101 protein-coding genes and 2 pseudogenes (2 of these 103 cut by a window edge) are annotated in these 114,664 nt (G+C 61.3%); 54 read left to right on the top strand and 49 right to left on the bottom strand.

The window, feature by feature from the left end; all coding sequences use genetic code 11:
* From AB7M25_RS18390 to AB7M25_RS18380, 3 genes are all read right to left on the bottom strand, one after another.
* Positions 1-862: the 5' portion of a BCCT family transporter gene (locus AB7M25_RS18390; RefSeq protein ID WP_429387743.1), read on the bottom strand. Its footprint begins 692 nt before the window's first position; only the first 862 of its 1,554 coding nucleotides appear in the window; the start codon lies at positions 860-862; its stop codon lies beyond the left edge, outside the window.
* A 106-nt stretch (positions 863-968) separates the two neighbouring features.
* Positions 969-1,955 (bottom strand): dipeptidase, encoded by a 987-nt coding sequence (locus AB7M25_RS18385; protein WP_454237793.1) that lies wholly within the window; start codon positions 1,953-1,955, stop codon positions 969-971.
* Between the two features lie 13 nt (positions 1,956-1,968).
* Entirely contained in the window at positions 1,969-3,411 is a 1,443-nt protein-coding gene (locus tag AB7M25_RS18380; RefSeq protein ID WP_429387737.1) for an aldehyde dehydrogenase family protein, read from the bottom strand.
* Between the two features lie 91 nt (positions 3,412-3,502).
* On the opposite strand from AB7M25_RS18380, the gene AB7M25_RS18375 reads away from it, so the two are divergent.
* Entirely contained in the window at positions 3,503-4,390 is an 888-nt protein-coding gene (locus tag AB7M25_RS18375) for a LysR family transcriptional regulator (RefSeq protein WP_454237792.1), read from the top strand.
* 2 nt (positions 4,391-4,392) lie between these two features.
* Here the strand turns inward: AB7M25_RS18375 and AB7M25_RS18370 are convergent, their stop codons facing one another.
* The 3 genes from AB7M25_RS18370 to AB7M25_RS18360 all read right to left on the bottom strand — a co-directional run bounded on the left by AB7M25_RS18370 (position 4,393) and on the right by AB7M25_RS18360 (position 6,755).
* Positions 4,393-5,031, bottom strand: coding sequence for a helix-turn-helix transcriptional regulator (locus AB7M25_RS18370; protein WP_429387733.1), 639 nt, complete (start codon positions 5,029-5,031; stop codon positions 4,393-4,395).
* 19 nt (positions 5,032-5,050) lie between these two features.
* Entirely contained in the window at positions 5,051-5,680 is a 630-nt protein-coding gene (locus tag AB7M25_RS18365; RefSeq protein ID WP_429387731.1) for a hypothetical protein, read from the bottom strand.
* 286 nt (positions 5,681-5,966) lie between these two features.
* Positions 5,967-6,755, bottom strand: a complete 789-nt coding sequence (locus AB7M25_RS18360) for an alpha/beta hydrolase (RefSeq protein WP_454237791.1) — start codon at positions 6,753-6,755, stop codon at positions 5,967-5,969.
* Between the two features lie 129 nt (positions 6,756-6,884).
* Here AB7M25_RS18360 and AB7M25_RS18355 point away from each other — a divergent pair, with 129 nt between their 5' ends.
* Both AB7M25_RS18355 and AB7M25_RS18350 read left to right on the top strand, forming a co-directional pair.
* The gene (locus AB7M25_RS18355) at positions 6,885-7,829 is read left to right on the top strand and encodes an aldo/keto reductase (RefSeq protein ID WP_454237790.1); all 945 of its coding nucleotides are present in this window, start codon (positions 6,885-6,887) and stop codon (positions 7,827-7,829) included.
* 110 nt (positions 7,830-7,939) lie between these two features.
* Entirely contained in the window at positions 7,940-8,593 is a 654-nt protein-coding gene (locus tag AB7M25_RS18350; RefSeq protein WP_429387726.1) for a peroxiredoxin, read from the top strand.
* Positions 8,594-8,716: 123 nt separating this feature from the next.
* Here AB7M25_RS18350 and yghX read toward each other — a convergent pair whose 3' ends face one another.
* From yghX to AB7M25_RS18320, 6 genes are all read right to left on the bottom strand, one after another.
* Positions 8,717-9,604, bottom strand: coding sequence for a YghX family hydrolase (gene yghX, locus AB7M25_RS18345; protein ID WP_429519254.1), 888 nt, complete (start codon positions 9,602-9,604; stop codon positions 8,717-8,719).
* A gap of 149 nt (positions 9,605-9,753) precedes the next feature.
* A complete protein-coding gene (locus AB7M25_RS18340; protein WP_429387723.1) occupies positions 9,754-10,155 on the bottom strand; it encodes a heme-binding protein in 402 nt (133 codons plus the stop codon).
* 19 nt (positions 10,156-10,174) lie between these two features.
* Complete coding sequence (gene glcF / locus AB7M25_RS18335) at positions 10,175-11,392, bottom strand: glycolate oxidase subunit GlcF (protein WP_454237789.1); 1,218 nt, start codon at positions 11,390-11,392, stop codon at positions 10,175-10,177.
* 3 nt (positions 11,393-11,395) lie between these two features.
* On the bottom strand, positions 11,396-12,460 hold the full coding sequence (gene glcE, locus AB7M25_RS18330) for a glycolate oxidase subunit GlcE (RefSeq protein ID WP_454237788.1): 1,065 nt from the start codon (positions 12,458-12,460) through the stop codon (positions 11,396-11,398).
* Complete coding sequence (gene glcD / locus AB7M25_RS18325) at positions 12,460-13,959, bottom strand: glycolate oxidase subunit GlcD (RefSeq protein ID WP_429519256.1); 1,500 nt, start codon at positions 13,957-13,959, stop codon at positions 12,460-12,462. Before glcD ends, glcE begins: the two co-directional genes overlap by 1 nt.
* 214 nt (positions 13,960-14,173) lie before the next feature.
* Positions 14,174-15,937 carry an L-lactate permease gene (locus AB7M25_RS18320; protein ID WP_429387716.1) on the bottom strand — a complete coding sequence of 588 codons (1,764 nt, stop codon included), beginning with the start codon at positions 15,935-15,937 and terminating at the stop codon, positions 14,174-14,176.
* A gap of 180 nt (positions 15,938-16,117) precedes the next feature.
* On the opposite strand from AB7M25_RS18320, the gene AB7M25_RS18315 reads away from it, so the two are divergent.
* On the top strand, positions 16,118-16,354 hold the full coding sequence (locus AB7M25_RS18315) for a hypothetical protein (protein ID WP_429387715.1): 237 nt from the start codon (positions 16,118-16,120) through the stop codon (positions 16,352-16,354).
* Between the two features lie 38 nt (positions 16,355-16,392).
* On the opposite strand, the gene AB7M25_RS18310 is transcribed toward AB7M25_RS18315, so the two are convergent.
* Entirely contained in the window at positions 16,393-16,653 is a 261-nt protein-coding gene (locus AB7M25_RS18310) for a hypothetical protein (RefSeq protein ID WP_429387712.1), read from the bottom strand.
* A 433-nt stretch (positions 16,654-17,086) separates the two neighbouring features.
* Between AB7M25_RS18310 and AB7M25_RS18305 the strand changes: the two genes are divergently transcribed.
* Positions 17,087-18,151: a hypothetical protein gene (locus AB7M25_RS18305; RefSeq protein ID WP_429387711.1), complete on the top strand. Its 1,065-nt coding sequence runs from the start codon at positions 17,087-17,089 to the stop codon at positions 18,149-18,151.
* Between the two features lie 17 nt (positions 18,152-18,168).
* Positions 18,169-18,522, top strand: coding sequence for a DUF1428 domain-containing protein (locus tag AB7M25_RS18300; protein WP_429387709.1), 354 nt, complete (start codon positions 18,169-18,171; stop codon positions 18,520-18,522).
* 14 nt (positions 18,523-18,536) lie between these two features.
* Here the strand turns inward: AB7M25_RS18300 and AB7M25_RS18295 are convergent, their stop codons facing one another.
* Positions 18,537-18,731, bottom strand: coding sequence for a hypothetical protein (locus AB7M25_RS18295; protein WP_429387706.1), 195 nt, complete (start codon positions 18,729-18,731; stop codon positions 18,537-18,539).
* Positions 18,732-18,854: 123 nt separating this feature from the next.
* On the opposite strand from AB7M25_RS18295, the gene thpR reads away from it, so the two are divergent.
* The gene (gene thpR, locus AB7M25_RS18290) at positions 18,855-19,403 is read left to right on the top strand and encodes an RNA 2',3'-cyclic phosphodiesterase (RefSeq protein WP_429519258.1); all 549 of its coding nucleotides are present in this window, start codon (positions 18,855-18,857) and stop codon (positions 19,401-19,403) included.
* A 1,572-nt stretch (positions 19,404-20,975) separates the two neighbouring features.
* Here thpR and AB7M25_RS18285 read toward each other — a convergent pair.
* From AB7M25_RS18285 to AB7M25_RS18265, 5 genes are all read right to left on the bottom strand, one after another.
* Positions 20,976-22,073, bottom strand: coding sequence for a polyamine ABC transporter substrate-binding protein (locus tag AB7M25_RS18285; protein ID WP_429389231.1), 1,098 nt, complete (start codon positions 22,071-22,073; stop codon positions 20,976-20,978).
* Between the two features lie 239 nt (positions 22,074-22,312).
* The gene (locus tag AB7M25_RS18280; protein WP_454237787.1) at positions 22,313-23,197 is read right to left on the bottom strand and encodes an ABC transporter permease subunit; all 885 of its coding nucleotides are present in this window, start codon (positions 23,195-23,197) and stop codon (positions 22,313-22,315) included.
* A complete protein-coding gene (locus AB7M25_RS18275) occupies positions 23,194-24,108 on the bottom strand; it encodes an ABC transporter permease subunit (protein WP_258681415.1) in 915 nt (304 codons plus the stop codon). The genes AB7M25_RS18280 and AB7M25_RS18275 overlap by 4 nt, the downstream gene beginning before the upstream one ends.
* The gene (gene potA, locus AB7M25_RS18270; RefSeq protein WP_007982155.1) at positions 24,105-25,247 is read right to left on the bottom strand and encodes a polyamine ABC transporter ATP-binding protein; all 1,143 of its coding nucleotides are present in this window, start codon (positions 25,245-25,247) and stop codon (positions 24,105-24,107) included. The genes AB7M25_RS18275 and potA overlap by 4 nt, the downstream gene beginning before the upstream one ends.
* Positions 25,248-25,618: 371 nt before the next feature.
* Positions 25,619-26,380 carry a gamma-glutamyl-gamma-aminobutyrate hydrolase family protein gene (locus AB7M25_RS18265; protein ID WP_454237786.1) on the bottom strand — a complete coding sequence of 254 codons (762 nt, stop codon included), beginning with the start codon at positions 26,378-26,380 and terminating at the stop codon, positions 25,619-25,621.
* 283 nt (positions 26,381-26,663) lie between these two features.
* Here AB7M25_RS18265 and AB7M25_RS18260 point away from each other — a divergent pair, with 283 nt between their 5' ends.
* From AB7M25_RS18260 to AB7M25_RS18245, 4 genes are all read left to right on the top strand, one after another.
* A complete protein-coding gene (locus AB7M25_RS18260; protein WP_007975260.1) occupies positions 26,664-28,040 on the top strand; it encodes a glutamine synthetase family protein in 1,377 nt (458 codons plus the stop codon).
* 208 nt (positions 28,041-28,248) lie between these two features.
* Positions 28,249-29,739, top strand: coding sequence for an aldehyde dehydrogenase (locus AB7M25_RS18255; RefSeq protein ID WP_454237785.1), 1,491 nt, complete (start codon positions 28,249-28,251; stop codon positions 29,737-29,739).
* Between the two features lie 52 nt (positions 29,740-29,791).
* The gene (locus AB7M25_RS18250) at positions 29,792-31,090 is read left to right on the top strand and encodes an NAD(P)/FAD-dependent oxidoreductase (RefSeq protein ID WP_102701227.1); all 1,299 of its coding nucleotides are present in this window, start codon (positions 29,792-29,794) and stop codon (positions 31,088-31,090) included.
* Positions 31,091-31,513: 423 nt separating this feature from the next.
* Entirely contained in the window at positions 31,514-32,062 is a 549-nt protein-coding gene (locus AB7M25_RS18245) for a cupin domain-containing protein (RefSeq protein ID WP_007975263.1), read from the top strand.
* 188 nt (positions 32,063-32,250) lie between these two features.
* Here the strand turns inward: AB7M25_RS18245 and AB7M25_RS18240 are convergent, their stop codons facing one another.
* Together AB7M25_RS18240 and AB7M25_RS18235 are read right to left on the bottom strand one after the other, a co-directional pair.
* Entirely contained in the window at positions 32,251-32,544 is a 294-nt protein-coding gene (locus AB7M25_RS18240) for a fructose-bisphosphate aldolase (protein ID WP_429561533.1), read from the bottom strand.
* Positions 32,545-32,736: pseudogene (locus AB7M25_RS18235) on the bottom strand (ash family protein); the annotation flags it as partial.
* 457 nt (positions 32,737-33,193) lie between these two features.
* Here AB7M25_RS18235 and AB7M25_RS18230 point away from each other — a divergent pair.
* Positions 33,194-33,997: a hypothetical protein gene (locus AB7M25_RS18230; protein WP_454237784.1), complete on the top strand. Its 804-nt coding sequence runs from the start codon at positions 33,194-33,196 to the stop codon at positions 33,995-33,997.
* A gap of 33 nt (positions 33,998-34,030) precedes the next feature.
* On the opposite strand, the gene AB7M25_RS18225 is transcribed toward AB7M25_RS18230, so the two are convergent.
* Both AB7M25_RS18225 and AB7M25_RS18220 read right to left on the bottom strand, forming a co-directional pair.
* Entirely contained in the window at positions 34,031-34,768 is a 738-nt protein-coding gene (locus tag AB7M25_RS18225) for a hypothetical protein (RefSeq protein ID WP_454237783.1), read from the bottom strand.
* 190 nt (positions 34,769-34,958) lie between these two features.
* Positions 34,959-35,195: a hypothetical protein gene (locus AB7M25_RS18220; RefSeq protein WP_429389243.1), complete on the bottom strand. Its 237-nt coding sequence runs from the start codon at positions 35,193-35,195 to the stop codon at positions 34,959-34,961.
* Positions 35,196-35,600: 405 nt separating this feature from the next.
* Here AB7M25_RS18220 and AB7M25_RS18215 point away from each other — a divergent pair, with 405 nt between their 5' ends.
* From AB7M25_RS18215 to AB7M25_RS18205, 3 genes are all read left to right on the top strand, one after another.
* Positions 35,601-36,047: an anti-virulence regulator CigR family protein gene (locus AB7M25_RS18215; RefSeq protein ID WP_104447506.1), complete on the top strand. Its 447-nt coding sequence runs from the start codon at positions 35,601-35,603 to the stop codon at positions 36,045-36,047.
* 98 nt (positions 36,048-36,145) lie between these two features.
* Positions 36,146-36,643, top strand: coding sequence for a hypothetical protein (locus AB7M25_RS18210; RefSeq protein WP_454237782.1), 498 nt, complete (start codon positions 36,146-36,148; stop codon positions 36,641-36,643).
* 285 nt (positions 36,644-36,928) lie between these two features.
* Positions 36,929-38,848: a tyrosine-protein phosphatase gene (locus AB7M25_RS18205; protein ID WP_454237781.1), complete on the top strand. Its 1,920-nt coding sequence runs from the start codon at positions 36,929-36,931 to the stop codon at positions 38,846-38,848.
* A gap of 240 nt (positions 38,849-39,088) precedes the next feature.
* Here the strand turns inward: AB7M25_RS18205 and AB7M25_RS18200 are convergent, their stop codons facing one another.
* Both AB7M25_RS18200 and AB7M25_RS18195 read right to left on the bottom strand, forming a co-directional pair.
* The gene (locus tag AB7M25_RS18200; protein WP_429389249.1) at positions 39,089-40,036 is read right to left on the bottom strand and encodes an AraC family transcriptional regulator; all 948 of its coding nucleotides are present in this window, start codon (positions 40,034-40,036) and stop codon (positions 39,089-39,091) included.
* 279 nt (positions 40,037-40,315) lie between these two features.
* The gene (locus tag AB7M25_RS18195) at positions 40,316-40,768 is read right to left on the bottom strand and encodes a hypothetical protein (protein ID WP_429389251.1); all 453 of its coding nucleotides are present in this window, start codon (positions 40,766-40,768) and stop codon (positions 40,316-40,318) included.
* A gap of 318 nt (positions 40,769-41,086) precedes the next feature.
* Here AB7M25_RS18195 and AB7M25_RS18190 point away from each other — a divergent pair, with 318 nt between their 5' ends.
* The 24 genes and pseudogenes from AB7M25_RS18190 to AB7M25_RS18075 all read left to right on the top strand — a co-directional run bounded on the left by AB7M25_RS18190 (position 41,087) and on the right by AB7M25_RS18075 (position 72,340).
* The gene (locus AB7M25_RS18190; RefSeq protein ID WP_454237780.1) at positions 41,087-42,808 is read left to right on the top strand and encodes a SulP family inorganic anion transporter; all 1,722 of its coding nucleotides are present in this window, start codon (positions 41,087-41,089) and stop codon (positions 42,806-42,808) included.
* A gap of 58 nt (positions 42,809-42,866) precedes the next feature.
* The gene (ppk2, locus tag AB7M25_RS18185; RefSeq protein ID WP_454237779.1) at positions 42,867-43,685 is read left to right on the top strand and encodes a polyphosphate kinase 2; all 819 of its coding nucleotides are present in this window, start codon (positions 42,867-42,869) and stop codon (positions 43,683-43,685) included.
* Between the two features lie 471 nt (positions 43,686-44,156).
* Positions 44,157-44,660: a type VI secretion system contractile sheath small subunit gene (tssB, locus tag AB7M25_RS18180; protein WP_454237778.1), complete on the top strand. Its 504-nt coding sequence runs from the start codon at positions 44,157-44,159 to the stop codon at positions 44,658-44,660.
* Positions 44,661-44,693: 33 nt separating this feature from the next.
* Complete coding sequence (gene tssC, locus AB7M25_RS18175) at positions 44,694-46,232, top strand: type VI secretion system contractile sheath large subunit (RefSeq protein ID WP_454237777.1); 1,539 nt, start codon at positions 44,694-44,696, stop codon at positions 46,230-46,232.
* 41 nt (positions 46,233-46,273) lie between these two features.
* Positions 46,274-47,629 (top strand): type VI secretion system baseplate subunit TssK, encoded by a 1,356-nt coding sequence (tssK, locus tag AB7M25_RS18170; protein ID WP_429389260.1) that lies wholly within the window; start codon positions 46,274-46,276, stop codon positions 47,627-47,629.
* Entirely contained in the window at positions 47,626-48,309 is a 684-nt protein-coding gene (gene tssL / locus AB7M25_RS18165; RefSeq protein WP_429561517.1) for a type VI secretion system protein TssL, short form, read from the top strand. Before tssK ends, tssL begins: the two co-directional genes overlap by 4 nt.
* Before the next feature lie 10 nt (positions 48,310-48,319).
* Positions 48,320-50,047 carry an OmpA family protein gene (locus AB7M25_RS18160; protein WP_429561516.1) on the top strand — a complete coding sequence of 576 codons (1,728 nt, stop codon included), beginning with the start codon at positions 48,320-48,322 and terminating at the stop codon, positions 50,045-50,047.
* 15 nt (positions 50,048-50,062) lie between these two features.
* A complete protein-coding gene (locus AB7M25_RS18155; protein WP_429389266.1) occupies positions 50,063-50,545 on the top strand; it encodes an Hcp family type VI secretion system effector in 483 nt (160 codons plus the stop codon).
* Positions 50,546-50,704: 159 nt separating this feature from the next.
* Positions 50,705-53,347, top strand: coding sequence for a type VI secretion system ATPase TssH (tssH, locus tag AB7M25_RS18150; RefSeq protein ID WP_454238365.1), 2,643 nt, complete (start codon positions 50,705-50,707; stop codon positions 53,345-53,347).
* Positions 53,344-55,645, top strand: a pseudogene (locus tag AB7M25_RS18145) (type VI secretion system Vgr family protein); the annotation flags it as partial. The gene tssH and the pseudogene AB7M25_RS18145, both read left to right, overlap by 4 nt.
* Positions 55,646-56,277: 632 nt before the next feature.
* The gene (locus AB7M25_RS18140) at positions 56,278-57,357 is read left to right on the top strand and encodes a phospholipase effector Tle1 domain-containing protein (RefSeq protein WP_429519581.1); all 1,080 of its coding nucleotides are present in this window, start codon (positions 56,278-56,280) and stop codon (positions 57,355-57,357) included.
* Entirely contained in the window at positions 57,354-57,992 is a 639-nt protein-coding gene (locus AB7M25_RS18135) for a DUF2931 family protein (RefSeq protein WP_454237776.1), read from the top strand. Before AB7M25_RS18140 ends, AB7M25_RS18135 begins: the two co-directional genes overlap by 4 nt.
* Before the next feature lie 141 nt (positions 57,993-58,133).
* Positions 58,134-59,231 carry a hypothetical protein gene (locus AB7M25_RS18130; protein ID WP_454237775.1) on the top strand — a complete coding sequence of 366 codons (1,098 nt, stop codon included), beginning with the start codon at positions 58,134-58,136 and terminating at the stop codon, positions 59,229-59,231.
* Positions 59,232-59,327: 96 nt separating this feature from the next.
* The gene (locus AB7M25_RS18125) at positions 59,328-60,305 is read left to right on the top strand and encodes a hypothetical protein (protein WP_454237774.1); all 978 of its coding nucleotides are present in this window, start codon (positions 59,328-59,330) and stop codon (positions 60,303-60,305) included.
* Positions 60,280-60,858: a hypothetical protein gene (locus tag AB7M25_RS18120; RefSeq protein WP_454237773.1), complete on the top strand. Its 579-nt coding sequence runs from the start codon at positions 60,280-60,282 to the stop codon at positions 60,856-60,858. The genes AB7M25_RS18125 and AB7M25_RS18120 overlap by 26 nt, the downstream gene beginning before the upstream one ends.
* A 32-nt stretch (positions 60,859-60,890) precedes the next feature.
* Positions 60,891-61,148, top strand: a complete 258-nt coding sequence (locus AB7M25_RS18115) for a PAAR domain-containing protein (protein WP_429519568.1) — start codon at positions 60,891-60,893, stop codon at positions 61,146-61,148.
* Positions 61,149-61,259: 111 nt separating this feature from the next.
* Positions 61,260-62,378 (top strand): hypothetical protein, encoded by a 1,119-nt coding sequence (locus AB7M25_RS18110; RefSeq protein WP_454237772.1) that lies wholly within the window; start codon positions 61,260-61,262, stop codon positions 62,376-62,378.
* 9 nt (positions 62,379-62,387) lie between these two features.
* Positions 62,388-65,768, top strand: a complete 3,381-nt coding sequence (locus AB7M25_RS18105) for an ImcF-related family protein (RefSeq protein ID WP_454237771.1) — start codon at positions 62,388-62,390, stop codon at positions 65,766-65,768.
* Complete coding sequence (gene tssA / locus AB7M25_RS18100; RefSeq protein WP_454237770.1) at positions 65,765-67,351, top strand: type VI secretion system protein TssA; 1,587 nt, start codon at positions 65,765-65,767, stop codon at positions 67,349-67,351. The genes AB7M25_RS18105 and tssA overlap by 4 nt, the downstream gene beginning before the upstream one ends.
* 27 nt (positions 67,352-67,378) lie before the next feature.
* The gene (gene tssF / locus AB7M25_RS18095) at positions 67,379-69,142 is read left to right on the top strand and encodes a type VI secretion system baseplate subunit TssF (RefSeq protein WP_454237769.1); all 1,764 of its coding nucleotides are present in this window, start codon (positions 67,379-67,381) and stop codon (positions 69,140-69,142) included.
* Complete coding sequence (tssG, locus tag AB7M25_RS18090; protein ID WP_454237768.1) at positions 69,106-70,203, top strand: type VI secretion system baseplate subunit TssG; 1,098 nt, start codon at positions 69,106-69,108, stop codon at positions 70,201-70,203. The genes tssF and tssG overlap by 37 nt, the downstream gene beginning before the upstream one ends.
* Entirely contained in the window at positions 70,184-70,720 is a 537-nt protein-coding gene (gene tssJ / locus AB7M25_RS18085; protein ID WP_015095550.1) for a type VI secretion system lipoprotein TssJ, read from the top strand. The genes tssG and tssJ overlap by 20 nt, the downstream gene beginning before the upstream one ends.
* A gap of 2 nt (positions 70,721-70,722) precedes the next feature.
* Complete coding sequence (gene tssE / locus AB7M25_RS18080) at positions 70,723-71,163, top strand: type VI secretion system baseplate subunit TssE (RefSeq protein WP_150725442.1); 441 nt, start codon at positions 70,723-70,725, stop codon at positions 71,161-71,163.
* 37 nt (positions 71,164-71,200) lie between these two features.
* Positions 71,201-72,340: an OmpA family protein gene (locus AB7M25_RS18075; protein ID WP_454237767.1), complete on the top strand. Its 1,140-nt coding sequence runs from the start codon at positions 71,201-71,203 to the stop codon at positions 72,338-72,340.
* A gap of 64 nt (positions 72,341-72,404) precedes the next feature.
* Here AB7M25_RS18075 and speF read toward each other — a convergent pair whose 3' ends face one another.
* Positions 72,405-74,588, bottom strand: coding sequence for an ornithine decarboxylase SpeF (speF, locus tag AB7M25_RS18070; RefSeq protein WP_454237766.1), 2,184 nt, complete (start codon positions 74,586-74,588; stop codon positions 72,405-72,407).
* A 426-nt stretch (positions 74,589-75,014) separates the two neighbouring features.
* Here speF and AB7M25_RS18065 point away from each other — a divergent pair, with 426 nt between their 5' ends.
* Positions 75,015-75,797, top strand: coding sequence for a DeoR/GlpR family DNA-binding transcription regulator (locus AB7M25_RS18065; RefSeq protein WP_454237765.1), 783 nt, complete (start codon positions 75,015-75,017; stop codon positions 75,795-75,797).
* 178 nt (positions 75,798-75,975) lie between these two features.
* On the opposite strand, the gene AB7M25_RS18060 is transcribed toward AB7M25_RS18065, so the two are convergent.
* From AB7M25_RS18060 to AB7M25_RS18030, 7 genes are all read right to left on the bottom strand, one after another.
* The gene (locus AB7M25_RS18060; RefSeq protein WP_454237764.1) at positions 75,976-77,271 is read right to left on the bottom strand and encodes an NAD(P)/FAD-dependent oxidoreductase; all 1,296 of its coding nucleotides are present in this window, start codon (positions 77,269-77,271) and stop codon (positions 75,976-75,978) included.
* Positions 77,272-77,735: 464 nt separating this feature from the next.
* Entirely contained in the window at positions 77,736-79,094 is a 1,359-nt protein-coding gene (gene chrA, locus AB7M25_RS18055) for a chromate efflux transporter (RefSeq protein ID WP_429561582.1), read from the bottom strand.
* Positions 79,095-79,138: 44 nt separating this feature from the next.
* Positions 79,139-79,627: a molybdopterin synthase catalytic subunit MoaE gene (gene moaE, locus AB7M25_RS18050; RefSeq protein ID WP_454237763.1), complete on the bottom strand. Its 489-nt coding sequence runs from the start codon at positions 79,625-79,627 to the stop codon at positions 79,139-79,141.
* Positions 79,628-79,630: 3 nt separating this feature from the next.
* The gene (gene moaD / locus AB7M25_RS18045) at positions 79,631-79,882 is read right to left on the bottom strand and encodes a molybdopterin converting factor subunit 1 (RefSeq protein WP_454237762.1); all 252 of its coding nucleotides are present in this window, start codon (positions 79,880-79,882) and stop codon (positions 79,631-79,633) included.
* Positions 79,879-80,385, bottom strand: coding sequence for a cyclic pyranopterin monophosphate synthase MoaC (gene moaC, locus AB7M25_RS18040; RefSeq protein ID WP_454237761.1), 507 nt, complete (start codon positions 80,383-80,385; stop codon positions 79,879-79,881). The genes moaD and moaC overlap by 4 nt, the downstream gene beginning before the upstream one ends.
* A 43-nt stretch (positions 80,386-80,428) precedes the next feature.
* Positions 80,429-81,256, bottom strand: a complete 828-nt coding sequence (gene fdhD / locus AB7M25_RS18035; RefSeq protein ID WP_454237760.1) for a formate dehydrogenase accessory sulfurtransferase FdhD — start codon at positions 81,254-81,256, stop codon at positions 80,429-80,431.
* A gap of 146 nt (positions 81,257-81,402) precedes the next feature.
* The gene (locus AB7M25_RS18030; RefSeq protein ID WP_007976034.1) at positions 81,403-82,293 is read right to left on the bottom strand and encodes a LysR family transcriptional regulator; all 891 of its coding nucleotides are present in this window, start codon (positions 82,291-82,293) and stop codon (positions 81,403-81,405) included.
* Positions 82,294-82,592: 299 nt separating this feature from the next.
* Here AB7M25_RS18030 and moaB point away from each other — a divergent pair, with 299 nt between their 5' ends.
* Together moaB and AB7M25_RS18020 are read left to right on the top strand one after the other, a co-directional pair.
* Complete coding sequence (gene moaB, locus AB7M25_RS18025) at positions 82,593-83,132, top strand: molybdenum cofactor biosynthesis protein B (RefSeq protein WP_111287001.1); 540 nt, start codon at positions 82,593-82,595, stop codon at positions 83,130-83,132.
* A complete protein-coding gene (locus tag AB7M25_RS18020; RefSeq protein ID WP_454237759.1) occupies positions 83,129-84,334 on the top strand; it encodes a molybdopterin molybdotransferase MoeA in 1,206 nt (401 codons plus the stop codon). The genes moaB and AB7M25_RS18020 overlap by 4 nt, the downstream gene beginning before the upstream one ends.
* 975 nt (positions 84,335-85,309) lie before the next feature.
* Here the strand turns inward: AB7M25_RS18020 and AB7M25_RS18015 are convergent.
* Positions 85,310-86,209 carry a bestrophin family protein gene (locus tag AB7M25_RS18015; RefSeq protein ID WP_454237758.1) on the bottom strand — a complete coding sequence of 300 codons (900 nt, stop codon included), beginning with the start codon at positions 86,207-86,209 and terminating at the stop codon, positions 85,310-85,312.
* A gap of 5 nt (positions 86,210-86,214) precedes the next feature.
* Complete coding sequence (gene moaA, locus AB7M25_RS18010) at positions 86,215-87,213, bottom strand: GTP 3',8-cyclase MoaA (protein WP_454237757.1); 999 nt, start codon at positions 87,211-87,213, stop codon at positions 86,215-86,217.
* Positions 87,214-87,628: 415 nt separating this feature from the next.
* Between moaA and AB7M25_RS18005 the strand changes: the two genes are divergently transcribed.
* The 4 genes from AB7M25_RS18005 (at position 87,629) to AB7M25_RS17990 (ending at position 92,706) form a co-directional block, all read left to right on the top strand.
* Entirely contained in the window at positions 87,629-89,953 is a 2,325-nt protein-coding gene (locus AB7M25_RS18005; protein WP_429519674.1) for an FdhF/YdeP family oxidoreductase, read from the top strand.
* Positions 89,954-90,108: 155 nt separating this feature from the next.
* Positions 90,109-91,530 (top strand): cytochrome ubiquinol oxidase subunit I, encoded by a 1,422-nt coding sequence (locus tag AB7M25_RS18000; protein ID WP_429519672.1) that lies wholly within the window; start codon positions 90,109-90,111, stop codon positions 91,528-91,530.
* Between the two features lie 17 nt (positions 91,531-91,547).
* The gene (cydB, locus tag AB7M25_RS17995) at positions 91,548-92,564 is read left to right on the top strand and encodes a cytochrome d ubiquinol oxidase subunit II (RefSeq protein WP_429389318.1); all 1,017 of its coding nucleotides are present in this window, start codon (positions 91,548-91,550) and stop codon (positions 92,562-92,564) included.
* Entirely contained in the window at positions 92,551-92,706 is a 156-nt protein-coding gene (locus AB7M25_RS17990; protein WP_008051210.1) for a DUF2474 domain-containing protein, read from the top strand. The genes cydB and AB7M25_RS17990 overlap by 14 nt, the downstream gene beginning before the upstream one ends.
* A gap of 785 nt (positions 92,707-93,491) precedes the next feature.
* Here the strand turns inward: AB7M25_RS17990 and proS are convergent.
* Positions 93,492-94,982, bottom strand: coding sequence for a proline--tRNA ligase (proS, locus tag AB7M25_RS17985; RefSeq protein WP_454237756.1), 1,491 nt, complete (start codon positions 94,980-94,982; stop codon positions 93,492-93,494).
* 220 nt (positions 94,983-95,202) lie between these two features.
* A complete protein-coding gene (locus AB7M25_RS17980; protein WP_429389322.1) occupies positions 95,203-96,054 on the bottom strand; it encodes a CAP domain-containing protein in 852 nt (283 codons plus the stop codon).
* 147 nt (positions 96,055-96,201) lie between these two features.
* Here AB7M25_RS17980 and AB7M25_RS17975 point away from each other — a divergent pair, with 147 nt between their 5' ends.
* From AB7M25_RS17975 to AB7M25_RS17955, 5 genes are all read left to right on the top strand, one after another.
* On the top strand, positions 96,202-96,822 hold the full coding sequence (locus AB7M25_RS17975; protein ID WP_429561576.1) for a cell wall hydrolase: 621 nt from the start codon (positions 96,202-96,204) through the stop codon (positions 96,820-96,822).
* Between the two features lie 198 nt (positions 96,823-97,020).
* A complete protein-coding gene (locus AB7M25_RS17970) occupies positions 97,021-97,998 on the top strand; it encodes an NAD-dependent epimerase (protein ID WP_454237755.1) in 978 nt (325 codons plus the stop codon).
* A 49-nt stretch (positions 97,999-98,047) separates the two neighbouring features.
* Positions 98,048-98,788, top strand: a complete 741-nt coding sequence (locus AB7M25_RS17965) for a glycosyltransferase family 2 protein (protein WP_454237754.1) — start codon at positions 98,048-98,050, stop codon at positions 98,786-98,788.
* A complete protein-coding gene (locus tag AB7M25_RS17960) occupies positions 98,785-99,063 on the top strand; it encodes a lipid-A-disaccharide synthase N-terminal domain-containing protein (protein ID WP_007976061.1) in 279 nt (92 codons plus the stop codon). The genes AB7M25_RS17965 and AB7M25_RS17960 overlap by 4 nt, the downstream gene beginning before the upstream one ends.
* 3 nt (positions 99,064-99,066) lie before the next feature.
* On the top strand, positions 99,067-100,617 hold the full coding sequence (locus AB7M25_RS17955; RefSeq protein WP_429561574.1) for an ArnT family glycosyltransferase: 1,551 nt from the start codon (positions 99,067-99,069) through the stop codon (positions 100,615-100,617).
* Between the two features lie 393 nt (positions 100,618-101,010).
* Here AB7M25_RS17955 and AB7M25_RS17950 read toward each other — a convergent pair whose 3' ends face one another.
* Positions 101,011-101,469, bottom strand: a complete 459-nt coding sequence (locus AB7M25_RS17950) for a hypothetical protein (RefSeq protein WP_454237753.1) — start codon at positions 101,467-101,469, stop codon at positions 101,011-101,013.
* Positions 101,470-101,504: 35 nt separating this feature from the next.
* On the bottom strand, positions 101,505-102,536 hold the full coding sequence (gene ahr / locus AB7M25_RS17945) for an NADPH-dependent aldehyde reductase Ahr (protein ID WP_429389775.1): 1,032 nt from the start codon (positions 102,534-102,536) through the stop codon (positions 101,505-101,507).
* 199 nt (positions 102,537-102,735) lie between these two features.
* On the opposite strand from ahr, the gene AB7M25_RS17940 reads away from it, so the two are divergent.
* On the top strand, positions 102,736-102,936 hold the full coding sequence (locus tag AB7M25_RS17940) for a YbdD/YjiX family protein (protein ID WP_015095523.1): 201 nt from the start codon (positions 102,736-102,738) through the stop codon (positions 102,934-102,936).
* Between the two features lie 13 nt (positions 102,937-102,949).
* Here AB7M25_RS17940 and AB7M25_RS17935 read toward each other — a convergent pair whose 3' ends face one another.
* The 6 genes from AB7M25_RS17935 to AB7M25_RS17910 form a co-directional block, all read right to left on the bottom strand.
* Positions 102,950-103,717: a metallophosphoesterase gene (locus tag AB7M25_RS17935; protein WP_429518893.1), complete on the bottom strand. Its 768-nt coding sequence runs from the start codon at positions 103,715-103,717 to the stop codon at positions 102,950-102,952.
* 247 nt (positions 103,718-103,964) lie between these two features.
* Positions 103,965-105,437, bottom strand: coding sequence for an aldehyde dehydrogenase family protein (locus AB7M25_RS17930; RefSeq protein ID WP_454237752.1), 1,473 nt, complete (start codon positions 105,435-105,437; stop codon positions 103,965-103,967).
* Complete coding sequence (locus tag AB7M25_RS17925; protein WP_454237751.1) at positions 105,430-106,257, bottom strand: ABC transporter permease; 828 nt, start codon at positions 106,255-106,257, stop codon at positions 105,430-105,432. The genes AB7M25_RS17930 and AB7M25_RS17925 overlap by 8 nt, the downstream gene beginning before the upstream one ends.
* Before the next feature lies 1 nt (position 106,258).
* The gene (locus tag AB7M25_RS17920; RefSeq protein WP_454237750.1) at positions 106,259-107,176 is read right to left on the bottom strand and encodes an ABC transporter permease; all 918 of its coding nucleotides are present in this window, start codon (positions 107,174-107,176) and stop codon (positions 106,259-106,261) included.
* Positions 107,177-107,207: 31 nt separating this feature from the next.
* Positions 107,208-108,350, bottom strand: coding sequence for an ABC transporter substrate-binding protein (locus tag AB7M25_RS17915; protein ID WP_454237749.1), 1,143 nt, complete (start codon positions 108,348-108,350; stop codon positions 107,208-107,210).
* Between the two features lie 39 nt (positions 108,351-108,389).
* On the bottom strand, positions 108,390-109,505 hold the full coding sequence (locus tag AB7M25_RS17910; protein WP_429518892.1) for an ABC transporter ATP-binding protein: 1,116 nt from the start codon (positions 109,503-109,505) through the stop codon (positions 108,390-108,392).
* 557 nt (positions 109,506-110,062) lie between these two features.
* On the opposite strand from AB7M25_RS17910, the gene AB7M25_RS17905 reads away from it, so the two are divergent.
* Positions 110,063-110,377 carry a DUF6124 family protein gene (locus AB7M25_RS17905; RefSeq protein WP_429518891.1) on the top strand — a complete coding sequence of 105 codons (315 nt, stop codon included), beginning with the start codon at positions 110,063-110,065 and terminating at the stop codon, positions 110,375-110,377.
* Positions 110,378-110,561: 184 nt separating this feature from the next.
* Here the strand turns inward: AB7M25_RS17905 and AB7M25_RS17900 are convergent, their stop codons facing one another.
* From AB7M25_RS17900 to AB7M25_RS17890, 3 genes are all read right to left on the bottom strand, one after another.
* Positions 110,562-111,386 (bottom strand): response regulator transcription factor, encoded by an 825-nt coding sequence (locus AB7M25_RS17900; RefSeq protein WP_429389787.1) that lies wholly within the window; start codon positions 111,384-111,386, stop codon positions 110,562-110,564.
* Between the two features lie 158 nt (positions 111,387-111,544).
* Positions 111,545-111,940 carry a VOC family protein gene (locus AB7M25_RS17895; RefSeq protein WP_104447467.1) on the bottom strand — a complete coding sequence of 132 codons (396 nt, stop codon included), beginning with the start codon at positions 111,938-111,940 and terminating at the stop codon, positions 111,545-111,547.
* 23 nt (positions 111,941-111,963) lie between these two features.
* The gene (locus tag AB7M25_RS17890) at positions 111,964-113,193 is read right to left on the bottom strand and encodes an MFS transporter (protein ID WP_429518888.1); all 1,230 of its coding nucleotides are present in this window, start codon (positions 113,191-113,193) and stop codon (positions 111,964-111,966) included.
* A 134-nt stretch (positions 113,194-113,327) separates the two neighbouring features.
* On the opposite strand from AB7M25_RS17890, the gene AB7M25_RS17885 reads away from it, so the two are divergent.
* On the top strand, positions 113,328-114,101 hold the full coding sequence (locus AB7M25_RS17885) for an AraC family transcriptional regulator (RefSeq protein ID WP_429389791.1): 774 nt from the start codon (positions 113,328-113,330) through the stop codon (positions 114,099-114,101).
* 53 nt (positions 114,102-114,154) lie between these two features.
* Here AB7M25_RS17885 and AB7M25_RS17880 read toward each other — a convergent pair whose 3' ends face one another.
* Positions 114,155-114,664, bottom strand: the final stretch of a protein-coding gene (locus AB7M25_RS17880; protein WP_429561246.1) for a 2-hydroxycarboxylate transporter family protein. The gene runs 828 nt beyond the window's last position; 510 of the gene's 1,338 nt are visible here — the last part of the coding sequence; its start codon lies beyond the right edge, outside the window; its stop codon occupies positions 114,155-114,157.

The raw sequence follows: 114,664 nt of genomic DNA, 5'->3' as shown, positions 1-114,664 counted from the left end.
CCGCCAGGCCGATCATCAGCCAGACGTTGATCCCGCTGACGAACCGGATCCCCTCCAGCCCGACCAGGCAGGAGATGGTGTACATCACGGTGACCAGCACGATGGTGATGGACTGCACCACCAGATCATTGGGAATGCCCCAGACCGAGTGCAACGCACTGCTGATTTGCAGGCCGAGGAAACCGATCGGGCCGATGGTGCCGGCGACGACGGCGATGATCGAGGTGGCGTCCGCCAGGGTGCCGATCGGACCCTTGAGCGCGCGTTCACCGAACAACGGATAGAGCAGGGTACGCGGCGCCAGCGGCAGGCCTTTGTCATAATGCAAATGCATCAGCACGATGGCCAGCAGGCTGCCCAGCACCGCCCAGGCGAGAAAGCCCCAGTGCACGAACGATTGCGCGAGCGCAGCGTGTGCGGCGGCTTCGGTGTGCGGTTGCACCCCGGCGAACAGCGGTGGCGGACTGGCGAAATGCATCATCGGTTCCGCTGCCGCCCAGAAGGCACCGCCCCCGGCGAGCAGGGCGCACATGATCACGGCGATCCAGTTGAAGGTGCTGGTATCGGGGCGCTGGTCGACGCCGCCCAGGCGTACCCGCCCGCATTTGCTGAAGCAGATGAACAGGCTCATGGCGAAGGTTGCCAGCATCAGGATCTGCCAGTACAAACCGAAGAACTTCGTCGACCAGGCAAAGAGCGTGTTCACCAGTAGCGAGACACCATCGATGTCGATCAGCGCCGCGATCAGGAAGGCGCCGAGGAACCCGCCGCTGATCAAGAACAGCGGCCAGTCGATGTCTTTTTTCGGCGGTGCAAGGTCCAGTGGCTGGACGTCGGCTTGCAGGGAATCGGATATTTTCATGATGCCTCCAAAATACGCGCCTGGGGCTGTGCATCGCCGGTCGGGGAGATGAACGGGAGGCTATTGTTGTTATTTTTCATGCTGTCCTCACGGTGTCGATCAAGAGTCAGTTTTGCGCCGTCGTAGCGTTTTCCAGCAGGCGCAACCAGTTGAGTCCCATGATGTTGCGTACCTCGTCCTCGGCGAATCCCCGGTCGCGCAGGCCCTGAGCGATGACCGGGAAATCCCGGCTGTCGCGGAACCATTGCAACGGTGCCGGCCAGTTGGCGTTGTCCTTTGATCCTTCGCCATAATCCTTGTCTTTGCTCCAGCGCCCGTTGCGCATCCATTCGAGCACTTGCAGGGGTTGTTGCTGGCACAGGTCGGTGCCGATGCCGATGTGTTCGACGCCCATCAATTCCGCGGTGCTGGCGACCATGTCGCAGAACGATTCCAGGGTGCAGCCCGACGCTCCCTTGAGGTGGAAGGGGTACGTGCTGAAACCCAGCAGGCCGCCGGACTCGGCGATACCGCGCAATACCGCGTTGGACTTGTTGCGTTTGGCCGCGTGGAAACTCGACGGGTTGGCGTGGGAGACGATCACCGGCCGACTCGACAGCTCGATGGCTTCCAGGGTGCTGCGCTCGGCGCTGTGGGACATGTCGATCAGCATGCCAACGCGGTTCATCTCGCGGATCACCTGGCGGCCGAAACGGCTGATGCCATTGTCTTCGGTCTCGTAGCAACCGCTGGCCAGCAGGCTCTGGTTGTTGTAGGTGAGCTGCATGATCAGCACGCCGAGCTGGCGGAAAACCTCCACCAGGCTGATGTCGTCTTCAATCGGCGAGCAGTTCTGGAAACCGAAGAAAATCCCGACGCGGCCTTCCTGATGCGCCAGGCGAATGTCCGAAGCCTCGCGTACCGGACGAATCAGCTCGGGCCAGGTTTCGAAGCGGCGGTTCCACTCGCCGATTCGCGACAGGGTTTCCCGGGCGTTCTCGTGGTAGGCGATGGTGGCGTGCACCGCGCTCAGGCCACCTTCCTGCATCTGGCGAAAGATCGCTTCGTTCCAGTGGGAATATTGCAGGCCGTCGATCATCAATAAGTCGTGCATGCTGATCTCCTGTTCAAGGTCGCACGTAGGTGGTCTTGACCACGGTGTAGAACTCGCGGGCGTATTGCCCTTGCTCGCGTGGCCCGAAGCTGGAGGCTTTGCGGCCGCCGAACGGCACGTGGTAGTCGGTGCCGGCGGTGGGCAGGTTGACCATGACGCAACCGGTGCGGGCCCGGCGCTTGAAGTCGCTGGCATAACGCAGTGACTGGGTGATGATCCCGGCGGTGAGGCCGTATTCGGTGTCGTTCAACACGGCGAGGGCTTCTTCGTAATCGCTGACCCGGATCACACAGGCAATCGGCCCGAAGACTTCCTCGCGGTTGATGCGCATGTTGTTGTGACTGTTGGTGAACAGGGCGGGGCGCATGTAGTGCCCGGCCGGTTGCAGGTTCAGCAATTGGCCGCCCTCGACCAGGGTCGCGCCTTCGTCTTCGGCCAGTTGCAGGTAATGGAGGTTCTGTTCCAGTTGTCGGGCTTCAGCCACCGGGCCGATCTGCGTGCCTTGTTGCAGGGCATGACCGACCTTCAGTTGACGCATGCGCGCCACCAGCGCTTCGACGAAACGGTCATGGATGCCGTCGCAGACGATCAATCGCGAAGAGGCCGTGCACTTTTGCCCGGTGCCGAAGAAGGCGCCGTTCAACGCGCATTCCACCGCGATGTCGAGGTCGGCGTCATCGAGCACCACCAAGGCGTTCTTGCTGCCCATTTCCAGTTGGCAACGCACCAGATTGCTGGCGGTGGCGACCGCGACGCGGCGACCGGTTTGCAGGGAACCGGTGAAGGTCAATGCGTCGATGTCGGCGGACTGGATCAGGCTTTCGCCGACCACGGCGCCGCTGCCCATGACCAGGTTGAAGGTGCCGGCGGGCAAGGCCTGGCGGCTGATGATTTCAGTCAGGGCCCAGGCGCTGGCCGGCACCAGGTTGGCCGGTTTGAACACGACGGCGTTGCCGAAGGCCAGGGCCGGGGCAATCTTCCACGCGGCGGTGGCCATGGGGAAATTCCATGGCGTGATGATGCCGACCACGCCCACCGGTTCACGCTGGACTTCGATCTCGATGCCGGGGCGTACCGAAGCGGCCGTCTCGCCCATCTGGCGCAGCACTTCAGCAGCGTAGTAATGAAAGAACTGCGCGGAGCGATTGACCTCGCCGATGCCCTCGGCCAGCGGCTTGCCTTCTTCCCGGGAGAGCAGTTCGCCGAGTTCTTCCTTGCGTGCCATCAACTCGTTGCCGATGGCCATCAACACCTGCTGGCGCTGTTCCAGGCCGCTGACGGCCCATTGCGGCTGGGCGTCGCGCGCGGCGGCGATGGCATCCAGCGTCTGTTCGGCGCTGGCCTGATGGTAATGGCCAATGAGGTCTTGAACATCCGAAGGGCTGTGGTTGGCGATGACGCCCTGGCCTTCGCACCAGTTACCGCCGATGTAGTTTTTGCAGGGTTGCAGTGCCATGGGAACCTCCGATTGCGTTGGCCCCATCTTGAGAGTATTACTCTGCAAATAAAAATTAATAATAAATATGAAATGATAAGGAAAACTAACCGTGTTGCCCGAACTGAAGATTACCCAACTGCGCTATTTCGTCCTGGTTGCCCGGCTGAAAAGCTTTCACGGCGCGGCGAAGCAGGCCTATCGCACGCAACCGGCGTTGTCCCTGGCCGTACGTGAACTGGAGCAGAAGCTCGGCCAGCCATTATTCGAAAAGGGCGGTAAAACCGAACTGACGCCATTCGGCGAGCACTGTTTGCCGCTGTTCCAGGATTTGCTGGCGCATCACGACCGCATCGCCCGTGAAGTCAGCTTGCTGGCACGGCATGAAATCGGTCAGGTGAGCATCGCGACGGTGCCGTCGGTGGCCAGTCGGTTGTTGCCGCATCTGCTCGCACGGTTTGTCAGCGATCACCCGAAAATGCAGATCAGCATGCAGGATGGCAATGCCGACAGCGTGCAGCAGTTGTTGGTCCAGGGGCAGGTGGATTTTGCGATCAGCAGCGTGTGGACGGCGGACGAAAACATTGAGTTCGTGCCGATCCTGAGTGATCGGGTGGGGGTGGTCTGCCGCCACGATCATCCGTTGGTGGCGCAAGGCGAGGCCTTGCATTGGTCGAGCCTGCAGGCCTATCCCCTGGTACGCAATGGCACCTCGCGCTTGCTTGCAGGCACGGACGCGGCGGGGTTGCTGGACAGCAGTCTGCTGTTCGTCTCCAACATGATTTCGCTGATCGCGATGCTGGAAGAGGGCATCGGCATCACGACGCTGCCGTCCCTGGCGTTCCCGCAGGGCAACGAAAAACTGGTGTTCCTGCCACTTTCCGAACCACGGGTGGAGCGCCAGATCGGCATCCTGTGCCGCAAGGGGCACAGCCTGTCGCCGGCGGCAGCCGAGTTGATGGGGTTTCTCAAAGCGAACATGCAGATGGTCGATCTGTAAGGTCAGTCTTCGAGTGGCGGTTCCGGGCTTTCTGTCGGTCGCAGCCTGAAGCGACAGACATGCCCGCCACGCACCATGCACTCGCTGTGCTCGACTTCACCACCGCCCAGCGCGCCGATCAAGGCCAGGTCCAGTTCGCAGACCACCGGATGCTCGGCGGCCAGGCGATGGAACACGCAGTTATGCGCGACGATTTCCGGCGTGTTGCCTGAGCGAAAAAACACCTCCGCTTCATAGCCGGCCTGGTTCATGTGCTGGACGATCCTGGCTTCGTCCACGACCTGTTGTTCACGGTCCAGCGCCAGTTTGCGGCCCATGCTGCGCATCAGCGAGGCCAGGGCTTGGGGGCCGATGATGGCGGCGACTTCATCGATCAGGACGCTGGCCAGTAGCTGATAGTGGCGAGGGAACTGCTCCCGTGCGTGGTCGGTGAGCCGATACAGCTGCTCCGGGCGACGCCCCGTCGGGCGGGTGTCGCCGCGCAACACCAGGCCGTCACGCTCCAGCGCCGCCAGGTGTTGGCGGATCGCCGTGCGCGTGACGGCCAGATGTTCAGCCAACTCGTCAATGCTCATGCCGCCGGCATGGTGCAGCAGCGCATTGAGCAGGTCTTGCTGTGTTCGACCCAGTCCTTCCAGCATGGGGTGCCCTCGCGCGAAATCAGAACTTGTCCGGGAATTGCTTGACCAACGCGCCGGTCAACGCATCGGCCAGGGCCAGGATGTGCGTGCGCATCATCGCCCAGGTACGGGCTTCACCGGCGTAATCGTGCGCGGCAAACTCATCGATCTGGGCAATGTGGTGACCGCCATGGGCCGACAGCATGTTGACCAGTGTGGCTTCAGGCAGATTGGGGTTGGCGCCGGCCAGGAACGCCGCAATCGCCTTGGCATTGCTGGTCAACTCGGTGACGGCGGCCTGCTTGCCCTTGGCGTCCTTGGCCACGGTGGCGTCGCTGTAGTGTTTCACCGCGCCCCAATGGCCGGCAAGCAGCTTGAGCAATTGATCCGCCGCCGGTTGGCCGTAGAGCGGGGCGATGCTGTTGGCGATCTTGGTAGCGTTGTCGACCACCTGATCGGCCGCGACCTTGGCTTGTTTCTGGTCGGCGGATTGATTGGCCAATGCGTAGTTTCTGATCCAGAAAATGTGCTCGACCCAAAGGTCACGCAGGGCCAGGCGCGTGGTCAGCGCGGGGCTGTCGGCAACGGCGGGTGAAGCGGCAGGCGTCTGGCTCCAGACCGGTTGCGCACAGAAAGCCAGCAGGAGCAAAGCCAGGGTTTTGATATTCATGACGGCACCCTCTGAGAGTGGGAACGTTCGACAATATCAATATAGGCATATAAATATGTTTTTATTGGCTGGAAGCGAACTCTCAGATGAATGGCCATAGCCTGTTGCCGGAAGCGACTGGGGGCATAGGGAGGCTTTTTGTGGCGAGGGGGCTTGCCCCCGTTCGGCTGCGCAGCAGTCGTAAAACAGCTACATGCGGTTAACCTGAATACGCATCGTCTGGATTCGGGACTACTTCGTAGTCCAACGGGGGCAAGCCCCCTCGCCACAAGGACCGGTGTTGCCGTTACAGCCCATCCCCCAGCGCCTTCAAGTACTCAGGGCTTTCGCTGATCGAGTTATGCCCCGTCCCCGGTATCACCTGCAATGACGCCACGCCTTTGGTGAAATGACTCAACAAACGCTCGGTGCTCGAACGCGGAATCACTTCGTCATGCTCGGCCGCTATCAAGACCGTCGGTACGGTGATGCGGGCGGCGAACTGCCAGGACGGGTATTTGTCCTTCAGCAACCAGCGCACCGGAAACCAGCGAAACTGACGGACGGCCAGCCCTTCGAGGCTGTTGTAGGGCGTGATCAATACCAGGCGCGCGGCCGGGCGCTGGCTGGCAAGGCGCACGGCGACACCCGACCCCAGGCTGCGTCCGACCACCGCCACGTGCGGATGGCTGGCATACACCCGGTCGAACAAGGTCAAGGCGTCGCGGGCAATGGCCTCTTCGGAAGGCGAGCCGGAGCTGCCGCCAAAGCCACGGTAATGCAGCAGATACAGCGCGTAATCAGGGAACGCCTGGGTGAACCCGGGCAAGTTGCGCGAGACATCTTCGGCATTGCCGCCAAAGTAGATCAGCGCATTCGGGCCTTCGTGAGGCCGGATGGACACCAGCACCCGTGCGTCGGCGACGGGCAGGGTGAGCAGCGTCCCGGCTGCCCCGACGGCGCGCGGTTGCGGGTAATAGATCAGCGCCCGCTGAAACACGAACAGCGCCACGCACAGCGCCAGGTACAACGCAGCGACGATGACGACGAGTAACACCAGGGTGCGCGACATTCGACTAACGTTAGTGGGCGGCATTGACGGCTCGGGGTTTGAAAGTGGCAGGCGCCGCAGGGCCTTGTGAGTGTAGTCAATCGACCCTTGGCGCGGGTTTTCCGCCGTGTCGGTGTCACAGGCCGAACCCGAACGACTGGTGAGAAGCGTTTTATGAGCCATCCTGAGGGTTACACCCGTAGAGAAATACTCACGCTGGCTGCCGGTGCTTCGGCGGTCTTCACGTTCGGTCCGGCGGGTGCGCAACCCGCGCCGTCGACGGGAACAGGAGGCAAGACCATGCAGACTCGCGCCATTCCTTCCAGCAACGAGTCCTTGCCGATCGTAGGCTTGGGCACTTACCGCGGATTCGACGTCGAGCCTTCGCAACCGGCCTACAAGGACTTGCCCGCGGTACTGGATGCGTTGTTCGACAAGGGTGGCAAGCTAATCGACAGCTCGCCGATGTACGGTCGCGCCGAACAGACCACCGGCGAACTGCTGTCGATCCATGAACCGCGCTCGCCGGCGTTCCTGGCCACCAAGGTGTGGACCCGCGGGCGCGAGGAAGGCATCGCGCAGATGGAACAATCCTTCGCCCTGTTGCAGACCGACCGGATCGACCTGATGCAGATCCACAACCTGCTGGACTGGCAGACGCACTTGCCGACCCTGCACCACTGGAAAGAACAAGGGCGCATCCGCTACATCGGCATCACCCATTACACGGCGTCGGCCTACGACGAAGTGGAAGCGGTACTCAAGGCCGAGCCGCTGGATTTCCTGCAGATCAACTACGCCCTGGATGATCGCGGTGCCGAGAAACGCTTGCTGCCGTTGTGCCGCGAACGGGGCGTGGCGGTGATCTGCAATCGGCCGTTCGGCGGTGGTAGCCTGCTGGCCAGACTGAAAGACAAACCGCTGCCAGGCTGGGCGGCACAAGTCGGGGTCAAGAGCTGGGCGCAACTGGCACTGAAGTTCCTGTTGTCGCATTCGGCGGTGACCTGCGTGATTCCGGGCACCGGCAACCCGCGCTACATGGCGCAGAATGCCTGGGCCGGTTTCGGCCCGACGCTGACCGATGCCCAGCGTCAGCAGCTGATTGCGCTGGTGGACTAGCGCAGCCCGGCGAGTCCCGCAACCTCTCCTATACTGTCCGCGTCCATGCCGTTGAAAGCGCATTCGTTGCCCTGACGGCGTCCCTGTCCATCACTGCAAGGAGATCGAACATGGCTATCCGCATTGGCGACGAAGCACCGGATTTCACCGCCGAAACCACCGAAGGCACGCTCAATTTTCACCAATGGATCGGCGACGGGTGGGCCATCCTGTTTTCCCACCCCAAGGATTTCACCCCGGTGTGCACCACTGAACTGGGCTACCTGGCCAAACTCAAGCCCGAATTCGACAAGCGCAACACCAAGGTCATCGGCCTCAGCGTCGACCCGGTCAGTGACCACAACCGTTGGGTCGGCGACATCGCCGAGACTCAGGGCTGCGCGGTCAACTATCCGCTGATCGGCGATGAAAACCTGGTGGTGGCCAAGCTTTACGACATGATCCACCCCAATGCCAGCGGCGGCGCGCGCACGGCGGTGGACAACGCCACGGTGCGCTCGGTGTTCATCGTCGGCCCGGACAAAAAGGTCAAGGCCATGCTGATCTACCCGATGAGCGCCGGGCGCAATTTCGATGAAGTGCTGCGCTTGCTCGACTCTCTGCAACTGAATGCCAAGCATACCGTTGCCACGCCGGTGAACTGGCGGCCGGGTGAGGATGTGATCATCCCGACTTCGGTGTCTGACGAAGACGCGAAGAAGAAATACCCGGATGGCTTCACGACACTGAAGCCGTATCTGCGGACGGTGGCTCAGCCGAAGTAACCTCGGCAGCCCTGAAACCGCCTTCGCGAGCAAGCCCGCTCCCACAGGGATCTCCGGTGAACACGAGATCCCCTGTGGGAGCGGGCTTGCCCGCGAAGGGGCCGGCCCTGCTGGCCCAGGACTTCAAACCAGATACTTGCGAAACCACCCCAACGTCCGCTCCCACGCCAGCTTCGCCGCCGCCTCGTCATAACGCGGCGTCGAGTCGTTGTGGAAACCATGATTGCAGCCCGGATAAATGTAGGCCTCATAGGTCTTGCCCCCGGCCTTCAACGCTTTCTCGTAGGCCGGCCAGCCCTCGTTGATCCGCGTATCCAGTTCGCCGTAGTGCAGCATCACCGGTGCCTTGATCCGGGGCACTTCCTCGGCCGTTGGCTGACGGCCATAAAACGACACGGCGGCGCCCAGTTCCGGATAGGCCACGGCGGCGGCGTTGGTCACGCCACCGCCGTAGCAGAACCCGGTGATGCCGACTTTTCCGGTGGCGGCAGGGTGTTTCATCATCCACTCGACGGCGGCGAAAAAGTCGTTCATCAGCTTTTCCGGGTCGACCGTGGCCTGAAGTTCGCGGCCCTTGTCGTCATTGCCGGGATAACCGCCGACTGAGGTCAGGCCGTCCGGGGCCAGGGCGATGAAGCCGGCCTTGGCGACACGCCGGGCCACGTCTTCGATGTACGGGTTGAGCCCGCGGTTTTCATGCACGACCACCACCGCCGGCACCTTGCCGGTGGCCTTGGCCGGGCGCACCAGATAAGCCCGTACCTGGCCATGGCCCTTGGGCGAAGGGTAGGTGACGTACTCGGCCATGATGTCCGGGTCGGTGAACTCGACTTGCTCGGCCAGCGCGTAGTTGGGGCTTAGCGCCGCGAGCAGGGCACCGGCGGTCAAACCGCCAAAGGTGAACAACGCTGCGCGGTCGAGAAACTCCCGGCGATTGATCTTGCCGTGGGCGTAGTAGTCGTAGAGTTCCAGCAGTTCCGGGGCGAAGTCTTTGGCTGTCAGGCGGGTCATCGGTGCAACTCCTCTCGGCTGGTTGAACGCGGACCCTGTGGGAGCGGGCTTGCTCGCGAAAGCGGTGTGTCAGATACATGGATGTTGGATGTGCCACCGCATTCGCGAGCAAGCCCGCTCCCACAGGGATCCAGGGTGATGCCAAAACCTCATTTCACGCACTGCGCCCCGGCCTTCGCCACCTGCGCATCCTGCTCGGGCTTGACGCCTGACACCCCGACAGCCCCAATCACCTGGCCCTCGAAAACAATCGGCACGCCACCCTCAAGCGAAGTCAGCAGCGGTGCTGACAGAAAAGCGTAGCGCCCGGCGTTGACCATGTCCTCATAGCTTTTCGATTCGCGCCGTCCCAGGGCCGAGGTGCGGGCCTTTTCGGTGGCGATGTACGCACTGCTCGGTGCGCAACCGTCGAGGCGTTCGAGGGCCAGCGGGTGGCCGCCGTCATCGACCACCACTATGGTCACGGCCCATTGATTGGCCTGTGCCTCGGCACGGGCGGCTTTGATGATCTGCTGGACTTCGGTCTGGCTCAGCACGGCTTTGCGGTTCATGGGCATCTCCGGGATTCGGTTAAGGCAGGGCGGCTTCGACCAGTTCGATCCAGTGCCGCACCGGGGTCCGGCCCGCGCCGTCGAGGTGCGACTGGCAGCCGATGTTGGCCGTGACGATGACCTCGGGATGGCCGCTTTCCAGGGCATTGAGCTTGTTGTCGCGCAGTTGTCGCGACAGCTCGGGCTGGGTCAGCGAATAGGTGCCCGCCGAGCCGCAGCACAGGTGCCCGTCGGGCACGGACGTCAGGTTGAAACCGAGTCCGGTCAGCAGCGCTTCCACGGCGCCACCGAGTTTCTGCCCGTGCTGCAAGGTGCAAGGACAATGGAAGGCCAGGCGCTGCGAGGCGTGGATCCCGAGTTTTTCCAGCGGCTCGTCGCGCAACACCTCCACCAGGTCCCGGGCCAGTTCGCTGACCTTTTTCGCTTTTTCGGCATAGGCCGGGTCGCTGGCGAGCAGATGGCCGTAGTCCTTGATGAAGGCGCCGCAACCGCTGGCGGTCTGCACAATCGCCTCGGCGCCTTTTTCGATGCCCGGCCACCACGCGTCGATGTTGCGCCGGGCGCGATCGAGGCCGGCGGCCTGGGCGTCCAGGTGGTAGTCCACGGCGCCGCAGCAACCGGCTTCGCGGGTCGCGATGACGCTGATCCCCAACCGGTCCAGCACCCGCGCCGCCGCGGCATTGGTGTTGGGCGACAGGCCGGGCTGCACGCAGCCTTCGAGCATCAGCACCTGACGCTCGCGCAGGGTCATGGGCCGTGGCTTGGCCGGGTAGACACGGCGCGGTAACTTGCTTTGCAGGGTGCCGGGCAGCAGCGCACGGAACATCTGGCCGCCATTGACCAGGCTCTTGAACAGGTCCGGATGCGGCACGGTATGGCGCAACCCCTCGCGCAACAGGCGCTGCCCGAGCGGACGCGGCACCGCCGCATCGACCACCGCGCGACCGATGTCCAGCAGGTTGTGGTAATCGACGCCCGATGGGCAGGTGGTTTCGCAGTTGCGGCACGACAGGCAGCGATCCAGGTGTTGCTGGGTCTTTTGCGTGACGTCGTTGCCTTCCAGCACCTGCTTGATCAGGTAGATGCGGCCCCGCGGTCCGTCCAGTTCATCGCCGAGCAATTGATAGGTCGGGCAGGTGGCATTGCAGAAGCCACAGTGCACGCAGGTGCGCAGGATGCTTTCGGCTTCTGCGGCGCGGGGCAGATGGCGGGCGCTTTCACTCAGGGTCGTCTGCATGGTTCAAAGCTCCGCGTACAGGCGTCCGGGGTTGAAGATGCCCCGTGGATCGAGTTGTTGTTTGAGGTTGCGGTGATAGCGCATCAGGGCCTGGGGCAGCGGCTGGAACGGGGTGTCGGTGAGGCCGTGGCTGAAGCAGGTGACATGGCCGCCGACTTCGTCGACGACCTGGCGGATGAACGCCGCTTCGGCATCGGATTTCAACCAGCGCTGGGCGCCGCCCCAGTCGATCAACTGGCGCCCCGGCAGCGACAGGCGCGGTGTGTTGTGCGGCAGTGACAGGCGCCAAAGCGGCTGGTCTTCATCGAAGAAACTCAAGCGCTGTTCGTTGAGATCTTCCCACCAGGAAGCGTCCAGCCGTTCGCCACCGAGGCGCTCGTGGGCCGCCGCCACCGAACCTTCACCGCCCTCGAGCCGCAGGTGCAGGCGTGTACCGTCGTGACAGGCCGCGCTGATCGGCAACGGTTGCTGGCCCCATTGCGCCAGGCGCAGCAAGGCGCGTTCAGGGTCCATTTCCAGGCTGATACTCAGGACTTTCCGGGGTTTTGGCAGCACTTTGAGCGAGACTTCGGTGATCAGCCCGAGGCAGCCGTAACTGCCGGTCATCAGGCGTGACAGGTCGTAGCCGGCGACGTTTTTCATCACCTCGCCACCGAAGCGCAACAGTTTGCCTTGACCGGTGATGACCCGCGTGCCGAGGACGAAATCGCGCACCGAACCGGACCAAGGGCGCCGTGGGCCGGACAGTCCGCAGGCGATCATGCCGCCGACCGTGGCGCCGTCGCCAAAGGACGGCGGCTCGCAGGGCAGCATCTGTTGTGCGGCATCCAGCGCCTGCGCCAGTTCCGACAGCGGCGTGCCGCAACGGGCGGTGACCACCAGTTCGGTCGGGTCGTAACTGACGATGCCCCGGTGCGCGCGGGTATCGAGAATTTCCCCGGCCGTGGTGCGGCCAAGAAAACCTTTGCTGTTGGAACCCTGGATGCGCAACGGCGTAGCGTTTTCCAGCGCCTGATTGACCTGTTCCAGGAGCATTTGGCTGTCATCGAAATCTGCAGGGCCGTGCATCAGAAACGCTCCAGCTCGGGGAAGGGCAATTGACCGCCATGTATATGCATGGCGCCGAATTCGGCGCAGCGGTGCAGGGTCGGAATGTTCTTGCCGGGGTTGAGCAGGCCGCTCGGGTCGAAAGCGGCTTTGATGGCATGGAACAGGGTCAGCTCATCGTTGTTGAATTGCGCGCACATCTGGTTGATCTTCTCGCGACCCACGCCGTGCTCACCGGTGATGCTGCCGCCGACCTTCACGCACAGCTCCAGAATCTTGCCGCCCAGGTTTTCCGCGCGCTCCAGTTCACCGGGTTGATTGGCGTCGAACAGAATCAACGGATGCATGTTGCCGTCGCCGGCGTGGAATACGTTGGCCACCCGCAGGCCGTATTCGTTCGAGAGTTCGGCGATGGCGTGCAGCACGCCGGGCAGTTCGCGACGGGGGATGGTCCCGTCCATGCAGTAGTAATCCGGCGAGAGGCGGCCCACCGCCGGGAAGGCGTTCTTGCGCCCGGCCCAGAAACGTACGCGCTCGGCTTCGTCCTTCGCCTGGCGCACCTCGGTCGCACCGGCCTGTTGCAGGACCTGGCGCACCCGGTCGCAGTCATCCGAGACATCGGCTTCAACACCATCGAGCTCGCACAGCAGAATGGCCTGGGCCTCCACCGGATAACCGGCGTGGATGAAGTCCTCGGCGGCGCGGATGGCCAGGTTGTCCATCATTTCCAGGCCACCGGGGATGATGCCGGCGGCAATGATGTCGCCGACGGCGCGCCCGGCTTTTTCCACGGAGTCGAACGCCGCCAGCAATACCTTGGCGGTCTGCGGTTTGGGCAGCAGCTTGACCGTGACCTCGGTGATCACCCCGAGCAGGCCTTCGGAGCCGGTGAACAGTGCCAGCAGATCGAAACCGGGGGCGTCGAGGGCATTGGAGCCCAGGCTCAAATGCTCGCCGTCGACCGTGAGGATGTCGACCTTGAGCACGTTGTGCACGGTCAGGCCGTACTTCAGGCAGTGCACGCCACCGGCATTTTCCGCGACGTTGCCGCCGATGGAGCAGGCAATTTGCGAGGATGGATCCGGCGCGTAATACAGGCCGAACGGTGCCGCCGCCTGGGAAATCGCCAGATTTCGCACACCCGGCTGAACCTGCGCGGTACGGGCGGCGGGGTCGATGCCCAGGATGTTGTTGAAGCGCGCCATCACCAGCAGCACGCCTTTCTCGAGGGGCAGCGCACCGCCGGACAAACCGGTGCCGGCGCCACGGGCGACGACCGGGACGTGCAGCTCATGACAGACGCGCAGCACCCCTTGCACTTCATCGATGTGCCGGGGCAGCACCACCAGCATCGGCGTGGTGCGATAGGCCGACAGTCCGTCGCATTCGTAGGGCTTGAGTTCCTCTTGCTGATGCAGGATTTCCAGGCCCGGCAAGCGGCTCTGCAGGGCCTGCAACAGTGCCTGTCTGTCGACGTCGGGCAAGGCGCCGTCAACGCGTTCATCGTAGAGAATGTTCATGGGATCACGATTCTCGCTGGAGACCTGCGACCTTCATCATTGGCCTGATACGGCCGGCTGTCCATGGGATGTTTGTCCGCACGACGGACCATTCATTCAATAAAAACCACTCGCCCATGTGGGAGCGGGCTTGCTCGCGAAGGCAGTGTGTCAGACGGTAATGTCTTCGACTGACACTCCCTCTTCGCGAGCAAGCCCGCTCCCACAGTTCGATTTAATGCCCGCCCACCACCATATGGCTGAACGGCGCGACGTAGGCCTGCAACGTCACCAGCCCGCCGACCAGAATCGCCAGCACAATCGAGTGGAAGAACACGTAGCGCAGGATTTCCCCTTCATGGCCGTACCAGCGGGTGGCGGTGGAGGCGACCACGATCGACTGGGCGTCGACCATCTTGCCCATGACCCCGCCGGAACTGTTGGCGGCGGCCATCAACACCGGGCTGATACCCAGTTGCTCGGATGTCACCCGTTGCAGGCCGCCGAACAGCACGTTGGATGCGGTGTCCGAGCCGGTCAGCGCCACGCCGAGCCAGCCCAGCAGGGTGCCGAACATCGGGTAGAAAATGCCCGTCGCGGCGAAGGCCAGGCCCATGGTCGCATCCAGGCCGGAGTAGCGTGTGAGGAAGCCCAGCGCGAGCATCGCGGCAATGGTGATCAGCGAGTAACGCACCACCCACAGGGTGCGCAGGTACTGGCGAATCAATTGCGGGATCGAGTACCCCATCAGCAAACCGCCGACAATCGCCGCCAGCAGAATGCCGCTGCCGGTGGCGGTGAACCAGGTGAACTTGTACACCGCCTCTTCGGTTTTCGGCGCCGGCACCACGGGCGGGACTTTTTCGACTTGCAGGTGCAGGGTGGTGAAGGTCACGACCGGCGCGAACACCGGGTTCGCCTCGCGCATCGGCTTGCCCTGCGGATCGAGCTTGGCGGCACTGGTTTGCGGGTCGATGGCCGGGCGGGTGTCGAAGGTGTTCTTGAAGCCTTGCGTACCCCAGATGAACACGAAGATCGTCAGGATGATCCACGGCATCCACGCCCGCATCACCGCCGGTTTCGCCTCGTTGGCGAAGGTGGCGGTCGGTACGGGCTTTTCGTCGTGCTCGGCGTCGATCTTCGAGTTGTCAACCCGGCCGGACAGGGCGGCGGAGGTGTGCACGGTGGCCGGTTTCCAGACCCTGAGGAAGCCGGTCAGGCAGGCCATGGAAATCAGCGCGGCGATCACATCCACCAGCATGGGCCCGTGATAGTTCGACACGAGGAACTGCGGAACGGCAAAACTGACCCCGGCCACCAGGATCGCCGGCCAGATCTCCAGCATCTTGCGCCAGCCGGCGAAGGCCCAGATCAGCCAGAAAGGCACCAGCACCGAGAAGAAGGGCAACTGCCGGCCGACCATCATCGACAGCTCCATCTCATCCAGCCCGGTGACCTTGGCCAGGGTGATGATCGGCGTGCCGAGGGCGCCGAATGCCACCGGCGCGGTGTTGGCGATCAGCGCCAGCCCCGAGGCGGCAAGCGGCGAAAAGCCGAGCCCGATGAGAATCGCCCCGGTCACTGCCACCGGCGTACCGAAACCGGCCGCGCCTTCGAAAAACGCACCGAAGCAGAAGGCGATCAGGAGCAATTGCAGGCGCCGGTCATCGGTGATGCGCGCCAGGGAGTCTTGCAGCACCTTGAACGAACCGTTTTCGGTGGTCAGGCGGTGCAGGAAGATGATGTTCAACACGATCCAGCCAATCGGCAGCAGACCGTTGGCTGCACCGAACAGCGCCGCGGAACCGGCCATGTTCGCTGGCATGCCGAAGGCGAAGATCGCGATCAGCAAGGCCGAGGCCAGGGCGAGCAACGCCGCCAGGTGCGCCTTGACATGAAAAAACGCGAGGGACGCCAGCATCACCACCACCGGCACAGCCGCCATGAGCGTTGAAAGCACCGGGTTACCGAACGGATCGTAGACTTGCTGCCAGACCATGTTCCACCTCTGCTTTTTATTGTTGGACGTGCAGATCCCCTGGGGGGAGGTGGCCTTGAGTATAGGTGGCATTGCGCCGCTGTCAGGCCAGGCCCTCCGGTCCATCGGGGCGGCGCAGTTCCGGGGCCTGAGCTAGCATGGCCAGTAGGGTTTGAATTCAGTCAGGGGAGGAATGCAGTCATGACCGAGCGCCATATAGAACACAAGGAGACGCTATCGAACGGATGCAAAATCAAAGTCACCGCCGAGATATTGAAAGACGGTTCGTTGGGCATGTTTATCGGTGTCTACAAGCCGGACGGCACGGTCATCGACGAAAACCACGACCCACGCCCGCACATGCTGGACATGGAGGCGGCCATGGATTGGGGAATCGATATTGCGAGGGGCACTGGCAATAGCCAGCGAACGTTGTGAGCGGTCCCCGTCCGTGCCTGGGTGACCGACGGTCGCTGTCAGAACCCGAACGAACGGGCCGAGGCTTTTGCCAGCTCGACATCCAGCAAATGCTCGGCCAACACGTCATTCAAAAAGCGGAACTGGTCATTGAGCCCGACCACTTCATTGCTGAAGTGATGATCGGCTGAGGGGATCAGCAACGCTTCGAACTTCTCGTCGAACAGCAGAGTCAACTCTTTACGTGACTCGAATTTCTGCGCGTAGAAATTCTTGCCGAACAGCGGAAAACGCACGGCGAGGGAGACGGTGTGCATCATGATGTTTGCTCCTCGCTCAGGACGTACCAGGCAAACACACTCAATGTGAACGCCGTCAGGGCCAGGCAGGTCAGCAGATGGATCAGCATGAGGTTTCCCTCCGATTCGGGATGTCGTGTTGGCTTGGGATCGATCCTACGCTGACGGCGTTCAAGCGGAAGGCAATCGCGGCGATGGTGAATATCGACGCCAGTGATGGTGCAATTTGCACTGCCTGCTCTGGCCCCTTCGCGGGCAAGCCCGCTCCCACAATGTTTTGTGCTTGCCACATGATCCGGGCACGACACGCAACCTGTGGGAGCGGGCTTGCCCGCGAAGAGGCCCTCAAAAATGCCGCAGGTTGTCGGCCATGCACATGTCGCGACCTATACTTGAATCATGGTTTTCGAGTGCTGGACATCCCGCCCGGTGCACACTTCAGGAAGCCGCCATCTTGAACCTGCGTTCGCTGATCATTGCCGTGCTGGTGGTGTTGGCAGGGTGCGCCACGCCGCCCCGTGCGCCGGTGGAAGTGGCGCCGGTCATCGTTCCCGCCAGCACCTGGCAGCAGGTGGACCGGGAGATCGTCGCCGCGTCCCAGTCGGCCACCGAGCAGACCCGAATCTACGCCCGTGGCGCCATGGAATACTGGCGTACACGGGTCTATGAACTGACCGAAGAGAATTTCATTCCGTGGTTCAGCAGCTACTGGACCCAGGAATGGCTGTCGATGAAAGTCAGCTGGTACACCATCAGCGCCAAGGGTGAGCAGGATGCCTCGGCCAAGCGCCTGGCGGCGTACCTGCTCGAGGCCTATCAGGAGAAGGTCCTGGCCCCGGTGGCGGCGGAAATCGATCCCGACGCGATTCTTGGCCTGGCAGCGGCATTCTACGTCGACATCCTCAAGGAAGAACTGCAGAAAATCTCCACCCGCCACGGCGTGCCGATGGCCCAGCTCAACGGGCGCATCCAGAAAATCCCGGCCATTGCCCTCGGGCCACCGCCGGCACGGGACGCCTCGTTGTACCAGGTCGTGCACACCGAATCATTGACCACATTGCCGGCCTACGCCGCGTTGCTCGACAAAATCCACAAGGCCGGCGGTGACAAGGGGGTGGGCTCGACCGACACCGCGATGGCGCCGGTGGCCAAGCGCGCCAGTCAGCGCATGGAAGCCGAGATGGCCCCGCGCGGGGCCGCCAGTGCCGTGGCCGCCGCCGCCGGGAAACTCGCCGGCGGATTGATCACCGTCGGAGTGGCGGGCATTCGCGCAATCATTCAGGCCAATGACAGGCCGGACAGCGAGGCGCTGATCCGCAGCAGTCTGGGCAACACCTTCGACAAGGCCTGGATCAAGCTGGTGCAGAACCCGACCACCGGCGTCATGGCCGGCACGCTTTACATGGCGAAGCAGATTGAAGGGAATCTGGGCGGCGGCGCACAACCGCCGGTCGGTTTGAGTGCCGGCACTGTCGATTGGACGCCGGCGCAACCGACTACTCAGCAGAACACCCCATGACCCAAGGAGAAACACTCATGTCTTATGTCGATGGTTTTATCGCTGCCGTACCCACCGCCAACCGTGGGCAATACCTCAAGCACGCCCAGATCGCCGCCTCGGTCTTCAAGGAAAACGGTGCCTTGAGCGTGGTCGAATGCTGGGGCGAGGACGTGCCGGAGGGCAAGGTCACCTCGTTCCCGATGTCGGTGAAACTCAAGGAGGGCGAAACCGTTGCCTTTGGCTGGATCATCTGGCCGGACAAGGCCACCCGCAATGCCGGGATGGACAAGATGATGCAGGACCCGCGCATGAAGCCGGACGTCAATCCGATGCCCTTCGATGGCCAGCGCATGGTGTACGGCGGGTTTGAAGTACTTCTCACGGCTTGATGCCGGACGCGGGGTCACTCCGGCGTCGGGGTGATCCTGCAACTCTTGCGCTGGCGGATCTCGTCGTCCGTCGGCCGCTCGCGGATGAACTCGAAGCGCGGCTCACCTTCGCTGTAATGCACCAGCCAGCCCCATTCCAGCTGGCGTTCATCCTGACCTGGCGCGGGCGGTCTGGCCCACCATGGCTCTTTGCTGATGATCTGTCGCATGCTCACCCCCTCCGGTTGTGGGATGTCAGAACTATAACGCGCCTTGTGGACGATGCCAGAAATCCGCTGGCCGGCAGGCGGGTGTTGAGTACACTCAGACAGTCTTCCCACAAGGAGTGCGGCATGAACGACGAAACCCGCGAGCCGACCAAGCGTCTGTTCTTTGCGCTGGACTGCGCCCCGGCCCAGCGCCGGGAGATCGCTCAGTGGCGCAGTGCGCTGCAGCTGCGCAATGGTCGACCGGTGCCGGCGGACAACTTTCACCTGACGCTGAAGTTTTTGGGCGCGGTGGGTGTGGCGCAGATCGCCGACCTCTGCACCGCTGCGGCGTCCATCCGCGCGCCGGACGAGCGCTTGACGGTGGTGCTTGACCGGCTGGACGTATGGCGCAGGGCAGGGGCGTTGGTGCTCGCGCCGCAGCAGGCGCCCCCGGCATTGCTGCGTCTGGTCTATGCCCTGGAACAGGCGATGTTGCCGTTCGGGCTGGAGGAGGCCCCAAGGGAGTATCGCCCGCACCTGACCCTGGCGCGGGACTATCGGGCGCCGGTGCCGGAGTCCCCGACCGCGCCGGAGTTCATCCTGCGTGCCGAGCGCTTCACCCTGTTCGAATCCCACAAGGGCCGTTATCGGGCGCTGGCCGAATGGCCGTTGCTTGATGTTGACCGCACATAAAAAAGGTTCTTCACGCAATCCCTTAAAAACGTGCGTCTGACCGGGAAACTGTAGGAGCCAGCTTGCTGGCGATGGACTCCAGTGCGCCGCGTTTATCCGGTTCACACGCGTTATCGTTAACGACCATCGCTGGCAAGCCAGCTCCTACAAAGGACCGCGCCCACACTGGGAAACTGTAGGAGCCAGCCTGCTGGCGATGGACTCAAATGCGCCGCGTTTATCCAGTTCACCCGCGTTATCGTTAACGACCATCGCTGGCAAGCCAGCTCCCACAAAAGACCGCGCCCACACGGGGAAACTGTAGGAGCCGGCTTGCCGGCGATGGACTCCAGTGCGCCGCGTTCATCCGGTTCACACGCGTTATCGTTAACGACCATCGCTGGCAAGCCAGCTCCTACAAAGGACCGCGCCCACACTGGGAAACTGTAGGAGCCAGCCTGCTGGTGATGGACTCAAATGCGCCGCGTTCATCCGGTTCACACGCGTTATCGTTAACGACCATCGCTGGCAAGCCAGCTCCCACAAAAGACCGCGCCCACACGGGGAAACTGTAGGAGCCGGCTTGCCGGCGATGGACTCCAGTGCGCCGCGTTCATCCGGTTCACACGCGTTATCGTTAACGACCATCGCTGGCAAGCCAGCTCCTACAAAGGACCGCGCCCATACTGGGAAACTGTAGGAGCCAGCCTGCTGGCGATGGACTCAAATGCGCCGCGTTCATCCAGTTCACACGCGTAATCGTTAACGACCATCGCTGGCAAGCCAGCTCCCACAAAAGACCGCGCCCAAACGGGGAAACTGTAGGAGCCGGCTTGCCGGCGATGGACTCCAGTGCGCCGCGTTCATCCAGTTCACACGCGTAATCGTTAACGACCATCGCTGGCAAGCCAGCTCCCACAAAAGACCGCGCCCAAACGGGGAAACTGTAGGAGCCGGCTTGCCGGCGATGGACTCCAGTGCGCCGCGTTCATCCGGTTCACACGCGTTATCGTTAACGACCATCGCTGGCAAGCCAGCTCCTACAAAGGACCGCGCCCACACGGGGAAACTGTAGGAGCCGGCTTGCTGGCGATGGACTCCAGTTCGCCGCGTTTATCCAGTTCACCCGCGTTATCGTTAACGACCATCGCTGGCAAGCCAGCTCCCACAAAGGACCGCGCCCACACGGGGAAACTGTAGGAGCCGGCTTGCCGGCGATGGACTCCAGTGCGCCGTCCGGTTCACACGCGTTATCGTTAACGACCATCGCTGGCAAGCCAGCTCCTACAAGCGACCTTGCCCATGCTGAAAAAAAACCAGTGAAGGCCCTATAAAAAAAGGCGCCCGAGGGCGCCAAATTCACCTGAACCGAGGGAGCCAGGTGAGGCCGTTCTACTTGCAGGAGAGGCAGCGGTGGTAAGGCGCTGCGTGAACGGAAATTGGTAGAGCTGAAATGTGTGCTGGATGTTCTGGCCTCATCGCGAGCAAGCTCGCTCCCACAGGTACGGCATGTACCTTGAAGTTCGCGCTATCCCTGTGGGAGCGAGCTTGCTCGCGATGGCTATGTCAGGCTCAGCAGATCAATTGAGTGAATTACTGGCCGAGTTTCACCTTGGTCCAGCCTCGGGTCATGATCCGCTGGATGGCGATCGGCTGGTCCGGTACGGCATAGAGCGTGGCCATCACCGCTTCCGACGGGTAGGAGCCCGGATCGTTGCGGATCGCTTCATCGACCAGTGGCGTGGCCGCCGCGTTGGCGTTGCTGTAGCCGATGTTGTTGGTGATGTCGGCGATCACGTCGGGGCGCATCAGGAAGTTCATGAACAGGTACGCGTTCTCGACGTTGGCGGCATCGCGCGGGATCGCGAGCATGTCGTAGAAACTGGCGGCGCCTTCTTTCGGGATGCTGTAGTCGATCTTCACCTTGTCCCCGGCTTCCTGGGCGCGGGCCTTGGCCTGCAGCACGTCGCCGGAGTAACCGACGGCCACGCAGATGTTGCCGTTGGCCAGGTCCGAGATGTATTTCGACGAATGGAAGTACGCCACGTTTGGGCGAATCTTCATGAACAGCGCCTCGGCTTCGGCGATGTGCTGTTTGTCCTGATCGTTCACCGGGTAGCCCAGGTAGTGCAGGGCGGTCGGGATCATTTCGGTTGGCGAGTCGAGGAAGCTGATGCCGCAGGCCTTGAGCTTCTCGGCGTTTTCCGGTTTGAACAGCAGGTCCCAGGAGTTGGTCGGGGCGTTGGCGCCGAGCACTTCCTTGACCTTGGCCGGGTTGAAACCGATGCCGATCGAGCCCCACATGTACGGGATGGCGTGAGCGTTGTCGGGATCGCTCGCGGAGGCATTTTTCAGCAGCACCGGATTGAGGTTGTTCCAGTTCGCCAGCTTCGACTTGTCCAGCGTCTGGTAGACGCCGGCCTTGATCTGCTTGGCCAGGAAACTGTTGGACGGCACGACGATGTCGTAGCCGGATTTGCCCGCCAGCAGGCGAGCTTCGAGGGTTTCGTTGCTGTCGAACACATCGTAGGTCACCTGGATACCGGTCTCGTCTTCGAACTTCTTGACGGTGTCCGGGCCAATGTAATCCGACCAGTTGTAGACGCGCAGAACCTTGTCATTGGCCTGGGCGCCGGTGGCGATCGCGCCCAATAAGGACAGTGTCAGCAGAGTCCTGCCAAACATTTTCATCGGTACAACTCCATTTCTTTTTTATTCAAGATCACAAAACAGTGAACACAAAACCTGTGGCGAGGGCGCTTCTGTGGCGAGGGGGCTTGCCCCCGTTCGGCTGCGCAGCAGTCGTAAAACCAGCGAGTGCGGTGAAACTGAAACACCGCGGTTTCCGGTTTTGGGGCCGCTTCGCGACCCAACGGGGGCAAGCCCCCTCGCCACAAAAGCCCCCTCGCCACAGTTAATTCAGCAGCGGCTTAAGCCGTTGCTCCTGCCAGCTGCTTTTTCGGTTGTTGCCAGGATTCGCTGGCGGTCTGGTCCATGGCTTCCTGGATCGCGCGTTTGCGGGTGGCTTCGGCACGGCGGCTGAAGTACCAGACCATGAAGGTCACGATCGACACCGCCAACAGGATCAGGCTGGCCACGGCGTTGATCTCGGGCTTGACCCCCAGACGTACCGCCGAGAACACTTCCATCGGCAGGGTCGTGGAACCCGGGCCGGAGACGAAGCTCGCCAGCACCAGGTCATCCAGCGACAGGGCGAACGACATCATGCCGCCGGCCGCCAGTGAGGGCGCGATCATCGGGATGGTGATCAGGAAAAACACCTTGAACGGTTTCGCACCCAGGTCCATGGCCGCTTCCTCGATGGACAGGTCCAGCTCGCGAAGGCGGGCGGAGACTACCACCGCCACATAAGCGGCACAAAACGTGGTGTGGGCGATCCAGATGGTGACGATGCCGCGTTCCTGCGGCCAGCCGATCAACTGCGCCATGGCCACGAACAGCAGCAACAGCGACAGACCGGTGATCACCTCGGGCATCACCAGCGGCGCGGTGACCAGGCCACCGAACAGGGTGCGCCCCTTGAAGCGGGTAACGCGGGTCAGCACGAACGCTGCCAGGGTACCCAGCGCCACCGCCGCGATGGCGGTGTAGCAGGCAATCTCCAGCGAACGCACCACCGAGCCCATCAGTTGCGAGTTGTCGAGCAAACCGGCGTACCACTTGAACGACCAGCCGCCCCACACCGTCACCAGCTTCGAGGCGTTGAACGAGTAGATCACCAGGATCAGCATCGGCAGGTAGATAAACGACAGGCCGAAAATCAGCATGAACTTTGAAAATCCGAAGCGTTTCATCCCCGTGCCTCCATCTCTTTGGCCTGACTGCGGTTGAACAGCAGAATCGGCACAATCAGGATCAACAGCATCACCACCGCCAGGGCAGACGCCACCGGCCAGTCGCGGTTGTTGAAGAACTCTTGCCACAACACACGGCCGATCATCAGGGTTTCCGGACCGCCGAGCAGTTCCGGAATCACGAACTCACCGACCACCGGAATGAACACCAGCATGCAGCCGGCGATGATGCCGTTCTTGGCCAGCGGCACGGTGATTTTCCAGAAGCTGTTGAAGGTGCTCGAACCCAGGTCCGACGCGGCTTCCAGCAGGCTCTGGTCGTGCTTGACCAGGTTGGCGTACAGCGGCAGCACCATGAACGGCAGGTACGCATACACCACACCGATGTAAACAGCCGTGTTGGTGTTGAGGATCTCGATCGGCTGCGACGTCAGCCCGGTCCACATCAGGAACCCGTTGAGCAGGCCGTTGTTGCTGAGGATGCCCATCCACGCATACACGCGGATCAGGATCGCGGTCCAGGTCGGCATCATGATCAACAGCATCAGCACGTTCTGCGCTTCCTTGCTGGCCTTGGTGATGGCGTAGGCCATCGGGAAACCGATCACCAGGCACATCAGGGTGCTGAACAGCGCGACCTTCAACGAACCGAGATAAGCCGAGAGGTACAGCTCGTCCTGGCCCAGCAAGGTGTAGTTGCCGATGTTGAGCAACAGCTGGAATTTCTGTTCGGCGTAGGTGTAGATCTCCGAGTAGGGCGGAATGGCCAGGGCCGCTTCCGAGAAGCTGATCTTCATCACCAGGAAGAACGGCAGCATGAAGAACAGGAACAGCCAGATGAACGGAATCCCGATGACGAACTTGCGCCCGCTGGGGACCAGTCTCAGAAATTGCTGATTGAAGGTTTTCATGCGCGCAGTACCACGCCGCTGTCGTCTTCCCACCACACGTAGACCTGATCGTCCCAGGTCGGACGTGCACCACGGCGTTCGGCGTTGGCCATGAACGACTGGACGATCTTGCCGCCAGGCAGCTCGACATAGAACACCGAGTGGCCGCCGAGGTAGGCGATGTCATGCACCTTGCCGCTGGACCAGTTGTAGCGGTTGTCCGGCTTGACGGTGCTGACCAGTAGTTTTTCCGGGCGGATCGCGTAGGTGATCGACTTGTCCTGCACCGAGGTGCTGACGCCGTGACCGACGTAGATCTTCTGTTCCAGGTCCGGGCTGTGGATGATCGCGTGACCTTCCAGGTCTTCCACCACGGTGCCGTCGAAGGCGTTCACGTTGCCGATGAATTCGCAGACCATGCGGCTGACCGGTGCTTCATAGATGTCGACCGGGCTGCCGATCTGGGCGATCCAGCCCAGGTGCATGATCGCGATGCGCTGGGCCATGGTCATGGCCTCTTCCTGGTCGTGGGTCACCATCACGCAGGTCACGCCCACGCGCTCGATGATTTCCACCAGCTCCAGCTGCATTTGCGAGCGCAGCTTTTTATCCAGGGCGCCCATCGGTTCGTCGAGCAGCAGCAGCTTCGGACGCTTGGCCAGGGAACGGGCCAGGGCCACGCGCTGACGCTGGCCGCCGGACAGTTGGTGCGGCTTGCGCTTGGCGTACTGGGTCATGTGCACCAGGCGCAGCATTTCCTGCACCCGGGCTTCGATCTCGGCCGCTGGCAAACGGTCCTGCTTGAGGCCGAAGGCGATGTTCTGCGCCACCGTCATGTGCGGGAACAGCGCGTAGGACTGGAACATCATGTTGATCGGTCGTTCGTACGGCGGCATGTCGGTGATGTCGACACCGTCGAGCAGAATCCGGCCTTCGGTCGGGCGCTCGAAACCGGCGAGCATGCGCAGCAGGGTCGATTTACCGGAGCCGGAACCGCCGAGCAGGGCGAAGATTTCACCCTGGTGGATTTCCAGGGACACATCGTCCACTGCGGTGGTTTCGTCGAATTTCTTGGTGACGCGATCGACTTTCACCAGGACCTTTTTCGGTGCCTGGTGACCTTCAATAGCCTTCCTGTAAATGCTGGAGGCGTTTGCCATGTGAAACTCCCAACAGGTTTCAGTCGCCCGGCCAACACGGCCCGGCTTAATAGTGGATTGCAAACCCGAGGCGGGTGATGCCGGCCAATTCATGCGCGGTCCCTGTGGGAGCTGGCTTGCCAGCGATGAGGCCCTGACAGTCGACATCATCGTTGACTGACCAACCGCCATCGCTGGCAAGCCAGCTCCCACAGGGAATTGCATTTGCCTTGCTGGCATCACCCATCCCGCTCGGGTTTATTCGGCGCCGCCGTCCTGGCTGCCTGGTCGTACTTGTTGTTATTGCAGTGTGTTGTTGTCACGAACGGGACACGCAAAAGCGCCTGCCCGCTCGTGAGGGCAGTTAATCGTTGATCCTGGGTGCCGGGTCGTCAGCGCGAGTGACGCAGCGCCGCCCGTTGCCGGCAGGCTTCGCCGAACGCCTGGAAAATACTCAAGTAAGGCGGGTTGTTCAGAACCTGCCATTCCGGGTGCCATTGCACGCCGAGGGCGAAGGCCTGGCTGTGCTCGACCGAGATCGCCTCGATCAGGCCATCGGGTGCGACGGCTTCGGCACGCAGGTCGGGCGCGAGGCGGTCGATGCCCTGGCTGTGAATCGAATTGACCTGGAACACCGCAGGCAGGTCCAGCGCTTCGAACACACCACCGGGCTGCACATTCACCGCATGGGCGGGAGCGTATTGCACGGCCAGGTCCGGGTGGTTGGCCTCGCGGTGGTCGAGGAAGCCGGGAAGTTCATGGACTTTCTGATGCAGGCTGCCACCGAACGCCACGTTCATTTCCTGGAAGCCGCGGCAGATGCCGAGCACCGGAACGCCGGCAGCGATGGCTGCGCGGATCAGTGGCAGGGTGGTGCGGTCCCGTTGCGGATCGTGTTCCGTGCCGGGGGCGCTGTCGGGGCCTTGATAGTGGAAGGGTTCCACGTTCGACGGCGAGCCGGTCAGCAACAGACCGTCGAGCTGCGGCAGCAGGTCATCGATTTCGGTCAGGTCGCCTAAGGAAGGAATAACGACAGGCAGCCCCAGCGCCGCGACGCTGACAGCACGCAAGTACTTGTCGCCGCTGATGTGGTAGGGGTGCAGGCCAATCTGTTTGACGCACGCAGTAACGCCGATCAATGGCTTGAATGCCATTTTTATCACCTCGAAGTTTCACACTTGAACGAGCTTTTCCGGAGCTTAGCCTTGTTGATTTTAATTAACAACTCTCATGTAAAAAATTCTAAACGCCGCACGTCCGATCTTCAGGATTTACGCGTGTTTGAGGGCGTATCTGGCACTCTCGTCCTTCTGAGAGGCCCGAAAATAAACGTTGATAGGCCAGGTGTTCGCTATTGACTTCACTTTGCCTTTCGGATTGACTGGGCTCGTGAAAGGGCGGTGAACATAATAATTAACAGTAAAAAATAGGTGCATCATGTCGGTCCCTCTGCGTACCGTTCAACTCAACGAAGCAAACGCATTCCTTAAGAAATATCCTGAGGTTTTGTACGTCGACCTTCTGATTGCGGATATGAACGGTGTGGTGCGCGGCAAGCGCATCGAACGCACCAGTCTTCATAAGGTTTACGAGAAAGGCATCAACCTGCCGGCGTCTCTGTTTGCTCTGGACATCAATGGCTCCACGGTGGAAAGCACCGGCCTGGGTCTGGACATCGGCGACTCCGACCGGATCTGCTACCCAATCCCGGGCACCCTGAGCATCGAACCCTGGCAGAAGCGCCCGACTGCGCAACTGCTGATGACCATGCACGAACTCGAAGGCGAGCCATTCTTCGCCGACCCGCGTGAAGTGCTGGCCAATGTCGTGCGCAAGTTCGACGACATGGGCCTGACCATCTGCGCCGCGTTCGAACTGGAGTTCTACCTGATCGACCAGGACAACGTGAACGGTCGTCCGCAATCGCCGCGTTCGCCGGTATCCGGCAAGCGTCCGATGTCGACCCAGGTGTATCTGATCGACGACCTCGACGAATACGTCGATTGCCTGCAAGACATCCTCGAAGGCGCGAAAGAGCAGGGCATCCCGGCTGACGCCATCGTCAAGGAAAGCGCCCCGGCGCAATTCGAAGTCAACCTGCATCACGTGGCTGACCCGATCAAGGCCTGCGACTACGCGGTCCTGCTCAAGCGTCTGGTGAAGAACATCGCCTACGACCACGAGATGGACACCACCTTCATGGCCAAGCCGTACCCGGGCCAGGCGGGCAACGGTCTGCACGTGCACATTTCGATTCTCGACAAAGAAGGCAACAACATCTTTGCCAGCGAGGATCCCGAGCAGAACGCCGCGCTGCGACACGCGATCGGCGGTGTGCTCGAGACCCTGCCGGCGCAGATGGCGTTCCTCTGCCCGAACGTCAACTCGTACCGTCGTTTCGGCGCGCAGTTCTATGTGCCGAACTCACCGAGCTGGGGCATCGACAACCGCACCGTGGCCGTGCGCGTACCGACCGGATCAAAGGACGCCGTGCGCATCGAGCACCGCGTGGCCGGTGCCGACGCCAACCCGTACCTGCTGATGGCCTCGGTATTGGCCGGCGTGCACCACGGCCTGACCAACCAGATCGAGCCGGGCGCCCCGGTGGAAGGCAACAGCTACGAGCAGAACGAGCAAAGCCTGCCGAACAACCTGCGCGATGCCCTGCGCGAGCTGGACGACAGCGAAGTCATGGCGCGCTACATCGACCCGATGTACATCGATGTGTTCGTGGCGTGCAAGGAAAGCGAGCTGGCCGAGTTCGAGAACTCCATCTCCGACCTTGAGTACAACTGGTACTTGCATACCGTCTGACGGTGTTGGCGGCGTACACAAAAACCTGTGTACGCCGCCAAGCCAGCTCCTGCAAATGAGTTTCGTGCCTGGCCCCCTGTAGGAGCCGGCTTGCCGGCGATGCGGTCCATCAGGCGACATCGATGCTGAATGTCCCTGCGCTATCGCTGGCAAGCCAGCTCCTACAGTGGGTCCCGCACTACCTATTCCCCTGCGTCGAGTCACAACCATGACAAACACTCGCAGCGATTGGGAGCAACGCTTCCAGTCCCTAACAATCGAAGGTCGTGCCTTCATTGACGGCCAATACTGCGCGGCCGCCAGTGGCGCCACGTTCGAATGCTTAAGCCCCGTGGACGGCCGTTTCCTGGTGAACGTCGCCAGCACCGACGAAGCCGACGCCAATGCGGCGGTCGCCGTTGCGCGCCGCACCTTCGAATCCGGTGTGTGGGCCAACCTGGCCCCGGCCGAGCGCAAGCGCATCCTGATCCGTTTCGCCGACCTGATCCTGGCGAACCAGGAAGAACTGGCCCTGCTCGAAACCCTCGACATGGGCAAGCCGATCAGCGATTCCATGAGCATCGACATTCCGGCGACCGCCAACGCGATCCGCTGGACCGCCGAAGCCATCGACAAGATCTACGACGAAGTCGCCGCCACCCCCCACGATCAGTTGGGCCTGGTGACGCGCGAAGCGGCCGGCGTGGTTGCGGCCATCGTGCCGTGGAACTTCCCGCTGATCATGGCCAGCTGGAAATTCGCCCCGGCCCTGGCGATGGGCAACTCGTTCATCCTCAAGCCTTCGGAAAAGTCGCCGCTGACCGCGATCCGCATCGCGCAGCTGGCACTCGATGCCGGCATCCCGAAAGGCGTGTTCAACGTCCTGCCGGGCTACGGCCACACCGTGGGCAAGGCGCTGGCGTTGCACATGGATGTCGACGTGCTGGCCTTCACCGGCTCCACGGCGATTGCCAAGCAGCTGATGATCTACGCCGGGCAAAGCAACATGAAACGCGTCTGGGCCGAAGCCGGGGGCAAGAGCGCGAACGTGGTGTTCGCCGATGCGCCGGATCTGCGCGCGGCGGCACAGGCAGCGGCCAGCGGCATCGCCTTCAACCAGGGCGAAGTCTGCACCGCCGGTTCGCGCCTGCTGGTGGAGCGTTCGATTCGCGAGCAGTTCATGCCATTGCTGGTAGAAGCCTTGCAAGCCTGGAAGCCGGGCCACGCACTCGATCCTGCGACTACCGTTGGTGCGGTCGTCGACCAGCGTCAACTGGACAACGTGCTGCGCTATATCGGCATCGGCAAGGAGCAGGGCGCCGAACTGATCGCCGGCGGCAGCCGCACCCTAGAAGACACCGGTGGCCAGTACGTTCAGCCGACGATTTTCGACGGCGTGACCAACGCCATGACCATCGCCCGGGAAGAAATCTTCGGCCCGGTGCTGTCGGTCATCACCTTCGACACCTTTGATGAAGCCCTGGCGATTGCCAACGACAGCATCTTCGGCCTGGCCGCCGGCGTCTGGACCCGCAACCTGAGCAAGGCCCACACCTTCGCCCGTGGCTTGCGTGCCGGCAGCGTCTGGGTCAACCAATACGACGGCGGCGACATGACCGCGCCGTTCGGCGGGTACAAGCAGTCGGGTAACGGTCGGGACAAATCGCTGCACGCGTTCGACAAGTACACCGAACTCAAAGCGACCTGGATCAAGCTCTAACAACAATAAAGCGGCGGTCGCCGGCAATCTGCGGCGGCCATCGGAGAAATTTATGAAACACAGCTCTAGCAATCAACAGCATGTAAACAGCTACTACGCCGCCACCCGCAACTTCACCGGTGATTTCCCGGTGCTGGAAGGGGCGGTGGACTGTGACGTCTGCGTGATCGGCGCCGGCTACACCGGCCTGTCCTCGGCGCTGTTCCTCGCCGAAGCGGGCTACAGCGTGACCGTGCTCGAAGCGGCCAAAGTCGGCTTCGGCGCCAGCGGTCGCAACGGCGGCCAACTGGTCAACTCCTACAGCCGCGACGTCGATGTCATCGAAGAGCGCTACGGCGACAAGACCGCCGAAGTGCTCGGCAGCATGATTTTCGAAGGCGCCGACATCATTCGTCAGCGCATACAGCACTACGACATCCAGTGCGATTACCGTCCCGGCGGCATCTTCGCGGCGATGAACAAGAAGCAACTCAAGGGCCTGGCCGAGCAGAAGAAAAGCTGGGAGCGCTATGGCAACAAGAACCTGACATTGCTCGGCGAAGCCGACATCAAGCGCGAAGTGGGTTCCGACGCCTACGTCGGTGGCCTGCTGGACATGCAGGGCGGTCACATTCACCCGCTGAACCTGGCCCTCGGCGAAGCCTCGGCGATCATCGGCCTGGGCGGCAAGATCTATGAGCAATCGGCGGCAGTGGAAATCACCTATGGCGAGCCGATCACCGTGCGCACTGCCAAAGGCGTGGTGAAGGCCAAGTACCTGCTGATCGCCGGTAACGCCTACCTGCCGCAGGGTCTGGACAACCGCGTGACCAGCAAGAGCATGCCGTGCGGTTCGCAGATCGTCGTCACCGAGCCGTTGTCGGAAAAGCAGGCTCGCAGCCTGATCAAGAACAACTACTGCGTCGAAGACTGCAACTACCTGCTCGACTACTACCGCCTGACCGCGGACAACCGCCTGCTGTACGGCGGTGGCGTGGTCTACGGTGCGCGCGAACCGGACGACATCGAGCAACTGATCCGCCCGAAAATCCTCAAGACCTTCCCGCAATTGAAGGACGTGAAGATCGACTACCGCTGGACCGGCAACTTCCTGCTGACCATGTCGCGCATGCCGCAATTCGGCCGTATCGAGAAAAACGCCTACTACATGCAGGGCTACAGCGGCCACGGCGTCACCTGCTCGCACCTGGCCGGCAAACTGATCTCGGAAATGATCCGTGGCGACGCCGAGCGTTTCGACGCGTTTGCCTCCTTGCCGCACATGCCGATGATCGGCGGGCGTACCTTCTCGGCACCGTTGACCGCGCTGGGCGCCGTGTACTACTCGCTGCGCGACCGTTTCGGCATCTAAGCTTTACCTCGCCGGCGGCATCTCCCCAAAGGGTGCCGCCGGATTTTTATCTGAAACACCGCTGTCCCCTTGTGGGAGCGGGCTTGCTCGCGAAGAGGCCATATCAGCCAAAACAGATGTCGCCTGACACACCGCTTTCGCGAGCAAGCCCGCTCCCACAGGTTGTGCAACTTCATGGCAAATGGCTATTTTTCCAGCCGTTTATCGAACCTGCTGAGCATTACCAGCAAACGTGATTTAATAGCCGCCTTTCATGTTTCCGGGACCGGAAAACGGCGTGATCCGCGCCTGTACTCCACCCCTCCATTATCCCTGTAGGAGCGAGCCTGCTCGCGAAAACGCCAGTTCAATCAACATCAATGTTGAGGCTAAAATCGCAATCGCGAACACACTCGCTCCTACGGGTTGGCACATAAGGCTGTCATGGACACGGGCTCACGACTCAAATTAGTACGCGAAAGCTACAAACTGTCCCAGCGCGAGCTGGCCCGGCGTAGCGGCGTCACCAATGCAACCATCTCCCTGATCGAACAGAATCGGGTCAGTCCTTCCGTCAGCTCCCTGAAGAAACTGCTGGAGGGCATCCCCATGTCCCTGGCCGACTTCTTCACCTTCGATCAGCCACCCCGCGAACACCAGTACGTCTTCCGCGCCAACGAACAGCCCGACCTCGGCCGCCATGGCCTGCGCCTGTTGCTGATCGGCGCGTCCGTACCGAGCCGGCAGATGCGCCTGCTGCGCGAGCAGTACGCACCGGGCGCCAGCTCCGGCGAAGAGCCGATCGTGCATTCCGAAGGCGAGGAGTGTGGGCTGGTGACACGGGGTACGGTTGAGTTGACCGTGGACGGCCAGGTGAGTGTGCTGAACGCCGGGGATGGTTATTACTTCCCGACGACCTTGCCGCATCGGTTTCGCAATATCGGGGCTGATGAGGCGGAAATCATCAGCGCCAACACCCCGGCCAACTTCTGATGAGGGCTCTGTAGGAGCCAGCTTGCTGGCGATGGCGTCGGTGTATTTTCATAAGACTTTCGGACGCCATCGCTGGCAAGCCAGCTCCTACGGGGCGTCGATTCCCCGGCGACGGCTGACGGCTCGCCGCCGGAAGAACAAGTGTCAACACGAACCCGCAGAAATGCGGGTTTTTCGTAGGCGCTCCGTTATTTGTCTTCAGGCACTTCAAACCCCCGCAACTCAATCACCCCAAACACATCCCGTACATCCTGCAGCAAAATCCGCGAAATGTTGGTCACGGTATTGATGTCGTTTTCGGCGTAGTCGGGGAGGCTGGTGCAGGCCATGAGGTTGAGGTATTGCAGGACGGCGTTGAGGCGTTCGGCGGCGCAGTTGTGGAGCTCGCGTAGTGGGGCGTCGCTGTCGATGAGGAGGACGGGGTAGCTGGTGGCGATTTGTTTCATGGGGGTAAAGCGGCGGGGTGGACTGTTAGTCGTCATAAGTAAAACTTCCTCGTATCTGTAAGAAGAGCTACTCCCGGTCGCTGCGATTCGAATGGGGGTGGTAGCTATGTGCGGGTTCGCAGACCGAGGATACGAGGAACCCGGCAGACCCGAAGATCTCCCACACACAGCCACCATAAAGCGACATGCGGGCGCAGATGCGACCGTCATCGGATTGATGGACTGCAAGGTTACTACACGTATCTACAGGGCTGCGAAACCCTGTCGCCAATTCAAGTCAGCGACGGGCGCACATTAGGCGGAGATTTCCAGTGCCGCAACCAGCCTGTAGGACGCAAAATACCCCCTGTGGCGAGGGAGCTCGCTCCCGTTCGGCGGCTCTGCCGCCGTAAAACCGGGCACTGCAATGTGTCTGAGGAAATGAGTTGCAAGGGATGAGGGCCGCTTCGCAGCCCGGCGCAAGCAAGCTCCCTCGCCACAGAGAGGCAAGTCCTACAAGTTTTTCAGACGTCAAGATTGAACGTTCGTCGGATGGCGGGTTGCTACCATCGCAATTGCCTGCCGATATCAACACGGCTGCTAAGCTTGGTCGTTGCAGTGCCCGAGCCCCATTCCTGCTCACGCTGCAAAGGTAATCACGGAGTGCGACATCCATTCCTGTCGGCAACCTGCACGGAGGCAGGCGATGGTGATCATGAGCATGGCCGATTCGACGGCGGCGGGGGTTCCCGAGCCGCTCGATCGGGAAGAAATCGAGCGGGTGCTGGCGCTGTTGCTGGTCAGCCCGTTGTTTGCCAAGTCCAGACGCATGGGCAGTCTGTTGCGCTTTCTGGTCGAGCACGACCTTCAGGCTTGCAAAACGCCGCTGACCGAACATGCCATCGGCATCGCGGTGTTTCGTCGTGACCCGGCAGTGTATTGCACCGGCGACGATCCGGTGGTGCGCGTGCAGGTGGGACGCTTGCGGCGCAAGCTCGCAGCGCATTACGCCGGCAACGGCCAGCAGGACCCGGTGCGCTTCAACATTCCACCCGGGTGTTATCGCTTGACCTATCAGCGGCTGCGGCCCAAGGGCGTCGGCACGCGCCATCCTGTGGTCCAGATCCAGCCGTTTACCTGCCTCACCCGCGATGGCAATGACTTTGCCCGGGGCTTGTGCGAGGAGTTGAGCTGCCGCCTGTTCGAGTCGTTCGAACAGGCGCAGACCGGGACCAATCATGTGTTGATGCGGGTGGCACGCAACAGCGAGCCGGTAGCGGACTTCAAGCGTGGCGGGCGTTACAGCTATTGCCTGGAGGGCAGCGTGCGAGTCGAGCCTTCGCGGGTGCGCGCGTCATTGCGCCTGGTGGATGTGGCGCAGGGGCGAATTCGCTGGTCGGCGCAGTTCGATCGTGATCGACCCTATGGCATCGCCACCCAGGAGGACCTCGCGCAGTCGATCTGTCGCTCGCTGACGGGCTACTTCGCCACGGCGGGTAAAGAGAAGTGATAGGGCAACCGCAAGGTTGCCCCGGTATGACGGTTATACGGTTTTCCACTGACCGCCTTCGTAAAGGCGACCGGCGGTGTTATCGAACGTCAGGTCAATTTCGATCGCCTTGGAGCGTGAGGTACTGAACATGGTGCTGGTCTGCACGTTCTGTTCGAACCACACGAGGATGGTTTCCACCGGTGTCAGCACGGTTTCTCCGGTGACCACCTGATCCACCGCAACGTAAATGGGGGTGCTGACCTGATTGCCATCAATGCCGGTAGATAGCTGGTTGATACCCGGATGGATGGGGCCGTAGTCGTTTACAAAGGTCATGGAAATGTTCGGCCCCCCGGTAACCGCCGAACTCAGCAGACCGTGCTCATCGAGTGTCGATGTTTGCCCCAGGCCGATATTGACGATGTTGGTCGAGACTTTGACCTGCACATTTGCCTTGAACAGGTTGGACGCAAACAGCTGATATTGAGGCGTCCAGCTGAACTCGTTGTTGCTCAGGTAAGCGTCATAGGACTGCCAGACCACGTTGTAGTCGGCGTCACCCACCTTCTTGGCAAAGCACAGCTTGTAGCCGGACTTCTTCAGCTGCGTCAGGTCGCCGGCGGCGATTTCGATGGTGACGGTTTTTTGCGAAGCCGCCAGGGCCGACCTCAGTACCCGGCCGTAATCCGACGCCTTCAATTGCGTTGCACCCATGATCGACTTGACGGCTTCTTGCACATCATTGTGAAGCTGCTGGCTCTGTTGGCTGACAGCGGTTGACTTGCTCATGGTTTCCCTCTTCCTTGGTGGTGTGTTGGGCAAACAATGGGCTGCTGGCGCTTGGCGCTGCAGTGCATTGACGGCTTCACTCTAGGGTCGAGGGGCAGGGCGGCTAAGTGTCTTGGTGTTACAAGTGGGTATCGGGGGGGTATCAGGGGCCGGGGCAGCGGGGCAGCCGATCGGCCGCCCCGCCTTGACCTCAGGCGGCCCGGGCATCGGCCCAGACGAAGTTCCAGCTGGTGCGTTTGCCCTTGGCGATCTCGATCAGCTTGTTCTCGTACACCGTGTGATTGACCACGCCGGTGTAGGTCAGGGTGCGGGCGGCATTGTTCCCGGTGACCTCGCCCGGCGTGCCGCCCGACTCGAGCATGGCTTTTTTCATGTCGGCGTCCGACGGGGCGCTGCTCTGGTTTTTTTCCACTTTGACGAAACTCATGATTCACCTCTTCCGTGATGGGGGGATCGGTGCCAGCGCGCGCCGACAAGTCGACGACCCTGTTCCACACCGACGGCCATACTCTATTGGCCCGTTCGGCGGCGCAGAAGTGACAACTGCGGCGCTGAGGTAACAATCGGGAAACAGCGCCATGCATTGAAGTATCTGCGACGTATCAAGCGGAGTCTGGTTGAGCGTTTCGGGTGGGAAGGGTGAGGACCGGCCGGGTCGCAAGGGCCGCTTCGCAGCCCGGCGGGAGCAAGCTCCCTCGCCGCGGTGAGTGATTTTCTGTGTGGTTTTCGGACGTTGGGATGAACGGATCGTTGCGTTCGGTGACCCGATGGAACCAACTCCGTCAATGGCGTCTAAAGTTCAGGGAACATTCCCGCCACGAAGGAACGACTCATGTTCAAGTCTCGATCGTTGATTGCAGCAATCACCTGTCTGGCCCTGGTCAGCGGCTCAGTGACTGCACTGGCTGATCCAGGAAACGGCCAGGGCAACAACAAGGCCAACCATGGCAACCAGGGCAGTCATGGCAACAAGAACAAGAATTCCGGCGGCGGGGATTGGAGTCATGGTCCCAGCATCAATCACAGCAGCGTGCTCGAGATCATTGGCGCCAACACGGGCTACTGGAGCCCCGGGCCTGCCTTGCCACCGGGTATTCAAAAGAACCTTGCCCGAGGCAAACCGCTTCCACCGGGCATTGCCAAAAAACTGGATGGCCGGCTGGTCGGCAGGTTGCCCCACTATGACGGTTACGAATGGCAGCAAGTCGGCACGGATCTGATCCTGGTCGCGCTGGCCACCGGGCTCGTCTATGAAATTCTCAACGGTGTGTTCGATTGATGTGTGAAGGGGCTTCCAGCCGCCTGTCGTCGAGCTGGAACTGTTTGAGGGATATCGCGTCATACGTCACGCAATATCAACCACCTACGGAAGCAATCATGCTTTTCAAAAACAAGAGTCTCGTTGCTGTAATGTCATGCGCCATGATGCTTGCAGCCGCCCCTTTGCTGCCTGATGGCCTGTCGATCATGGGTTCCGCCTACGCGAAGGACGGCGGTGGCGGTGGCGGTGGAAACGGTGGCGGTGGCGGCGGTGGAAACGGCGGTGGTAATGGCGGCGGAAACGGTGGCGGCCACGGCGGCGGCATGGGTGGCGGACACGCCGGCACAGGCCACTCCGGCAGTAACGGCCGCGGCAACGGGCTGGACAGCGACCATGCTGGCAAATCCGTGCGCGACCATGGCCTGAGCGGCAACCACTACGGTAGTGAGCGCAACGATGACAACGGTCATGGCAGCACGACCTCAGGCATCGCCCACTCCAAGGATACTCGCGGCCTCTCCAAGGCCAGGGCTATCTCGGCCTCGACGCCGGGTGAGCACAACACCAAGGGCTTGAGTAAAGCCGGGCTGTCGACCTCGAAAAAAAACCATTGAGTTCACAGCAGTAGCGAGCAGTATCAGAAAAGCCAAAAACCCGCTGAAAGGCGGGTTTTTTGCGTCTGGCGATTTGATCGCCGAACATTGCGCAGCACGTTTCCCACCCGGCCTGTCATTGGTTTTCGGCACTGAAGCTGGCCGCACACCGGGCCATGCACGGACAGAAAACGAGCCACCCGGACACATCGCGCAGTGATTTGCGTCTGCGGGCGATTTGTCATGTTCAGCGTCAATGCAATGTAGATATTGGTCAGCCCAACGTGATTCCAATGAGGCTGCACTGTGTTCCAACGACTTGTGTGTTCGCTGTCTGTTTTGAGCCTGTCCATCGCTGCCGCCCAGGCGGCCGAGACTGTTCCCCTCAACACGCCACGCCTGAAAAGCATCGACAATTTCCGCGATGTCGCCGGTCTCACCACGGCATACACCACAGCCAACGACGGCACGATGCGTGGCGCAGTGTTTTACCGCTCCAATGCGCTGACGCCATCGGCGGCGGACCTGGCGACCCTCAACGGCCTGGGCATCAAGGCGGTCTACGACCTGCGCACGCCCACCGAGATCGCCGCCACGCCCGACACGATGCTCACAGGCGCGACCTACAGCAACATCGACATCATCGGCGGCTCGACGTCGGGCGCGAACGTCACCAACATCGCGTTCCACAGCGCCGCCGAAGCCACCGCGATGATGCAGGACACCAACCGTGATTTCGTACGGAACGCGGGGATGCGCAGCGAGTTCAACCAGCTGTTCAATGAACTGGCTGCGGTCGACGGTGCCGCGCTGTTCCATTGCACCGCCGGCAAGGACCGCACGGGCTGGACCGCCGCTGTGCTGCAAAGCATCGCCGGGCTCGACGATGCCACCATCATGAGCAACTACCTGGCCACCAACGACTACACCGCGGCGCGTATCAAGGCGACCCTGGCGGCGATGCCACCGGGCATGGCGACCATCTATGGGCCGCTGATCGGTGTGGAGGCCAGTTACCTGCAAGCCGGCCTGGACCAGGTCACCGCGCAGTACGGCACCATGGACAATTACCTCAAGCAAGGCCTCGGCCTGTCCCAGGAAACCATTTACGTGTTGCGCGGCAAGATGGTGTTCTACAACAGCCTGCCGGGCGCGGCGGACCTGGCGGGCAACGCCGCGGCCGGCGCGCAATTGTTGCAGCAACTGCAGAACAGCAACCTGTCGGGCACCTACAGCGCCTACAACTACTACCTGCAATCGGCCATCGATGCGCGCAGCCTCGGCGGCGTCGAGTCCACCGTTGGCGGCCAGGTGCATGCCGACGCTGCCAGTTATCTGCTGCGCCAGGGCGCGATGATCGATCAGGCCGCTGCACCCTTCACCAGCGGCACCGACCTCAAGGCCGGGCAATATCGCCTGTGGAGCACCGCCCTGGCGGGGTATCTGGGCACCGACGGCTCCTCGCAGGCCTCCAGTAGCAACGAGCATAGCCAGGGCCTGATGCTTGGCCTGACCCAGCGCTTTTCCGAACAGCTCAGCGCCCATGCCGGCTTCGGCTACAGCCGCGGCAATGTCGGTGGCGCAGGTGGCGAGGCCGATACCGACCTGACCTTCTTCAGCGTAGGTGCCCGCTTTGCACCGAACGGTCTGGAGCGTGGCCTGTTTGTGGATGCCGATGCCAGCGCCGGTTATCTCGATTACGAGAGCAAGCGCGAACTCGGCGGCGGCCTGGGCACGGCCAAGGGCGACAGCCATGGCAACCTCACCGGCGCGACCCTGGCCGTGGGCTATCGTGTTCCGGTGAGCGGCGTGACCCTCGAGCCAAGCCTCGGTGTGCGGATCAGCCACGTCAATCTGTCGGGCTTCCAGGAAAAAGGCAGTGAGCTGGCGCTGGACGTCGATGGCATCCACGAGACCCGCAAGAGCGCGGTGGCCAACCTCAACGCATCCTTTGCACCGGTCAACCTGGGCGCCTGGCAACTGGTGCCGGGGGTGCAAGTGGGCTACGAGCATGTGCTGGGCGACCCTGAAGTCGACAGCGAAGGGCACCTGCTGGGCCTGGACATCGAGCAACAGGCCGCCTTCGACAACCGTGACCAGTTCACCGGTGGCGTCAACGTCATGGCCAACCTTGGGCCGTGGAGCGTGGGGGCAGAAATCGGCGCCAGCGGTGGCGGCGACAGTCATGGCTTCAACGGCGGGCTGAAGGCCAGCTATCTGTTCTGACGATCAGTCAAGGCAAGCTGTGGGAGAGGGCTCGCGAAAGTGATCTGACAGGCACATTGATATTGAGTCTTCCGGCCCCTTCGCGGGCAAGCCCGCTCCCACAGGGTTTTGTGCTTGCCACATGATCCGGGCATGACATGCAACCTGTGGGAGCGGGCTTGCCCGCGAAGGGGCCATGTCAGTCGACATGGATGTTGAATGTCACTACGCCTTCGCGAGCAAGCCCGCTCCCTCAAACCCTCAATGGGTCGCCACTGGCCGCGTTCGCAGGCCCCTTCTCACGTCTGCGGGGCTGATGCCGTAGGCGCTCTGGAAATACTGGCAAAACCGCCCGACGTTGCTGAAGCCGTATTGCAGGGCCACGTCTGTCACCGACGCCGCCGCCCCCTGGGACAGCGCGGCAAAGGCGCGCTCCAGGCGTACCTGGCGCTGATAGGCAACGATCGAAGTGCCCATGAAACGCTGAAAACCTTCCTGCAAGGCGCGCAGGCTGACATGGGTCAGGTGCGCCAGCTCCGTGCCGCTGGCCAGGTGGTCGGGGTGCGCCTGGATGTATTCAACGGCCAGCTTCACATGCCGTGGCGCTATCAGTGGAGAAGGGCGCCGGAGCGCCTCGGTGAAGTTGTGCGGCCAGGTTTCCAGCACCGCATCGACCAGCATTTCACGAAGGCGCGAAGGCATCAGCGAACCGCTGTTGATCAGCAGGTCGAACTCGCTGCCCGTGGCCAGTTCGATCAATGCCCGGATGCCCTGCAAGGCCGATGCCCGCAGATCCACCACCGGTTCGAACTGCACCTTTTGCAGGATGGGTTTGCCCAGCAGCGTCGACAGGCGCTCGGTGATCAGCCGACGGCTGATCGATATCCCGTGCTGTGCGTGGTTATCGACAAAGCGCGCCGAGCGGACCTCGGCCTTGTCGATCGCCAGGCCGATCTGCGCGAAACCTACGGACTCGGTGACATGGTTGAAGATGATCTTGCCGGCGGTAGGAATGACGAAAGTGATTTCATCCAGGGGCGCGGGAAAGTCCACCGTGAAGTCGCCGCGATAGTGCATGCGCCGAAAACTGACACCTTCGTGCCGGCCGTAGACCCCGCCGATGATGATGTTTTTCGGCGGCGGTGCAGAGTCGGCATACAGGTTGCCGAACAGGTTCGAGAACAATGCGCCGAAGTCGTCGCAGCTCATGTCGTTGGACCTGATGATGATTTGCTTGCGCGTCGTGCTTGCGTACACCTGAAGTGTCACCTTGAGCGGATGGGCAAAGCCCTGGTACAGGGAACTGGCGATCGGAGATCGAGCGGATGCGGTTCGGGAAAGCGTCAGGACGTTATCAGTGAGTAATGACAGGTTTGTTACCGGTTTTTGCTGCTAGCCCCGTTTCCATTCACCCGACACCACCGCTCGCACCGGACAACCGGTGGCACGAGCGGTACCGGGGCGTGGGCTGGCCTGCACTGGCCAGGGCTATTTCACCGGCTCTGTCGCCTTGATATCCCCGCAAAAGATATCGACGTTGCCATCGGTCGCAGCCGTTCGCACGACCACCGAATACTTGCCGTCAAGCAAGGTTTGCAACTGCACTGGCGCGGTTCGGGTAAAGGACCAGCCGCGTATGGGTTGGCGTTCGGTGTTGACGGTGTCGTTCATCGCGTAGGCGACTGACCCGGGTTGCGCGCAGGTGCCGTTATTGATGAACGAGTAAAGGCGCAGGGGCAGGGTAACCCCGGTTGGAACACCGCTGATGAAGAAACTGAGCCCGGTTTTCTTGTCCCAGTCGGTCAAGGTGACGGTGCCGATCTGACCGGCGTTTTGCCGGGTGGCGACCAGGTTGAGGTTCACGCCGTGGTGTGAGGAAGTGGCGCAGCCGAAAAGGCTTGCCGCGACCATGAGGGCTGCCAGAGAGGTCTTGAGCTTCATTGCCAAACTCCTGAGTTGAAGAACTGCAATGGGGGGAATTAGCGGGTATAGCTCATTTATCGCCTTCATGACGTCGTCCATTTAGGGCTTTCCATTTTTGCGCGCAGAGGGTGGGGCGTCTGTCTCCTTCTCCAGCCATGTGGCGGCGTAGCCGTGCAAACCGGCTACATTTGTAGTCGAGCCTGCGTGGATTGCCTGCGGGCAGGTGCACTTCGATGCCGATGAAGGTCAGCAGTGGTTACGCGTGCAGTTAACGGATTGTGCGGTCAGTTGAGCCCACTCATCATCCGCACGGACGATTTGCGACTGGAGTGACTGATGAATCAACAAGGCAGCGATCCGCAAGCGCGGAACCCCGGCATTCCAAAGCGGGGTACCTTGCGCAGCCTGTTGATCCCGGAGTGGCTCGGCAGCTATCGGCCGGATTGGCTGCGGGGCGATGTGGTCGCCGGGCTGACGGCAGCGGCCGTGGTCATTCCCAAGGCGCTGGCGTACGCCACGATTGCCGGCCTGCCGGTGCAGGTCGGGCTGTACACGGTGCTGGTGCCGATGGTGATCTATGCCGTGCTCGGCACGTCGCGTCCGCTCAGTGTCAGCACCACGACCACCCTGGCCATTCTGGCAGGCTCGGCACTGGGCCAGATCAGCCCCGATGGCGATGCGGCGACCCTGCTGGCGGGCTCCGCCACGCTGGCCCTGATGGTGGGCGCGATCCTGATCGTCGCGGGGTTGCTGCGCCTGGGTTTCGTCGCCAATTTCATTTCCGAACCGGTGCTGGTGGGGTTCAAGGCCGGCATAGGCGTGGTCATCGTGCTCGACCAGCTCCCCAAGCTGCTGGGCACCCACATCGACAAAGGTGGCTTCCTGCACAACCTGGTGGCCACTGTGCAGAGCGTCCCTCATGCCGCGCTGCCGACCGCGGCGGTCGGGGTGTTCATGATACTGCTGCTGGTCGGCATGAAGCGCTTTACGCCGCGACTGCCCGCGCCCTTGATTGCGGTGGCGCTGGGCATCCTCGGCATGAGCCTGCTTGGCCTGGAGAGTTTTGGTGTGTCCGCCGTTGGCGTGGTGCCGATCGGCTTGCCGGCGCCGACCCTGCCGCTATGGTCGCTGGCCGAAACCCTGTGGCCTTCGGCGATGGGTATCGCGCTGATGAGTTTCACCGAAACCATCGCTGCGGGACGCGCGTTCGCCCGCAGTGACGAGCCTGCGCCACAACCGAATCGGGAGCTGCTGGCCACTGGCGTTGCCAATATAGGCGGTGCGTTTCTCGGGGCCATGGTCGCGGGGGGCGGGACCACTCAAACGGCGGTTAACCGCCTGGCCGGCGCCCGCTCGCAACTGGCTGCACTGATTACCGCTGCATTGGCATTGGGCACTTGCCTGCTGCTGGCACCGCTCATTGGCCTGATGCCCAATGCCACCCTCGCCGCCGTGGTGATCGTGTATTCGGTGGGCTTGATCGAGCCGGCGGAGTTTCGCGAGATCCTGTCGGTTCGCCGTACCGAATTCGCCTGGGCCGTGGTGGCCATGATCGGCGTGATGCTGCTGGGCACGCTGCAAGGGATCGTCGTGGCGATCATCGTCTCGTTGCTGGCCCTGGCCTATCAGCTCTCGGACCCACCCGTGCATGTTTTGGCACGCAAGCCCGGCACCAACGTCTATCGCCCGCAGGCCACCGGCAACGCGGATGACGAACAGTTTGACGGGCTGCTGTTGCTCAGGCCCGAGGGGCGGGTGTTCTTCGCCAATGCCGAGCGCATCGCCGAGAAAATCCGGCCGCTGATCGATGCAGCGTCACCCAGGGTCGTGGTCCTGGACCTGCGCAGCGTGTTCGACCTGGAATACACGGCCCTGAAAATGCTCACCAGCGCCGAGCAGCGCATGAGCGAAAAAGGCATTTCACTGTGGCTGGTGGGCATGAGCCCCAGCGTATGGGACATGGTCATCAAGGCCCCCTTGGGCCATACGTTGGGCGAGGCACGCCTGTTCCTGAACCTGGAACTGGCGGTTGAACATTATCAGCGCAGTCGACGCTGAATAAACGCGGCCGGGCGCATTCCGGACGCTGTGTGACGCATTGAAGGAGATAACGGGCATGGCAAAGAAGAAGACGGCAACGAAAAGCAAACCGGTTGAAAGCGGCAAGCTCAAGAACAAGGTGTATCTCGAGGAACTGGCGCGGCTGCATGTCGAGCTGGTCAAGCTGCAGGAGTGGGTACAGCACTCGGGCGCCAAGGTCTGCATCGTCTTCGAGGGCCGTGATGGCGCCGGCAAGGGCGGGACCATCAAGGCACTGACCGAACGGGTCAGCCCGCGGGTGTTCCGGGTGATGGCATTGCCGGCACCGACCGAGCGGGAAAAAAGCCAGATGTATGTGCAACGTTATCTGCCGCACATGCCGGCGGCCGGTGAAGTGGTGATCTTCGATCGCAGCTGGTACAACCGCGCCGGTGTCGAGCGGGTCATGGGGTTTTGCAGCGAAGAACAGGTGCGCACCTTTCTCACCGTGGCGCCGCGGGTCGAGCATGCACTGGTCGAATCGGGAATCATCCTGATCAAATACTGGCTGGAAGTGAGCCCGGAGGAGCAGACCCGACGCCTCAAGGCGCGCATCACCGACGGGCGCAAGATCTGGAAGCTGTCACCGATGGACCTCAAGTCCTATAACCGCTGGTACGACTACTCCCGTGCCCGGGACGACATGTTCGAGGCCACCGACACCGAGTTCGCCCCGTGGCGGGTCGCCAACTCCAATGACAAGCGGCGGGCGCGACTGAACATCATCAGCGATGTGCTCAGCAGCATTCCTTATGAGGAAGTCCCGCGGGCGAAAGTGAAACTGCCCAAGCGCCAAAGCCCCGGCAACTATCGGGATCCGAATTATCCGTTCAAGTACATTGCGGAAAAATTCTAGAATCCCGCAGCACTGTGCTGCCCGTGCCCGGTCTTCAATACTCGGGCACGGCAGTCGTGAAATCGCCTCCCCGCTTTTCCGGAGTCAACCGACCATCCCCGTCTCAACGGCCATGCCGCGCTGCAACCAAAAACACGCCAATGATCTTCGAGTAGGAAATTTCCTTAGTTGTGTAGGAAATGGCTATTTAGAGAGAAGGCAAGTTCTGAGTGCGATGTAAGGCGCGTCTAAATATTAATTTGGCGGTTGGAATGTCTTTGTAAGATGGTTCACCATTACATCTGACAGTGTTTGAGTATTTGTTTCCGTAGTTGCGGTCGCCTTTGAAAAGGCTCATCTTTCGCTGCCGAAGCAAGCTTGCATGTTACGTTCGCTTATGTAATTGCGTATTGTCGGCTCAACTCCTGAGTTCGATTATATCAATGAATTTTTGTAACGCTTTATGTTGTTACAAATATCCAGGGAGATTTTATGGCTTCTGGTAGTTTCCAAAACGAAGTGCCCAAGGCCCGGGTCAACATCAAGCTCGATTTGCATACGGGCGATGCACAGAAAAAAGTCGAATTGCCGCTCAAGTTGATGGTGATAGGCGACTACAGTAACGGCAAGGAACAGCGGCCGTTGTCCGAGAGAAGCAAAGTCGCCATCGACAAGAATAATTTCGATAGCGTGCTGGCCGAGTTTTCTCCCGAGGTCAAGCTGGCGGTGGCCAATACCCTGGCGGAGGATGCCGGCGAAGCGGCGGTCGATCTGGGTTTCCGGAGTATGAAGGATTTCGAGCCGGAACAAGTGGCTCGGCAAATTCCGCAACTGCGCGCACTGCTGGCAATGCGTAACTTGCTGCGCGACCTCAAGTCCAACCTTTTGGACAATGCCACGTTCCGCCAGGAACTGGAGCGTATTCTCATGGACGAGGCACTGAGTGACGAACTGCGAGGTGAGTTGGCGGCACTGGCTCCGGAACACATTCGTTAATTCACCTCGGCTCGTTTAAAGGGAAGTTTAAAAATGTCTATCGAACATTCTCCTGCGCAATCGCGCGGCACTACAGTGTTGCCTGAAGAAGACCAAGGCGTGTATGGCGCGTTGTTTGGCAAGATCAATCTCAACCCGGTAAAAGTGCTGGGCGAAATTGAAGTGTTTCAAAATTCCGAGGCGCTGTCGGACGTTTCTGCCGATGAGCGAGTGACTGCCGCTGTCAGTGTTTTCTTGAATTTGATCAAACAGTCTTCGCGCAAAGTCCGGCGTCTGGACAGGACACTGCTGGATGAACATATTGCGTCGCTGGATGCACAAATCAGCCGCCAACTGGACGCCGTGATGCATCACCCGGATTTCCAGCGGGTGGAGTCCACCTGGCGCGGTGTGAAATCGTTGATCGACCAGACCGATTTCCGCCAGAACGTGCGCATCGAATTGCTTGATATCAGCAAGGATCACCTGGTCCAGGATTTCGAGGATGCACCGGAGATCGCACAAAGTGGCCTGTATGTGCATACCTACACCCAGGAGTACGACACCCCGGGTGGCGAGCCGATCGCCGCTGCCATTTCCAACTTCGAGTTCGACCGCAGCCCGCAGGACATTGCCTTGCTGCGCAATATTTCCAAAGTCTCGGCAGCCGCGCACATGCCCTTCATCGGCTCCGTCGGCCCGGCCTTTTTTGGCAAGCGCTCGATGGAAGAAGTCGCCGCCATCAAGGACATCGGCAACTACTTTGACCGTGCCGAATACATCAAGTGGAAAGCGTTCCGCGACAGCGACGATGCCCGCTATATCGGCTTGCTCATGCCCCGCGTGCTGGGCCGTCTGCCGTATGGCCCGGACACCGTTCCGGTGCGCAGTTTCAACTACATCGAAAGCGTCAAGGGACCGGACCACGACAAATACCTGTGGACCAACGCTTCGTTTGCCTTCGCTGCCAACATGGTCAAGAGCTTTATCGCCAACGGCTGGTGCGTGCAGATTCGCGGTCCGCAGTCTGGCGGCGCGGTCACCGACTTGCCGATTCACTTGTACGATCTGGGCACTGGCAATCAGGTGAAGATCCCTTCGGAAGTGATGATTCCGGAGACGCGCGAGTTCGAGTTCGCCAACCTCGGGTTCATCCCGCTCTCGTACTACAAGAACCGTGACTACGCGTGCTTCTTCTCGGCCAACTCCACGCAGAAACCGGCGTTGTACGATACCCCGGAGGCCACCGCCAATAGCCGGATCAATTCGCGCCTGCCGTACATCTTCCTGCTGTCACGCATTGCCCATTACCTGAAGCTGATCCAGCGCGAAAACATCGGCACCACCAAGGACCGCCGATTGCTGGAGTTGGAGCTGAACAAGTGGGTCGGTGGTTTGGTAACCGAGATGCTGGATCCGGGTGACGACCTGCAGGCTTCACACCCGTTGCGTGCTGGCAAAGTCACCGTTGAAGACATCGAGGACAACCCGGGTTTCTTCCGCGTCAAGTTGTACGCCGTGCCGCATTTCCAGGTGGAAGGCATGGACGTCAACCTGTCGCTGGTTTCGCAGATGCCCAAGGCAAAAGCCTGAGTCCTGTGCAAACCCAACCCATTGCGTAGGGATTCGACCTCATGAAAATCGACCGCCCCTTGTGGGCCGCGGGGGCATTGCTGTCCCCGCAGCAATTCCAGCAGCAGGCGCGCTGGGAAGCCTGGGCCAACGAGTGTCTGGCTCGTTTGTCCCTGGTGCACCCCTGGGGCGTCCAGGACGTCGCGTTTGACCTGCAAGCACTGCGCCTGGGCAAGCTCAAGGCCACTCGCCTGAGCCTGCGCATGCCTGACGGCACCTTGATCGACACTGACCATGTCGATCGACTGCCCCTTGGGCTGGAGCTGTCGCGCCTGCTGTCCGACGATACCCAGGCGGCGACCTTGCTCCTGGCCTTGCCACTGGAACAGGCCAATGGCAACAACTGCCTGTTCGACGCCGACAAGGCCGATCGACCCACCCGTTATCGTCAGGACTGGCGTCAGGTGCAGGACATTTACGCCGATGAAGTGCAATCGGTCGGCGTACTGGAACACGTGCTGAGCCTGCGCTTCGATCACGACGAGAACGGCGATTACCTGACCTGCCCGATCGCGCGCCTGGTGCGTGACGGGCAGGGCGCCTGGAGTCTTGATCCTGACTATGTGCCGCCGCTGCTCAGTTTCGCGGCGCACCCGGGTCTGTTGACGCAACTGGACAACCTGTTGACCCAGTTGTCCTCCAAGCGTCAGCGGCTGATGGGCATGCGCCGTGAGAGTAACCAGCGAATGGCTGACTTCGCCGTGGCCGACGTGTCGTTGTTCTGGTTGCTCAATGCTTTGAACACCTACCAGCCGGTATTGGCCGATCTCAAGGCCTGGCCGGCGCGACATCCCGAGCAGGTCTATCTGGAGCTGACAAAACTGGCCGGCAGTCTGCTGACCTTTTCGCTCGAACACGATGTCGAGCAGATTCCGCCTTACCGCCACGAAGACCTGGAAAGTGTGTTCCCGCCACTTTTGCGCATGATTTCCACGTTGCTGGAGGCCAGCCTGCCTTCGCGGGTCATTGCCCTGACACTCGAGCAGAGCGCCGCCAACCGTTGGCAGGTCCGACTTGACGACGCCCGTTTGCGCGAGCCCGACAGCGCCGATTTCTATCTGTCGGTGCGTTGCCGCTTGCCCGCTGTGCAATTGCAGAATCAGTTCCCGCAACTGTGCAAGATCGGCACACCGGACGAAGTCGATCAACTGGTCAACGCCGCACTGGATGGCGTGCCGTTGCAGTCCCTCAGCCATGTCCCGGCGGCCATCCCCCTGCGCCTGGAAAATCAGTACTTCGCCCTGGATCTCAACCATGCCAAGGGGCAAGCCATTCGGGACCAGGGCATCTGTGCCTTGTACGTCCCGAGCACCCTGGCCGACGTCAAACTTGAACTGTTCGCGGTACTACGTGCATGAACCTGATCGAAGCGAAAAAACCGGCCGCCATGACGGTCGACATCGACGCGTTGTTGCAAGACAGCTACCTGCTGGTGGTCGAGTTGCGGCAAGGGGCCTCCGCGCAAAGCAGCGAAGAGGTCAAGGCGCTTTGCGTAAAGCAGGTCGAGCACGTTCGCCAGCGGCTCATGGATGCCGGCCTGGCCCAACGCAGCATCGACCATATCAGCCACGCTCAATGCGCGTTGCTGGATGAAACCATGCTCAACCGCACCGATAACGATGCCCATTCCCGGTGGGCCAGTGAACCCTTGCAAGCGAAGTTTTTCAATCGCCACCAGGCCGGGGAGTTCCTGTACGAGGACATGCGCGAGGTGCTGCGCGAACCGGCGCCGGACCTTCAGGTACTGACGACCTTCCAGCGGGTTTTGACCCTGGGTTTTCGCGGCCGTTATCGTGATGACAATGACCCCGAGCGTGAACAACTGCTGGCCGATCTGAATGCCCGGGTCGCACCACTGAAGCTGCGTCAGTCATTAACCGCACCCCTCCGCGCCAGCCATGGCGCAATGGCGTTGCACTGGATGCGCTCGCCGCTGGTCAACGTCCTGGCTGCCGGTCTGTTGCTGGTCGGTGTCTGGTACGGCCTCGACCAGTTGTTGGGTGGTCTGGTTGCGACGCTCTTGGCCGCGCAGGCCTGAGGTGGAGCCCATGACGCTCAAACTCAAACAAGGGCTTTGGCTGTGGGCGGGTGCACTGGCCCTGATGCTGCTGGCCATCATCCCGTTTGGTGGATGGGGCCGTGCCGCCGTGGCCCTGATCGTTGTCGGTTGCGTTGCGCTCGCCTGTGTCCGGGCCGCGCGTCAACGGCAATTACCCGGCCCGCTCGACAACCTGGCGTTGCCACCGGCAGCGTATCGTCATCCGGTGGTACTGGTGTGTGGTGATGGCCTGGCCGGGCTGTTTGGTGAAACGTGCAACGGCCAGCCGGCGTTGCGCATGACCGAGCAGGGCTGTTACCTGCGGGTCTCCCGTGCGGAACAACTACCGGGGGTGACTGACAGCGTCCTGGCCTTGCGTCCCGAGTGGGCCGGGCAGCTCTGCGTGATGTTCATTGTCAACCCGGGCGAGCACACCGATGCCGCGGTGTTGGCCGGGCACGTGCGCACGTTCAATTACCAGGCCGGGCTGATTCGCCAGCGTGGCATTGCACTGCCGCTGATGCTCGTCAGCTACTTGCAATCATCGGCGAGCAAGGGGGCCTGGTTCAGTTGGGAAGCCGGTCAGGACAGCTGCAACATTCGTGAAGGCGGGTCGTGCCTTGGCCCCAACGACTGGCATCGGCTGCCCGCTGAACATGCAACCCACACTCGGCGGTTGCAGGCCAGCGTCCAGCTCAACAGTGCTGCTGCCTGGCTGGATGAATATGTCCTGGCGCACTTCGCCAGTCGCGAAGGTCGCCAGCCTGCCGGCCTGCCGCTGGTTTGCGCCCGCACCTTCGTACCGGCTCTGCCCGGGATGATGACCGGCAATCTGTGGGGGCAATGGCTGTGGGGCAAGACCGGGCTGCGGGACGCCGATGCACAGGTGCAAGCGCTGGATGCGTCGCTGCCGTTCCCTGATCCTTTGCTGAATCTGCTGCCGGTCCAGGCTCAGCGTTTGCCAATGCGTCGTGCAAGCGTGATCGCGCTGTGGCTGTTCACGGTAGCCGCCGTGGTCGCCCTGACCAGTTCGGCCTGGCAGAACGCCCTTCTGCTGCGTCAGGTCAGCGATGACCTGAGGCGGTATGCGTCCATTGCTCCGACGGAGCGTCGCGATCAACCCGAATTTGCCCAACGGGAAGAAGCGTTGAACGTGCTGCGCGAGGACGCCGTGCGCCTCGACAGTTACTACCGCCGGGGTGAGCCCCTGGCGCTGGGCCTTGGCCTGTATCGCGGCGAGCAATTGCGCGCTGGGCTGCTGTCGACCATCGCCAACCACCGGCAACCGTCGACGAGCCCGATGCCGGCACGCGCGGCGCGAACCGTGCGCCTGGACAGCCTGTCGCTGTTCAGCAGCGCCAGTGCCCGACTCAAGCCGGAATCGACCAGGGTGCTGATCGACGCCCTGGTCGGCATCAAGGCCCAGCCTGGCTGGCTGATCGTGATTGCCGGGCATACCGATGCCGTGGGCAGCGACGAACACAATCTGCAGTTGTCCCGCGCCCGTGCGGCGGCGGTGCGTGACTGGATGCAACGCATGGGCGGCATCCCCGACAGCTGTTTCGCGGTGCAGGGCTTTGGCAAGAGCCAGCCGATCGCGAGCAATGACACCGAGGCGGGGCGTCAGGCCAACCGTCGCGTCGATATCCGTCTGGTGCCGGAAGCGGGGGCCTGTGCGCATCCCACGACCGGGGCAGACGTACAACCCCCTGTCGCAAACGCGGCATCTGTGTACTGAAAAAAGGAGCTTCACATGGCAGTCCCCATTTACCTGTGGCTGAAAGATGACGGCGGCGCGGACCTCAAAGGTTCAGTGGCCGTGCAAGACCGCGAAGGCAGTATCGAGGTGGTCGCCCAGGACCACAGCGTGTACATCCCCACCGACAACAACACCGGCAAATTGACCGGCACGCGGGTCCATACCCCGTTCCTGTTCACCAAGGAAATCGATGCCTCCAGCCCCTATCTGTACAAGGCAGTAACCAAGGGCCAGACGTTCAGCAGTGCTGAGTTCAAGTGGTATCGCATCGACGATGCCGGCCAGGAAGTCGAGTACTTCAACACCACACTGGAGAAGGTCAAAGTGGTGAAAGTCGCCCCGAAAATGCACGACGTCAAAGACCCGGGCAAAGAGAAGCACAACCATCTGGAACAGATTGAGTTGCGCTACGAGAAGATCACCTGGACCTACAAGGACGGCAACATCAGTCACTCCGATTCCTGGAACGAACGCTAGACCGCGTAACCCCGGACGGCCAGCAGGCAGGCCCCTGCCTGTTGGTTTCGGTGTGCTGGGCTGAGCGTCCGTTCGCGGACGTTCACCCCAGCCCATCTTGCCTCTTTCCATTGCCACAACCGACCACAGGCTGGACTTCCAGCACAAGGATGTTTCCCCATGTCCCATCATTCCACGCGCCTGCTTCGCCGCCTCAATCCCTACTGCGCCCAGGCGCTCAGCGCGGCGGCTTCCTTGTGTCAAAGTCGTGCCCATGGGCGGGTCAGTATCGAACACTGGCTGCTCAAGTTGCTGGAGCAGGGCGAGGGCGATCTGACCCTCATTGCGCGTCGCCATGAGTGGGACATGGATGTGCTTTGGCGCGGTTTGCTCGACCACCTCGACAGGCTGCCGCGCAGTGTGCAGGGCAAGCCGCAGCTGTGCGGCAAGTTGCAGAAACTCATCGAGAACGCCTGGCTGCGTGCTTCGCTGGAGGGTAACGACAACCTGCGTTCGGCACACTTGCTCGGTGCATTGCTGGAGCGCCCGGACCTGCTGGCTTGCGAAGCGGTCTGGTCAATACTGGGCCTCAGCGAAGTCCAGTTGCAGCAGATGTTTGCCTTGCTCGACCAACACTCCGAGGAACGCCCGCAGGTACAACAGCAAAGCGCGTTGGACCCGCTCCCGGCGACGCAGCTCGCCGACGGTGCCGGGCACGATGCCTTGCAAGCGGTGCTGGACAGATTCACCCAGGACGTTACCGCCAAGGCGAAAGCAGGGCAGATCGACCCGGTGTTCGGGCGTGACGATGAAATCCGCCAGGTCATCGACATCCTCAGCCGGCGGCGCAAGAACAACCCGATCCTCGTCGGCGAGCCCGGCGTCGGCAAGACCGCGCTGGTCGAAGGCCTGGCCCTGCGCATCGCCGATGGCAACGTGCCCGACCGCCTCAAGGCAGTCAGCGTGCGCACCCTGGACCTTGGCCTGCTGCAAGCAGGCGCCGGGGTCAAAGGTGAGTTCGAACAACGCCTGAAAAACGTCATCGACGCCGTGCAGCAATCGGCCAACCCGGTGCTGCTGTTCATCGACGAAGCCCACACCCTGATCGGCGCCGGTAACCAGGCAGGTGGGGCGGATGCCGCGAACCTGCTCAAGCCCGCCCTGGCCCGCGGCGAATTGCGCACCATCGCCGCGACCACCTGGAGCGAATACAAACAGTACTTCGAGCGCGATGCCGCCCTGGAGCGGCGCTTCCAGGTGGTCAAGGTCGACGAGCCTGACGACGCCAGCGCCTGCCTGATGCTGCGCGGTCTCAAGGCGCGCTATGCCAGCCATCACGGCGTGCACATTCAGGACGCGGCGGTACAGGCCGCGGTCAGCCTGTCGCGGCGCTACCTCACGGGCCGCCAGCTGCCGGACAAGGCCGTCGACCTGCTCGACACCGCCAGCGCGCGGGTGCGCATGAGCCTCGACTGCGAGCCCCAGGTGCTGGTCCGGCTCAAGGCCAGGCACGCCGCCTTGGCGCTGGAGCAGCAGGCGCTTGAACAAGACGCGCAACTCAATGGCAGCGCCGCCAGCGAGCGCTTGACGCTGATCGCTGAGCAACAGGCCGAACTGCAACAACAGCAAAACGATCTGCTGGACCAATACCGTCATGAACTCGACCTGACCCGGCAACTGCTTGACGCACGTCAGGCCGACCCCCTGTGCACTGACCACTGCGCGCAGCTACAGCAACGGTTGCTGCTGGCCCAGGGCAACCAGCCAATGCTGTCCCTGGACGTCGATGCCCGCAGCGTCGCCGAAGTGATCGCCGACTGGACGGGCGTACCTCTGGGCAGCCTGCTCAAGGACGAACAGGCCAGCCTGCTGGCCCTGGAACAGCAATTGGCCGAGCGAGTGATTGGCCAGGAGCATGCCCTCGGTGCCTTGGCCCAGCGTTTGCGCGCGGCCAAGACCGGCTTGACCGAAGAACAGGCACCGCTAGGTGTGTTCCTGCTGGTGGGCACCAGCGGCGTCGGCAAGACCGAAACCGCCCTGGCGCTGGCGGACTGCCTGTTCGGTGGCGAAAAATCCCTGATCACCCTCAACCTGTCCGAGTACCAGGAAGCCCACACCGTCAGCCAGCTCAAGGGCTCTCCACCGGGTTACGTCGGTTACGGCCAGGGCGGCGTGCTGACCGAAGCGGTGCGCCAGCGGCCCTACAGCGTGGTGTTGCTGGATGAGGTGGAGAAGGCGCACCGCGACGTGCTCAACCTGTTCTATCAAGTGTTCGACCGTGGCTTCATGCGCGATGGCGAAGGGCGCGAAATCGACTTCCGCAACACTGTCATCCTGATGACCTCCAACCTCGGCAGCGATGAGCTGCAAAACGGTCTGCGCGAACAGCCCGAAGCCAGCGACAGCGACTTGCACGAATGGCTGCGACCTCTGCTGCGCGAGCACTTCCAGCCGGCGTTGCTCGCCCGCTTCCAGACCCTGATCTACCGCCCGCTGCTGGCCGACGCGCTCAAGCATATCGTCGCCCTGAAACTTGCCAAGGTCGCCAGTCGCCTGCACAGCCATTACGGCCTGGCCTGCCTGATTGAGGATGGCCTGCACGATGCATTGGTCGCTGCCTGCCTGCTGCCCGACACCGGTGCGCGCAACATCGACAGCCTGCTCAACCAGCAGATTCTGCCGGTCCTCAGCCAACAGCTGCTGCAGCGTCAGGCCGCCAAATACAAAACCCTTGGCGTGACCCTGGGCTTTAGTGAAGAGGAGGGCATCACGCTGCAATTCACCGACGGACCTTCAGTCGTTGCACCGGAGGGCCGAGCATGAACCCTGTCTTCGGCCACAACCGCCACACACTCAAGATCGACCAGCTCGACACCCACCTCGACGTCCTCGCCTTCGAGGGCCATGAGCACCTTAGCCAACCCTACCTCTACCGCATCGAATTCACCGCCAGCGACCTCGACATCGGCGCGGAAAAATTCATCGGCCAGTACGCCGAGTTCAGCCTGTACGACGCACCGTCCAACGTGCCCGTGTTCGACTGGGAAGTACCCAGGCCGCCCAAGCCCCTGCGCACCGTCTATGGCCGCATCACCGCCTGCCAGCGCCTGTCCGGCTCAATCGACGAAGCCCGCTACGAAGTCACCCTGCAACCGCGCCTGGCCCTGCTTGATCGCGGCCAGCAAACGCGGATCTATCAGCACCAGTCCGTGCCGGACATCGTCAAAAGCATCCTGCGCGACCGCCACGGTCTCGACACCGGGCACTTTCGCTTCAACCTCAAGCGCGAGTACCCGCCGCGCGAGCAGGTCATGCAGTACCAGGAAAGCGACCTGGCCTTCATCAGCCGGATCCTGGCCGACGTCGGCATCTGGTACCGCTGCATCCAGCACGAAGAGCTCGCCTTCGACGTCGTCGAGTTCTGCGACGACCAGCGCTGCTACCAGTTCGACGTCGAACTGCCGCTGCGCTCGCCGTCGGGCTTCAGCAACAGTGAGCAGGACAGCGTCTGGGCCCTGAAAACCCGCCACCGGGTGGTGGAACAGCAGGTCAGCGTACGCGCCTATCACCCCGACGACAGCCGTGCCTTCCTCGACGGCGAGGTCGACCAGACCCGCGGCGAGCCCGCCACCCACGGTGTGGCCACAACCCGCGGCGTCGCCGACAACACCTACGGCGACGCCTACCACTACGCCGAACCCTACCGCGTGCTCGGCAAGTCCCACCTGCGCGACGAAGACCTGCAAAGCGAAAGCGGCTTTTTCTATGCGCGCCTGCGCCACGAACGCTACCTCAACAACCAGACCCACCTCAGCGGCACCAGCAGCAGCGCCACCTTGGCCCCAGGTCAGGTCCTGACCATCAGCGGCGACGCCCCCAAGGCCTTCGCCTCCCGCGTGGTGATCACAAAGATCACCACGCGCGCCGCCCGCGACCGCAGCCTGACCTGCGATTTCGAAGCCATGCCCTACGCCTTGCGCCTGTGCTTTCGCCCAGAAGTACCGCCCAAACCACAAATCGCCGGCACCCTGCCAGCGCGCGTTACCCACCCCCAGAGCAACCCCCTGTACACCGAAATCGACATGCAAGGGCGCTACCGGGTCAAGTTCCTCTTCGACCGCGACACCTGGCCCGCCGGCCGCGAAAGCAAATGGCTGCGCCAGGCCCGCGCCTACGCCGGCGACACCTACGGCCTGCACCTGCCGCTGATCGCCGGCACCGAAGTGGCCATCGCCTTCGAACAGGGCGACCCGGACAAACCCTACATCGCCCACGCCCTGCACGACGACCAGCACCCCGACCTGGTGACCCAGCGCAACGACCACCGCAACGTGCTGCGTACGCCGGCCAATAACAAGTTGCGCATGGACGACACGCGGGGGCAGGAGCACATCAAGCTCAGCACCGAGTATGACGGCAAGAGTCAGCTGAATCTGGGGCATCTGGTAGATGGCCAGCGGAAGAAGCGTGGGGAAGGGTTTGAGCTGAGGACGGATCAGTGGGGGAGTTTGCGGGCGGGCAAGGGCCTGTTCATCAGTGCCGATGCACAGGCCAAGGCGCAGGGCCCGGTGCTGGACATGGACGCTGCCGTCGGCCGCCTGCAACAGGCCGGCGAACAACTGCAAAAGCTCTCGGTCGACGCCCAGGCCGCCAATGCCAATCCGGCGGACGTGGCAGCACAGCTGAACCTGCTGCGCCAGGACCTCGAACAGCTCAAGTCCCAGGTCCTGCTGCTCAGCGCACCGCAAGGCATCGCCCTCACCAGTGGCCAGCACCTGCAACTGGCGGCCAAGGACAACCTGATGCTCAACGCCGGTGGCGAGGCCGACCTCAGCGTGGTCAAGCGCCTGTTCATCGGCGTCGGCCAGGGGCTGAGCCTGTTTGTGCGCAAGCTCGGGATCAAGCTGATCGCCAATCAGGGGCCGATAAGCGTCCAAGCGCAAAACGACAAGCTGGAACTGATCGCCCGCCATGGCCTGGAGATCACCAGCACCGAAGACGAAATCCACATCACCGCCAAGAAGAAAATCGTCCTCAACGGCGGCGGCAGCTACCTCACCCTGGAACAGAGCGGCATCGAGTCGGGCACGGCAGGGGATTACAAGGTCAAGTCGGCGGACTACCTGTACACCCAGGTCAAAGCCACCCAGCCGGCGCAAGTATTCGGGTTGCCGCAGGTTATCGATCCGCCGCTCGAGTTCCACGAGCAATTCCGGATCTTCAGGAGCGATGGCGAACAACCCTGGGCCAGCGTGCCCTACAAGATCACCGCCGCCTCAGGCCTGGTCTGGAAAGGCACCACCGACAGCCAGGGGTTTACCGAGCGTGTCTACACCGCCAAGCCCGAAGAGCTGTCGCTGGTCTACGACATCGAAGAGGAGGAAGAGGAAGAAGAACTGGAAGGGATCACCCTTCGACTGGGGCTGTTTTTTGATGGGACGGGCAACAATCTGGCCAATGCCGCGACCACGGCGCAGTGCCGGCGGGAGGACCTGTCGTTGTTCGATGAAAGTGAGCTGGCGAGCATCATCGAACATTGCAAAGGCTATGGTTTTGGCGAGTTCGATGGCGATGCCTTCAACAGTGCGCCGGACAACAGTTATGGGAATGCGCCGAGTAATGTGGTGTATTTACGTGAATTGTATCCAGACAACACAGCAACACCGATTACGACGAACGCGGCAATCGGTTATTTGAAGGTGTATCTGGAGGGTATCGGTACCCTCAGTCGTGGCGAGGATTCACTCTTCGGCATGGCCACAGGCCTGGGGGAAACCGGAGTCGTGGCGCGGGTTGAGCAAGCACCTGACCTAATCAAAGAGCAGTGGGATCTGTTTCAAAAAGCCAACCCTGGAACTTATATCCGCAAGATCGAGTTCGATATTTTTGGCTTCAGTCGCGGTGCCGCCGCCGCACGGCACTGTGCCAACGAGCTGCTCAAACCGGGTCGCGGCTTGTTCAAAGAACTGCTGCAGCCTGGCCGGTTCACCTTGCTGACCACGTTTGACCCGGCGGTGGATATCAGCCTCAACTTCATCGGCCTGTTCGACACCGTCGCCGCCATCGGAGGCATTGACCTAAGCGTGGCAGATGACCACAACCCGGGTGTGAACCTGTACCTGCCACCCGGTTGCGCCCGTCAGGTCATTCAGTTGCAGGCCCGCGACGAGCGCCGTCACAATTTTGCCCTTAACGGCGTGCATCACCACCATCGGCAAATCAGCCTGCCCGGGGTGCACTCGAACATCGGCGGTGGCTACTTGCCGCGCGCCCGCGAACGGCTTTGGTTGACGAAGCCGAGCCGTTTCACCCAGCGCCACAATCAACGGGTGCAGTCCACATCGGAGTGGATAAAGAATCTGCCTAAAGTCCAGGCGCTCCGTGACAGCGGCATTGCCGGTGATGGCCGTATCGAAATCAAGAGCTGGCCGATTCCGACGGTGGCCCGTGGCGGGCCGGAGACTCAAGACCAGCTGCATATGTTGACCATTGAAATCGATCGGACGGTTCGGGGTGAGTTGGCCCTTGTTTACTTGCGGTTGATGCGTGAGCTGGGTGTGCGCCATGACGTGCCATTTGATGTCATCGACGAGCAGGACCGACGTTTTCAGCTACCAGAAGAACTGCAACCCATCGCCGCTCAGATACTGGAGCAAGCACTCGCAGGTGCTGAAGTCAGCCTCGATCCCCACCAGGAGCGTCTCTTGCGTGAGCGTTACATCCATCAGTCCGCTCACTGGATACCTAACGGCATTTTCATGACCATGAAGCCAACAGCCGATGGTAAACGCAAGGTGTATCGCAACCACCCGCAAGAGGGTTATCCCCAATGAGGCGCTTGAGCCTGCTCTTCGGTTTGCTGTTTTGCCTAAGCGCCTGCGCCAGTGGTCCACAACCACCCGCAGCGCCCAAGCTGCCCTATTACAGTTGGTATGTCGGTCTGGCGGCTCCTCGTTTCATGGAAGTGTGGGTTGAGACTGTCGATGTGCTCGACCAGAGGGGGCTGCCGTTCTTCCGCGTGTCTGCGGGGGTAGCCAGTTACACCGGAAAAGTGGAGGGCTGGCACAAAGGAGGAGGATCGATGATGTCTGTAAACAACGTCGACCTGCCCGAACGGATCTTCTTGCGTTGGCAATCGCTGGTGGAGCCGCAGGCCTACAAAATCCGTATCCCGATCCCGCAATGGGTACGCGATGAAATGATCAAACCGGAGTGGGTGTTTTGCCAAGGCTCCAAAGAGTGGAGGAACGACTATCGAAAGATGATCACCTTGGGCATGGCCCCCGGCGGCATCGTCAAGGTCTGGGTGGGCGGAGCATGTCTGGACTTCAAGGAAGTCGGCCGCTTTCAGGCGGAGGTTGAGCCGCTTGGACCTCATCGGAACGGTAACGGTATTTACTACCGGGCACCGAAGCCGGAAGCCCAGGCTTATATCGACCAGCACGGTATTCCCTACGGTACTTGGTAGGTCATTACTTGGAAGGAGGCTAAACAGGTCAGCTTATTTTAAATCGAGTGAACGGCACGTCTAAATGCTCGGTAGTTGACAGGTATTCGCGTAAAGAAAGTTTTTGGAAGCATCAATTGATTTGAAAGGGATCTCTAAGGTATGCAAATTCGAAATGTTCTATTTGCAACTGGTACATCGCTTTTCTCCGCTCTATCGGCAGCTGGCTCAAGCGATTTTGTAGGGCGTTACTACCTGCAAGGTGCGATGGAGATGGCTTCTGAATTGCAACTAAATAAAGACGGTACGTTCGCTGGCGGAATTGTTTATGGCTCGGCGGAAGGTTATGCCAAAGGCAGTTGGCGGGTAGATGGGGATGCAGTGTTATTGCAAAGCGATGCCGGTAATACACCGAGGGCTGCGGGTGATATCAGTTTTAGTTTGCAGGATGAATTAAATTTGGAAGAAGTGGAGGAGTATCACGATTACGATAGTGAACGCGGCTATGAACTTGCGCGAAATAATTATGTTTTGGAAATAAAGCACGATCAGTATACAGCTCTTCCAGCGATTAACCCTGTAGACGTGTTTCTGGAATTTTCTGATGGTTCTGCAGCGAATCTGGTTTGGAAGAGTGAGTATGATTGGCGTCTATCGCTACCCTTTGATGAGCGAAAAGTTCTAAAGAAAATTGGCTTTCGTGATAAGGGAGGATCAGATGCTATTAAGTGGTTTGAGGTTTCTAATACTGCGCGTTGGCTTGGTATTGATTGGAAGAAGAAGCCAGGCCGAAAAATATCCTTTGATCAGCCATATGAGCGTGATCTGGCGGGGGCTGAGCTTTACTATAAAAATAATCCTGAAGAGCTGAAGCATATTAAGGGTAATTATCTGATTGCTATGTACTACGATAATGAGCTTATTAAGCCGAAGATTAATTCCGTGAGCGTTTACTGGGGGTATGAGGACGGATCCATAAAAAAGGAAATCTGGAATGAATCTAAGGAGCAATTAGCACTCCAGCCATATAACGTGCGGAGAAAACTACAAAAAGTCGGATTTCAAGAGCAAGGTTCGAAAGGACCCGTTCAGTGGGTGGAAGTTTCCCCAACAGGACGCTGGTTTAATATTTATTGGTCGGGATATCGGCCCGGCCAAGAAGACGATCCTTCAATGATATTCAGGGACTTGGCACTGGAGATCAAGCCGAACTGCCTGGAGTTGGATCTGGGCAGTGGCAAGGCGTGCTTCCGTAAATGACTTTTCTCAAGCCTTTTAGATGGAGCCCCGTCTGAGAAGTGCAAGCGGGTTCGATCTTGGCCTTTTTGAGTTGATGAAACATGAAATGGGGGCGTCATGCAGCAAGTCAAACATGCAGGAAGCACTAACGATGCTGACAGCACAGTCGTCAAAGTGGTGTCTGTGGAAAGTTCGTTAACCTGGGTGTCGCCTGCCGAAAATGCAGTGTTCAAGATCACACAGGATGCAGAATTACCAGAAATCGTCTTCGAGTTTCGCACGCAAGTGGCCGGTGATTATAAATGGTCATGGACAATCGAGTGGGAGGCAAAAGTCAGTGGGTTAAGGGAGCGCGCCAGAAAAGGTAATGTTCTGCAGACTTTCAAAGAATCGGGCTCGTTCGTCAGTAACGCTCGTTCATGGACCGTCGGTTTTTCTGAAAAGGTGTTGGGCGGCACGTTGACCGTGGAGGTGAGTGTCGGCGCCAAGATATTGAAAAGAGCCATAGTGATAAAAGGGCAAAATCCCAGTGCGCAGAGCGTCGCAACTTACATTGCCACCCTTGACGACATGACGGGCTTTGAAAAGCTGCTGGAGCAAGAAACCAACTCCAAACACTTCATTAACTTCGATGGCGAGCCAATAGTTGCCTTTGATAAAGGTTTCGGCATCACGCAAATGACCAATCCGGTACCCAATTACGAGCAAGTCTGGAACTGGAAAGCCAACATCCTGGCGGGATCTTCGATTTATAAGGACAAAGTGCGCATCGCCAAAAAATACCTGGGGCAAGCAGGCAGAACCTATACAGAAGATCAGCTGCGCCATGAAGTGTTCAGCCGGTGGAACGGTGGTTCTTATCACGAGTGGGATAGGGTTTCTACTTCCTGGGTCAGAAAGAAGAACCTTTTGTGTGATGCCAATACCGGAAATATAGGCTGGTCGATGGATAACGAAATGAACAAGGACAAAACGCAAGCACAATTGCGAGAGCGAGATAAGGATACCTATTCGAAGGGAACTAAGGGGCAGTCGGATGATCACCCATGGCAATACCAGGGAGTGTGTTATGCAGATCATGTGCTTGGTAAATAAGCTCGGAAAGTTCCTGGTTGGGTTGTTGCTCGGATTGGCAGCCGTTACCTGCGCAAATGCCGAAACAGTGTGGCTAAAAAATAATGGCGGGCAGGTGCATCTGCAGATGGCCGATGGAACGGTGTATGACGTGAAGTTGTTTTCCGACGTGGGTGGTGTGTTTTATGACAGAGACAAGCACACGATCGGGGGAAGGGAATATGTCTCGCTGTTCCAGGTTTTATCTTCGAATTCTGCACGCCCTTCAGGCGTTTGTGGTGCGGGTAACGAGGTCTGGCTCCATGTCTATCAAGTCGCTGGCGCAGTTTTGAACGAAAAAATAAAAGTATTGGTGAGTAGTTGTTTACGCTCGATTTCACTGGCAAGTCAGAACACAGGGGATCAGATGCAAGATTCCGATTTCTCTTCAGTGCAATGGAGCTTAAAGGGGTTTTCCATTGAGTGGTTCGAAAATGTCGATGCTGCCGGGCGACCCTTGCAGTTTACGAACTTTGTTTTGCGTGAGGACGCTTTTTTACCGCAAGACGTATTGAGCCAAGAGAACCCGAACTAGAAATTTTCCATTCAATTAAAAAGGATCAAAGCATGAAAGGCATCATCCGTATTGGCGACAAAACCACCGGTGGCGGCACCGTACTTTCGGGTTCCACCGACATGCGATTCGAGGGTGTCGGTGTGGCGCGCGAGGGGGACCCGGTGCGCTGTCCAAGCCACGGCCGCACGGTGATCGCCGAGGGGCATCCGGCGTTTCGTGACAATGGTGTCCCGGTCGCTTTCGATGGCCATCGCTGCGCATGCGGTTGTGCGCTGGTTTCTTCCTTGCCTGTAGCGGGTGCGAACTAGCCTATGCCAGTCAGATTGGATCGAGTCCCAGCATTAGCGCTGAGACCTGCGCGCCCTCGTGTCTGGCTTTGGGCAGGTTTGCTGCCTCTGTTGCTGCTGATGGGGGCGGGGGTGGCGTTGTTGTTCGGGCCTGCAGACTTGCATCAGCAGCCAGTCAACTTCTGGGCACTGTCCCTGGGGGTACCGTTGGTTGGCTGGTGCGTGTTGGGTTTTGGGCGAGCACTGATTTACATAGGTCAACAAAGTGCTGCCGATGGTTGGGATGAAGCTCGGGAGAACGATTTGATTCGCAAGACCCGGCAAGGGCGTCGCTCCCAACAATTATTGGGTGTGAGTCTGTATACGGCCCTTCGAGAACCAGGTGGTCAGCCAGCCGCTCAACTGGATGCTTTTCTGAGCGGGACTTCCTCTATTGCGGCTCGACCCGTGCGGGAGGGCTCAACACCGTTACGTCACAGTCACTTGTCAGGCGATAGGGAAGACCCCGAACTCCTGCTGCTGGACGTGTTGAAGCAGTTGCTCGGCGATTTGGCGCGAACTCTGGAGCCGTTACCGGACGGTGCGCCACTGGCATTTTTACTGGAGGTCGAAAGCGGATTGCCTGAGGGGGTGTTGCGTCGCGTGTGGCGCCAGGCGTGGAGTGCGTCGGGTATCCGTCAATCGTCGATTCCTGTCGAGGGCAGCGGGTTGGCCGCGGTGGATCACTGGCTTGACCAGCGTATTGACGATCAGGCCTTGCTGATGGTGGTGGCGGTGCAGTTTGCACTGGAGCAGCCCGAAGGCACGGCAGAGGTTGCTGTTGGCTTGTTGCTGGGCAACCGTCTGACGCAAACGACCTTGGCGCCGATCGCCTGCCTCCATCGTCCCGAACCAGAGCGCAAGCCCACCGACACCGATCTGCTCTACGCCGCACGTCAAGCTCTCGACTGGGTACCACTGGGTGCGCAATCCATCGAGCAGGTTTGGCGCGCAGGTATTGATGCGCAACGTCATGCCGCCTTGTCGATGGTGTCGGCGGAATTACCTCTGCCAGCCAGGCCTAACCAGGGTTTTTGCAGTCTCGATGATTTGCTTGGGCATCCTGGACCCGCAGCACCTTGGCTGGCCATAGCCGCCGCGGCGCAGGCGATTGAGCGCGGTGCCGGGCCGCAATTCATTTTCAGTGGCGGCGCCGTCGCCGATGGGCTTTGGAGCACGGTGCTGATGCCCGTGTCACCCCTTTCGAAATAGGAATCTCGAATGCAGTTTCGACGCTCTGTAGGGATAGGTGTGTTGGTCAGCGTGCTGGTGGTCGCTGGTCTGGTTTTGGCTGCACAGGTCTGGTATCACCCTGAGTCGCTGGGTATTGAATCCGGCAGCGGCTGGCAAACGTTCTGGTTTTCGGTGGTCTCGGCCACCACCTTGATCGTGGCGATATTCCTGGGTGGTTATCCATTGCTGGGACGGCTGTTGGGGCATTCAACTTATGGCCGGCTTGATACGGATGACGTTCAGCAGCCTGCGCAAGTGTCCCCCGAAAAAACCGCTGATACGCCGGGAGCACGAACCATCGCGGCGATCAAAGCTTCCTTGCGCAAGCGCCACGGCCACCTCTGGCGCCACAAAACCCGCCTCCTGCTCATCGTCGGCGAACCCGAGCAGATCCAGGCGATCGCCCCCGGCTTGAGCCACGACAACTGGCTGGAAGACCACAACACCCTGTTGCTCTGGGGTGGCAGTGTGCAAACCAAACTGGACGCCTCGGTACTCGACCGCTGTCGCGCCTTGACCCGCTGGTGCGCCCTCGACGGCGTGGTCTGGGCGCTGAACGCCGAGCAGAGCGCCGACGACAACCTGATGGGCAACGGTGCACGTCACCTGCAAGATCTGGCGCGCACGCTGGGCTGGTCGTTGCCGCTGCACCTGTGGCAGGTCTGCGCCAGTTCGTGGGCGCAGGACCAGCGCCCAACCCAGGCGGTCGGCTGCGTGCTGCCGTCACGCCTGACGCCGCCGATCCTGGAACACGCGCTGAAAAATTTGCTGGAACCGTTGCGCCACGAAGGCTGGGCGCAGATGAGCACGCGGCCCGATCATGATTTCCTGCTGCGCTTGTCGCGGGATTTGCAGGTCGAAGGCCTGGCCCGTTGGCGTCAGGCGCTGGCGCCGTGGTTCGGGGTCTTCCGGCAGGACCTGCCGTTGCGCGGGTTGTGGTTCAGCTTGCCGCTGACCCGTAAGACGGATCGCAAAGATGACCACTTCTGGCCGATGGGCCCGGTCTGGCAGGGCGTGCTGGACGCCCCGAAACCGCGCAGCCGGCGTTTGGGCTGGAGCGCGCCGCGCGTCGCTTATGGGCTGGCGTTGGGCCTGGCCGTGGTCTGGGGCACCGGTCTGTTGCTGTCGTTCGTCAGCAACCGCGTGCAGATCGCGCAGGTGCAGACCGTGTTGACCACCCTCGAACAATCGCAAAGCGCTGATGAACAATTCCTCGCGTTCAACGAACTGGTGCGCGAGCTCGGGCGCCTGGATTACCGCGCCGAGCACAGCACGCCGTGGTATCAGCGCTTTGGCCTCAATCAAAACGATGCGCTGCTGGCCGCGCTGTGGCCGCGTTACGTCGAGGCCAACAATCGCTTGCTGCGCGATCCGGCGGTGGCCCATTTGCAGGCGCGGCTCAACGCGCTGGTCAAACTGCCGCCGGACAGCCCCGAACGCAGCAAGCGTGCCGGTGTGGCCTATGCCCAGCTCAAGGCCTACCTGATGCTGGCACGCCCGGAAAAAACCGACGCGGCGTTCCTGGCCCAGGTCCTGAGCGACGCCGAGCCGCAACGCGCCGGGTTCTCGCCGGGGCTCTGGCAAGGACTGGCACCCACCTTGTGGCAGTTTTATGCGCAGCAACTGGCGCGCCATCCGCAATGGGGCATCGAAGCCGACCCCCGGCTGGTGGCCCAGGCCCGCCAAGTACTGCTCGGCCAGCTCGGCCAGCGCAATGGCGAAGCCAGCCTGTACCAGAGCGTCCTCGACGGCGCGGCCAATCACGCTCCGGCGTTGAATCTTCAGCAGATGGTCGGCGACACCGAGGCAGCGGCGCTGTTTACCACGTCGGCCGAAGTGCCGGGCGTGTTCACTCGCCAGGCCTGGGAAGGCCAGGTGCGGCCGGCCATTGCCGCCATCGCCGAGGCCCGTCGCGAAGAGATCGACTGGGTGCTCAGCGACAATCCCGCCAGCCTCGCCGTCGAATTGAGCCCGGAGCAACTGCGCGAGCGCCTGACCGAACGTTACTTCCAGGACTACGCCAATGCCTGGCTGGATTTCCTCAACCACCTGCGCTGGCAGCCGGTCGACAGCCTCGGCGAGGTGATCGATCAACTGGCGCTGATGAGCGACGTGCGCCAGTCGCCGCTGATCGCGCTGATGAACACCTTGGCCTGGCAGGGGCAGGCCGGCACGCGCGGCCAGGCCCTGGGCGAGTCGTTGATCAAGTCGGCGCAGAAGCTGATCGCCCAGGACAGCGTGCCGCCGATCGAGCAGTCGCTCGGCGGTCCGGGTGGTCCGCTGGACGCCACCTTCGGGCCGTTGCTGAGTCTGTTGGGCAAGGACGCCGAGCGCACCTACGACAGCGAGCGCCTGAGCCTGCAAGCCTTCCTCAACCGGGTCACGCGGGTGCGCCTGAAGCTGCAACAAGTGAGCAACGCGCCGAACCCGCAGGCGATGACTCAGGCCCTGGCGCAAAGCGTGTTCCAGGGGCATAGCGTCGACCTCACCGACACCCAGGCCTACGGCAACCTGCTCGCCGCGAGCCTCGGCGCCGAGTGGGACGGGATCGGCCAGACCCTGTTCGTGCAGCCGCTGGAGCAGGCCTGGCAACGGGTGCTGCAACCCTCGACGGCGGGCCTCAACAGCCAGTGGCAGCGGGCGATCGTCAAGGACTGGCATGGCGCTTTCGCCGGCCGCTACCCCTTTGCCGCCACCAGCAGCGACGCGTCATTGCCGATGCTCGGGCAGATGATCCGTGCCGACTCCGGGCGCATCGAACAGTTTCTGCAGCAGCAACTGGGCGGCGTGCTGCGCAAGGAAGGCAGCCGTTGGGTGGCCGATGCCCGGCACAGCCAGGGTCTGCACTTCAACCCGAAGTTCCTGACGGCGATCAACCAGCTCAGCCACCTCGCCGACGTGCTCTACACCGACGGCGGCATGGGCCTGAGTTTCGAGCTGCGCGGCAAGCCGGTGCGCGACGTGGTGCAGACCACCTTCATTCTCAATGGCGAAAAGCATGAGTACTTCAACCAGAAGGAACGCTGGCAGCGCTTCAGCTGGCCGGGCTTCAGCCAGCATCCGGGCACGCGTTTGTTGTGGATCAGTGTGCTGGCCAATGAACGGCTGTTCGGCGACTACGAAGGCACCTGGGGCCTGATCCGTCTGCTGGAACAAGCGAAAGTCACCGCGCTGAACGACACCGACAGCCAGTATCGCGTGCAGCTCAGGGCACCTGATGGCCTCGACCTGACCTGGCACCTGCGCACCGAACTGGGCGCAGGGCCGCTGGCGTTGCTCAAGTTGCGCGGCTTTGAATTGCCGGCGCAGATTTTTCTCGGCGAAGGCACTCAAGCGCAGCCTTATGCGCAGAATGGAAGTTACCCATGAGCCTGCTCAAACTGATCACCCGTTGCCTCGGCGAACGTGACCCGCTGGCCCTTGCCCGTACCCAGGCCGACTGTTGGCAATCCTGGTTGCAGCCCATCAGCGCGCAGTCGCCGGTCGGTGAAGACCCGGGTTATGACGATGACTTCCAGCGCATGCGCGAAGAGGTCAACAAGCTCACCGGCGCGAACGTCGACGAGGTGATTCAGCTGGCGGAGAAGTTGCTCGGCCAGCGCTGCAAGGATCTGCGCGTCGCCACTTACTACCTGTGGGCACGCCTGCAGAAGGACGGTGAGACGGGGTTGGCCGATGGCCTTGGTTTATTGGCGGCGCTGGTTGAGCGGTACGCCGGCGATGTGCTTCCCGTGAGGGCCAACAGCCGCAAGATGGCCCTGGAGTGGTTGACCGGCGGCAAGGTGCTGGACAGCCTGTCGCTGTACCCGGAGGTGGTCAAGACCGAGGCTGAACGCACGGTGGCGGCGCTGGCCTGGCTTGAACATGGGTTGCAAGCCTGGCCCGAGGATCAGCGGCCGCAGCTGGATGCGTTGCATGGGGCGTTGTCGGCGCGCCTGGCGCAGTCTGGTGGGGTCGATGCGGTGGTGCCGCAACACAGCGCCAGCCACGAGTCCGTCGGCCAGGCCAGCGCGCCGGACAGCCTGGCCATCAAGTCCGGGCGCGACCTGCTGGACAGCGGCCGGAAGCTGGCCGACTACCTGCGTGACCAGCCCCTGGGCTGGCTGGCGGCGCACCGCCTGATGAAGAGTTTGCGCTGGGATACCTTGCACGAGCCGCCGCTACAGGACGCCAGCGGCACGACGCGTATTTCACCGCCCAGGGGAGAATCCAGGGCGAAACTCAAGCGCTTGTATCAGCAACAGAACTGGAGCGAATTGCTTGTTCAGGTCGAATGGATATTCGCCGAGGGGGTCAACCATTTCTGGCTGGACCTGCAGTGGTACCTGGTCCAGGCCCTGAGCAAACTACCGGCGCCTCACGACGGCTGGGCCGACATCGTCAAGCGCGACCTGGGTATGTTCCTCGAGCGGCTGCCGGGCCTGGAGGCGCTGGGGTGGAACGACGGTACACCGTTCGCCGACGAGACCACCCGTGAATGGATCGCTCAGCACGTAAGCGCGCAACAGTCGCGCCAGCTCCTGCCCGCAGCGGCCCCGGCAGCGGTCATGGCCGATGGCGAGATTCTGTCCCTGGAAAGCGAGGCGCTGGCCCAGGCCGACAGCGACGGCGTCGAACATGCACTGGCCTGGCTGGCCGCGCGCCCGGACATTCACAGCGGTCGCCAGCGCTGGCTGCTGCGCCTGCTGATGGCGCGGGTGGCCGAGCAATGCGGCAAGAACGACCTGGCCCTGCACCTGCTCGGTGAACTGGATGCCACGGCCGAGCGCCAGGCCTTGGCGGACTGGGAGCCGGAATTGAATTTCGAGGTCAAGGCCCGCCTGCTCAAGCTGACCCGCCTGAAAGCGCAGCGCAACGATGCCGACAAGCCGGCCCTGGCCAGGCGCATGGAGACGTTGCTGGCGGCGCTGGTTGCCATCGATCCGGTACGCGCCGCCGTACTGTGCGGTTGAACCCCATTTATCAGGATTATTTACAGCATGGACAATCTGACACTGCGTTATTACGACGCCGAGATGCGCTACCTGCGCGAAGCCGGGCAGGAGTTTGCGCAAGCGTTTCCCGACCGCGCGGCGCAGTTGAACCTGGACAAACCCGGCGCCCGCGATCCCTATGTGGAGCGTCTGTTCGAGGGCTTCGCTTTCTTGATGGGGCGCCTGCGCGAAAAGCTCGACGACGACTTGCCGGAGTTGACCGAAGGCCTGGTCAGCCTGTTGTGGCCCCATTACCTGCGCACCATTCCCTCGCTGTCGATCGTCGAGTTCCAGGTGGAGCTGGCACAGCTCAGGCGCAGCGAGCTGATCGCCGCCGGCCAGGAGGTGCTCTCGCAACCCATCGGGCCGCAGCGTACCGTATGCCGTTACACCACCACCCAGGACCTGCGGCTGCAACCCATCGAATTGCAATCCTTGCGCCTGGCCCATGAGCCCGACGGCCGCTCGCTGCTGCGCCTGCGGTTTGCCTGCGCAACGGCGATCGACTGGAGCCAGATCGACCTCAGCCGCGTGCCGATGTACCTGAACGCCGATGCCCCTCTGGCCAGCGCGCTGCATCAGGCCCTGACCCTGCATGCCCAGGCGTTGTATGTGCGCCTGCCGGGCGAGGCGCAACGAGTTGCACTGGCAGGTCATTTCGCGCCCAAGGGCTTTGCCGACGAGGACCGTTTGTGGCCAAAGGGCGACAGCGCGTTCAGTGGGTATCAGTTGCTGCTGGAGTATTTCACCTTCCGCGAGAAGTTCATGTTCGTCACCCTCCATGGCCTGGAGCAGGTGAACATCACTGCGGATATGCCCTGGTTCGAACTGGAGGTGGTCCTGCGCGAGTCGTGGCCGCAGGCATTCAACCTGAGCGCCGAACACCTTCGCCTGCATGCGGTACCGGTGATCAATCTGTTCACCCTGGAAGCCGATCCGATGCCGCTGGATCCATTGCAAACCGACTACCTGTTGCGTCCCATGCGCCTGCAGGACGGTCACACGGAAATTTACTCGGTGGACCGGGTCACCGCATCGAAGAACACCGAGCGTCTGGACTATGTGCCGTTCAGCAGTTTTCGTCACAAGGGCGGAATGTTGCGCGACGAGGCGCCCGAGCGTTACTTCCATACCCGCCTCAAGCGAGGCGCCATTGGCCTGCACGATACCTGGCTGATTCTTGGGGGCGACGGCTTCGATCAGGATCGCTTGCAGGGCAGCCAGAGCCTTTCCCTGCAACTGACCGGGACCCACGGCCTGCTGCCACGCAAGGCGCTGCAAAGCACCCTGCTTGATGGGCTGGTCAACACCGCCGTGAGCGGCTTGCGCGTGCGCAATCTGAGCGCCCCGACCTTGCCGTGTTATCCGCCGAACCGCGATCGTTTCCACTGGCGCGTACTCAGCCACCTGGGCTCCAACTTCCTGCCGATGCTCGATAACGCCGAAGTGCTGCGCGGCACCCTGGCGCTGTACGACTGGACCGGCAGCGAGCTGAACCGTCGTCGCCTGGCGGCCATCGTCGAAGTCAGGCACCACCTGGTGCAGCGGTTCGAAAAGGGCTTTCTGCTGCGCGGCGTGGACATCGAAGTGACCCTCGACGCCCATGGTTTTTGCGGCGAGGGCGACATCAGCCTGTTCGGCGAAATGCTCCATCGCTTCTTCGCGCTGTACGCCGACATTCACCTGTTCAACCAGCTCACGCTGATCCTTCAACCTACTGGAAAGTGCCTGCGATGGAACGAGAACCACAGTCAGCGTATTCCCGGCTGAAAGCCTGCGGATTGCTCGAGGTGCTGGAGGGGCGGGTGGCCGAGGCCAGTCTGTATCGGTTCTGCCAGCTGCTGGAGCAAGCCCTGCCAGGCCATCCGCCGCTGGGCAGCAGCAGCCATCCGGCAGACGACCCGGTACGGTTTCGCCCGGACCCCGGCATGGGCTTTCCCGCCGGTGAGCTGAAGTGCATCGAGATCGATGACCGGCAGCCGCTGCGTCCGGCGACGGTGCGTACGCGGCTGTTGGGCTTGTACGGCGTGGATTCGCCATTGCCGACGGCTTTTGTCGACGACATTGCCCAGCGCCGCGACGGGCATGAGGCGCTTGAGGCGTTTCTGGATATTTTCAACCACCGGATCTTCACCCAGTTCTATCGGATCTGGCGCAAGTATTCCTACCCGGCCACCTTCGAAGCCGGCGGCAGTGATGCGACGTCGCAGTGTCTGCTGGGTCTGGTCGGTCTTGGCATTCCCGGCACGGCCAAGCGCATTGCCACGCCGGTTTCGCGGTTTCTCGCGCTGCTTGGTGTGATGCGCATGCCCACCCGCAACGCCGAGGGCATCACCGCTCTGGTGTCGCTGCTCGCTCCAGAGACCCGGGCCAGGATCACGCCGCACTGGCCACAGAGAATCCCCCTGGCCCATCCGGCAAGTCTGTCCGCGAGTCGTCCGGTCAGCCTGTCCCAGGGCACGCCGCTGGGGAGCAACGGATTCGACGCCAACAGCCAGCTGCACTTGGCGCTGTTCACCAGGGACCGGGACGAAGCTCGGGGCTGGTTGCCCGACGGCCAGTTGTATAACGATCTGCTGGTGTTGCTGCGGGTCTACCTGGGCTGGCGCTGCACCGCCAGGCTGCGGTTGTCGCTGCCGGTGCGCAGCTTGCCGCAACCGGTGCTGGGGCGGGCGCCGATCCGCCTGGGTATGACCGGCATGCTGGGTTCGGGCAGTGACACCTGGCAGGGCGCGGAACACGACACCATCACCATCAATCTGGGCCGCTACCAGGGCCTGTCGAAAAATACTCGGAACAGGGAAGCACAGCATGTCGCGTACCGTTGGTAATTCATTGATCCTGACCACGCTGGCGGTAGTGCTCGCCGGCTGTGGTGTCACTCAGACTGTCTCGGAAGGCACGGCATCTGCCACCCGCTCGATTTTCTACAAACAGGTGAAAGACTTGCGCCTGGATTTCAGTGCCCGCACGGCCATCAACACTGATGTTGCGGACATGAATGCGATGTCGGTCCCGACGCTGGTGCGGGTCTATCAACTGAGCGACAGCAAGGCGCTGCAGAGGGCTTCCTACGACAGCCTGCTCGGTGGCGACGAGCAGGCGCTGGCCGGCAATTTGCTCGATACCCGGGCGCTGGTGATCAAGCCTGGCGAGGGCGCGAAACTGGATGTGCCGCTGGATAAGGACGCGCGTTTCGTCACGGTGGTCGCGCTGTTTCGTAACCCCGATGTGCAGATGAATACCTGGCGCTTGACCTTGAACCGCGACGATCTCGACCCGGACCGGGCACGGGTCATCGAGCTGGGGGACAACCAATTGACCCTGCGCGCATTGGCCCGGGACTGACCATGCCTGACCTCAATCCATCGCTTTACGAAACACTGCTGCAGAACTTCGACGGTGACCTGGACCTGTATCAAGTCAATGAAGAGGACCAGCACACGCTGTCGGTACTGGACAACCTGCAACGCATCCTCAACAGCCGGGCCGGAACACTCGCGCACCTGCCCGATTACGGTCTTCCCGACATGGGCCAGATCCTCCAGGGCCTGCCGGGCTCGGCGCACGTGTTGATGAGGGCCATGCAGGACACCCTGAGCAAGTACGAACCGCGTCTGGCGACCGTGCACATCGAGTTGCTCGAGCAAGCTTTGCCAGGCCATCTGGACTACAGCCTCGACGTGCTGCTCAAAAGCGGCCGGCAGGTGACCTTCGGTACCACACTGGCAGCGGAGGGCAAAGTCCTGGTGCGCCATCTGAAACGACAGCAATGGCTGTCGAAATCCTGAACTTATAAAGCAACGGAGGCTGACGGTGCTATTTGAAATGCGTATTCGACTGGGCGGTGATCCGCGCGGTTACGGTGAGTTTATTGCGCTGCGAGAAGAGCTGGCGAAGTTGAGTCATCCGGCCTGTCCCGATGTAGATTGGGCGAGAGTGGAGCAGTGGTGCCTGGCACTGTTCGAACACAACGGCGCAGACCTGCAGACGGCCGCCGCGTTTGCCCTGGCGCGCAGCCAGCGGCATGGCGTGGAAGGCATGACCCAGGGGGTGACGCTGATCGAAACCCTGTGCGGCCAGTGGGCGGCCTGTTGGCCACCCATGGCGTCGGTGCGCCTGGATATCCTTGCCTGGCTGTGCGTGCAGTGGCAGGCGTTGTTGCGCAATCTGGCGCCGGGAACACAACACTTCCCCGAGTTGCTTCAACTGGACAGCGGGCTGGCGCGTTTGCAGCAGCGCCTGGAGCTGCAGGCACAAGCGCCGGTGGTGGCCCTGCATGCCTTGCGCCAGCAGATCGAGAGCCTGATCCGGCGCATGCAGCGCAGCAGCGTTGTGGTTGGCACGCTATCGCCGCCTGCAAGGGAGCCGGCGCCGCCCGGGTTGATGCCTGTGGTGATATTGCCGCCCAACCCCTTGCCCATGCCTGAAATGCCGCCGGCGAAGCGTCCCCTGGCCCGGTGGCTTTGCGCTGCAGCCCTTGTGACGGGCCTGGTCAGCGGAGCCTGGTGGCTGGGCTCGACCGGCGTCGCCGAGCTACGCCTGGCGCATCTATTGCAGCCGCCACCGACTATTGTCGCGCCGGTGCACCTGGACAGCCTGTCGTTGTTCGAGGCCGGCAGCGCCGAGCTCAAGCCGGGTTCGACCAAGATCCTGATCAGCGCCCTGGTTGACATCAAGGCTCAGCCGGGCTGGCTGATTGTTATAGGCGGGCACACGGATGGTCGAGGCAGTGCGCAGCACAATCAGCAACTCTCACACGCCCGGGCCTCGGCCGTGCGTGACTGGATGCAACGCATGGGTGATATTCCTGACAGCTGCTTTGCGGTGCAGGGGTTTGCCGCCAGCCAGCCTGTCAGCAGTGATGACAGCGAAACCGGGCGTGCGGCGAACCGACGGGTTGAAATCAGCCTGTTGCCACATGCGGGTGCATGTGGGCAAACGGCGTCAGAGGAGCGCCCCGTGTAGGCGAGGGGGGAGGGAAATACAGGCGTAACTGCGGTCCGTTCCCGCGGCTACGCCTGCACAGGGTTCAAGCCTTGATCACATATCCATAAGCGCGAATACGCCCCTCATGCTCCTTCAGATAAACCCCCTGCAACTCCGGTGTGAAACCGGGCAAGCGGTTGATGCCTTCCTCCAGCGCCAGGAAGTACTTCAGCACCGCGCCACCCCAGACTTCGCCCGGGATGATGCAGAGCACGCCCGGCGGATAAGGCAACGCACCTTCAGCCGCGATCCGCCCATCGGCATCCGCCAACGCCACCAGCTCGACGTTGCCGCGGATGTACTCGATTTGCGCTTGCTGCGGGTTCATGGCCTTTTTCGGGAAGTGTTCCTTGCGGAACATGTCCTTCTGCAACTGCTGCACATTGTGATGGCGATACAGGTCGTGCATTTCCTGGCAGAGCTGGCGAATGGTGTAGTTGCGATAGCGCTCCTGATGCTGCGCGTAGATGGCCGGCAGCACCCGGCTCATCGGCGCGTCGTCGCTGATGAAGCGTTCGAAGCGGGCGATCTGGGCGGCCAGGTGGGTCATCTTCGCCCAGTCTTCGGCCGGGGTGAGCAGGAACAGGATCGAGTTGAGGTCGCATTTTTCCGGGACGATGCCGTTCTCGCGCAGGAAGTTGGCGAGGATGCCCGCGTGAATGCCAAAGTCGGTGTAGCTGCCGTCCACCGGGTCGATGCCCGGCGTGGTGAACAGCAATTTGCACGGGTCGATGAAGTACTGCTTCTCGGCGTAGCCGGCAAAGGCGTGCCAGCGGTCCTTGGGATGGAACTCGAAGAAGCGGATGTCGCTGGCGATGTCTTCCGTTGGGTAGTCTTCCCAGGCGCGCCCTTCGATGGTGTCCGGCACGAAGGGGCGGACCATGGTGCAGGCTTCGAGAATCAGCTTGCGCGCCTCGATGCCGAACTTCACGCAGTCTTCCCACAGACGCAGGCCGCTGCGGCCCGAGTGAATGCGCGCGTTGACATCCAGCGAGGCGAACAGCGGGTAGAACGGGCTGGTGGAGGCCTGGGCCATGAAGGCGTTGTTCAGCCGGTGGTGGTTGCAATAGCGGGCCTGGCCCTTGATGTGCAGGTCTTTCTTGTGCACCTGGGAGGCCTGGGAAAAACCGGCCTGCTGTTTGTGCACCGATTGGGTGACGAAGATGCCCGGGTCGTTTTCGTTCAGGTCGAGCAACAGCGGCGAGCAGTCTTTCATCATCGGGATGAACTGCTCGTAGCCGACCCACGCCGAGTCGAACAGGATGTAGTCACACAGCTTGCCGATGCGGTCGACCACTTGCCGGGCGTTGTACACGGTGCCGTCATAGGTGCCCAACTGAATGATCGCCAGGCGGAACGGCCGTGGCAGTTGGGCCTTGTCCGGGGCGACTTCGGCAATCAGTTCGCGCAGGTAGTCTTCTTCGAAACAGTGGGCGTCGATGCCGCCGATGAAGCCGTAGGGGTTGCGCGCGGTTTCCAGATACACAGGCGTTGCCCCGGCCTGCAGCAGCGCGCCCTGGTGGTTGGACTTGTGGTTGTTGCGGTCGAACAGCACCAGGTCGCCCGGGGTCAGCAGGGCGTTGGTCACCACCTTGTTCGACGCCGAGGTGCCGTTGAGCACGAAGTAGGTCTTGTCGGCGTTGAATACTTGCGCGGCGTGTTTCTGTGCCAGCAGCGCCGGGCCTTCGTGGATCAGCAGGTCACCGAGCTTGACGTCGGCGTTGCACATGTCGGCGCGAAACAGCGTCTCGCCGAAAAAGTCGAAAAACTGTCGGCCGGCCGGGTGCTTGCGAAAGAACTGGCCGCCCTGGTGACCGGGGCAGGCGAAGGTCGCGTTGGCCGCTTCGGTGTACTTCTTCAGTGAGTCGAAGAATGGCGGCAGCAGGCTGTCTTCATAGGCTCGGGCCGCTGTTTCCAGTTGGTTGCCATGGTACTCGGCGTTGGCGCGGGTGAGATCGAAAATGCCGTTCACCTGCAGCAGCACGTCCGTCAGGTGCTTATAGACTTCCCGGGGACGGTTGGCTGAGTCCGGCGAGGCCACCAGGAAAATCGGAATGTCGAAACCGGTGCGCTGAATGGCACCCAGTGCGCCGGCCATGACGTCATTCACAGACACCACCGCCACGGCGACGTTGGTGAAATCGGTCTGGCTGAGCGCTACCACTTCCCGAGCGTTCTTGAAGCTTGCGGCGGCGCCATCGCTGACGGCTATTTTCAGGGGTTTCATCGTGGCGTCTCCAGGCGGGCACTCAATTGTCCGCAACATTTTAAGAGATTAATTTCCGGGGGCGCCTTCCAGTACCCCGGCATCGGAAATCGTGTCACCACTGGTTATAGAGCATATTCCTGATCTGTCAGGCTTTTACCGCGACCTTGCACATCTTGACGCCTCACGACCTGTCGGTCAGGCGTGGACCAGCGCAATGGTGAACGAGACCACGATCATGCAGGCAAAGGCAAAATTGATATTCATGAGGTTTCCATCCAGGACATGAGTGACGGCGCCATCTTGAACAGCTCACGGGAAAATAAAAAATTCGCTGTAATGATTTGAAAGATCGAAAAAAATGATACCGGGCCGGTTCGTTGTTTTTGCCGGGGGTTGCGGATACCCTCGTGCAACACGCAGTTACACGCATAAACGGGCAAAAACATGCAAGACAACCATTCTGCTGCGGAACTGCCGTCAGTGCGCCGGCAAAAAATCCTGTTGATCCTCGAGCGTGACGGCAAGGTCATGGCCTCGGAGTTGAGCCAGCATTTCGCGGTGTCCGAAGACACCATCCGCCGCGATCTGGCGGAGCTGGCCAGTGCCGGCCTGGTGCAGCGGGTGCACGGCGGGGCGCTGCCGCGGCCCAAAGACACGGGCAAGGACTATTTCACCCGGATCAGCGAAACCGATGAGGTGAAGACCCATTTGGCGCAACTGGCTGCGCAACGGGTGCAGGACGGTCAGATCGTGGTGTTCGATTCCGGCACCACCACATTGCAGATCGCGCGTTCGCTGCCGACGGAGATCGCCATCACCGCGATCACGGCGTCGCCGATGACGGCCATTACCCTGTCCGAATACAAAGGCATCAAGGTGATCCTGGCCGGCGGCCAGCTCAACCCGGCGACGATGTCGGCCAGCGGCCACGAAACCCTGCGGCTGCTGGCGGGCATCAAGGCCGATCTGCTGTTTACCGGGGTCTGCGCGATCCACCCGCAGGTGGGCTTGAGCTCACTGCACTTTGATGAAGTGCCGGTGAAGCAGGCGATGCTCGATTGTGCGTCCCATGTGATTGCCGTAACTACCGCCGATAAGCTGGGCGCGGTGGAGCCCTTTGTCGTCGCGCCTTGCAACCGTGTGCACACGCTGATCACCGAGCGGCATGTGGCGTCTGGCAATGTGGAGGACTATCGGGTGTTGGGGATTGAGGTGGAGCAGGCTTGAGCTTTTTTTGCTGGCAGGTGTGTTGAATGTACCGGCCCCTTCGCGGGCAAGCCCGCTCCCACAAGGGTTATTTGTCAGCCTCGAAATTTGTGGTCGACATAAATCCCTGTGGGAGCGGGCTTGCCCGCGAAGAGGCCAGCACAAACAACATCCATGTTGAATGTACTGGCCAATAACCTCAGCGCAATCGCTCAAGCATCTGGTAGTACCACATCCCGGCAGCCAGCATCGGATTGCCCAGCAGGTCGCCCATGGGGACGCGGATGTGCTGGCAGGCGGCGAAGGTGTCGAACTGTTCCAGTTGCCCGGTGATCGCGCGGCCCATGATTTCACCCATGATGTGGGTGGTGGCGATGCCGTGGCCGGAGTAGCCCTGACAGTACCAGACGTTATCCGACAGCTTGCCCAGTTGCGGGATGCGGTTGATCACGATGCCCATCGCGCAACTCCACTGGTAATCGATGGCCACGCCTTTGAGCGCCGGGAAGGTCTGCTCGATGCACGGGCGCAGCTCGGCGGCGATGTCGCGTGAATCCTTGCCGCTGTAGTTGGCGCCGCCACCGAACAACAGGCGACCGTCAGCGGTGAGGCGGTAGTAATCGAGCACGAAGCGGCAGTCGTAGACCGCCAGGTCTTCGGGGTTGATCTGCCTGGCCAGATCGCCCAGCGGCGCGGTGGTGACGATGCCGCCCATGGCCGGGAAAATCTTGCCCTTGAGCTTGCCCGGTTCTAGCTTGTGGTAGACGTCGCCGGCCAGCAGCACCTGATTGGCGTCGATGTGCCCGTGGGCGGTGCGTACGCCAGGGCTCTTGTGAAGGCCATCGCCGTGGATGATCTCCAGCACTTCGCTGTTCTCGAAAATCAATGCACCCAGGCTCTCGGCTGCGCGGGCCTCGCCGATGCACAGGTTGAGCGGGTGCAGGTGCATGTTGCGGGTGTTCTTGATCGCGCCGTGGTAGAGGTCGCTTTGCAGCAGGTCGCGCACCTGGCTGCGGTCGAGCAGGCTGACTTCATCACCCATGCCACGGCGCACCGCCTCGTCGTAATCCTTGCGCAAGCCGTCCATGTGCGCGGGTTTGTACGCGGCGTGCAGGTGGCCGTGCTTGAGGTCGCAGGCGATGCCGTATTTTTCCACGCGCTGCCGGATGATCTGGTGCCCGCGCCAGCGCAGGTTCCAGATGAAATCGTCGACTTCATCGCCGATGGAGCGGCGCATCTGTTTGCGCATGGCTTCGTCGCCCGACAGGCTGCCGGTGATCTGGCCGCCATTGCGCCCGGTGGCGCCCCAGCCGATCTTGTGGCTTTCGACGATGGCGACCTTCAGGCCTTTTTCCGCCAGCTCGACCGCAGTGGCCACGCCGGTGAAGCCGCCGCCGATGATCGCCACGTCAACCTTGTGCCGGCCTTGCAGCGTCGGGTAATCGGTGTCCTGGTTGAGGGTGGCGGTGTAGTAGGAATTGCAACGTTGAGTCATGTCGGTGTCCAGGCAGGATTGGGAGAAACCAATGCCGGTCAGTCGAAGTGCGCAACCTGTAGGAGCTGGCTTGCCAGCGAAGGCGTCGTGTCAGTCGCCATGGTTGTTGGCAGGTACACCGCTTTCGCTGGCAAGCCAGCTCCTACAGGGATTGCATACGCTGAGCAAATGTAGGGATAGCGAAGGAGGGTGCTCGCCGATCAGGCGAGCAGGGCGCTATCCGGCGGACGTGCGGAGTGACGCAACTTGGAACGGCGCAGGGCCATGGGCAGGTTGACGATGCGCTTCATGCAATGCCGTCCGCGGCCAGCAGCGAGGTGGCCTGGATCGAAATGTTCAGCAGTGACGGCAAAGTACGCATGGCGCAGGTTTCCGGCGGCGGAAATCGTCGGTGGCGAGTAGCACAAGCCATCCGGGGGATGGCTGGATACTAGGGAGGATTAGCGCGCGTGTAAATGTTTGATTCAGAACATCAGGTGCACCACCAGCCCGATCAACCCGCAGCCGATCAACACCTCGATCACCCCGCGCTTGAACCGCAGCAAGGCAATGCCCGCCACGATGGCGATCAGCAGCGAAGGCCAGTCCAGTTGTCCTTCGAAGCCTTTGGGCCACAGCACGTGATAGGCAAAGAAGCACGCCAGATTGAGAATCACGCCCACCACGGCGGCCGTAATGGCCGTCAGCGGTGCGGTGAAGGTAAGTTCGTTGTGGGTCGATTCCACCAACGGTCCGCCGGCGAGGATGAACAGGAACGAAGGCAGGAAGGTGAACCAGGTCACCAGCGTGGCGGCCACGGCACCGGCGACAAAGGCTTGATCCGGGCCGAAGACCTGATGCACATAGGCGCCGATGAAGCCGACGAAGGCGACGACCATGATCAACGGACCTGGAGTGGTTTCACCGAGCGCCAGGCCGTCGATCATCTGCGTCGGCGTCAGCCATCCGTAGTGACCGACTGCGCCCTGGTACACATACGGCAGCACCGCATAGGCACCGCCAAAGGTGAGCAGCGCCGCCTTGGTGAAGAACCAGGCCATCTGGGTCAGCGTGCCTTCCCAACCGAACAGGGCGGTGAGCGTGGCCATGGGCAGCGTCCACAAAATCGCACCGATAACCGCCAGGTACGCCAACTTCAAACCACTGAAGCGGGCGTGTTCAGGGGACGGGGTGTCGTCGTCGATCACAGCCGGGCCGTACGAGTGTTTCGCCGCGCTATGGCCACCGGTCCTGAATTTTTCCGGTGCCAGTCGTCCGCCGAAGTAACCGATGATCGCCGCCCCGAGCACGATCAACGGAAACGGCAAGTTGATCACGAAGATGGCCACGAAGGATGCGCCAGCGATGCCCCATAACCAGCCGTTCTTCAGCGCCCGCGAGCCGATCCGGTGAGCCGCCTGCACCACGATGGCCGTGACCGCCGGCTTGATCCCGTAAAACAGTCCGGCGACCACGGGCACCTCGCCAAAGGCGATGTACACCCAGGACAGGGCAATCAGGACGAACAACGACGGCAGCACAAACAGCACGCCGGCGATCACGCCGCCCCAGGTCCGGTGCATCAGCCAGCCGATGTAGGTCGCCAACTGCTGAGCCTCGGGCCCGGGCAGCAACATGCAGTAGTTGAGGGCGTGCAGAAAGCGCCGCTCGGAGATCCAGCGCCGGCGTTCGACCAGTTCCTGATGCATGATCGAGATCTGCCCGGCCGGTCCGCCAAAGCTGATGAAACCAAGCTTGAGCCAGAACAGGAAGGCTTCGCGCAGGCTGATGGTCCGGGGCTGGGGCACAGCCTGTTGCGTGATCGGAGAGGGCGTGGGGCTCAAGCGCGGGTTCCTTGTGCAGGGAAACGTTGAACCCGTGACTGTAGCTATGCCGGAACGCGTTGCATAGCCGCCTCTTGTGACGTATCTGCCCAGCGCTCGACAGCGGATCGGTCGCTGTCCCGCGCATCGACCCAGCGTGCGCCGCCCGCCACGTCTTCGCGTTTCCAGAACGGCGCGTCGGTTTTCAGGTAGTCCATGATGAACGCACAAGCCTCGAAAGCGGCCTGGCGATGCGGGCTGCTGACGCCGACAAACACGATCGGCTCGCTGATCGACAACCGGCCGATCCGATGCACGATCTCCACGGCCCGCAGTGGCCATCGGGCCCGGGCGTTGTCGATGATTTTCTGCAGCGAGCGTTCGGTCATGCCCGGGTAGTGCTCCAGAAACAACCCGGCGACCGCCTCGCCCTGATTGATGTCGCGCACGTAGCCGACGAAGTTGACCACGGCCCCCACGCCCGGATCGTTGGCCTGCAGGCTGGCGATCAGCTGAGTGACGTCGAACACTTCACGCTGGACCCGAACCGTCATGTCTCAGCCCCCGGTGACCGGTGGAAAAAAGGCGATCTCGTCAAAGTCCTCGATCACCCGGTCCGGATGGCACAGCTCCTGGTTCAGTGCGCACATCAGGTTTTTTTCACCGAGCACCTGGCGCCACAGCTCGCCGCGAGCCATCAGCAAGCGGCGCACGTCTTCGATGGTCCTGAGGCTGTCGGTCAGGGGCAGTTTTTCACCGCCCAGGTTGAGCTGTTCGCGGTAACGGGCGAAGTAATTGATCAGGATCATTGTGCGTCCTCGAACTTGAAATGACCGGAGCGGCCACCCTGTTTACTGAGCAGGCGGATGTCGTCGATGACCATGCCCCGGTCCACGGCCTTGCACATGTCGTAGAGGGTCAGGGCCGCCACACTGACGGCGGTCAGGGCTTCGAGCTCGACCCCGGTCTGGCCCTCGACGCGGCAGGTGCCGAGGATTTTCACGCTGTCCGGTGCGCAGGCCTTGAGTTCGACATGGATCGAACTGAGCAGCAGGGTGTGGCACAGCGGGATCAGCTCATGGGTTTTTTTCGCCGCCATGATGCCGGCGATCCGCGCCACGGCAAATACATCGCCCTTGGGGTGGCCGTCGCTTTGAATCAGCTTCAGGGTGTCCGGGCGCATCCGCACCCAGGCCTGGGCCTGGGCTTCACGCTGCGTCGGGGGCTTTTCGCTGACATCGACCATGTTGGCGCGACCCTGGTTGTCGAGGTGGGTCAGGCCGTTGGGCGATGCATTTGAAATGTCTGTCATGGGAGGTTCCTGCGCTGGCCGGCGCGGTGATCAAGTGAAGGCATCATGCCGGGCTGTAAATGCGTGGCGCGTTGCGGTGGGGGACGTGAATCAGGTTGAGGCGATGCTTGATCGCCCATTGCACGGTCAGGGCGGTGGGCGCCGACAGGCTGACCAGCGTGCCGAGCCGGGCCCTGACGGCCTTGTGGATCAGCTCCAGGCTGCAACGGCTGGTGACCACGGTGAAGCCGCTGCGGCTGTCGATGCCGGCGTGTTGCAGGGCACCGATCAACTTGTCCAGCGCGTTGTGGCGGCCAATGTCTTCGCGGCAGATCAGCGCGTTGCCTTCGCTGTCGAAGTACAGTGCTGCGTGCAGGGCGCCGCTGCTGCGGGCCATTTGTTGGGCCTGTTCGATGCGCTGGCGGATGTCGATGAAATGCTCGGCGGGCGGCAGGGCAACCGGCTCGAGAATCTCCAGTTTCGGCAGGGCCTGCTCCAGCGCTTGCACGCCGCACAGTCCGCAGCCGCTGGTACCCGCCATTTGCCGACGATGGTTCTTCAGCGCCCAGAACGCGCGGCTGGAGATCTGCACGTCGGCTTGAACGGCCTGGTCGAAGTGGGTCAGGCGCAGGTCGTAGATTTCACGCGGGTCCTCAACGATGTCGTTGCTGACGCTGAACCCTCGGATGAAATCCTCGAGGTTGCCCGGCGACACCATCATCACGGCCTGGCTCAAACCGTTGTAGGTGATTGCCAATGCGATCTCTGCGGCCAGTGCCGCCTGACAGACTGATGCGCCGTTGTCGTATTCGCGAAAGTTCACACTCAAGGGTTTGGGGGCGGGTGCGTTAGTGTCGCTTCGATCATCGGCTTGTTCAACTTTGCACAACATGAAAAGAACCTCGAAGCGCTGAATTAAGTTCAGGCTACGGGTAACTTTTCAAAGCGTCCAATCGCTTGTTCCGATGCGCCGATTGGTGATGTCTATCACGCTGGGCAAACAGGTCCGGTACGGTTTTATATCAAACCGAAACTTGATCAGTCGGTCCGGCTGAACAAGGTTCGTGCTTCGGCGAAACACTTCTCGGCAATCGCCGAACGTGGCTCGGTCTTGCGCATCACCAGGCCCAGGGGCGCGAGCACGCTGGCATCGGGCAATTCGATGAACGACAGGTGTTCGATGGGCTCTTCCAGGCCGCTGTCCAGCGGCATGATCGCGCAACAGAAACCTTCGTGGATCGCCTGCAGCAACTGGTAGGTCGAATCGCTTTCCAGGATCGGCTGCGGGTCCAGTCCGCGGCTGCGAAAGCTCAGGTCGATGGATTTGCGGTAGTGCATGCCGTTGCTGAGCATCCCCAACGGCAACTCGGCGGCGTCCTCCCAGCTCATTTGCGTGCCGTCGAAATGGAAGTGGCGGGTGTCGTACAACAGGCCGACGCGGGTCTCGCCGATCTCGAAAAACTCGAAATAGCTCGGGTTGACGTGGTCGAGGTAGCACACGCCGAGGTCCAACTGATTGTTGCCCAGACCCTCGATGATCTGGTCGGAACTCAGGGACGACAGGCTGTACTTGAGCTCGGGAAAGCTGCGGGACAGGCCCTGGATGTAGGTGACCGGGTTGAAGCTGCTGAGCGGCACCAGCCCCAGGCGCAGGTTACCCACGAGCTGGCCCCGGCACGCGGCGGCCTCGGCGAACAGCCCGTCGTGGGCGGCCAGCAGGGTTCTGGCCCAGGCCAGTACACGCTCGCCGGCCTCGGTAAAACCTTCGAAGCGCTGGCCCCGGGTGACCAGCACCAGGTCCAGTTCATCCTCCAGGTTGCGCAGGCGCATCGACAGCGTGGGCTGGGTGATGTGGCAGCGCGCGGCCGCCTGGCCGAAGTGGCGGGTCTGCTCCAGGGCGATCAGGAACTTGAGTTGTTTGATGTCCATGACGGCACCTGCTGACGGGGGAGTGAAGGGTTAAGTATTGACTCAGGTGTGCAAGACACAAGGCGAGGCAGGAATCGTGAGGTACAGACGATCTCATTGTCTTTGGTATGCGTCCAATCACTGCTATCTAAGGGGTTATCGACGGGCTCTATCATTGCTGTGGCTTCTGCTGTTTTTATATTGATAGATTGGCTCGATAGTCTGGTTGATTAGAGTGATTAGACACGGATTTATTTATCGAATTAGTCTCCGGAAGTCATTTAACTTCGCTATCTAATTCATGCCTGCCGGAGAACTCCATGAGCGTCAAACCGGATGTATTGTTTATCCCTTTGAATATTGCCGTACTGACCGTCAGCGATACCCGTGAATATGCCAATGACACCTCCGGCCAATTACTCGTCAGTCGTTTGCTGGAAGCCGGCCACACCCTGAGCGAGCGCAACCTGCTCAAGGATGACCTGTACAAGATCCGCGCGCAGGTGGCGAACTGGATCGCCGATGACGGCATCCAGGTGGTGCTGATCACGGGCGGCACCGGGTTCACCGGCCGCGACAGCACCCCCGAGGCAGTGGCCTGCTTGCTGGATAAACAGATCGATGGCTTCGGTGAGCTGTTCCGGGCGATTTCGATCCTCGACATCGGCACCTCCACGGTGCAGAGCCGGGCGCTGGCCGGGCTGGCCAATGGCACGTTGGTCTGCTGCCTGCCGGGGTCCACGGGCGCCTGCCGCACCGCGTGGGAAGGCATCCTTGCCGAGCAGCTCGACGCGCGCCACCGGCCGTGCAATTTCGTGCCGCACCTCAAGCCTGTGCAAGCCTGCGGGACGCGCGGATGAGCGCTTCACCCTTGATGCCGGTAGAGGACGCTATCGACCGATTACTGACAATGGCCGAGGCGCAGTGGATTGAAGGCAGCGAAGCCGTGCCGCTCAGTGCCGCGCGGCAACGGGTATTGGCCAATGACCTGCTGGCAACCCTGGATCTGCCGCCGTGGCCCAACAGCGCCATGGACGGCTATGCCCTGAATGTCGAGGGTTGGGACGGGGCACCGCTGACCGTGTCGCAGCAGGTGTTTGCCGGCCAGGCCCCCGAAGCCCTGGCGCCGGGAACCTGTGCGCGCATCTTCACCGGCGCACCGGTTCCGCCGGGTGCCGACTGCGTGGAGATGCAGGAGAACACGCAGGTACTGGATGACGGACGTATCCGCTTCAAGCAGCCCCTGAGCGCCGGCAGCAACATCCGCCCGCAAGGCCAGGAGAACCGCGTCGGCGATGTGCTGCTGCGTGCCGGCAAGCGCCTCGGTCCGTTCGAACTGGCGGTCGCGGCGGCGCAGGGCTGCACCCATCTGCAGGTGGTGCGCCGACCACGGGTGGCGCTGTTGTCCACCGGCGAAGAGCTGGTCGAGCCGGGCAATCCCCTCAAGCCCGGCAGTATCTACAACAGCAACCGGACATTGTTGAGTCATTGGTTGAATGCGTTGGGTTGCGAGGTCATCGATGCCGGCATTCTTCCCGACGAGCCACGCCAGACTCGGCTCAAGCTCGAACAACTGCAACACACGGCAGACCTGATGCTCAGCACGGGCGGTGTGTCCGCCGGAGACGCCGACTGCCTCGGCCAGGTGCTGCGCGAGTGCGGCAAGCCGCTGCTGTGGAAACTCTCGATCAAACCCGGCAAGCCATTGACCGTGGGCCACTTCGGCCGCGTGCCGGTGATTGGCCTTCCGGGTAATCCGACATCGGCGTTGGTCACGTTCGGCCTGTTGGCCCGGGCTTATCTGTTGCGGATTCAGGGCGTCGAAGACGTCGAGCCGTTGAGCTTCCCGGTCAGGGTCGGCTTTGCCTGGCCCAAACCCGGGAGCCGCCGGGAGTACTTGCGGGCGAAACTCGAAGGAGGGAGAGCGGTGCTCTATCCGAACCAGAGTTCAGGCGTGTTGCTGGGTGCATCCTGGGCCGATGGGCTGGTGGAAGTGCTGGAAGGCTGCACCCTGGAAGTGGGCGACACAGCGCGGTTCATACCCTTCAGCGAACTGTTCTGAATACCACAAACATACTGTGTGGGCTTGCCCGCGAAGGGGCCGGCATATCCAACGGAGATGTTGGCTGACAGACCGCTATCGCGAGCAAGCTCGCTCCCACAGTTTTGATCTTCATTGAATGCGAATTCTGCGGTGGGCAACAATCCCTGTGGGAGCCTGCTTGCCGGCGATGAGGCCGGCAGATTCAACAGAGATATCGACCGACCCACCGCCATCGCTGGCAAGCCAGCTCCTACAGTGGATTTTTTGTGAGCCTGGCTTTCGTGCACGCCGACAACCCCCTGTAGGAGCCGGCTTGCCGGCGATGAGGCCGGCAGATTCAACGGAGATATCGACCGACCCACCGCCATTGCTGGCAAGCCAGCTCCTACAGTGGATTTTTGGTGAGCCTGGCTTTCGTGCACGCCGACAGGCAATTGTAGGAGCCGGCTTGCCGGCGATGAGGCCGGCAGATTCAACGGAGATATCGACCGACCCACCGCCATTGCTGGCAAGCCAGCTCCTACAGTGGATTTTTGGTGAGCCTGGCTTTCGTGCACGCCGACAAGCAATTGTAGGAGCCGGCTTGCCGGCGATGAGGCCGGCAGATTCAACGGAGATATCGACCGACCCACCGCCATTGCTGGCAAGCCAGCTCCTACAGTGGATTTTTGGTGAGCCTGGCTTTCGTGCACGCCGACAAGCAATTGTAGGAGCCGGCTTGCCGGCGATGAGGCCGGCAGATTCAACGGAGATATCGACCGACCCACCGCCATCGCTGGCAAGCCAGCTCCTACAGTGGATTTTTGGTGAGCCTGGCTTTCGTGCACGCCGACAACCCCCTGTAGGAGCCGGCTTGCCCGCGAAGGGGCCGGCAGATCCAACAGAGATGTTGGCAGACAGACCGCCTTCGCGAGCAAGCCCGCTCCCACAGTTTTGATCTTCAGTGAATGCCTATTCTGCGGCTGACCTCGATACCTGTGTGTTTCCTGAAAATCAGTTCAACACAAAATCCACCGGCTCCAGTTGCGGCGGCAACTCCGTCACGCCCAGAGCCGCCAGCACATCGCGCTCGATGTTGCGCACGATGGCGTCGGTGGGCAGGTCGTTTTCGTCGCGGCCGAAGGGGTCTTCCAGTTCGTCGGCAATCGCATCCAGGCCAAAAAAGGTGTAGCTGACAATCGCAGTGAAGATCGGTGTCAGCCAGCCCAGGGGTTCGGCCATGGCAAACGGCAGCAGGATGCAGAACAGGTAGATGGTGCGGTGCAGCAACAGGGTGTAGGGGAAGGGCAGCGGGGTGTTCTTGATCCGTTCACAGACCGCCTGGGCGTGGGTCAGGCCGGCCAGGTGGTTGGCCATGAGCGTGTAGCGCCAGTCGTTGATCGCCCCGGACTCGTTGAGTGTCGAGCACTGCTGACCGACCTGCATCAGGATCTGCCCGCTGATGTCCGTGGTGTCGCCCTCGGGCATCGGGTGCAGCCAGTCGCCACTGGCGGCCAGTTCGTTTTCCCGGCGCAGGCGCGCGTTGAGGGCATGGGCGAAGCCGCACAGATTGCTGAGGATTGTGTGTCGTTCAGCCGCGTCCTTGATTACCAGGGTTTCACGAATCATCGAACGGACTTCGACTATCACATCGCCCCACGCCTTGCGCGCTTCATACCAGCGGTCGTAGCAGGCGTTGTTGCGAAAGCTCATGAAGATCGACAACGACAAACCCAGCAGCGTGAAGGGCGTTGCGCTGACCTTGGAAAAGTAGCTGGGATGCAAGGTTTCAATGAGCACGATGGCCGAGGCGAGCAACGTCACCATCAGGCTGCGCCAGGCAATGCGCTTGGCAATCGAACCCTTGAGGGACGTCAGCACGCCGATCAGGTTGGGTTTGGGTCTCACGATCATGGGGTTCAGCCGCCCGTCATGTTCATGAAGCGAATGACCTGGATATCGTCGTTCACTTCGAAGTTGTGTCGATAAGGCTTGAGTTTCATCGCCTCGATAATGGCTTTTTCCAGGCGCTCGGGCTGTCCGGGGTGGCTGCGCAAGACAGCCTTGAGATCCACCGAGTGCTCATTGCCCAGGCACAGCAGCAGGCGTCCTTCCACGGTCAGCCGCACCCGATTGCAGGTGCCGCAGAAGTTGTGGCTGTGGGGGGAGATGAACCCCAGGCGAATCTGCGGTGCCTCGGCCAGGCGCCAGTAGCGCGAGGGACCCTGGGTCGACTCGGCGGAATCAATCAAAGTGTAGCGTTCGGCGATGCGTTCGCGGACCTGCGCGCTTGCGAAAAACGATTCGGCGCGGCTGTGCTCGTCGATGGTGCCCAACGGCATTTCCTCGATGAAGGAGATGTCGAGGTTGCGGTCGATGGCGAAGCTCACCAGATCATTGATCTCATGGTCGTTGCGGCCCTTCATCACCACGCAATTGAGCTTGGTGTTGCGAAATCCGGCCTGGTTGGCCGCGTCGATGCCCTTGATGACCTGCGCCAGGTCACCGGTGCGGGTCAGTTCGCGAAAGCGTTGCGGGTCCAGGCAGTCGAGGCTGATGTTGAGGCGCTTGACCCCGGCCTCGAACAACGGCCCGGCCAGTCTGGCCAACTGCGAACCGTTGGTGGTCATGCACAGTTCACGCAGGCCGGGCAGGGCGGCGATCTTCTCGCACAGTTGGACCACGCCCGGACGGATCAGCGGCTCGCCCCCGGTCAGGCGGATCTTGCGGGTGCCCAGCGCCACGAAGCTTTGTGCCAGTTGATAAATCTCTTCCAGGGTCAGCACCCGTTGCCGGGGCAGAAACTGCATGTCCTCGGCCATGCAATACACGCAACGGAAATCGCAGCGGTCGGTGACCGACATCCGCAGATAGTCCACGCGCCGGGAGAAGCCATCGATCAAGACTCGTTCTGACATGACACCCTCGCTTGGTGTTGGATGGACTTTTGTGTAGGAGCGAGCCCTGCTCGCGATGGTCGTTAACGATGACGCGTGCTTACTGGCTAAACGCGGTGCTCTTGAGTCCATCGCGAGCTCGCTCCTACAGGTATTGCGCTGTTAACGAATCTGTTGAGCGCAGGCTAAGAGCAACTTTAACGGGCGTCCAATCACTATTAACAACCGGGTGATCGAGCGGGTCGATGATGAACTTTATTTTCTGATTTTAAGGGCTGTAAGTGATCTCAAGTGATTGAAAAATAAAAATAAAAATCCATGATAGAGCGTTTCGATAATGTGGTCGTAAATAGCGATTAGACAATAATTAATCCCCGTCCATATGCTTTTCTCCGTCAAACGATCAATGGCCTGAATCAGGTCACGGAGAAGTACCATGTCTCAAGTCGACCGCTACAAACCCTACAAAGGTGCCGCCGCCGGTTGGGGTGCACTGATTGCTGTTACCAAGAACTGGCTGGGCAGTGAAAACGCGCTGAAGAACATTCGCGCCATGCTCAAGACCAATCAGAACGGCGGTTTCGACTGCCCCGGTTGCGCCTGGGGCGAGTCGCCGGAAAACGGCATGGTCAAGTTCTGCGAAAACGGCGCCAAGGCGGTTAACTGGGAAGCCACGGGCCGTCTGGTCGACCCGGCCTTCTTCAACAAATACAGCGTCTCGGCGCTGGCCGAGCAGAGCGATTACTGGCTGGAGTATCAGGGCCGCCTGACCCACCCGATGCGCTATGACGCGGCCACCGACCGTTACGTGGAAACCACCTGGGACGAGGCCTTCGCGACGATCGCCCGGCACCTCAATGCGCTGGAATCGCCGGACCAGGCCGAGTTCTATACCTCGGGCCGGGCCAGCAACGAGGCGGCTTATTTGTACCAGCTGTTCGTGCGGGCCTACGGCACCAACAACTTTCCCGACTGCTCCAACATGTGCCACGAAGCCAGCGCGGTGAGCATGATCGAAAGCCTCGGCGTGGGCAAAGGCACCGTGGTGTTCGACGACCTGGAGCATGCCGACGCGATCTTCGTCATCGGCCAGAACCCCGGCACCAACCACCCGCGGATGCTTGAACCCTTGCGCGAAGCGGTCAAGCGCGGGGCACAGGTGATCTGCATCAACCCGCTCAAGGAGCGCGGACTGGAGCGCTTCCAGCATCCACAGCACCCGATCGAAATGCTCATGAACGGCTCCGAGCCGACCAACACCGCGTACTTCCGCCCGGCCCTGGGTGGCGACATGGCGGTCATGCGCGGCATGGTCAAGTTCCTGCTGCAGTGGGAGCGCGAAGCACAGGTCAGCGGCGGCGAGCCGGTGTTCGACCACGCCTTCATCGCCGAACACACCACGGGAATGGGGGCCTACCTGGGCGAAGTCGACGCCACCAGTTGGGAGCACATCGAGCAGCAGTCGGGCATGTCTTTGGCTGACATCGAACTCGCCGCCCGCATGTACGCCCGGGCCAAGCGCGTGATCATGTGCTGGGCGATGGGCCTGACCCAACACACGCACTCGGTGCCGACCCTGCAGGAAGTCATCAACCTGATGCTGCTGCGCGGCAACGTCGGCCGTCCCGGCGCGGGCCTGTCACCGGTTCGCGGTCACAGTAACGTGCAGGGCGACCGCACCATGGGCATCAACGAACTGGCGCCCACCGAGTTGCTCGATGCCCTGGAAAAACGCTTCTCCTTCAAACCGCCGCGTGAGCATGGCCACAACACCGTGATGGCGATCGGCGCGATGGAGCAGGGACTTTCGAAAGTGTTTATCGCCCTGGGCGGCAATTTCGCCCAGGCGACCCCCGACACGCCGCGTACCCACGCTGCGTTGCGCAAGTGCGACCTCACCGTGCACATCGCCACCAAGCTCAACCGCAGCCATCTGGTCACCGGCCGTGAGGCGCTGATCCTGCCGTGCCTGGGCCGCACCGACATCGACATCCAGGCCGAAGGCCCCCAAGGCGTCACCGTGGAAGACACCTTCAGCATGATCCACATCTCCCACGGCCAACTGAAACCCAAGTCGAAACACCTGTTGTCGGAACCGGCGATCATCGCCGGCATCGCAGCCGCGACACTGGGCAAGCACCCGATCGACTGGAACTGGGCTATCGGCGACTACGGCCGTATCCGCAACATGATTGCCGACACCATTCCCGGCTTCGAAGATTTCAACCGGCGCTTGCTGCACCCGGGCGGTTTCCACATGCCCAACGACGCGGCCAAGCGCATCTGGAAAACTGCCAGCGGCAAAGCCCAGTTCACCCCGAGCGTGCTGCCGGAGCACCTGATCAGCGAGGGCGTGCGTAATCTGGCGGTCAAGCCGCACCTGATTCTGCAGACCATGCGCTCCCACGATCAGTACAACACCACGCTGTACGGCCTGGATGACCGTTATCGCGGGGTCTACGGCATGCGCGACGTGGTGTTCGCCAACGAGCAGGACATTCGTCGGCTGGGTTTCGAACCGGGGCAGAAGGTCGACCTGGTGGCGCTGTGGGACGACGAACGCGAGCGTCGGGTCAGCGGTTTCACCCTGATCGCCTACGACATTCCGGCCGGTCAGGCGGCGGCGTACTACCCGGAGACCAATCCGCTGGTGCCGCTGGAAAGTTACGGTGACCGCACCTTCACCCCGACTTCCAAGTTCGTCGCCATCCGGCTGGAGCAGGCCAGGGCCAGCAACCTGATCTCGACGTCCGCCGCCTAGTACCGGGGCGCTCACCGTTCACTGTGACTGTAGGAGCCGGCTTGCCGGCGATAGCGGTTCGTCAGGCGACCCCTGTGTCGATGGCCATTGCGCAATCGCCGGCAAGCCGGCTCCTACAGGTTTATCTCCTTTAAAGCCTCGATGAGGATTTCGACATGTTCAACCTGGAGGCACTGGACCTGGCGCGGATGCAATTCGCGTTCACGGTTTCATTCCACATCATCTTTCCCGCCATCACCATCGGGCTGGCCAGTTTCCTGGCGGTACTTGAAGGCTTATGGCTGAAGACCCACAACGACACCTACCGCGATCTCTACCATTTCTGGTCGAAGATCTTCGCCGTCAACTTCGGCATGGGCGTGGTCTCGGGGCTGGTCATGGCCTACGAGTTCGGCACCAACTGGAGCCGCTTCTCCGACTTCGCCGGCAGCATCACCGGGCCGTTGCTGACCTATGAAGTGCTCACGGCGTTCTTCCTCGAGGCCGGTTTCCTCGGGGTCATGCTGTTCGGCTGGAACCGGGTAGGGCGCGGCTTGCACTTCTTCTCGACGGTGATGGTGGCCATCGGCACGCTGATTTCGACCTTCTGGATTCTCGCCTCCAACAGCTGGATGCAGACGCCACAGGGTTTCGAGATCGTCGACGGTCGCGTGATGCCGCTGGACTGGCTGGCCATCGTGTTCAACCCGTCGTTCCCGTACCGCCTGGCGCACATGGCGATTGCCGCCTTCGTGGCCACTGCGTTCTTTGTCGGCTCGTCGGCGGCGTGGCACCTGCTGCGCGGCAACGACACCAAACAAGTGCGCAAGATGCTGTCGATGGCGTTGTGGATGGCCTTGATCGTCTGCCCGATCCAGGCCGTGGTCGGTGACGCCCACGGCTTGAACACCCTGGAACATCAACCGGCGAAGATCGCCGCCATCGAAGGGCACTGGGAAAACAACGGTAGCGAAGCAACGCCGCTGGTGCTGTTCGGCATCCCGGACATGCAGGCCGAGAAAACCAAATACGCCATTGAGATTCCGTACCTGGGCAGCCTGATCCTGACCCACAGCCTCGACAAACAGATCCCGGCGCTCAAGAGCTTCCCGAAAGAGGATCGCCCCAACGCGACGATCATTTTCTGGAGCTTCCGCGTCATGGCCGGGCTGGGCATGTTGATGGTGCTGGCCGGCGTGCTCGGTCTGGTCCTGCGTCGCAGCGGTGCCATCTACCGCAACCGCTGGTTCCTGCGCCTGATGCTGTGGATGGGCCCAAGCGGCCTCATCGCCATGCTCGCCGGCTGGATCACCACGGAAGTGGGGCGCCAGCCGTGGGTGGTGTATGGCCTGCAACGTACCGTGAATGCCGCGTCCAATCACAGCGTTACGCAGTTGAGCCTCTCGTTGGCGCTGTTCGTGGTGATCTACTTCTCGGTCTTCACGGTGGGTATCGGCTACATGATGAAACTCGTGGCCAAGGGGCCCAAACCCCATCACGAGCAGGCGCCTGCGGGGCATTCCGATCAGGTGATCACACCGCGCCGGCCGCTGTCTGCCGACGCTGAAATCCTCGAAACCGACGCCCGCGTCAATTGAAGGAAGGGAGTTGAGTCATGGGTATTCAAGGTATCGATTTATCGCTGATCTGGGGCGTGATCATCGCTTTCGGCGTGATGATGTACGTGATCATGGACGGCTTCGACCTGGGGTTGGGCATTCTGTTTCCGCTGATCCCGGATGCGCAGGAGCGCGATGTGATGATGAACACCGTGGCACCGGTCTGGGACGGCAACGAGACCTGGCTGGTGCTGGGTGGCGCTGCGCTGTACGGGGCGTTCCCGCTGGCCTATTCGGTGATTCTGGAAGCGCTGTACCTGCCGTTGATCCTGATGTTGTGCGGCTTGATCTTTCGCGGCGTGGCGTTCGAGTTTCGCTTCAAGGCCAGCCCTGAAAAGCGTCATGTCTGGGACATGGCGTTCATCGGCGGCTCGCTGCTGGCGACCTTTTCCCAGGGCGTGGTGATCGGCACTTACATTGCCGGCATCCCGGTGGTCGACCGCCAGTTCGCCGGTGGTCCGCTGGACTGGCTGGCACCCTTTCCGTTGTTCTGCGGAGTCGGCCTGATCGTCGCCTATGCGCTGCTCGGCAGCACCTGGTTGCTGGTCAAGACCGAAGGCATGCTCGAGTCGCGGATGCGCCTGTTCACCCGGCCCCTGGCTTGGCTGCTGTTGGCGGTGATCGGCGTGATCTGTGTGTGGACACCGATCCTGCATCCGGACATCGCCACGCGCTGGTTTGCCCATGCGCACCTGGCGGTGTTCGGTGGCCTGGCGGTGCTGGCCTTGCTGGCGATGTTCGGCTTGCTCAAGACCCTGCGCCAACGCCACACCCATTGGCCGTTCGCCTTCACCCTGATGCTGGTGTTCCTGGGGTACATCGGTCTGGCGTTCAGTATCTGGCCGAACATCGTGCCGCCGTCGATCAGCCTGTGGGCCGCGGCGTCACCGCCGACCAGCCAGTTGTTCATCCTGATTGGCGCTTTGTTCATCCTGCCGATCATCCTGATGTACACGGTCTGGAGCTACTACGTGTTCCGCGGCAAAGTGAGGATTGGCGATGGCTACCATTGATTCCCGTGAACCGGCACCGGCGCCTTGGTACAAGCGCCTGGGGTGGCTGGTGTTGATCTGGCTGGGCAGTGTGGTTGCGTTGGGGGTGGTGGCGGGGGCGTTGCGGATGTTGATGCAGGCGGCCGGGATGAGTAGTCACTGAGGGCAAGTCGTTAGAGGGTTCCAGTTTGCTTTGAGGTGTTTGGATTGGGTTGGGTGAATATCCATTCCGGGGGTAACGGCGACTATTGGTTCCGCCCTTACGGCGGGTCACTTTGGAAAAGCCCCAAAGTAACCAAAGGGCTCTTGCCCCTTACGTTCGGTGCCTCGCCTAGGCTCGGCATTCCCTCGCTCCGGTCCTGCTCCGTGGGCCCGCCGCCATCGGCCATCCATGGCCGGCGGCGGCTAACCCGGCATCCATGCCGGGTTGCCCACTACGCAGAACCTGCGCTCGGCCTCTCGAGGGGGCAAGAAGATCAAAAGCCAAAGCGAGGCGGCCTACCGGCCGACCTGGTTCTGATGGGTACGTGTTTCCCTGTAGGAGCGAGCTTGCTCGCGATGGACGTCAACGATAACGCGCGCTGTCTGAATGATCGCGTTGTTCAGACGTTTTTCGCGAGCAAGCTTCGTTCCTACAGGTACGATCTGTCCCGCGGCCAAGGACCTTCAGTCTCACCGCAAAAACTTTCTTGAAGGGCATAGAGTCTTGTCATTACAGCGCCCAGGTTCACGTCCTGTTGGCCGGTGTATTCGGCAGTTTCACCTGCACGTAGGCCAATACTTGCTGACGACGTACTCCACCGAGTAAATGTACGAAATCATCAATGTGGTATTCGTCACCAATGCACTGGCATCAATCCTGTTGCTGTATCTGATCGGTCGCAAGGTAAGTGCTGAACGCTTCAGGGGTTGGGCGTGCGGGGGTGTATTGGCCTTCGCTGTCAGGGGTCAATATGATTTTGCATAAAGTGCCCACATGTTCGTTTTGTGGCCGGTAAATAAACAGTTCGCGGAAGCTTTAGGTTGTTTTAGCGGAATACAGCGAACGGTTACTCCAAGCTCTCCGATGGCGTTTTCAACTTTTTTGTCATCGGTGAAGGGGGCGAGAACAAAGGCGTTAAGTTTTGCGTTCTGTTTAAAGCGCTTTTTGAATTCGTCCAGGGTAGTGACCATTGTGGTGTTGTCGGACAATTTCTTCTGTGCTACCTCCAACATGTCTTTTTGAAGGGTGGTCAGTATTTTTGAGATATTTTTAACGAAACTTTCAGTGTCAAGTTGCAGAAGAGTTTTGCAGTTGTTTCTACAGGAGTAAGACACCACATTTTGCTCCAGTTCCTTAATGCCAATCTCGACGCGGACAGGGACGCCACGCTTGATGTGGAACCACTTTTTTTCGCCGCTGTTCATGTCCCGCCAATCGATGCTGGCCCGAAGGTTTTGCCCTTTCAGTTTTTTCCGGGATATCTGCTTTTGCAGTTTTTTGCAGTAGGCATTAATGGCATCTGCATTTTGTTCGTCGCGGACGATCGGAACAATGATCACCTGGGTCGGCGCCACGAGGGGCGGGAGTACTAGCCCGTCATCGTCGCCATGGGCCATTATCATCGCGCCGATCAATCGCGTGGATACTCCCCAGGACGTGGTCCATGCCAGTTCCTTTATCCCTTCTTTGTTCACGAAGCGAATGTCTGAACTCTGTGCGAAGTTCTGGCCTAGAAAATGAGAAGTACCTGCTTGCAGGGCCTTGCCGTCTTGCATCATTGCTTCAATGGTATAGGTGCTGACGGCGCCCGGAAAACGCTCCCAAGAGCACTTTTCGCCCTTGATTACCGGTATGGCCAAGTGCTCGGTAGTAAAGCGCTCGTAGATATCCAGCATCTTTAGCGTTTCGTCCAAGGCCTCATCATGAGTTGCGTGAACGGTGTGACCTTCTTGCCATAGGAACTCCGATGAGCGAAGGAAAATCCGAGGACGCATTTCCCAGCGCATTACGTTCGCCCATTGATTGATAAGGAGCGGCAGATCCCGATAGCTTTGTACCCATCGTGAAAAGGATGCACCGATGACCGTTTCACTGGTGGGCCTGATGATCAACGGTTCTTCTAGTGTTCCTGCGGGAGTAAGGGTTCCATCCGTTGATTTTTCGAGACGGTGATGGGTTACAACCGCGCACTCTTTGGCAAAGCCTTCAACATGCTCGGCTTCTTTTTGAAGAAAGGATAACGGAATCAATAGTGGAAAATAGGCGTTTGAATGTCCTGTGTCTTTGATTTTCTGATCAAGTTCTCGTTGAATCTGCTCCCATATGCCATATCCCCAAGGACGGATAACCATGCAACCTCGAACTGGAGAGTTCTCAGCCATTTCCGACTGGATAATCACTTGTTGATACCAGTCAGAAAAGTTGTCATTTCTTGTAGGTGATATTGCGTTTTTCATAGAGCCCTGACTTTGAGGTCGAAATTTGCTATTCGAAATGGTGTCGTAAGGGGCTAGGTATATTTATTGCGCTTTGAAATTTCAAGATTTCATGTGTGGTTTTTCATATTTCAGAAATTTCCTTCAGAAGGATCTTTCATTTTGTGAAGTTACTCCGCTCTTCGACGTGTTCATTGACCAAAAAGAACCCCCAATGCAATCGCTTCGGGGGCTATGGCACTCACTGCGCCCCAAACATCGCCGTCCAGTAAATCCCCGCATCGCTCTTCGGGTCGGTCGCGTAAGCCGCGCCCAGTTCGCGGAACTGCGGGTTCATCAGGTTGGCGCAGTGGCCGGGGCTGGTCAGCCAGCCTTCGACTACCTTGTGCGCGGTGTCCTGCCCGGCGGCGATGTTTTCGCCGATCTGCTGGAAGTCGTAGCCGGCCAGTTCCGCGCGGTCGCCCGGGGTGCGGCCATCGCGGTCCTTGTGGTCGAAATAGTTGTTGTTGGCCATGGAGCGCGAGTTGTTTTCGGCGGCGCTGGCCAGTGTGGCGTTCCAGGCCAGCGGTGGCGCGGCGGCGAAGGATTGCGCGCCGCACTGGCGTGGGCGGGTGCGTGCGGCGTTGAGTTCAGTGAGCAGCTTCTGGCCTTCGGTCTGGGCGTCGCCCAGGCGTGCGCTCAACAATGGCCGCGCGACCACGATGCGCCATTGCCGGTCCTGGCGGAAGACGCCGACATCGACGAATTGCGGGTCGAGGACGATCTGGCAAAAACTCTCCTGGATCGCCTTCATCGCCGCGGCTGCATCGCGAGGTCCGGACAGGCTGATGGCCTGCACGTTTTTCATCGGATAACCGGCAGCGGCCATGGCCTGCTGCAGATCACCGATACTTGGGGCGGTGAGCACCAGGCGCGGGTCGGCCGACAGCGGCGGCAGCTCCGATGACACCTGGCCGGCACAGCGTTGCAGTTGGCTGCGGTAGAGATTGATCGATTCGATCAATTGCGCTTCGTCCGCCGCCATGGCGTTGGCGGCAACTGCCAGGCCCAGTGACAAACCGGTCCAGCGAATTGCGGATGAGATGAACCCCATGAAAATCCCCCTTGAGCAGATGGCGCCCATGATGCGCGAAGTTGACCCATCCAGGACAATGGATTTATCCAGAGTGTAGTGGGCTAAGCGAAATCATTTCACTACTACACTGAATCGAATCGAATCGCTCACCGAGTGACACCGACCATGCGCCTCGACTGGATCGCCACCTGCCTTGCCCTCACGCTGCTTGCCGGCCCGGTATCGGCTACGGATCAAGAACAAAAAAAGGAATCGGCCGAGAACAAGGCCGAGGTGCTGGAGCAGAAGGCCGCCGAGAACAACAGCCCCGCACCGGCGCCCAGCAATGAAGCCATTACCCAGTCCGAGGTCCAGGCCGTTGACCCGGCGGGTGCCGCGCCGCTGGACGATGCGATCACGTGCCTGGCCCGCTCCATTTACTGGGAAGCCAAGGGCAAGGACGCTGCCGACATGGAGGCGGTGGCCAATGTGGTCATGAATCGCCTGGGTCACGAGGGCTTTCCGGACACGGTGTGCAAAGTGGTCAAGCAGGGTTCGGAGACCAAGAGTTGTCAGTTCTCCTGGTGGTGTGACGGCAAACCCGATTCGGTCCAGGAAGAGGTGCCTTACGCGATGGCCAAGGAAATCGCGCGCAAGGCCCTGAACAAGGAGTTGCCGGATCGCACCCAGGGTGCCCTGTATTTCCATGACCGTACGGCCAAGCCGGACTGGGCCAGGAAATACATCAAGACCGTGGATATCGGCTTGTTCCGTTTTTACAAACCCCATGACGGATCGGCCAGATAACAGCGGTGATTTCGGCCAAATATTTTATTTTTTTGAGGCCGTGCGAGGTGCTATCGAAACTGAAATGTTTCTGTTTTATAAGCTTCATAACGTAACCGTGCGCGAATGACGCGATAAGCAGGAACTACACATGAAGCTGATGAGGGTCTGGATCAGTAATCTCGCGCCGATCACGGCGCTGTCAACGGCGTGCCTCCCATGACCGTCCTGGTCACCGGTGCCGCCGGTTTCATCGGTTTTCATACGGTCCAGCGCTTGTGCCGCGAAGGTCTGGACGTTGTTGGTATCGACAACCTCAACGACTACTACGACGTGGAGCTCAAGCACGCACGCCTCAAGGTGCTGGAGACTTTGCCGGGTTTTCGTTTCCGGAAAATGGACATCGTCGACAAACCGGCCTTGTTGGACCTGTTCCGCGACCACGGGTTTACCGAGGTGGTGCACCTGGCGGCGCAAGCCGGAGTCCGCTACTCGCTGGACAACCCGGATGTCTATGCGCAGTCGAACCTGGTGGGTTTCCTCAATGTGCTGGAAGCCTGTCGGCACCATCGCCCCGAGCACCTGATCTACGCCTCGAGCAGCTCGGTGTACGGCACCAACAGCAAGATGCCGTTCAGTGTCGAGGACCCTGTCGAACATCCCGTATCGCTGTACGCCGCCAGTAAGCGCGCCAATGAACTGTTGGCCGAAAGTTACTGCCATTTGTATGGCTTGAAAGCCAGTGGCCTGCGCTTTTTTACCGTCTACGGCCCGTGGGGCCGCCCGGACATGGCGCTGTTCAAGTTTACCGACGCCATCCTCAAAGGCCTGCCCATCGACATTTACAACCAGGGCCAGATGTCACGCGACTTTACCTACGTCGACGACATTGTCGAAGGCATCGCCCGACTGCGGCCAAAGCCTCCGGTGCCGGAAGGGGGCGCCGCTGGCGTCAACCGGCTCTTCAACATCGGGCGTGGCAAGCCGGTGGCGTTGCTGGATTTCGTCGAGTGCCTGGAGTCGGCCCTGCATCTGCAGGCCCGACGCAACTATCTGCCGATGCAGGCCGGTGACGTGGTCAAGACCTGGGCCGATGTCTCGGCACTGGCCGAATGGGTGGGCTTCAGCCCGCAGGTGACGCTGGAAACCGGCGTCGCAGCGTTTGTGCAGTGGTATCGGCAGTTCTATCGGATTTGAAGCGTTCGCCTCTGATCTCGGAAAAATCATAAAGGGCGAGAGAGACTCCATGAGCCATGACATTTTTGTATCCGTACTGATTCCGGCCAAGAACGAAGCGAACAACCTCAAGCCGCTGCTAGAGGAAATCCGCGTGGCGCTGGCCCATGAGTCGTACGAAATCATCGTCGTCGATGATGGCAGCACCGATGCGACCCTGCAGGAACTGCGGCAGATCCGCCACGACGGTTTGAACACCTTGCGCATCCTCCATCACGAACGGTCGCTGGGGCAAAGCACCTCGCTGTACCACGCCGCCCGCGAGGCGCGCGGGCAATGGCTGGCGACCCTCGATGGCGACGGCCAGAACGACCCGGCGGACATCCCCGGCATGCTGGCGCTGGTGCGCGGCGAACCGGGCAAGGTCGATGTGCAACTGGTCGCCGGGCACCGGGTCAATCGCCGCGACACCGCGAGCAAACGCTACGCCTCGCGGTTCGCCAACAACCTGCGCCGGCGCCTGCTCAAGGACGCCACCCCGGACACCGGTTGCGGCCTGAAACTGATCGAGCGCGCGGCGTTCTTGCGCCTGCCTTACTTCGACCACATGCACCGCTTCATTCCGGCGCTGATCCAGCGTCACAACGGGCGCATGATCGTGCACCCGGTCAACCACCGACCACGCACGGCCGGGGTGTCGAAATACGGCAACCTCGACCGCGCGCTGGTGGGGATTCTTGACCTGATCGGTGTCTGGTGGCTGATCAAGCGCACGCGGCTGAACACCATTGCCCAGGAGCTCCAGGGATGATGCTGACCCGTGAAACCCTGTGGCTGGTGGTCGGCTTTGCAGGGCAGATTGCCTTTACCGGGCGGTTTGTCCTGCAGTGGCTGTACAGCGAGTACAAAAAGCGCAGCGTGATCCCGACCAGCTTCTGGTACCTGAGCATCGTTGGCAGCTCCTTGCTGCTGGCCTACGCCATCTACCGTCAGGATCCGGTGTTCATTGCCGGGCAGGCCTTCGGCTCCATCGTCTATTTTCGCAACCTGCAATTGATTGCCAAAAGCCGCAGCGTGAAGGAATAAGCCATGCGTAGATCGTTGTCGCCCCGGGTCGAGTGCCTGGGGCTGATGCTGCTTGCCCTGTTGCTGATCGGCGCGGGGCTGGGGCTACGCCAGGCACAGAACGTGGATGAGGAGCGCTTCCTCGGCGTCGCCCTGGAGATGCTGCAGAACGGCTCGTGGTTGATCCCGCACCGTGCCGCCGAGATCTACGGCGACAAACCGCCGATTTTCATGTGGACGGTGGCGTTCTTCACCTGGTTGACCGGCAAGCCCAACATCGCGCTCTATCTGCCGGGACTGTTTTCGGCCGTGACGGTCACGGCGATGGTCTATGACCTGGGCCGCCGCTTGTGGACCCAGCGTATCGGGCGTAACGCTGCGCTATTGTACCTGGCGACCTACCAGACCTACAGCATCCTGCGCACCGGCCAGATCGACAGCTTTTTGATTCTGTTCACTTCGCTTGGCCTGTACGGTCTGGCGCGGCACCTGCTGCTCGGCCCGGCGTGGCGCTGGTTTTACGCCGGCTGCGCGGCCATGGGCATTGGCGTGATCACCAAAGGCGTGGGTTTTTTGCCGGCGCTGTTGCTGATTCCGTACGCCTATGCGGTGCGCAAAGGCTGGCCGGGTGTGGTGGCCATGCCTGGCGAGGCGCGCAAGTGGTTGCTTGGGTTGGCGCTGATGCTTGGCGCCATCGCGATCTGGCTGTTGCCCCTGGCCGGGTCGATCTTCTTCAATGGCAGTGCGGACGAAATGGCCTATGCGCGGGAGATCCTCCTGCACCAGACTGCGGGCCGCTATGCCGCTGCGTGGCATCACCGCGAACCGTTCTGGTACTTCTTCACCAACGTGATTCCGCAGTACTGGCTACCGTTGGTGCTGGTGCTGCCATGGCTGGTGCCTGCCTGGCGCCGTCAATTGCAAAAGCGTGACGGCCGGGTCCTGGTGTTGCTCGGTTGGGTGGTGCTGGTGGTGCTGTTTTTCTGCATCAGCACGGGCAAGCGCAAGTTGTACATCTATCCGGCGCTGCCCGGGCTGGTGCTGGTCGCCGCGCCGCTGATTCCGTGGCTGCTCAAGCGCTGGTTCAAGAAGCACCCGCGTTTGCGTCGGGTGTTCCCGGCACTGGCGGCGACCTGGTTCGCGCTGTGGTTCGCCCGGGGTTTCATCGAACCGCTCAAGGACGGCACCAACATCGATCAGGTGCTGATGGCGCAGGCGGCGACCATGACCCAGGGCGCCGATCTGGTGCTGGTCAACTGGGAGGAGGGGCACTGGTTGTTCGCCCGCCAGCCGATCGTGCATTTCGGCATGGATAACTCGTCCATCGAGAAGGCCGCACTGTATTTGCGCGAACACCCCAAGGCCTACGCCTTGGTGCCGGATGACGTTTTGAACCAGTGCTTCAAAGCCGAAGCGGCCCGTGAACTGGGCGAAAACGCCCGGGCGAACTGGTCGATCGTGGGGGTGGATGCCGACAACGGCAAATGCCAGCCGCCAGAAGCCGACAAAGCCTATCGGTTCAGCTGGAATGACCCGCACATGCCAATGGTGCCGGCGCAGGTAGCCAATCCCTGAGGACAAAAAAAGGCCCTTCACGCAACCCCGGGAACCTGTAGGAGCCAGCCTGCTGGCGATGGACTCAAGTACGCCGCGTTCATCCAGCTCACCCGCGGTATCGTTAACGACCATCGCTGGCAAGCCAGCTCCTACAGGGGACCGTGCCCACGCTGAAACTGTAGGAGCCAGCTTGCTGGCGATGGACTCAAGTACGTCGCGTTCATCCAGGTCACACGCGTTATCGTTAACGACCATCGCTGGCAAGCCAGCTCCTACAAAGGACCGTGCCCACGCTGAACCTGTAGGAGCCAGCTTGCTGGCGATGGACTCCAGCGCGCCGCGTTCATCCAGGTCACCCGCGTTATCGTTAACGACCATCGCTGGCAAGCCAGCTCCTACAGGGGACCGCGTCTACGCTGAACCTGTAGGAGCCAGCTTGCTGGCGATGGACTCCAGCGCGCCGCGTTCATCCAGGTCACCCGCGTAATCGTTAACGACCATCGCTGGCAAGCCAGCTCCTACAAGGGACCGCGTCCACGCTGAACCTGTAGGAGCCAGCTTGCTGGCGATGGACTCCAGCGCGCCGCGTTCATCCAGGTCACTCGCGTTATCGTTAACGACCATCGCTGGCAAGCCAGCTCCTACAGGAGACCGCGTCCACGCTGAACCTGTAGGAGCCAGCTTGCTGGCGATGGACTCCAGCGCGCCGCGTTTATCCAGATCACACGCGTTATCGTTAACGACCATCGCTGGCAAGCCAGCTCCTACAAAAGACCCTGCCCACGCTGAAACTGTAGGAGCCAGCTTGCTGGCGATGGACTCCAGTGCGCCGCGTTTATCCAGATCACACGCGTTATCGTTAACGACCATCGCTGGCAAGCCAGCTCCTACAGGAGACCGTGATCTCACTGGCTGGCGTCCAGCACCACGCGGTAGCGCGCCTTGCCGCTGCGCAAATGATCGATGGCGTCGTTGATCCGGCTCATGGGAAACATCTCGACCTGCGGCAGGATCTGGTGGCGGGCGCAGAATTCCAGCATGGCCGCGGTGTTGGCGGGTGAACCGACCGGTGAGGCGGACATGGTTTTTTGCTGGGGAATCAGGTTGAACACGTGCACCGGAATGGCGTCGGGCACGACGCCGACAAAGTGCAGGCGCCCCTTGCCGCGCAGGGTGGCGAGCATGGCGGTCCAGTCGAGGTTGGCGTTGGCGGTGACCAGGAGAAAATCCAGGGTGCCGGCAATGGCATTGAGCGCATCGGTGTCGGTCGAGGCGACCACCTTGTGCGCGCCCAGGCGCCTGGCTTCGTCCTGCTTGCTCAGCGATGAGGTGAACGCCGTGACTTCGCAGCCCCAGGCGTTGAGAAAGCGCAGCGCCAGGTGACCAAGGCCGCCGATGCCCACCACGCCGGCCCGGTCAGTGGGCTTGATGCCGAATTCCACCAGCGGGTTGAACACGGTCGAGCCGGCACAGAACAGCGGCCCGGCCATCGCCGGGTCGAGCCCGGCCGGGATCGGCAAGGCCCAGGCCCAGTGCGAGCGGACGCGGTCGGCAAAGCCGCCGTTGCTGCCGATGATGGTCGGTTGCACCGTGCTGCACAGGTTATGCGAGCCTTCGATACAGGACGTGCAATGCATGCAACTGCCCTTGTACCAGCCGATGCCCACCCGTTGCCCCAATTCCAGGCCACGCACCTGGGCGCCCATCCGAACGATACGGCCGACCACCTCATGGCCGGGAATGAACGGGTAGCGGCTAATACCCCAGTCGTCGTCAATCAGCGACTGATCGGAGTGGCAGACGCCGCAATACTCCACGGCGACTTCCACCTCATCGTTGCCCAACGGACCGGGATCGTAGCTGTAGCGTTCCAGTGGCGCGCCCGCTGTCGTGGCGGCCCAACCGGTAAAGGTGGTGAGTTCGCTGCTGTCGCTCATGGGATACCTCCAGATCAGAAGTCAGGGGCCTTGGCCGCTCGGGTGCAGCGGCGGAGCGAGGAAAGTGTAGCGGGTTGCCGGCGGTCCATCGGGCGCGCGCCTGGATACTTGAAAATACAAAGGCGCTCGATGCGGACACAATGCCGATACATGAGCGCGGTTTCATGGGCCAGGTCCCACGCCCACAGAGAGATCCGCCATGTTCCGCAAACTGCAGCAGGTTGCCAGAATGTTCAGCCAGAGCGCCCGATTGATGGTCGGCGTTCCCGAGTACGACAACTACGTGGCGCAAATGGCCCGCAACCGTCCGGGCGAGCCAGTGATGAGTTATGAGGCGTTTTTCCGCGAACGTCAGGAAGCGCGTTTTGGCCGGGGCAAGTGCAATACGCGGTGCTGTTGACCCGGGAGTTACCTCAGAAATCCAGATCAATCACGAAGGCATCATCGAAATCGGGATTTTCATTGATGCCGTTCTTGGCATAGCCCCGAGGGTTGCAGACCACCCGGGTATTACCCACCCGATAATCGAAGCTGCCATGGGTGTGGCCATGCAGCCACAGTGCCGGCTGCCAGTCTTTGATCCGCGCTTCGAGGTCCGAGACAAAACTCGAGTTGATCGGCGAACCGGCAAAGCTCGGGCCGATGCTCGAGCGTGTCGGGGCGAAATGAGAGACCACCACCGTGGGCGTGCTGCTGTCGCGGGCGAAGCAGTCTTGCAGCCAGGCGACCGTCTGCAGAAACACCAGCTGGGAAATGGCCGGCGTGAACAGGTCGGGAAAATCAGGGGCGATTTTGATGTGGCTGAAGTCGCGGATCAGCTGAGTCGCCAAGTCGATACCCAGCGCTCGATCCTCGGGACTGTCGAGCAGACGATAGTCAGACCACAAGGTGCAACCGAGAAAACGCACGCCGTCGTGGACGTACTCCGAACGTTCCAGCACGTGGATCTGCGTGCCTTGCGCCAGGCTGTTCAGTTGCTCATAGGTGGAGATCAGGTCACTGCCATAGAACTCGTGATTGCCCGCCACGTACAGCAGCGGAACCGGACACACCCTGGCCCACTCGATGGCCTTGGCGGGGCGCGCGATATCCCCGGCGAGCACGACAATATCGGCCTCCACGGCGGGAAACGGGACCGCGTTGACGGACAGGTGCATGTCGGACAGCAAGGCGATGCGCATGGATCAACTCCGGCGTGGCTTGGAGGGCAGGTCAATCAAGTTACGCGGTGTGAGCCCGTCGCCACAACCCTCCTGCTCGCGATAGCGGCGTGTCAGGCGCCATCTATTTTGGAGGTGCTGGCCCCATCGCTGGCAAGCCAGCTCCTACAGATCGCTGGCATAGGACAGTGTTTTTGTAGGAGCCGGCTTGCCGGCGATGCAGGCGCCACGGTCTGCCAGACAGGCCGCCTTCGTCGGTATGCCTGTTTTACTTCAAATACCACCCCCACGGCTGGTCACTGACGTACTCGGTCACCTGCTTGACCTCCAGATAATTGTGCAACCCCCATTGCCCCAGTTCCCGGCCGATACCGCTGTGTTTCATCCCGCCCCAGGGCGCTTCGACGAAGGTCGGTTGCGAGCAGTTGACCCAGACGATCCCGGCGCGCAGCTGGTTGGCGACCCGGGCAGTGCGCTGCAAGTCGGCGCTCATCACGGCGGCGGCCAGGCCGAAGCGGCTGGCGTTGGCCATTTGCACGGCTTGCTCTTCGGTCTTGAAGCGCTTGATGCACAGCACCGGGCCGAACACTTCTTCGCGCCACAGAATGCTGCTGTGGCCGGGCTCATCGAAGATCGCCGGCTCAATGAAATACCCTTCGGCCAGATGCGCCGGTCTCCGTCCGCCGGTGAGCAAACGGGCACCACTGGCCAGGCCCTGGTCGATGAAACCGAGCACCTTGTCGTACTGGCCCTGGCTCACCAGCGGACCCAGCAGAACCCCGGGCTGCATACCGGGGCCGATACTGATCTTGCGAGTTTCCTCCACCAGCCGTTCGATCAGGCGCGGGGCGATGGATTCCTGTACCAGCAGGCGTGACGTGGCGCTGCACACCTGGCCCTGGTTCCAGAAGATCCCGAACAGAATCCACTCTACGGCGGCATCGACATCGGCGTCATCGAACACGATGAAGGCCGACTTGCCACCCAGTTCCAGGCTGATGTTCTTGATGTCCCGCGCTGCCGCCGACATGATTTTCGCCCCGGTGGGCACGCTGCCGGTGAAGGCCAGTTTGTCCACGCCCGGATGCTCGGTGAGCGGACTGCCGGCGTCGGCACCGAGGCCGGTGACCAGGTTCAACACCCCGGCCGGCAAGCCGATGCGGTCGGCGGCGGCTGCCAGTTCAAGAGCGGTCAGCGGCGTCAGCTCGGACGGTTTCAACACCACCGTGGCCCCGGCGGCCAAGGCCGGGGCGACCTTCCACGCAGCCATCAGCAGCGGGTAGTTCCAGGGGATGATCTGCCCGGCCACGCCAATCGGCTCGTGGCGGATGCGGCAACGGAAACGCTCGTCCGGCAAGGCCAACGGCTGGTCCTGTTGCTGGTCCAGATCGCGGGCCAGACCGGCGTAGTAACGGAAGCAGGCAATGGCATCGCCAATGTCCCACTGGGCTTCGGGCAGCGGTTTGCCGTTGTCGCGCACTTCCAGTTCCGCCAGTGCCTGTTTGCCGGCCTCCAGTTCATCGGCCAATGCCTCCAGCCACTGCGCACGTTCAGCGCCGCTGGTCTGACCCCAACCGTTGTCGAAGGCCCGGCGGGCCGCGCGCACGGCGTGGTCGACGTCCTCTTCAGTCCCCGCCGCCACCCGGTGGAAGACCTGTTCGGTGGCCGGGTCGATCACGTCCAGATAGCCGCCCAGGTCCGGGCTGACCCATTCGCCGTTGATGTAGAGCTGATCACGCATGGTGCGACTCCTGGACGCCGGTGCGGCGGTTTTGCAGATGGCGGGAAGTGAACAGCAGGGCCAGCGACACGCAGATGATCACCGTGGAAATCGCGTTGATCTCCGGCGTCACGCCGCGGCGGATGGAGGAAAAGATGTAGATCGGCAGCGTCGTTTCGGAACCGGCGACGAAGAAGGCGATGATGAAATCGTCGAAGCTGAAGGTGAAGGCCAGCAGGAACCCGGCCATGATCGCCGGGCTGATCTGCGGCAGGGTCACCCGCCAGAAGGTGTCCATCGGTGGCGCGTACAGATCCGCCGACGCTTCCAGCAAGGCCTTGTCCAGCGAGTCGACGCGGCTGCGCACGATCACCATCACCAGGGCCATGGTGAACAGCGAATGCGCGGCGATCACGGTGAAAAACCCCATGTTCAACTTAGGCACACTGGGCAGCCAGCTCGCCAGCAGCGGGTTGATCAGGTCAAACAGGCTGATGAAGGCGATCAGCGTCGAGATGCCGATGACGATGCCCGGCACGATGATCGCGCAGTAGGTCAGCGCATCGAACAGCATCCGCACCTTGGCGCCACAGCGCTGCAAGCCGAACACCGCCAGGGTGCCGAACAGCGTGGCGATCACCGCGGAACTTGCGGCAATCAGTGCGCTGTTGCCCAGGGCTTCCATGATGAACGGGTTGCCGAACGCGGTGCCGAACCATTGCACCGAGCAGCACTGGAAGGCCAGGCCACTGCGCCCGGCGTTGAAACTGAACAGCACGATCAAGGCAATCGGCGCGTAGAGGAACAGGTACAGCGATGTCGAATAGCTGCGCAGCCACATGTCACAGACCTCCGTCGGCAGGGCGGCCGCCGTAGCGCGCCACCAGTTTCAGATACACGCCGATGATCAGCAGCATCATCGCCACCAACGTCATCGCCAGCGCACTGCCGAACGGCCAGTTGCGCGATTGCAGGAACAGGTCGACCAGCGCATTGCCGACAAAGAACACCTTGCCGCCACCGAGAATGGCCGGGATCAGGAACTCGCCCATCAGCAGGATGAACACCAGCATCACCCCGGTGATGATCCCCGGCGCCGACAGCGGCAGGGTGATCCGGCAAAAGCTTTCGAAGGCGCTGGCGCCCAGGTCGGCGGACGCTTCGAGCAGGCGCTTGTCGAGTTTTTCCAGGCTGACGTAGATCGGGAACACCATCAGCGGCAGGTAGCCGTAGACGATGCCGATCAGCACCGCCCACGGCGTGTTGATCAGCCGCACATCCTCAAGCCCCAGGCTGGCCAGCAGCGCCGGAATGCCTTTGCCGCTGAGGATGAAAATCCACGCGTAGGTGCGGATCAGAAAACTGGTCCAGAACGGCACGATCACCAGGGTCAGCAACAGCGAACGGTTCCGGCTGACCTTGACCGCGAGGAAGTACGCCAGCGGATAGGCCGCCACCAGGCACACCAAAGTGCCCAGCGGCGCGAGCATCAGCGTATTGCTGAACGCTGCGCCGCGAGAACCGAGGTTCAGGTAGTTGGCCAGGGTGAAGCCACCGGCGTAACCGCCCACGGCGCTGCGCTCGCCGAAACTGAAAACCAGGATGATCACCAGCGGCATCAACAACAGCAGCAGGAACCACAGGGTCGAAGGCAAGAGCATCAGCAGGGTGATGCGCCGGCCGAGGCTGCGCCGCTGGCGAACCTCGGCCGACAGGGCATGGCCCGGCTGCACCGTTTGCGGGTGGGCGGCGGCATTCATGGATGACTCCTCATTGGCCATGGTCAGGCGATCAGGCGGACTTGAAACGCGCCATCAGTTCGGCACGCGCCGGGCTGGTCAGCGTCGCGGCGGCACCGAACTCCAGCGGGCTCAAGGCCTCGGCGGCCGGGTACATGATCGGATCGTCGAGCATCGCCACAGGCAGCAGCGCGTCGACACGCTTGTCGCCGCTCGGGTAGCCGTGGCTCAGCACTTCGAGCTTGTTGTGCTGCGGATCGAGCAGGTAGTTGATGAACGCGTAGGCGGCGTCCTTGTGCTCCGAGCTTTTCGGGATTGCAAAGAAGTCGCTCCACAACTCGCCACCTTCCTTGCCCAGTTCGAACTGCATTTGCGCGTTGTCGCGGTGCAGTTGCGAAGCGTCGCCGGTCCACGACATCGCCAGCCAGGCATCGCCGCTGCGCATCGACGGCTGAATGTCGGAGTTGATCGCGAACAGGTGCGGCTTGACCTCGATCAGCAGTTTTTCCGCATCGGCCAGTTCTTTCGGGTCCAGGGAGTTGAAGCTATAGCCGAAGCTTTTGAGGGCGTTGCCGATGGCGGTCAACTGGTAGTCGTGGACCATCGTCCGGCCACTGGCCGGACCCTGGGCGGCGACCCAGAATTCCTTCCAACTGGTCGGGCCGTTTTTCAGCTTGCCGGTGTCGTAGAGCATGCCGGTGGTGCCCCAGTTTTTCGGCACCGCGTAGACCTTGCCGTCCACCGTGCCCTGGGCCATGAATTTCTGCTGGAACGCCGAGGCATCGAAGTTGGGAATGCGCGACAGGTCCAGCGGTTCGATCAGGCCCAGCCCGACGTAGGTGCTGATGGTGTAGTTGGTCGGCACCAGCACGTCCCAGCCACTGCCACCGGCCTGCAATTTGGCGAGCATTTCCTCGTTGGAGCCGAACACGCTCATCGACACCCGGGCGCCGGTGGTCTTGCCGAAGGCGTCGAGGTTTTCCTGGCTGTGGTAGTTCGGCCAGGTCGCCAGCGACAGGCGATCACCGAGCTTGGCCTGCTCGGCAGCCTCGGCGCTGGAGGTCAGCAGGCCGGGCATGTGGGTGGCGACCACGGCGGCGGCAATGCCGAGGCCGGTGCGGCCAAGGAACTCGCGGCGGCTGATCGAGCCGTTCTGCCAGCTGCGCAGGGTTTTGATAAAGGTTTTCTGGTCCATAGCACGCTCCACATCCGGTTGATGAAACGAATCGATGATTTACAACGCCATGGCCAGGCCATTGGCGTGATCCCAGCCGACGCGAACCGCTGCGCCGTGTTCGAAGGCATTGGCGCCGTGATCCTGCTGGCGCGGCACCCGCACGCAGACCACGCCGAAGGCCTGGGTGCGTACGCGGTATTCGGTGGAGTTGCCCAGGTAGATCCGGTCTTCGACGCAGCCCGGCAGCTTCACTTCGCGGCTCATTTCGGCATTGGCGCCGGCGATGCTGATCAGCTCCGGGCGCACCGCAATGCAGCCGGCTGTGTTGGCGCTCAGGCCTTTGCCGGTAGGCGTCAGCGGGCTGGTCAGTTCCAGTCCTTGCTCGGTACGCAGCACCACCGAATTGCCGTTGAGCTGGCGCACCGTGCCGTCGAACAGGTTGGACTCGCCGATAAAGTCGGCGACGTAGCGGCTGGCTGGAGCTTCGTAGAGTTGCTCCGGGGTGGCGGTCTGGATGATCGAACCGTTGTGCATCACGCTGATGCTGTCGCTCATCGACAGGGCTTCTTCCTGATCATGGGTGACCAGCACGAAGGTGATGCCGACCTCGCGCTGCAAACGCAGCAACTCTGATTGCATTTCCTTGCGCAGCTTGCGATCCAGCGCGGCCAGCGGCTCGTCGAGCAGCAACACCGTCGGCTTGTTGACCAGTGCGCGGGCGAGGGCGACACGCTGTTGCTGGCCGCCGGAAAGCTCGCTCGGCTTGCGCTGGCCAAAGCCGCTCAGACGGACCATCTCCAGCGCTTCATCGGCCATGCGCAGTTGCTGTTTCTTGTCCGGGCGCGGTGTGCGATAGCGCAGGCCGTAGGCAATGTTCTGCGCCACGGTCAGGTGCGGGAACAGCGCGTAATGCTGGAACACCATGTTCACCGGCCGCTCGAAGGCCGGCACACCGGCCACGCTTTTACCGGCCAGACGAACTTCGCCGCTGGTGGGCTGCTCGAAGCCGGCGATCATGCGCAGGGTGGTGGTCTTGCCACAGCCCGAACCGCCGAGAAAGGAATGAAACGAGCCACGCCGCACCGCGAAATCCAGACCGCTGACGGCCTGCACCTCGCCATAGCGTTTGACCACATTGCAGAATTCGATATCGCTTGGCGGGGTGTTGTTCACGAGGCGGGCTCCCTTGCAGTGATGAATCAGTGCGTCGGGGGCCAAACTAGCAATGGGGGTTTTGCGGTGTATATATCCCTTGGGGGATAGGAAGGGATTGTTGTAGGAGCGAGCTCACTCGTGATGGGCTTAAGAGCACTGCGTTCAGCCAGTCATCCCGCGTATTCGTTAACGTCCATCGCGAGCAAGCTCGCTCCTACACAAAATGCAGGTGCGTGTTTAAAGACACCCGGGGTTACTTCGCGAAGGCTACAACACCTTGCGTCGTTGCCTACAGGTACGCCAGAATCCGCCGGCTTGTGCGCCTTGGGGGCGGGTTTTATCGTTTGCCGGTCGCTGAATAACAACAGCGATCGGGTTTGGTAGCCCGGGTTACAAGGTGCAATGCGTCACTATCAGCAGCGTTTTTTCTGCTCTGCTACATGGTGGCCATGCACAGGGCGCCTTTGGGCGCGCCGGTTTCCTTGTACCCGGTCTACCAACCTGCGTATGGCCACCACCCTACGTTTGGTAGCGTGAGAGTGATGGCTCCTTTTTACGGTACAAGGAGTTTCACTATGTTCAAGGTCACACCCAACCCGCCGGACACTGATCCGGCATCCTCGTGCGAAAGCCTCGACCTCAACCCCGGCCCCCAGATCATGGCGACGCCGCGCAAGCCCAGCACGATGTTCATCGTCAATCCCGACCTCAATACCGAAACCTTGCTGGTGCATGCGTGTGAATCGTTGGCCTCGGCCAATGTCATGGCCAACGATCTGGTGGATCATCTGGAAGGGACGAGCCGCAATGCGCTGTTGGGTATTGCCCAGGTGATCATGCTGGGCGAACTGGCGGTGAACCGCGCACTGGATCAGCTTGATCCGCCCTGACCACAATCTCCAGAACACCTATCAACCTGTAGGAGCTGGCTTGCCAGCGAAAGCGGTGTGTCAGGCACTGGCTTCTTGGCTGAATAACCGCCTTCGCTGGCAAGCCAGCTCCTACAGTTTTTGGGGGGGCAATACATAATTCATTTACACCGCTCCCACAGGGATATGCGTATACCAACGGGTATCAGGCTTGCAGCCTGAGGCCGGGCGCCTGTAACGGATCCTCCGTCAGCTCCCGAATGAACAACCCCAGCAACTCCGATTGGCTGCCAATGCCCAGCTTGGCGTAGATGTTCTTGCGGTGAATCTTCACCGTGCCGGGGCTGATGTTCAGTTGTTCAGCCACCGATGCGCTGGAGTGGCCGCGCAGCAACAGCTGGACAATCTCCTGCTCGCGCCCGGTGAGGATGTGCGCGCCGAAGTGGTCGAAGGCTTCGCGGATCTTGAAGTCCAGGTCTTGCGCCGGGCGCGGTTGTTGGGCCTGGCGCAAACGCCAGGCCTCATTGATGACTTGTTCGACCACCGCTTGCGCGCATTCGACCAACTGCATTTCGTCCCGGCTGAAGGCGCAACTGGCACTGGAGCGCATCAGCGACAACACCGCCATGGCGCCACCACCGAGGTCGACGAAAAACGCCACTTCCTCGGCCAGGCCGGTCTGCTGGTAATAGGTCAGGAAGTATTCGCCAAGGTAGAAATGGTCGGGGGCGAACTGGCGCAGGCGCCACAGCCCCGGCGCCTGCCCGCGTGTACAGGCCAGGTAGAACGGATCGAGCAGGTAAGGCCCGCACTGGTAGTCGTCGACATACACCGCGCGCTTGTCCGCCGAAAACGTATCGAACAACGCCAGTGGCCGGTGATTGCCTTCGTAGACAAACAACACGAAATGATCGACCGGGCAGATTTGTCGAAGCCAGTGGCTCAACCCCGACAACCGCGCATGCCCGGCAGGCAGGTCGAGCAGGTGGGCGACTCCGGTGGTCCAGAGTTTCAGTTCCTTGGGGCGCATGGCGGCTACAGGCAGAAGAGGATGGCCTTTGGATGCACAAAGTACGCCATGGCGGGTGGCCCCGTGTGGAGCGGGGTGGGGGACGGTAAGGCGTTTAAAAGACGCACCGCATTGGGGCCGGGTGTTACCGAGTGCTACAGGGCTGGTAGCAGAAATGATCAGGCGGTTGAGTGGTGCTGGACGATCTGGATGAGGTTGCCGCAGGTGTCGTCCAGTACCGCTAGGGTGACCGGTCCCATCACCGTCGGCGGGCGGGTGAACTGAACGCCGGCGGCGCTGAGCCGGGCATATTCGGCCTGCACGTCCTCGACGCCGAAAAACGTGCAGGGAATGCCATCCTGCTTGATCGCGCTCTGGAAGGTTTTTGCCGCGCCGTGGGCATTGGGCTCCAGCAGCAGCTCGACGCCATCGGGATCGCCAGGAGAGGTCAGCGTCAGCCAGCGGTGTTCGCCCATGGGAATGTCGTGCTTGAGTTCAAAGCCGAGTACATCCCGGTAGAACGCCAGTGCCTTGGCCTGATCATCGACGAGCACGCTGGTGACTACGATTTTCATGGGGTGTTCCTCCTGATGGCCATTCACGCTCCCGAGGGGCGTTTGCCAGTAGACGGCAACATTATGGTCAGAATTCCCAGCAGTGGCAGGAAAGAACACAGCGTGTACACGTACTCGATACCATGGATATCCGCCAGGTGCCCAAGCAACGCAGCACCGATCCCGCCGAAACCGAACATCAGGCCGAAGAACACCCCGGCGATCATGCCGACGTTGCCGGGCACCAGTTCCTGGGCGAAGACCACGATGGCCGAGAATGCCGAGGCGAGGATGAAGCCGATGATCATGCTCAGCACACCCGTCCAGAACAGGTCGACGTAGGGCAGGGCGAGGGTGAACGGCGCCGCGCCGAGGATCGAGAACCAGATCACTTGCTTGCGGCCGATCCGGTCGCCGATCGGGCCGCCAAAGAACGTACCCGCCGCGACGGCACCGAGGAACAGGAACAGGTACAGCTGCGAACTGGCCACCGACAGGTCGAATTTCTCGATCAGGTAAAAGGTGAAGTAACTGGTGAAACTGGCCATGTAGAAGTATTTGGAAAACACCAACAGCGCCAACACCACCAGGGCGAAGGTCACCCGCCGTTTCGACAGGCCGTGGGTGGCCTGGCTGCCTTGCTTGAGCTTGAACAGGTTCAGGTGATTGCGATACCAGCGGCTCAGGCCGTATTGCACGAGGATGGCGAACACCGCGAACAGGCCGAACCAGGCGACGTTGCCCTGGCCATAGGGAATGATGATCGCGGCGGCCAGCAAGGGGCCGAAGGCGCTGCCGGCGTTGCCACCGACCTGAAAGGTCGACTGCGCCAGGCCGTAGCGACCGCCCGAGGCCAGGCGTGCCACCCGCGAGGTTTCCGGGTGAAAGGTCGACGAACCGACACCCACCAGTGCCGAGGCCACGAGAATCGCCGGGAAACTGCCGACCATCGACAGCATCAGGATACCGATCAGGGTGCAGACCATGCCGGCCGGCAGCAGCCATGGTTTGGGATGACGGTCGGTGTAGAAGCCGATCCAGGGTTGCAGCAATGAGGCGGTGAGCTGGAAGGTCAGGGTGATCAGGCCGACCTGGGTGAAGCTCAGGCCATAAGTGGTCTTGAGCATCGGGTAGATCGACGGCAGCACGGCCTGGATCAGGTCGTTGATCAGGTGCGCCAGCGCACAGGCGCCGATGACGCGCATGACCAGGGGGCTGGCCTGGCTGGCGACCGAGACGGTGGGTGAGGGCGAGCTGAGGGTGGTGGTCGACATGGGCGGGTTTCCGGATAAAAAACGCGAGCCGCGAACGCAAGGCGCAGCCAATTTCAGGGTTCGGCGTTATCCTATGGCCCACAAAGTCGCCCGTCTCGCGCAACTCGGGCGCCGACCATCGCAAAAAGGGCGTCATGATCAAGCCATTGCAGACATTTCTTGCGGAAATCGACCAGGGCGGCTGGAACGTTCGCAGCAGTGCGACCGATTACCCGGAAAACTGGTTTATCGCGCCGCATTCCCATGAGAAGCATCAACTGATCTATGCCATCGAAGGCGTGATGGTGGTGCACGCCGCCACCAGCCAATGGACGGTGCCACCGAGCCGAGGCATCTGGATGCCCAGTGGGGAAGTGCACTCGATTCGCTGCGTGGGGCCGATCAAGATGCGCAGCGTGTTTGTGCACCCCGACGCAAGCCCGGACCTGCCAGGCGAAACCCGCGCGGTGAGTGTGTCCGCCTTGCTCAGTGAGCTGATCAAGGTCTCGGTGGACTTCGATTTCAATTGCGATCCGGACTCGCGGGAAGCCCGGGTGCTGCGGCTGATCCTGGATGAACTGACGATCCTGCCGACCTTGCCTTTGAACCTGCCGCAGCCCACCGATCAACGGATCAACCAGATCTGTAGCGCATTGCAGCAAGACCCGGGCGATGGCTCGACCTTGTCGGATTGGAGCGCGCGGTTGAGCCTCGACGCCAAAACTATCCAGCGCAGATTCCGCAAGGAAACCGGCATGACTTTCGGCCAATGGCGCCAGCAAGCGCGACTGTTGCTGGCGCTGGAACGCATCGCCGTCGGGGAGAAGATCATCGACATCGCCGGGGAGCTGGGATACGACAGCCCGAGCGCGTTCACCACCATGTTCAAGAAGCAGTTCGGCAAGACGCCGAGTGATTTTTTCAGGTGATGAAAAGGGAGTTCTCTTGCTCAAGAGAACGCCCTTCGGTCACCGGCACAGCGTCAAACAAAAAGTCGCAACAGTATCGTCGCCAGAATCACCGTCGAAGCCCCGCCAATGCGCGTGGAAATCTGCGCGAACGGCATCAGCGACATGCGGTTGGACGCCGAGAGGATCGCCACGTCTCCGGTGCCTCCCAGGCCGCTGTGACAGCAGGTCACGATGGCCGATTCGATGGGGTACATCTTCATCAGGTTGCCAATGAAAAAGCCGGCCACGGTCATCGACACCACCACCGAGACGCACACCAGCACATAGCCGACCGAGAACACTTTCACCACGCTGTCCAGCGGCACGTAGAGCATGCCCAGGCCGATCATGACCGGCCAGATGAAGGCCGACGACACCAGCTTGTAAAAGGTGTTGGCGCCTTTCTCGAGTTTCTCCGGCAGCACCCGAAGGTACTTAAACAGCACCGCCGCGAGGATCATCATCACCGGGCCGGGAATGCCCACGACTTTTTCCAGCAGGCCGCCGAGGACGAAGAACGCGCAGATCACCAGGACCCCGGC

It is taken from the genome of Pseudomonas sp. AP3_22 TE3818, from assembly GCF_053628995.1.
The sequence above is the reverse complement of the archived record's forward strand: the minus strand, read 5'-3'. Positions and strand labels throughout refer to the sequence as shown.

Excerpts from the sequence above, each read along its gene's own strand:
- AB7M25_RS18250 (WP_102701227.1), top strand. The coding sequence starts at position 29,792 with ATGAAACACAGCTCTAGCAATCAACAGCATGTAAACAGCTACTACGCC.
- AB7M25_RS18210 (WP_454237782.1), top strand. The coding sequence starts at position 36,146 with ATGCTTTTCAAAAACAAGAGTCTCGTTGCTGTAATGTCATGCGCCATG.
- glcF (WP_454237789.1), bottom strand. The coding sequence starts at position 11,392 with ATGCAGACGACCCTGAGTGAAAGCGCCCGCCATCTGCCCCGCGCCGCA.
- AB7M25_RS18360 (WP_454237791.1), bottom strand. The coding sequence starts at position 6,755 with ATGCCGCCCACTAACGTTAGTCGAATGTCGCGCACCCTGGTGTTACTC.
- AB7M25_RS17920 (WP_454237750.1), bottom strand. The coding sequence starts at position 107,176 with ATGAATGCCGCCGCCCACCCGCAAACGGTGCAGCCGGGCCATGCCCTG.
- AB7M25_RS18105 (WP_454237771.1), top strand. The coding sequence starts at position 62,388 with ATGCAGTTTCGACGCTCTGTAGGGATAGGTGTGTTGGTCAGCGTGCTG.
- AB7M25_RS17950 (WP_454237753.1), bottom strand. The coding sequence starts at position 101,469 with ATGGTCGTTAACGATAACGCGTGTGATCTGGATAAACGCGGCGCACTG.
- AB7M25_RS18255 (WP_454237785.1), top strand. The coding sequence starts at position 28,249 with ATGACAAACACTCGCAGCGATTGGGAGCAACGCTTCCAGTCCCTAACA.
- AB7M25_RS18230 (WP_454237784.1), top strand. The coding sequence starts at position 33,194 with ATGGTGATCATGAGCATGGCCGATTCGACGGCGGCGGGGGTTCCCGAG.
- AB7M25_RS18225 (WP_454237783.1), bottom strand. The coding sequence starts at position 34,768 with ATGAGCAAGTCAACCGCTGTCAGCCAACAGAGCCAGCAGCTTCACAAT.
- AB7M25_RS17960 (WP_007976061.1), top strand. The coding sequence starts at position 98,785 with ATGATGCTGACCCGTGAAACCCTGTGGCTGGTGGTCGGCTTTGCAGGG.
- AB7M25_RS18385 (WP_454237793.1), bottom strand. The coding sequence starts at position 1,955 with ATGCACGACTTATTGATGATCGACGGCCTGCAATATTCCCACTGGAAC.
- AB7M25_RS17885 (WP_429389791.1), top strand. The coding sequence starts at position 113,328 with ATGATCAAGCCATTGCAGACATTTCTTGCGGAAATCGACCAGGGCGGC.
- moaE (WP_454237763.1), bottom strand. The coding sequence starts at position 79,627 with ATGACGGTTCGGGTCCAGCGTGAAGTGTTCGACGTCACTCAGCTGATC.
- AB7M25_RS18300 (WP_429387709.1), top strand. The coding sequence starts at position 18,169 with ATGTCTTATGTCGATGGTTTTATCGCTGCCGTACCCACCGCCAACCGT.
- AB7M25_RS18310 (WP_429387712.1), bottom strand. The coding sequence starts at position 16,653 with ATGATGCACACCGTCTCCCTCGCCGTGCGTTTTCCGCTGTTCGGCAAG.
- ppk2 (WP_454237779.1), top strand. The coding sequence starts at position 42,867 with ATGGCAAAGAAGAAGACGGCAACGAAAAGCAAACCGGTTGAAAGCGGC.
- AB7M25_RS18295 (WP_429387706.1), bottom strand. The coding sequence starts at position 18,731 with ATGCGACAGATCATCAGCAAAGAGCCATGGTGGGCCAGACCGCCCGCG.
- AB7M25_RS17935 (WP_429518893.1), bottom strand. The coding sequence starts at position 103,717 with ATGCGCATCGCCTTGCTGTCCGACATGCACCTGTCCGTCAACGCGGTC.
- AB7M25_RS18215 (WP_104447506.1), top strand. The coding sequence starts at position 35,601 with ATGTTCAAGTCTCGATCGTTGATTGCAGCAATCACCTGTCTGGCCCTG.
- AB7M25_RS18130 (WP_454237775.1), top strand. The coding sequence starts at position 58,134 with ATGCAAATTCGAAATGTTCTATTTGCAACTGGTACATCGCTTTTCTCC.
- fdhD (WP_454237760.1), bottom strand. The coding sequence starts at position 81,256 with ATGTTGTGCAAAGTTGAACAAGCCGATGATCGAAGCGACACTAACGCA.
- tssK (WP_429389260.1), top strand. The coding sequence starts at position 46,274 with ATGAAAATCGACCGCCCCTTGTGGGCCGCGGGGGCATTGCTGTCCCCG.
- AB7M25_RS18140 (WP_429519581.1), top strand. The coding sequence starts at position 56,278 with ATGGCCACAGGCCTGGGGGAAACCGGAGTCGTGGCGCGGGTTGAGCAA.
- cydB (WP_429389318.1), top strand. The coding sequence starts at position 91,548 with ATGGGTATTCAAGGTATCGATTTATCGCTGATCTGGGGCGTGATCATC.
- AB7M25_RS18380 (WP_429387737.1), bottom strand. The coding sequence starts at position 3,411 with ATGGCACTGCAACCCTGCAAAAACTACATCGGCGGTAACTGGTGCGAA.
- tssA (WP_454237770.1), top strand. The coding sequence starts at position 65,765 with ATGAGCCTGCTCAAACTGATCACCCGTTGCCTCGGCGAACGTGACCCG.
- AB7M25_RS18265 (WP_454237786.1), bottom strand. The coding sequence starts at position 26,380 with ATGGCATTCAAGCCATTGATCGGCGTTACTGCGTGCGTCAAACAGATT.
- glcE (WP_454237788.1), bottom strand. The coding sequence starts at position 12,460 with ATGCACGGCCCTGCAGATTTCGATGACAGCCAAATGCTCCTGGAACAG.
- AB7M25_RS17890 (WP_429518888.1), bottom strand. The coding sequence starts at position 113,193 with ATGTCGACCACCACCCTCAGCTCGCCCTCACCCACCGTCTCGGTCGCC.
- AB7M25_RS18060 (WP_454237764.1), bottom strand. The coding sequence starts at position 77,271 with ATGACTCAACGTTGCAATTCCTACTACACCGCCACCCTCAACCAGGAC.
- AB7M25_RS17925 (WP_454237751.1), bottom strand. The coding sequence starts at position 106,257 with ATGTGGCTGCGCAGCTATTCGACATCGCTGTACCTGTTCCTCTACGCG.
- AB7M25_RS18030 (WP_007976034.1), bottom strand. The coding sequence starts at position 82,293 with ATGGACATCAAACAACTCAAGTTCCTGATCGCCCTGGAGCAGACCCGC.
- ahr (WP_429389775.1), bottom strand. The coding sequence starts at position 102,536 with ATGAGCGACAGCAGCGAACTCACCACCTTTACCGGTTGGGCCGCCACG.
- AB7M25_RS18365 (WP_429387731.1), bottom strand. The coding sequence starts at position 5,680 with ATGAATATCAAAACCCTGGCTTTGCTCCTGCTGGCTTTCTGTGCGCAA.
- tssH (WP_454238365.1), top strand. The coding sequence starts at position 50,705 with ATGTCCCATCATTCCACGCGCCTGCTTCGCCGCCTCAATCCCTACTGC.
- AB7M25_RS18075 (WP_454237767.1), top strand. The coding sequence starts at position 71,201 with ATGCGTATTCGACTGGGCGGTGATCCGCGCGGTTACGGTGAGTTTATT.
- tssJ (WP_015095550.1), top strand. The coding sequence starts at position 70,184 with ATGTCGCGTACCGTTGGTAATTCATTGATCCTGACCACGCTGGCGGTA.
- AB7M25_RS18195 (WP_429389251.1), bottom strand. The coding sequence starts at position 40,768 with ATGAAGCTCAAGACCTCTCTGGCAGCCCTCATGGTCGCGGCAAGCCTT.
- AB7M25_RS18280 (WP_454237787.1), bottom strand. The coding sequence starts at position 23,197 with ATGAAACGCTTCGGATTTTCAAAGTTCATGCTGATTTTCGGCCTGTCG.
- AB7M25_RS17975 (WP_429561576.1), top strand. The coding sequence starts at position 96,202 with ATGCGCCTCGACTGGATCGCCACCTGCCTTGCCCTCACGCTGCTTGCC.
- AB7M25_RS18020 (WP_454237759.1), top strand. The coding sequence starts at position 83,129 with ATGAGCGCTTCACCCTTGATGCCGGTAGAGGACGCTATCGACCGATTA.
- AB7M25_RS18190 (WP_454237780.1), top strand. The coding sequence starts at position 41,087 with ATGAATCAACAAGGCAGCGATCCGCAAGCGCGGAACCCCGGCATTCCA.
- AB7M25_RS17915 (WP_454237749.1), bottom strand. The coding sequence starts at position 108,350 with ATGGACCAGAAAACCTTTATCAAAACCCTGCGCAGCTGGCAGAACGGC.
- thpR (WP_429519258.1), top strand. The coding sequence starts at position 18,855 with ATGAACGACGAAACCCGCGAGCCGACCAAGCGTCTGTTCTTTGCGCTG.
- AB7M25_RS18245 (WP_007975263.1), top strand. The coding sequence starts at position 31,514 with ATGGACACGGGCTCACGACTCAAATTAGTACGCGAAAGCTACAAACTG.
- AB7M25_RS17955 (WP_429561574.1), top strand. The coding sequence starts at position 99,067 with ATGCGTAGATCGTTGTCGCCCCGGGTCGAGTGCCTGGGGCTGATGCTG.
- tssC (WP_454237777.1), top strand. The coding sequence starts at position 44,694 with ATGTCTATCGAACATTCTCCTGCGCAATCGCGCGGCACTACAGTGTTG.
- tssE (WP_150725442.1), top strand. The coding sequence starts at position 70,723 with ATGCCTGACCTCAATCCATCGCTTTACGAAACACTGCTGCAGAACTTC.
- AB7M25_RS18135 (WP_454237776.1), top strand. The coding sequence starts at position 57,354 with ATGAGGCGCTTGAGCCTGCTCTTCGGTTTGCTGTTTTGCCTAAGCGCC.
- AB7M25_RS18200 (WP_429389249.1), bottom strand. The coding sequence starts at position 40,036 with ATGAGCTGCGACGACTTCGGCGCATTGTTCTCGAACCTGTTCGGCAAC.
- AB7M25_RS18065 (WP_454237765.1), top strand. The coding sequence starts at position 75,015 with ATGCAAGACAACCATTCTGCTGCGGAACTGCCGTCAGTGCGCCGGCAA.
- AB7M25_RS18220 (WP_429389243.1), bottom strand. The coding sequence starts at position 35,195 with ATGAGTTTCGTCAAAGTGGAAAAAAACCAGAGCAGCGCCCCGTCGGAC.
- AB7M25_RS18320 (WP_429387716.1), bottom strand. The coding sequence starts at position 15,937 with ATGGTCTGGCAGCAAGTCTACGATCCGTTCGGTAACCCGGTGCTTTCA.
- AB7M25_RS18015 (WP_454237758.1), bottom strand. The coding sequence starts at position 86,209 with ATGATCGTGAGACCCAAACCCAACCTGATCGGCGTGCTGACGTCCCTC.
- moaD (WP_454237762.1), bottom strand. The coding sequence starts at position 79,882 with ATGATCCTGATCAATTACTTCGCCCGTTACCGCGAACAGCTCAACCTG.
- AB7M25_RS17970 (WP_454237755.1), top strand. The coding sequence starts at position 97,021 with ATGACCGTCCTGGTCACCGGTGCCGCCGGTTTCATCGGTTTTCATACG.
- AB7M25_RS17895 (WP_104447467.1), bottom strand. The coding sequence starts at position 111,940 with ATGAAAATCGTAGTCACCAGCGTGCTCGTCGATGATCAGGCCAAGGCA.
- tssF (WP_454237769.1), top strand. The coding sequence starts at position 67,379 with ATGGACAATCTGACACTGCGTTATTACGACGCCGAGATGCGCTACCTG.
- AB7M25_RS18240 (WP_429561533.1), bottom strand. The coding sequence starts at position 32,544 with ATGACGACTAACAGTCCACCCCGCCGCTTTACCCCCATGAAACAAATC.
- AB7M25_RS18115 (WP_429519568.1), top strand. The coding sequence starts at position 60,891 with ATGAAAGGCATCATCCGTATTGGCGACAAAACCACCGGTGGCGGCACC.
- tssB (WP_454237778.1), top strand. The coding sequence starts at position 44,157 with ATGGCTTCTGGTAGTTTCCAAAACGAAGTGCCCAAGGCCCGGGTCAAC.
- AB7M25_RS18005 (WP_429519674.1), top strand. The coding sequence starts at position 87,629 with ATGTCTCAAGTCGACCGCTACAAACCCTACAAAGGTGCCGCCGCCGGT.
- moaA (WP_454237757.1), bottom strand. The coding sequence starts at position 87,213 with ATGTCAGAACGAGTCTTGATCGATGGCTTCTCCCGGCGCGTGGACTAT.
- AB7M25_RS17990 (WP_008051210.1), top strand. The coding sequence starts at position 92,551 with ATGGCTACCATTGATTCCCGTGAACCGGCACCGGCGCCTTGGTACAAG.
- AB7M25_RS18370 (WP_429387733.1), bottom strand. The coding sequence starts at position 5,031 with ATGCTGGAAGGACTGGGTCGAACACAGCAAGACCTGCTCAATGCGCTG.
- speF (WP_454237766.1), bottom strand. The coding sequence starts at position 74,588 with ATGAAACCCCTGAAAATAGCCGTCAGCGATGGCGCCGCCGCAAGCTTC.
- AB7M25_RS18275 (WP_258681415.1), bottom strand. The coding sequence starts at position 24,108 with ATGAAAACCTTCAATCAGCAATTTCTGAGACTGGTCCCCAGCGGGCGC.
- moaC (WP_454237761.1), bottom strand. The coding sequence starts at position 80,385 with ATGACAGACATTTCAAATGCATCGCCCAACGGCCTGACCCACCTCGAC.
- AB7M25_RS17980 (WP_429389322.1), bottom strand. The coding sequence starts at position 96,054 with ATGGGGTTCATCTCATCCGCAATTCGCTGGACCGGTTTGTCACTGGGC.
- AB7M25_RS18125 (WP_454237774.1), top strand. The coding sequence starts at position 59,328 with ATGCAGCAAGTCAAACATGCAGGAAGCACTAACGATGCTGACAGCACA.
- AB7M25_RS17965 (WP_454237754.1), top strand. The coding sequence starts at position 98,048 with ATGAGCCATGACATTTTTGTATCCGTACTGATTCCGGCCAAGAACGAA.
- AB7M25_RS18155 (WP_429389266.1), top strand. The coding sequence starts at position 50,063 with ATGGCAGTCCCCATTTACCTGTGGCTGAAAGATGACGGCGGCGCGGAC.
- AB7M25_RS18350 (WP_429387726.1), top strand. The coding sequence starts at position 7,940 with ATGGCTATCCGCATTGGCGACGAAGCACCGGATTTCACCGCCGAAACC.
- yghX (WP_429519254.1), bottom strand. The coding sequence starts at position 9,604 with ATGACCCGCCTGACAGCCAAAGACTTCGCCCCGGAACTGCTGGAACTC.
- AB7M25_RS17900 (WP_429389787.1), bottom strand. The coding sequence starts at position 111,386 with ATGCGCCCCAAGGAACTGAAACTCTGGACCACCGGAGTCGCCCACCTG.
- AB7M25_RS18120 (WP_454237773.1), top strand. The coding sequence starts at position 60,280 with ATGCAGATCATGTGCTTGGTAAATAAGCTCGGAAAGTTCCTGGTTGGG.
- AB7M25_RS17905 (WP_429518891.1), top strand. The coding sequence starts at position 110,063 with ATGTTCAAGGTCACACCCAACCCGCCGGACACTGATCCGGCATCCTCG.
- proS (WP_454237756.1), bottom strand. The coding sequence starts at position 94,982 with ATGAAAAACGCAATATCACCTACAAGAAATGACAACTTTTCTGACTGG.
- potA (WP_007982155.1), bottom strand. The coding sequence starts at position 25,247 with ATGGCAAACGCCTCCAGCATTTACAGGAAGGCTATTGAAGGTCACCAG.
- moaB (WP_111287001.1), top strand. The coding sequence starts at position 82,593 with ATGAGCGTCAAACCGGATGTATTGTTTATCCCTTTGAATATTGCCGTA.
- AB7M25_RS18000 (WP_429519672.1), top strand. The coding sequence starts at position 90,109 with ATGTTCAACCTGGAGGCACTGGACCTGGCGCGGATGCAATTCGCGTTC.
- AB7M25_RS18260 (WP_007975260.1), top strand. The coding sequence starts at position 26,664 with ATGTCGGTCCCTCTGCGTACCGTTCAACTCAACGAAGCAAACGCATTC.
- AB7M25_RS18285 (WP_429389231.1), bottom strand. The coding sequence starts at position 22,073 with ATGAAAATGTTTGGCAGGACTCTGCTGACACTGTCCTTATTGGGCGCG.
- AB7M25_RS18340 (WP_429387723.1), bottom strand. The coding sequence starts at position 10,155 with ATGAACCGCAAAGCCGTGCTGAGCCAGACCGAAGTCCAGCAGATCATC.
- AB7M25_RS17930 (WP_454237752.1), bottom strand. The coding sequence starts at position 105,437 with ATGCGTGATCAGCTCTACATCAACGGCGAATGGGTCAGCCCGGACCTG.
- glcD (WP_429519256.1), bottom strand. The coding sequence starts at position 13,959 with ATGAACATTCTCTACGATGAACGCGTTGACGGCGCCTTGCCCGACGTC.
- AB7M25_RS18315 (WP_429387715.1), top strand. The coding sequence starts at position 16,118 with ATGACCGAGCGCCATATAGAACACAAGGAGACGCTATCGAACGGATGC.
- AB7M25_RS18355 (WP_454237790.1), top strand. The coding sequence starts at position 6,885 with ATGAGCCATCCTGAGGGTTACACCCGTAGAGAAATACTCACGCTGGCT.
- AB7M25_RS18160 (WP_429561516.1), top strand. The coding sequence starts at position 48,320 with ATGACGCTCAAACTCAAACAAGGGCTTTGGCTGTGGGCGGGTGCACTG.
- AB7M25_RS17940 (WP_015095523.1), top strand. The coding sequence starts at position 102,736 with ATGTTCCGCAAACTGCAGCAGGTTGCCAGAATGTTCAGCCAGAGCGCC.
- tssG (WP_454237768.1), top strand. The coding sequence starts at position 69,106 with ATGGAACGAGAACCACAGTCAGCGTATTCCCGGCTGAAAGCCTGCGGA.
- tssL (WP_429561517.1), top strand. The coding sequence starts at position 47,626 with ATGAACCTGATCGAAGCGAAAAAACCGGCCGCCATGACGGTCGACATC.